Here is a 111,958-nt window from a genome sequence, read left to right as displayed (position 1 = left end):
CTGCTTGCTCTGGCCGTTGAACGTCTCGGCATTGGTTGGTGCTGGCCCGCCGTGGGTATGGCTCGCGGTGGTAGCGGCCAGCTGCTCCACCAGGTTCATGAGCTGCAGTAGCAGACCGAAGATGTTCACCCCCTCGCTACCCATCCACGAACGTGGTGCCTCGAAGTGCTGCAGCTCTCCGGTCACACTGCGGCGCAGTTGCCCGATCACCTCCACCAGATCACCGGCTGCGGTGTGGGTCATATTGCCCAGGCACCCCGCCATCAACTCATCACCGGCCAGCAGCTCGATGGCCCCGAGCGCCTCGATGCGCTTCATTGCCCCGATCTGCTCCACGCTATGCTGCTTGGTAGTGAGCCGGTGCTGGCCGAACTCGCCCTGGTAGTCGTCCGCCTCGCGGTGCATCAGCATCGCCTTGTCATGCTGGCGGCGGTCGGTATGGCGACTCTGGTTGCCCACGGTATCGGTGCGGCTGAACACCTCGGCCCGTTGCTGCAGGAGCTGCTCGCCAGGGGCAATATCCGGCAACGGCCAGCCCGAGCCCAGCACAGTGCGAATAAATGGCCGGTCAGCGCGACCGAAGGCGAACCCCAGCTCCACGATGGTTCCCTCGATGGGGAATTGCAGCAGCCCCTGCTCTGGTCCGCCGAACATCACCGGCAGCGGCACGGCGCGATAGAGTGGGGCGGCCTTGTCCGGCTGGCCATCTTCGCCCAGCAGTTGCACGTCCACCGCATAGCGCGGGCGAAACGGATCATTGAGCTGGCCAGCGGCTGCGCTGTCGCTGATGGCCTCGACCCGCCCGAACTTGGGCAGGTGCATCTGGTTGGCCAGCTCCGGGAACTCTCCCTCCATCTTGCGCCGCTCCGGCGACTTTACCGGTTTACCTGGTGTTGCCGTGGTGAGGGTCATCTCGTCGCCCTTGAGGCGTACCCGCTCCACCCGCTTGCCGTTGACGATAGCGCCCGGGCGCATGGCCGGGATCGGCGCCGTGGTTAGAGTGTTACCCGCCTGGCGGCCGGAGAAGGCCGGATCCAGCTCAACCGCCCGATCGGCCCAGCGGCTGTGGGCGTGACTGCCGACGAAGATGGCGCCATCCGGTTGCTGATGCCAGATGAAATCCGGTACCGCAAAGGCGCGCCCGGCGTTGTTGAGCAGCTGATATCCGGTGCCTGCGCTGGTGAAGTTGGGGATAGGCCGATCGGTATAGTCGGCCCCATCAGGCAGCAAAAAGGTGAGCTTGGTCTGGTCGCTCAACCAGGCCAGTAGGCCGCGCAGGGTTGCGTGCTGAAGGCTGACCGGAAATGCACTCCCCAGTATCCCGGCCAGCTCTCGGCACATCAGCTTGCAGGCGCCATTGCTGGCGGGCTGCACGTCATACACATATCCGGTAAACCAGCGGCGCAGCTCGCCGTTGTAGCCCAGATCCACAGTCAGGGTTTGCCCCCTATCGGCGTTCCCCTCGATAGTGAGGGCGGCGCGCCCACCTGCACAGAGATCAAGCACGATATCGTGGTCGATGAGGTTGGCCGGTTGCCCGCCCAGGGTGAGGTTGGTCGAGAGTTTCACGCCATCAGGTCTCCCAGTTTGTTATCCAGCCCCTTGATGGCTTGCTCCCATGAGCTCAGCTGCTCTTGTTCGGAGGCGGGCGCTCCCTCTGACGGCTTGGCCGGTTTGGTGTTGGCGTTGCCCTGGCCCACGGTGGCGGGTGTCTTTGGCATCCGCTGCTCCCGCTTCTCGGGCACCGAGTTGTGTTCGCGCAGGGTGAACTGCACTTGCCACGCCAGCAGCCCCTCCTGTTCGCTGGCGGTAATGCGTCCGGCAAACTTGGCCTGGCGCACCTTCACCGATTTGGCCAGGAGTGACCCGACCCGGTAGATGTGGCGCTTGCCGCCATCGCCTTTGGTATCGGCCAGCTCAAACAGCCGGCTCAGGGTCTGCTCATCCTTGAAGGGGACCAGCCCCGAGATATCGAGCTCCTTGGCTTTGGCCCCTTGCTCCGAGCTGCTGGTCGAACTGGTCTGGCCGCTGCTGTCTTTGTCCTGAAATTGCATCGATGCGGTGATCCGCATCGACTTCATCACAATCGGCTCACCGTCCAGGGTGAGCATGGCGGTGTTGCTCATCGGGTTAACTCCTGCCAGAAGGTGAGCGGGGAGGGGGAGAGCAGCAGGGCGCCGACCGTCATGCTGTGGCTATGATCTGGCGGGTTGCTCTGGCCCAGTTGGGCGGCAAGGCTTGCTGCATCACCTTGTGCTTGCCAGTGCCACAGCTGGCCGCTGATGGTAGCCAGCTGGTCGAGAGCCTTCTCCAGCTCTGTCAGTTTGTCCGCGCGGCGTTCTGCCAGGGTTGCCAACTGGGCAATCGGGGTTATGGTCCCCTGTGCCAGGCTCTCCAGCTGGGCGATCTCGGCCCCGAGCTGTGAGCGAGCCTGGCGCAGCGGATCCCATACCAGCGGCTCGTCAGCTTTCCAGCGTGGCACCTTGGCGGCGGTCGGTTTGCTCATGGCATCGTTGTGGGCCGTGAGGCGACGCAGGGCCGCGCACCACTCCGGCAGCGGCAGGATGGCACAAAGCGGCGCCAACGCATCGGCCAGCGCGGTTTCGCTGTTACCGGTGACCAGCCAGGCGATGGCGTGCAGATTGCCAGTCGGCAGTAATGGATCGGCCCCGTCCTGCAGCTTGGCGGCAAGGGTGGCCACTGCGTTGGGGGCGGCGAGGCTGTACTGGTTGCCCTGGTGCTGGCCCACCCCATGCTGATAGGGGGTGACCGTCAGGCAGCGGCCGGTGACCAGCAATCGATCAAGCTCAGCCCGCAGCCCAGCCAGCGCAGCAGCGGCTTGGCTGATCGGCGTGGGGCGGTATTGCGCCCTGGGCGCCAGAGCTTGCAAGCGGGCCACCGCGCCAGTCTGGCGGTCAGGTAGTTGGCCAAGCACCCCGCTGGCGCTGGCGTGTATCGCCCCGGTGCTGGCCGGCCAGTGCAGGGTGCCTTGCATCCAACTCACTGCGGTTTCTCCGGCCACGCGATCGGGGTTACAGTCAAGTCGAGGCGGGTCAGCTCTACCCGATAGCGGCGCCACGCGTTATAGGCAGCCTGTTCATCCGCTGTTGCCATTCCCAAATCAACCGCATCACTTAACACGGCGATATGCTGGTTTGCCTCTGCCAGCAGAGCGGAACGAGTTGCAGTTGCTGCGGCCAGTGCCGCGGCAGCTTCAGCATCACGATCGGTAACCCATTTCACTCCATCCCACGCATCGTATGGTGATGACGGTTGGAGCAGGGTTTCACGTTCACGCAGGGGGCCGACCTCAGTGATTTCGCGCGCTTCCTTGGTGTCAATGTTATAGGCCGTATTGCCGCGTAAGTCAGGCACGGTGGTCCACGGTGAATCGTGGTCTGTTCTACTCGGCCATACACCTGCTTGAAATGGGGGCGGCGCATCTAGATACGCTCCGGCTGGCAGCCCACTGTTAATGCTTACATATTGTTCCATTTCCCCCTGATAAATCCCTCGTCCATCACAACAGTGACAGCTTTCCCAGCCGCTTTCTGTGGCAAAACCCTGTTCGTCATACTGGAGGTTCGGCATGTTTACCCTCTCATAGTGATCATGTTGTATGCGGTGTTCATTGGATATGTGCCACTACCATGCGGATTGTTCACTGATGTGTCTGCATACGTCCCACCAGAAGAATTATTTGGTGCTAAATAGTTCGCGGTCCCGGGTGTAATAGCGCCTTGCAGAAACTTTGTTGTGTGAGTGTGGCTACCAATAGAGTCGGCCTGGTTTGACAGCAGCACACGGTCAGGATCGACTCCCTTTCCGTTATCCCATGCACGGATAAACCCGGCACGAATGTCCGGCATTCTCAAAGTTGGGTATCGTGATGCGAGGATGGGGTCTGTGGCCGGATTGATGGCTTGCCCTGTGATATTCATGCCCCATTCCGGTGGCTCAGCTTTCATCCATGGCAACGGGATACCAACAAACATCTGCTTGAGCATCTCTTTGACCGCATCAGCGACGTTCTTGGCTGACATCACCGCGTCAATGGACTCACCAAGCCGCGCCTCTTCATCTGTCGCCTTGCGCACCATCCCTTGTTCGGTAGTGGTGGCAGAGGGGTGGTTTCTCCCCTTGGCATGGTCTGCCAGCGCTTTCGCCATGTCACTGGCGCTTTGCTCCATCTGCTTGCGAAGCGCCTCCAACACCGCCCACAGGTCGGCAGACTCATTGGCTTGACGCTTGTCCGTGACGGTTGCGTTGGCTTCGACCACCCCCAACTTGGCCACATAGTGGCGATAGCCGCTGCTGTCGGTGTAATCGCTCAGCTCTGTGGTGCTGGTCTTGAACTCGATATGGTTATCCCAGCGGCTCAGGATGGTGCCGGCGCGATGCACATCCACCCAGACCCCGACCGGCTTGGCCCCAACAGTGACAGCTTGTTCGGCATCCAGCTGAATACGCAGGCCGCCGACCATGGCCACCCCCGGCTGCACCTTGTAGCTGCCCGCCTTGTTGATCAGCTTGAATCCATCGCCAAAGAAGGCCGATGACCCGAAGCAGGCGATCGCTTGCAGGCGCAGCTGTTCGTCCATGCCGAGCAGGCGGGCGGAGTAGTCAATCTGCCAGGTGCCTGCCTCGACGGTGGTCACGGTGGCGGTGGCCGCCTGGTCGTACTCCATCAACATGGATTTCACCAGGCTGTTGCCGGTGGTACCTGTCGCCTGGTCAGTCTTGGTTTTGGTCTCCCGCCCCTTGTAAACAATCATCCCGACCATGCCGCTGGCCTTGTTGATGAGGTACATGGCATTGAATGAGAAGTTGCCCACGGTGGTATCCATCACGATGGAGTAAGCCACGGCGTTGTTGTTGATGCGACCGCGCTGATCGACCGGATGGCGATGGACAATCTGCGCCTGCGGCGGCAGGCCGGTATTCGGGTCGATGGGTACGGTGATATCCAGATTGGGGATATCCGCCAGCACGACCTCATCGAGCACCACCGGCACCTGGTCAGTGAGGCAGCCTTGCCAATAGGTCTCGAATGCGTTGGTGATGACTTGGCTCATCGGGTCTCCTTGGTTTTCAGCGTTGCGCCATAGACGTGCTGGATCATCTGGATGTGTCCAGGTGCCAGCCGATATCTGGCTTTGTGCGGGGTGAGGCGGGCGGCAAAGACCTCCTGACTCATATCAAACTGGCCATAGCCGATGTGACCGGCGACCGGGTAAACCACCTGAAAGCGATAGCGGCGGCAGGTGCGGCCATAGTGCTGGATCAGCGTCTCCATCAGCGTCTGGTTGTTGGCGATGCTGCTGTCGGTCACCTCGATGGTGATGACGTCCCACGGCGCACCGGCTTGCCGTTCGTGGATGTCGCACCAGCCGATGCCAAGGCGCTCGAATATGCGCTTAAAGCCGGCGACCTCTCCCGCGTCCCTGGCATTTACAAAGGCAAACTTGACCCGCTTGCGAAACAGCGCCAGCGGCTCTGATTCAAAGCGGGCAATGTCCCGCTCCCAGGCAAGCAGCGCCAGCAGGGACTCCGAGCAGGTGAGCGGGTCTTGCTGGGCCAGCGGCAGCAACAGCCACCCCTTGAGTCGTTGCCAGAAGGCGTTGATGCCCTTGGCCAGAAATCCGGGCTCGGCGTGGGCCGGGCTGATGGTGTAGCCATCCTCCCACCAGGGAGCGCTGGCATCGGGGAGCCGAGGCGCTTGCCTGCTGTGTTCAAGCGGGGTCGGATTAGTCATAGAGGGTCACCTCCAGCGTGTTCAGGCGCGGAATGGCCAGCCCCGAGATGATGTCATCTTGCGCAAACTTGAGGCTTTGCAGCTGCGGGAACTGGCTGTGCAGCTCGCGGGCCAGCTGCGAGAGGGAAAAACGTGAGCGCGGCCAGGTGCGAGTGACGCTCGGAAAATCCGCCGACTGGCGAAACGCCGCTTTGACCAGTGATTCCGCGCCCTGCTTGAGGGCCACCTTCTGCTCGTCGGTGAGGTTGGCCACCGGCCACAGCTCCAGCGTGAGGCTGTGTTGGGTTTCTGGCATCGCCATCACAAACAGGTCATCGCCGTGGCCATGGTTGCCCTGGCGGCCCACGTAATCGTTAAGCTGGGCAATCAGGCTGGCTGGGGTGGCGCCCACCTCCAGCAGGATGTAGGCGTTGGCGGTGCCTGGACCCCGCGGCGCTTCATGCTCGAAGAAGATGTGATCGGCGCGAATGCCGGCGACGCTCGCCAGCATCGAGCGGTAGATTGCGTCGATGTGATAGCGACCCACTGCCGAGAACTGGTTCTGAATACGCAGCCCCAGTGCATCGTTGCTCTCGGCATCGGCGCCCTGGGTGGTGATCCACTCCTTGTCATCGTTGCGGGCTGACAAGATGCCGGTCACCGGTTCGCTCAGCAGGTTGTAGTAGCCCGGGGCCAGATTCCAGGCCGCGCCCGCGAACTCGGCCTCGCACACCACGCGAGCCACCGCTTCACCGGCCGGGCTTACCACCGCTTGCAGCGGTTTGACCCGGTAGATGGTGCCGTTGATGCGCTCGGTGCTGACCCAGATATCGGCCGGGATGGTGACCGCTTCGCTCGGATTGGCCTTGACGAAGTTGATCACCCCGCGGGTCTTCTGGGCTCCCTTGCGGGTCAGGTCCACATCCCATGCCTTGAGGTCGAGATAGGCATCGGTGGCGGTAGCGGCAAAGGTGTTGGGCAGCACATGGCCGGCCAGCAGGGTGCGGATAAGCCAGAGCGCCGGGGTGATCACCACGCCGCGCACCAGCCGCCAGAAGGGGCTCACATCGCTGTCGTTGGTGATAAGGGAGCCGGCGGCCTCGACCTCTTTTTTAAGCTCGGCCTCCATGGCCTGCTCGGTGGTCGGCACACCGGCCTCGGCCAGCAGGGCCATAAAATCCACGTTGGGGCGCAGGTTCACAGGGTTACCTCCAGATCGCCAAATTCATAGGTGCGAGCAGTGACCAGCACCCGTTCGGGGGCTTCTTCGCGGATCACGATGGTGCCGGGCACCAGTCGCTCGTCGTTCTCAACCAGCAGCTCGATCTCGGTCATCACATCGGCGCGCAGGGTCGGGCTACGTTCGCCAATGAGCTTGCGGGCCAGCCCCGACTCCATGATCCGGTGCTTAATGTCCTGACCGATGCTGTGGCGGTCCTGGGTGTAACGGGGTTGGCCGCCGGCATCCAGCTGCCATGCCCCGTCTACAACCCAGATATCGATGTACTTGGCATCACTCATCACGGGGTCTCCAGCCAGGCGTTTTCGGCCATCTGCTCAGGTGTCATCGGGTTCTGGAAGTGGTTATGAACCTCCCCGATGCTCAGAGCTTTTGCCGGTTTCTGGTTGGCGGTGGTCGCGGCCGCGTTGGCCTGGATCAGCTGCTGGCCCAGTCCGCCCGCCGGTACGCGGCTCGGGGTGCCCTGGCTAAAGCGGGCGAGGGGAGCGTTGATGTTCTCCTGATTGGGCAGGTTGAGATCCGGCATGCTGCCCATCTCGATATTGACGCCCGGGATCATGTTCAGCTTCTCGACCAGCCAATCCACAGCCTGCCCGAGCAGCTTGAACACGCTCCAGTCGGCCATGCTCTTTTTCAGGTCGTCCCAGTAGTAGATGGCCGCCGCGACGGCACCGATCAGCAGCACGATGCCCGCCACGATCAGACCCACAGGGTTGGCATACATGGCGATGTTGACCGCCAGCAGGATGGCGCGAAAGGTCGCCATCCCGGCATTGAGCAGAGCGAGCGGGGCGGTGATGATGGACCAGGCGATGCCGAGCCCCAGGGTAGCCAGCTTGGCCAAGCCGGCGATCAGCATCCAGGTACCGGTGACCATGCTTAATCCCACGATGGCAAGCAGGGCATAGCTGATGACCTTGGTCAGGTTCGGGAAGAGGTGTGTCCAGCGCAGCACCTCGTTGGCGCCATCGGCAAAGACGCTCATCACGGCGTTGATGGCGGGCAGTACCACTCCGAACGCGGCGGCGCGGATGGCAAACCAGGCTTGCTCGACCCGCTGCCACTGGTCGGTCATGGCGGCGGCCATCTGCTCGGCCTTGCCCATGCCGTGGGTGTTGGCCAGCGCATTGATGTTGGTGGCGAGTGCCTTGGTGTTGGTCATCAAGAGCTTGATCATGCTGACCGCCTCATCCGAGCCGAATGCCTTCTTGAGCTCGTCCCCTCGGCCACGCTCAGGGTTTCGCCATAGCGGGCCTTGAGTTTGTCCAGCATGGTGAGCACCGGCAGCATGTTGCCCGCGGCATCGGTGAACTGGATGCCGAGCGCCTTCTGGGCATTGCCGACGCCAGCCAGAAACGCCTTGAACTTGGTACCGGCCTCGCTGCCACTCATGGTGGCCTGCAGCTGGCCGAGCACGGCGAACTGCTCGTCCATCGCGATGCCAGCAGCGGTGGCGTTGGCACCGATTGCCCCGAACGCATCGGCCATGCCCTGGCCGGTGGTCTTGAACAACTGCACCGCAAGCGAGGTCTTGCCGGCCACATCCTCGACCCAGTTGGCCTTGCCCATCTGCTTGGCCTGCTGCTCGAAGATGCCGTACATGGTCCCCATGTAGTTGGTGATGGTAGCGGTGTCGGCCTTGGTCGCCTTAGCCAGGGTGGTGGATGCGCGGGTGAAGGCGGGCAGCTCGTTCCCCTCCAGTCCGGCAATGGCAGATTGGATATCGTAGGAGGAGCGGACAATCTCGGTGGCCGACTCCCCATACTGGATAGAGAGCTTCAACGCTTCACGCCCGAGCGCCCCGAGCACATCTTTTTGCACATCGAGCGAGGCCACCTCGGCCAGCGCCCGGTCCATCTCGATGGCCGGACCGAGGGCAGACTGGATCGCCATGCCGCCGGCGGCCACCGTGGTGGCCCCCATCGCCATGCTGCTCCAGCCCTGGCGGCCGGCCTTGCTGACCTTGTCCATCTGGGCATTGATGCCAGCAAGGGGCTTGGTGACCTGATCCACCAAAGCCACCTGCATCATCAATTTTTCCATCCAGGCCATAGGTCGTTATCCGTTGAATGCGTTGGCGATGCCCTCGGCCACTGCAGCGGCGTGGGACTCCCGGGCGTGCCGGTCTAACCAGATGGCGCGGGCCAGGCTGTCGATGTCGTCATCGTCATGGGGCAGGTAATGGCGCCGCAGCGCCAGCGCCTGCTCCAGGTGATGCGCTCGATAGCCTCGGCGCGCGCCGTCAGTTTTTTACGGTGATCTCCAAGTCGGGGGCGAACTGCTGGTTAATGGCACCTGCCAGCTGCAGCGCTGCGCCCGGGCGCTTGAGCAGCTCATCGAGCGCCTCTTTGCTCTCCTGGCAGACGATCTTTTTCAGGTAGTTGTGGGCCGGTGCCACCTTGTCGCTTGGCATCATGTCGTTGATAAAGCCGTTGTAGGCCACCATGGTGGGGGCGAATTTCAGCTCTTTGCCGGCGACGTCCAGGGTGATGATGGGGGTGGTCATGGGGTGGTTTCCTCTTGTTCAATCCAATGGTTCAGGGTGTTGATTTGGGTCTGGCAGCGGCGCAGCGCCATCTGCAGGGTAGGGATAAACCGCACGGCATCGCCGTAGGTGCCCCCCGTGAAATCAGGCTCCGGGCAGTGGGGCACCAGCCCCGGCGGTGGTAGCCGCTTGATGACCTGCGTTTGCACTACGGTTTTGGGCTGGCTGGAGCAGGCGCAAAGCAGCGTCAGGCAGAGGCTCGCGAGCGCAGTTCGGGCGGCCCGCCGGCGGCGTGGCCAGCGCTTGTTGCAGTTCATCGGCGGTTTTCCTCTGTTGTTGGTCGAGCTCGGCAAGGGCGGCGTTCTGGGCCCCCAGCAACTTGCGCATCCCTTCGGCATCGCGTTGCAGCGTCGCCAGCTGACTGGCCTGCAGTTGGTTGGTCTGCTGCAGGGTGTTGATGGTCTCATTGGCGGTGGCGAGCGCCTTGCACCGGCTCTCCAGCATTCGGCTGCCAAGAAACAGGGCGGCGCCCATCACCAACACCAGGACCAGCAGCACATTGGAGAGCAGTGCCTTGAAGGTGCTCATGCCAGTACCCCGCCGAACTCGGTGAATTTGGCCAGCAGGTCGGCCAGCTGGTGCTCGCGCTGGCCGTAACCGGCGCCTGGCAGGCTGGCCCAGATGTTGGCGCACTTGGCCACCGCTTGGGGGATACGCCCCTTGATCACATCGTCCAGCGCCTTGCGCTCGCGAATCAGCTGGATTGCCCAGCTGTCTTGCGACGCGGGGCTAAAATCCGGCAGCCCGAGCTGATCGCGGTAGTGGGTCCAGTGCTTTGACAGGAACTGATAGCGGCCAGCCGCGGTGCTGCTCAGGGTCTTGTTGACTTGCACCAGCACGTTCGGGTGGGTGGCGTAGCTCTCAAAGAACCCCGCCGGATTGACCAGCTTGTTATAGCCGTCATCACCCCGGCCCTTGGTGCCTTCGGCATAGGCCAGCATGTCGAGAAACGCGGCCACCTGCGGGTGGCAGTGACTACGCGGCATCGTTGTTCCCCCTTTTGCTCAGCACCGTCTTGGCCTTTTCGCGGATGATGTCCACTCCAAGCAGCCCCACCACGCCACCGATAAAGGGGGCAGCCTCATAGGGGACGCCGAGCAGGGTGGTGCCCGACGCTGCGGCCAGGGTGATGAGGCCGCACAGGGTGGACTCGATCAGACGGCGGCGCCCGCTGCCGCCGTCATAGGTGATGCGCATGAAGGAGATGCTCAGCGCCAGCAATGCCCCGGACACGGCGGGCCAGTTGTCCATCAGCCAGGCCATCAGGGCGGCCCAGAGGGTGGGGTCTTTGTTCGGCATAGGGTTCATATCCCGTTCTCGTTATTGCCCGCGTCGCTCGGCGCGGCTCTGGCAGGGGACGCAGAGCCGCACCCCCGGCACATGTTGGCGGCGTGCTGCCGGGATGGGGTCGTCGCACTCTTCGCAGTGGTGCCGGCTCTCCCCCTGGTAGCGCCCTTTGCCCACCTGGTTGGCCAGATGCACGGCCAGCATCCGGGCGGCGTGGTTGTTTGCGCGGTCGATATCGTCCACCTGGCCTCCTTACCCTTTGAGGTGGCGGGTGTCGTCATCCGAGAGGTACGGCACGCCATTGATGTGAACGAAGTCGGGGGAGGTGACGATGCCCTTGAGCTTGTGCACCCCCTTGCTGCCCCCTTTGGGGTCGATGTCGAGCAGGTCGGCGATCTGCAGCTTCACGCCGAAGGCCTCCACCTTCATGGTTTCGTCGCCGGTGTCGGCGTAGAACAGCACATCGTCCGGTTTCAGCCCGCGCCAGCTGCCGGCCCGTCTGGCGGCATCGCTCAGCAGCTTGAAGTTCTTGGCATCGAGCTCGAACTCGCACTCGGCCGATACCTCGCCATCCACAAAGCCGTCAGGGATGCCGCGGGTTTGCGCGACGGCGCTGTTGTCGGTGATGGTGAGGCTGGCCTTCTCGACGTGCACCATGGTGCCCAGCAGTTCAATGTCGAAGCTCTGCCCTGAAATGCGTCTGGTCATGGGTTAGCCCTCCCCATTGGTGAGGCTCAGATCGAGCATGATGTTGATGGTGATCCCCTTGGGGCACTCCACGGTGCGGATCACCACGTAGATGGAGACGTGGTTTTTGTCGGTCCACTGGATAGCGATATCGCCGTCCCGGGGGGAGGTGATCTCGCCCGGGAACGGCTGGCCGTTGATGGTGGTGGTCCTGGCCATCTCGCGCAGGTCTTTGCCAAAGTAGAGGATGGCGGCGGCCGTGCTGCCCGGAGTGGAGTTGAACGAGCGATCGCCGATACGGGCGATGGCACGCACCCGCATCCGGCGCGCCACCTTGTAGGCCACCCGCAGGTTTTCGATCACCTGGTAGTCACCGCCCTCGGCGTCCAGGGTGCGGCCGTCAGCCCAATAGATGCCGTCATAGTCCGGGTACCACATCGGCACCGAGTAGCGGTTCTGCTCCAGGGTCTGCAGGGTGGCGAGCGGCAGCTCGATCCCGTCCTTGTCCTTGGGCTTGTTGCCAAGGCCGACCAGGGCGCCGGTTTTCACCCGGCACGGGGTATCGGCAATGCTCACTGCCCGGTTGCAGAGGCGTCCGGCATAGGCGCCGGCGAGGTTGGGCCACAGCTGCGGCAGCAGGGTGACGGATTCGGCCTTGATGCCATCTTGCAGGGTGACCAGGGCGGCCTCGTAGTCGCTCCAGCTCTGGCCATCCTGCTCGGCGGCATTGATCCCCGCGACCGCCAGCAGCATGAACTGCCAGCGACCCCACTTGGCGATCAGCTCCTGGTTCAGCGCGTGGGCGGCGTTGATCTTTGCCTCGTCCCACTCCTGACCCAATACCACCACCCCTTCAAAGGATTGGGTCTTCTGGGCCTCACGGACGGCATCTTTCCAGTCCATGTCGGTGGGCAGCACAAAGGCGGCCGCCGTCCAGTTCTGGCCGGCGTTGGCCATGGCGGCCTGCAGGTTGGATTTGAGCGCACTGGCAGGCTCGCCCAGCAGCTTGTCAAAGTCGCTCTGGGTGTTGAGGGAGAGCAGCTTGCCGGTATTGCTTGGTGCCGTGCCGACAAACAGCAGGTGGCGCTCGACTTCGGTCACCGGCCCCTGCATCTGGTTCAAGTTGTTAATCTGTACATAAGGCCACATGGCGTTATTTCCCCTTCATCTCTTGCTTGTTGACGTCCCAGCCGTAGTCGATGCTCTGCAGGGCGCGGGCAAAGGTTTGCGCCCGTTGTTTGGCGTTGGCGCCGAGGAACGGGCGGGCAGGGAGCTCAATCTCCCAGCTCGCTTTTACCGGTTCATCCTTGAGCTTCCTGATGAGCAATCCCGCCTGGGCGTAGTTGAGATGGCCGGTGATCCAGCCAAGCGACGCCGAGCGGTATGACCCCTTGCGTGCGCCCGGGCGCTTGAACCCGAGCTCGCGCAGCTTGCGGGCCTGCGCCTTGGTCGCGGGTTTGAGCTTGCTGCCCTCGCTGCTCGCTATGCGACGCCGGCTGGCCGCGGTCACCTGATAGGTGTGTCCCTTCTGGTGGGTGTTGGCGATAACCCCGGCATGGGCGTTCATCGTCCCCCGCTTGAACCCGAGCTCGGCCACGTCCTGGCCGGGGGCGTGGATCTCCAAGAGCTTGGGCAGGCCGCGCAGCATCTTGCGTTTGCCCCGCTTGCGCGGTGCCCAGGGCTTGCCGTTGGGGTCTTGCTGCTGGCGCACATGACGGGCCGCCAGCTTTTTGAGCTCGGCCGCGGCGCGCCACACCAGGCGCTTGCGCTTCTGGGGGGGCAGGGCCAGCAGGTTGAGCTGGTCCTGGCTGCGGCGGGCGTCCAGGGTGATGGTGATCATGCCGGGCCACCTACCTGGTGATGGCCGGTGTCACCGACGTTCATGTCGATGTGGTCGGCCACCCAGATCTCATAGGGCGCCACCTGCCAGCGCTTGCCGAGCCAGTTGATGGGGCCGCTCGGGTGCTCGATGAGGCGCAGTGGCTCGGTAAAGGCGAGCTGGATCTCGAGGTCGGCACTCTTCTCATCGTTCGGGGTCACCGCATATTCCGGGTCGGCCAGCTCGAACTGCTCGCGAAACGTGTCGTGCTCCTGTACCCAGGCGGCGACTGCAGCCAGCAGGATGGCCGGATCCAGTTCACGAAAGGGCAGTTGTTCAACGATGAACACCGCCTGATAGGTGAGCCAGGCCACGTCTACGCCGGTCGGGCCCATGTTGCGTGATTCGAGCCGGATCGTTCCGTTCTCCATCCAGCTGTCGAGGGACTTACGGCACTTGGCTGGCAACACCCGGTTGAGCTCGGCGTGGAGGGCGTGCAGGAAATAGCCCTGAGCCTGCTGTTGACTCATCTCTTTACTCATATCAACGAGACCCCCGCCCGGTGTTTGCCCTTGATGCTGCGCACCAGCTGCTGACTCTCGGCCAGCAGTTGGGCCCGCTGCTCCGGCGCCCGCTCGGCCAGGTTGTTGGCGGCCGGCCGCTCGGTGACGCTGGCGAACTCCGGCAAGATGGCCGCCTTGGCGCGGGCAAACACCGCGGCCAGATACTGCTCGGTTAGTGCATTGGTGCCACCCTCAAGGCTTGGCCCCGGCACCTCGGCGGCGCAGGCATAGCCCTCGGCCATCAGCGCAGCCTGACGCATCGCAAGCTGCAGGTTGATTTCCGAGATGGCAGCGAGCAGTGCGGCGCCGGTGGTTTGCGGGTCAAGGTCGGCAGGCAGGGCGCGGCGGCGCTCAAAATCGGCCACGGCCACATTGGGCCAAAACCCGTCATTGCGGATGGTGGCGGCGCTGTAGTCGATATCCTTGCCTGCAAACATCAGTGACCTCGCTGGTTGAATAGGTGCACCCCTGTCGCCACGCAATTGCCGCTGGGTTCGCCAAAGGCGGTCCATGGCATTCGCGCCGGGGTGCGACGGCGCGGAGAGTCGGTTTGTTAGTCGGGATTGAGCACCCGCAGGCGCATGGCAATCTTCTGGCGCAACGTGTTGACCCCCACCTTGCTGTGCAGCTTCTCTGCCTGGGCCAGCCAGTGGTCGGCCTGTTCCAGCGTGGCGGAGTCACCCACGGCACTGGGGCGTGGCTGACCGTCCTGGTCACGTAGCAGCAGACAGCCCGCGGCCTTGAACCACTTGGCGGTCAGCCGCTCGTTAAGGCGCCAGTCACTTCGTACCTTGTCGAACACCCGGGAGAACCAGGGCTCGACCGCATGGCCTTCGGCGGCTTGCTTCTCGGCCCACTCCAGCACGGTGTCGGCCACAAAGTGGGCCCAGTCCCGTTTGATGTTGCTCGGGGTGCGCTGGCCCTGGGCAATGGCGAGCTCGGCCCAGGCGATGCCGGTGTCGAAATCGCCCACATCGAAGGCCCAGACGGTGAGCAGCTGAAACAGCTCGTTCTGATAGGGCTGGCCTGATTCGGCGATGCTTGCCAGATAGCGCTCCACATAGGGGCGGTATTTGGGCATCAGCTCGCTGCGCTTCATGTTCACCCGATCCCCGATGCGGGCCAGCTTGCGCAGGCGGACGATGTCCTGCTCCAGGGCAATCATCTGCAGGTGCAGGCTGTCCGCCACCGCGCCGGTAGCCATGCCCGTGCAGGCGACCTGCGCGGCCCCCTGCATGGCTTGCACCCGTTGCTTGTGGCGTTGACCCGGTGAGCTCATGGCTTACTCGCTCGGCGCAGTGGGGGCGGCGCCGATCTCGATGTCGGCCTCTTCAAAGCCGCCATAGGCCAGGTATTCGCCGATGGCATAGCCCTCCATCCGCCAGTACTGGTTATCGAAACACTTCTTGTCCTGGTTATCGTCGGCTTTGCGCTTGCGGGTGCCGCGCTGGGTGTAGATGTGCAGGTTGTCGAGGGTGGTGACCACCATCCGCTTGCCCGGGAAGAAGGGCGGGATGTAGGCCTTGCGCCCGGCAATGGATTCGGCCAGCTTCTGGGCGGCGATCTGCTCGGTCGGCTTGGTGGCTTCGCTGTAGAGCTTGGCCTGGGCCGAGGCCACGAGATCGGTGCCGACCAGTACCACCAGACGCGGGTCCTGGCGGAACAGCGGATCGATGGTGGTGTTGATAAGGTCGGAGGCCATCTCGTCCAGGGTCTTGTAATCACCCTTGCCATCCGGGTCGAAGTGGATCTTCTTGCCGGCCTCGGCCTTGATGATCTGGCTGCCGTCGTTCCACTCGCGGGCCAGCTGGTGCCAGCCTTTGTTGACGTCTTCGCCGAGCGGGTTCTTCTCCGGATCGGTGGTGTCAGCGGCTTTCACGCCGTTCCAGCCGACGCGTAGCATGTCCAGGGCAAACGCCTTGTTGATGAAGTCGCCCACCAGGCGCAGGAACTCGCCCTCGCTGCCGGCGTTGGCCCAGACGCACAGGGTGGCCCAGTCGAGCGAGGCACACGAATCGGTTTCGGTCAGCTCGTAGGTGTTGCCGGTAACGCCGATCTTGCCGTTGAAGCGGCCATCCTTCTTGCGACCGGTGAACAGCTTGCCGATGCCCACTTGCACCACCTGGCCCTTGATCTGGTCTACGTCCAGGCAAGTGATAAGGCCGAGGAACTCGACGGAGGCGAGCAGCGCGGCGCGCAGGCCGGTTTCCACGGGACCTGTGACGCTAAACTGCTTGGCCAGCGCGTTGACGGGGATGCCGTAGGCCTTGGCCAGGGCATTGCTGTATTGCTCCAGGCGCTGCATGGCCTGGACGGTAAGGGTCTGGCTCACGGTCGCTCCTTAATAGACTGCGGGGGTATCGTCACCGCCGAGGGCGTCCGGGCGCTGGCCCGGCTTCTCGACAGAGAACTGGTCGATCTGGCCTTTCAGCTCGCCAACCGTGTTGGCCAGTCCAGAGAGGGTTTCTTCCAGCTTGCTGAACTGCTCCGCAGTGATGCCGGGCTGTGCGTCCACCTTGGTGGGCTCTGCAGCCGGTGCGGCGGGCTGTTCGGTGGTGGGTTTGGTCTCCAGCCTGGTGCTGAAGCCTTCGATCTTGGTGCCAAGGCCATTGACGGCCCCCAGCAGCAGGTCGAACTGTTCTTTGGTCATTTCCTCATCCTCGGGTTGGCTGGGGGCAGTCGTGGGCGCTTGCTCGCCATGACTGGCCAGGAAGCTGAAAAACTTGGCGATCAGGCCATCGGCCTTCTCGTGCTTGGGGAGCTTGAACGCGGAGAGATCCAGTTGTTCGCTGGTGCCGATGGTGTGGCGTCTGTGCTTGGAGTTGAACTTGAGGCGCGTGGTACCGATGCTGGCCGGCTCGTCAGTGACGCCAAGGCCAAACAGATAGGTGCGGCCGGTGTCGGCGAAGTTCTCGAAGGGTTCGATGGAGCAGAACTGATACTGGCCGTTCTGGTTGTAGTAGATGAGATCGCGATTCGGGCAGAGGATGGCGTACAGCTTGAGCTTGCCATCGACCTCCACGGTTTTGAGCGCCTGCACCACGCCGAAGTTTGACCAGCGATCGTGCTCCGGCCACAGCAAGGCCGTGTAGAAATCGGGATCGTAGGTCTCGGCCATGTCGGTGAGCCAGTCGCGGGTAATATCCCGCCCGTCCACCGATTTGCCTTCGGTGGCAATACAGACCCAATCTGTTCTCAAGGTTGTTGCGCTCATGCCTGCTCCCAAATAATTCGGGCTCAGGCTATCGGGTCGGCAAGGGTGTTTCATCCGGTTGTGTTCGTGGCGATTCGGATCCAGCGGGATATCCGAATTGCGTGGAACATCAGTGAGATAAGCAAGGGGAGGGGCTGGCTATGATGGCGCCATCATTCACCTGATGGAGGCGCCGTGGCGTATCCCGAAGAGATCCGCAATGCCGCGCGGGGACTCTACCTTAAACGATGGACACCCCAGGAGATCAAGGACGAACTGGGGCTCAACTCCTGCCGAGTGGTCTACTTCTGGGCCGAGAAGTACGGCTGGCGTGACCTGCTGACCGAAGAGGCGGTGGAAGATGCCATTGCCCGCCGGGTGCAGTCGCTGCTCGGGCGTGAGAAGAAAACCAGCGCCGAGCTGGACGAACTGGACCGGCTTATCGGCCACCACGTCAGCCTCAAAGAGAGGGCCATCAAGTGGGCCGAGCGCCAGCAGGCCCTCAAGGCCCAACGTGAAACGGGAGACGAACCTGCCCCGCCGCGAACCCCACGCGGGCGCGGTGGTCAGGATGGCGGCCGCAAGGGGAAGGGCGGCAAGAAGGGCAAGAATGAAGTCAGCCGCCTGACGGAGGCAGACTTTGCCGAGTGGTTGGGGACTCTGTTTGGTTATCAGCTGTGCTGTCGGGAGGCCAAGAACGACCCGGCACTGCCGCGCACTCGCAACATCCTCAAGTCCCGCCAGATCGGCATGACCTACTACTTCGCCGGCGAGGCACTGGAAGATGCCATTCTTACCGGCGGCAACCAGATATTCCTGTCCGCCACCCGCGCCCAGGCGGAGGTGTTTCGCTCCTACATCTGCAAGATTGCCCAGACCTTCCTCGGTGTCACTCTGACCGGTAACCCCATTGTGCTGTCGAACGGCGCAGAGCTGCACTTTTGCTCCACCAACTCCAACAGCGCCCAGTCCCGCTCCGGCAACGTCTATATCGACGAGTATTTCTGGATCCCCAACTTCGAGAAGCTCTCGGACGTGGCCAGCGCCATGGCGACCCAGAGCCGATGGCGCAAGACCTACTTCTCGACGCCATCGAGCAAGGTTCACGAGGCGTACCGGTTCTGGACGGGGGATCGCTGGAAGGGGCAACGCCCGAGCCGGGTGGCCATCGACTTCCCGGGCGAAAATGACCTGCGCGATGGCGGCCGCATCTGCCCGGATAGGCAGTGGCGTTACGTCATCACCATCGAAGATGCCATTCGGCTTGGCTGCAACCTCATCGACATTGAGGAGCTGAAAGACGAGTACCCGGAGGAGGTGTTCGATCGCCTCTATATGTGCCGCTTTATCGACGATGCCCTGTCGGTGTTCAAATTCCAGGATATGGAGCGGGCGGGGGTAGACCCCAGCCGCTGGGAAGACTACAAGCCCGGGCGGCCCGACCCGTTTGGCCGGCGCGAGGTGTGGCTGGGGTACGACCCGAGCCGAACCCGTGACAACGCCACCCTGGTGGTGGTTGCCCCGCCCATGGTCGTCGGCGAGCGCTTTCGGGTACTCGAGAAGCACTACTGGCGCGGGCTCAATTTCCAGTACCAGGCGCAGGAGATCGAGCGCATCGCCAAGAAGTTTCGGGTCACCTATCTCGGGGTCGATGTCTCCGGCATCGGCGCCGGGGTGTATGACCTCTTGAAACCCACCTTCAAAGGCATATGCCACCCCATCAACTACAGCATCGAGAGCAAATCGCGGCTGGTCCTCAAGATGATCGACGTGGTGGAGGCAAACCGCATCGAGTGGGACAGCGCAGATCGGGATATACCGCTCGCGTTTCTCGCCATCAAGCGCAGCACCACCGGCGGCGGCCAGATGACGTTTCGGGCCGCTCGCGACAATGTGACCGGCCACGCTGACGTCTTTTTTGCCATCGCCCACGCTGTGGCCAACGAGCCCCTCGATACCACCCGCAAACGTAAATCCACCTGGGCAACCAGCCAGGAGAGAAAGGCAGCATGACCAAGCGACACAAACCCCAACCGGCCCGGGCGGCCACATCAGCAAAGAGCGCGGTGGCGTTCAGCATGCCGGAGGCCATCGATCCCACGGCCTGGATGACCGATTACACCGGGGTGTTCTACAACCCCTACGGCGAGTATTACCAGCCACCTATCGAGCGCAAGGGGCTTGCCAAGGTGGTGCGGGCCAATGCCCACCACGGGGCCATTTTGATGGCGCGCCGCAATATGGTGGCGGGGCGCTTTACCAACCAGCGCACCACGGTCACCGCCTTTGCCCATAACTACCTGCAGTTCGGGGATGCTGGCCTGCTCAAACTGCGCAACGGGTTTAACCAGGTGGTGGGACTGCTGCCGCTCTCCAGCGTCTATCTGCGCCGGCGCGAGGATGGCTGCTTTGTTTATCTGCAGCAGGGCAAGCCGAACCTGATCTACCGGCCGGAGGATGTCATCTGGTTGGCCCAGTACGACCCAGAGCAGCAGATCTACGGCATGCCCGACTACCTGGGCGGCCTGCAGTCGGCCCTGCTCAACCAGGATGCCACCCTGTTTCGGCGCAAATACTTTCTCAACGGCGCCCACATGGGCTTCATCTTCTACGCCACCGACCCGAACATGGACGATGACACCGAGGAGGAGATGAAGGAGATGATCGCCAGCTCCAAAGGTGTGGGTAACTTCCGTTCTATGTTCGTCAACATCCCGGACGGCAAGCCCGACGGCATCAAGCTGATCCCGGTGGGGGACATTGCGACCAAGGACGAGTTTGCGGCCATCAAGGGGATCACTGCTCAGGATGTGCTGACATCCCACCGCTTTCCGGCGGCGCTGGCCGGCATCATTCCGACCAATGGCGGGGGAGGGCTCGGGGATCCCGAGAAGTACGATGCCACCTATGCCCGCAACGAGGTGCTGCCGCTGTGTGAGCTTATCCAGGATGCCATCAACAGCGCGGGACTCCCTCGCTCCCTCTGGGTCGATTTTCGGGAGAATATCGGTTCAACTGTATAAACAAACAGTGTTTGCTATGGCAAGATAGGCTGTTGATTTGGATAGAAAAGGGGGCGTAATGCGGGTTTATTGCAAAGTGTGTGGCCAGCGGGGCCGCATTACCAAGACCAACCGACTGAGCGATGATGTCTCGGATCTCTACTGCCAGTGCACCGATGCAGAGTGTGGCCACAGCTGGGTGGCCACCTTGTCGTTCGCCCACACCCTAAGCCCCTCGGCCAAGACCACCAACCAGCTGGTGCTCAGCTTGATGGGCTCACTCACGCCAGAGGGGAGGCAGTTGGTATTGAAAGGACTGGGGGCGCAATAGCGCCCCTATTTTCATTTATTTTTTTTATATTTTTTTATGTAATTCTGTGCAAGTTCCTTGGCACTGATTAACTCGTCAGGTGTCAATTTATCAGCTGTGTTCTTTATAGCATCGATTGCATCTTCATATTCATTAGATGCTGAGGCAGAATACCAAGCATAAGCTTTTTTATTATCTGACACAACACCAGAGCCCTCCAAATACATAGTCCCTAGCTTAAATTGGGCAGTGTTATGTCCCTGTTCCGCGGCTTTGAGATACCACTCAAAAGCTTGTTTTTCATTTTTTGGAATACCCTCGCCAAAATAATAGGATGCCCCAAGATAAAACTGTCCATCAGCATTTCCTTGTTCTGCTGCCTTTCGGTACCACTCAACAGCTTTTTTATAGTCTTCATTTAGACCGAGGCCAAAATAGTAGCTTAAACCAAGATTAACTTGACCTTCTGCTAACCCTTGGTTAGCCGCCTTCTGATAAAATTCGACTGATTTTTGAATATCCTGTGGGACAATTTCACCATCCCCATAAATTTCACCAAGTTGATTTTGTGCAGAAGCATCTCCTTTTTTTGCCAATTCAATTAAGTTAGCTAAAGATACCTCTTCCGCATGAACCAGAGTGTTGAACCCTAACAGAAGCATTAAGCTAATCAGAAATATTTTCTTCATTTGTTGTTACCACTATAGTTTATTATGTAATGTCAAATATAGCACGAGACTTAATTGAGTACCAGTCATTTGGGGGGCCATTTTGGTCAGGCGGGATGAGCTGTGTAGGGAGCGATTGGTTTGCTGAAGCCAGAGGGGTGGTAATTTTTTAAAGTGCCGCTTATTGCATCTTAATAAAGTCACATGGACACTTTTATATCTAATATTTAGCAATTGGGGATTAAGCCGTTGCGCTTGAATGCACTTTTGGTATGAATGCATTGTGAAACACTGCAACAACGGATCGTGGTGTGAGTACTCTTACAATTGAAGTATTTGGTATAACAGCAGATCTATGGCATGCCCGACTACCTGGGCTGCCTGCAATCGGCGCTGCTTAACTAGGATGCCACCCTGTTTAGGCGCAAATACTTCCTCAATGGCGCCCACATGGGCTTCATCTTCTACGCCACCGACCCGAACATGGACGATGACACCGAGGATGAGATGAAGGAGATGATTGCGAGCAGTAAGGGCGTCGGGAACTTTCGCTCCATGTTTGTGAACATCCCGGACGGCAAGCCCGATGGCATCAAGTTTATTCCGGTGGGGGATATCGCCACCAAGGACGAGTTCGCGGCCATCAAGGGGATCACCGCTCAGGACGTATTGACCTCTCACCGCTTTCCGGCGGCGCTGGCCGGCATCATTCCGACCAATGGCGGGGGAGGGCTCGGGGATCCCGAGAAGTACGATGCCACCTATGCGCGCAACGAGGTGCTGCCGCTGTGTGAGCTTATCCAGGATGCCATCAACAGCGCGGGACTCCCTCGCTCCCTCTGGGTCGATTTTCGGGAGAATATCGGTTCAACTGTATAAACAAACAGTGTTTGCCGTGGCAAGATAGGCTGTTGATTTGGATAGAAAAGGGGGCGTAATGCGGGTTTATTGCAAGGTGTGTGGCCAGCGGGGCCGCATTACCAAGACCAACCGACTGAGCGATGATGTCTCGGATCTCTACTGCCAGTGCACCGATGCCGAGTGTGGCCACAGCTGGGTGGCCACCTTGTCGTTCGCCCACACCCTGAGCCCCTCGGCCAAGACCACCAACCAGCTGGTGCTGAGCTTAATGGGGTCACTCACACCGGAGGGGCGGCAGATGGTACTGAAAGGACTGGGGGCGCAATAGCGCCTCTAGTTATTCTCCCATTCTTGCGCGATGGGGCCGCCATATATATTGCTTGTATGGTCGTGTATGACTTAACGCCGTGCTTTGGGGCAAAACGGAGCGCAGCGTAGTTTTGTCCCTAGCAGCACGTTGTTAAGCCCCTTCTCTAGCAGTAGTGAAATAGCTATTTTCAAGATATTGATACCAATGCTCGAAGGTTTCGTTTTCTCCTTTGGGGGCATAGGGATTACCATTTTTGTAAAGAGTACCACCAATCAAATAGTGAGAAACACGAATTTTAAGCACACCATCAACGACAGAAAGACTGTTGAATTTTGAGGAGTTTCTTCCCTCGCGAATGAAATAAAAATATATGTGATGGTTTGTATTAGAAAGCTCAAGAAGCTTTTTAAAGGTATCTAAATCGGGGTGGTGTGTACGAACCACCTCGATGATTACATTGGGATAGGCTGAACGAGGAAAGAATTTATTTGTGTCCCTGCCTGCAATATCAGGCTGAATGTAAGTGCTTTCATGAAATGCAATCCGCGCATCTGATTCCTTAAACCACTTATAATCACTATCATTAAGTGGACTAAAAATCACTTGCTCTTCATAATGTCGAGCTTCCCCGAAAACATTAGTCGAAAACTTAACTGCTCCAATTTCTGGATTCACCAATTCATCATGCAGGTATTTAACACAATCATCATGTGTTGGATTGTTTTCTTCTCTTCCGAGCCTTCTGCCAAAAGATGGACTTCTGTAGTGGTCTAATCATCCCGGACATCATTTTAGGTGGTACAGTCGCCACCATGACCTGAGGTGTTCAATGACAAGATTACGTCGCTCATTTACTGCCGAATTCAAACTCGAAGCCGCATCCCTGGTGCTCGACCAGGGATATTCAGTCCCCGAAGCCAGCCGTTCACTGGATGTCGGTGAAACCGTACTGCGCCGCTGGGTTCAGCAGCTCCAATCCGAACGCTGCGGCACAACCCCAATCAGCAAAGCGCTAACTCCTGAGCAGCAGAAAATCCAGGAGCTGGAAGCCCGTATCAATCGACTCGAACGTGAAAAGGACATTCTAAAAAAGGCTACTGCTCTCTTGATGGCGGACGACTTCACACGTACGCGCTGATAGACCGATTAAGGGAGCAAGCCCCCATCACCCTGGTCTGCTGCGCTTTCGATGTTCCAACATCCTGTTTTTACGACTATCTGGCTCGCAGGCGGGCGATTAACCGTGAACGTATGCAACCGCGCTGTGAGCTGCGCCGTTTGTTCAAAGCGAGCCGGAACTCAGCGGGCAGCCGTGCCTTGATGTCGATGATGCGGGAGTTGGGGTATCAGATTGGCCGATTCAAAGTACGTAACCTGATGAAGGAAGCCGAGTTGGTATCCAAACAGCCGGGCGCACACCGTTATAAGGTGGCACGGTCTGAACGACCGGACATTCCCAATCTGCTGGCCCGCGAATTTGATGTCCAGCAACCCAATCAGGTGTGGTGTGGCGATATTACCTACGTCTGGGCAGGTTGTCGTTGGCATTACCTGGCAGCGGTGCTTGACCTGTACACCCGACGGGTCGTGGGCTGGGCGATGTCTGACAAACCTGATGCAGAATTGGCAATCAAAGCACTGGAGATGGCCTATCAGCAGCGGGGTTGCCCATCCGGTGTGCTATTTCACTCTGACCAGGGCAGCCAATATGGTAGCCGAGCATTTCGGCAACGACTGTGGCGCTATCGCATGACCCAGAGTATGAGTCGGCGTGGCAACTGCTGGGATAATGCCCCGATGGAACGGTTGTTCAGAAGCCTGAAGTCAGAGTGGCTCCCGGCAACGGGATATATGAGCTTGCGAGAGGCGAAGCGGGATATCAGTTACTACCTGATGGATTACTACAACTGGCGGCGTCCACATCACCACAATGACGGGATACCGCCAGCAAAAGCCGAGGTTCGGCCTAACCCAGTGTCCGGATTTAGTTGACCACTACATTCCCACCCTTCTATAGTGAGGAGTGTTTTCATTCCTAACAGGTACAACAATACAGTCGTCATCATTAAGAAGAGGTTCCTCTTTCATTCTTGGATACAGAATAGGATCAAAGATGTTTTGTTTGGTATATTCTCTACCTGAGATTAGCCCTATTGGCACGGTTTCTCCTTAGGCTTAACGCTCTGTTAAGGGGTGAGCAACGCAATACAAATGCTACCGCATACCACCTTAAACACTAAACGCAACGCATAGTAAAAATGCCAAGCGTTGCGAATCACTCTTAAACAGGTTGTTATACGAATTACATCACCTTGATTTTTATCGTATAATCACCACCCATTTTGGGTGAATTTCCAAAAACATTTAGTGACTGTTCAACTGCATTGAAGCTATAAGTTTGATAGAGAGTTGAGAAGTCAAGATGAAAGCGCTCTGCCGTAAGAACTCCGGACTCAGTGAGCTTTATGTCACCATCATTGTATCCATTTCGAATAAACTTAACGGTTGTTAACTCCGTCGCGTTTACAACCTGGCTTTTATATTCAATAAAAGCTTGAAATTCACAGTTTCCAAAAGAGTCTTTTTCTAATTCTAGTGCATCGACAAATTCTGTCATCGCTAAAGATGATGTCATCTGCATTCTCCTATCGTATAACAGTGATTAGATGGAAGGCGGTTCTAATCTGTTAATCGAGCCTTCCATATAACTCCGAACCACCCCGATAAAACTCGTTTTAAACCACGACCTTATCAGCCTGTCACTGGTGCTGAACGCACTCGAAGTGACTCCTCTTTTGGCTCCTATTTTGTCACGGCGCAACAATACACTCAAGGAACTGCAATGGAAAGCTCCACCAAGCCTCGTCTTCGTGAGCAAGTCAGGATTGTGAGCGAGGCGACCCGTATCACCTGGTGTATCTGGCCGAGATGTTGGGCGGCGGAATGAGAGAAAAGAAAGGAGAGGGCCTTCTGGTACTCATAGCAGCAGGCCCTGAGCGGTATTTACTTAAAGTGATTGAGTGACGGCGTCTACATGTTGACGGTGGTCAGCCACCACCTGGTGCAGTGCTGGATTGTACCTTGGGTTGAGCTGTTCGGCTGCGCCTGGGTTGGCGCGATCTGTGATGCTGCCCGGGGCGATAAAGAGGGTGCGGCCGGTGACGGCGCAGCGGATGGTACCGCTCTGGTCGATGGCCACGGGGGTGAGCTCTTCGACAACGTGGCGGCGGCCAATAGGGCGGCCATCTCTTGAGTACACCAGCACGATGGGGCGGTTGGCTCTGGCCTGAAACGGGTTCGGCACCTCGGTGGTGATGGCGGGCAGGGCCAGCGCTGCTGTAGGATGCAGGTCACCCGATTATCCAGGCGGCGGTAATCTTCCCGACTGACGGTTTGCTTGCTGTTCATGTTCATGCCCACTTTTCGCTGTAGTCGTCCTGTTCCTGCAACCACTCGGGCGTATCCAGCCCCTCCAATACCTTCCACATCTCGGACTGATAGGGCTCGGGCAGCATCTCGATCCAGCGGTGTGCCCCAGCGTGGCCTTGTGCCTGATAAATCTTGCCGCACAGCTCAACCAGCATCGGCCAGTCCGGCTCGTCTTCCGGAACCACGTATTCATCCGGCAGGTCCTGTTCGGCTGGCTGTAGTCTATCCAGTTGCAAATCAGGCTCGCTTGGAAGCGATCGGCTCGACTGCACCTGCCCGTTCTCAAGCCAGAGGGTGAAACCGTCTGACCTGATACTGGCGCCAGCCCGTAATCGGTCGATGGAGAAGGGTGATAACCCCCATTGTTCCCTCATGATCTGCTCTGTGAAGGCATCAGGATCTGGCCGCGTACAGTTATTGTCAGAGCTCCAAGGTGCCGGGCTGTCGCCCGTCTTAACCCCAACCCCCCTCGCTGCAGCCTCGGCGGCTTTCCTGGCTTCATGGGTGCCGGCAGGCACAATTTCCCACCCTTGCAGGCGGGTCTTGATGCCAAGGCGAGCGGAGGTAATGCCCATCAGGCGCTTGATGTCTTCGCCATAGCTGTTGGCCTGCTCCTCGATGAGGTGGGCCAGCTTGATGGGGTGTTCGGCACGGGTCGCCAGTGCACCGCCCATGGCGTGCAGATAGCAGCGAAAGATGCCGTTATCCGCGGCAAAGCGGGCTGCTTCAAAGCGCGGGTCTTGCAGCACGGGCTTGGGTGGGCCAACCAGTTCGGCATTTTTCTTGGCGTTGCTGATGCGGCGCAGCTCGCGCCATACCCCGACCGGGGCGCCCCCGATCTGCTGGAAGGTGCGAATGCCCCACCAACTGGCCCAGGCCACGGCATGCAGGGCCCCTTCATCTGCGGCGGTGTCAGCCTCTTCGTCATCGTCCAGGTAGGCGCCGTCGATATTCTTGGCAATGTATTTGGCGATATAGCCCGCGGCATTCCCCTTGGCCGGGTCTATCTCTTTCCAGTCGAAGCGGGGAGTAAAGTCGGTAAAGGGTGGGGCGCCCTTGATATCCCGCACCAGCTCTTCGTGATCATCGGTCAGGGCATAGCGTTGCAGAATGCCGATCACCCGGTTGCGATCTTCCGGGCGCATAAATAGCAGCAGATGCCAGTGCGGGGTGCCGTCGTGGTGAGCCTCGCACACGCGAAATCCATAAACGGGGGCGTTCCACCGTTTGAGGGCCGCCCTGGCACGGCTCCAGAGTTTGGCCAGATAGGCACAGGTTTCCCGCGGCGTGGCCCCTTGATATCGTTTGTTCTCTACCGCTTTGCCGTTGTGCTTTTGTGTCCAGGCATGAAAGCGACTCGGGGCTGTCCAGGTGAAGAAGACCCCCACATGACCCTGCTCCTCGGCATAGTCATTGAACCCCCGCGCACGCACCATCATTTCGTTGCGGCGGTTCACCGGGTTGGCGTTGCTGGCCTCCCAGCAATCCTTCATCGACACGACCAGGTCATACTGCTCGTTGACCACTTCCGACTCGGCCAGCCAGCGCATCATGGCCCGCTTGCGTTCGCGCACCACCTTCATGGTGGCGTTCGATACATAAGCCGACACGCCCTTGCGTACCTTGCCGAGCAGAATGTTGATCTGCTCCTGCAGGCGGTCCCAGCAGCGGTTGACGCGCTTCTCCCACCACTTGGCAGAGAGCAGGCGCACCAGCACGCTCAGGATCCAGTTATCCCGCACTTCGTCGGATTTGAACTTGGGCATCTTGCCGATAAAGCCCCACTGGTCGGCAGGCTGACGCATCAGCTCCCAGGTCTGCAGCAGATCCGGCTCGGCTCCGTCTTTAATGCCCTGTTCGATGTTCTTGTAAATGGCTGCGGTCTGGTTGGCGAACTGGTGGGCCACCTTCTTGCGGCCGTCTTCATCGCGCATCTCCCTCGGGTTGACCGGAATGGCGTGGAGCAGCTGGCGCACCCAGCGGGTTCGCTCACGCAGCCAGATATTTGCTGCCCGGCAATGGGTGAAGCTGCAATCCTTGCGGCGTCGTGCGTACTGCTTGAACAGGTCGCGGGTTAACTCGGGGGAGAGGCCATCGAGCAACTGGATGGCCCACAGCAGATCGTATTGGCCGCGTGGGCCGCCGAAAACGGCGTCAAAGTTGACGCCGGGCAGAGAGTTGCAAAGGGTATTGACGCGCTGCAGCTGTGCTTTTCTCGACAGCGGCAGCCGGGCGGTGAGCTTGGTCATGCGTTAAGCGGATAACGTCTTGATGCGAAACAGGCATCCACTGATGCGCTGCTTTGCATGGGTTTTCATTCGACGGGTGGCCGCGCACTGACGCAGCAATAGCTTGATGCTGACGTGGGGGCGGGCAGGTAGCCGGCGCGCATGGGCCAGCTCCCGTTGATAAAGACGCAGCCGAGCTGCGTCTTCCCGATAGGTCTCTTGCCAGCGATACATCTGGCTGGTCAGTTCCTGCTGCAGGTGATGAGTCACTTGATCACCTCACCTTGTCCATGCAGTGGCGCGCACTCCTGCCACCACTCGCCGATCTCTTTGGCCAGCGCGGTTGCCCCCTGGCCCAGCGCCAGCCAATAGACAGAGCGCACCGCACCGAGCGCCAGCAGCTCCCGGGGGATATCCCGATTGCCTCTGGCCTCACCGCCGGCGGCGATAAACTCGGCGCGGGCTGCCAGCCAGTGGGTGGTCAGCTGGTTGTGTGCGGGGAGTGGTGCCGCCTCTTCATCGTCTTCGTCGCCGTCATCATCGAGCAGATCAGCCGGGTTGCTGGTCGCAACCAGCTGCAGCTGGATGTACTGCTGGCCGGAATAAACCCCGCCCAAGGCGATGCGGTTATCTTCGGCATTGGCGGCAAACATATCGGCCAGCAGTCCCTCGACCACCTTGGGTGCCTGGCGGGCAATCTTGATGATGTCGCTCATTGGCAGGCCCTCCGGTTGATGCTGACAAACAGCTGGTGCCAGCGCAGGGCACGCTTTGCCTGGGCCATCAGGGATTTACCCTCTGTGCCTCGATATTGGTGAGCGTGTCGTACTTTGGCAGTGAGCCGCTGGCGCAGGCGCGGCAACTCAGCCAGCGCCTCCTGCTCGGATACGGGATGGAAGATCTTGCTCATGCCTGCACCTCCGGCGTGGCGATGCCGGTCAGCAGCCAATCGACATGGCGTTTCAGCTCAGGGTGGTTGGCGATCAGCAGGAACAGGCCGCCCCCGATCTCACGGTATCCCAGCTCATAGTTCTTGAGCGTGGTGGGTGGAATGCCGAGCTGGTCGGCAAACTTGGGGCGGCTCAGCTTCAGCTGTTCCCGCAACTGGCGCAGGCGCTTGGCGGCATGGTGGTTGAGCAGGTTGATTTGGGTCGGTTGTGCATTCATGGTCAGGCTCCTTGTTGAGTGGTGCAGGGGTTGATGCGGCTGAACAGAGAAGCCCAAGCCAGTGCGGTTGATCGCTCGATAAGCGCAACCCCGTCCGGGTGTTGGCTAAGACGGGCGCCATAGCGGCCCGTCAGCTTGCGTTGTTGGATGCGAAGGTTGCGCAGGGCGCAGGGGATCGCTAAAGTTGCCATGTCGACTTCCTCATACGTTGTTGATAGAGGCCCGCTTGGAGTTGCCGCTCCGTAATGCGGGCTTTTTTATTGCCCAATAGGACGTGGTCCTTGCCCAATCATCTGGCTTGCCGCCAGCACCGCGCGCTTCATGCGAAGTTTTGCCGCTCTCTCTTTCTTCTCCCTCTCTATATCCCCGATGGATCTGGCACTTGGTGCCGGGTGCCACACCTTGCGGTCACAGCCGCCGCGAAAATCGCTCTGATACTCCAGTGCGATCACGGCCAACCTGATCGCTTCGCGCCGTGCATGCGGCAGGGTCGACAGGGTTGCTGTCATCAGCTCGTTTCGAGATTGGCGGGCGATTGCACAGATGGCCGCTTTCTTGGCCAGGCTCAGTGCCAGCCAGTCGGTGTCCAGGCTGGAGCGATGTTTGCCGAAAATCTCGCGAAGCAGCATGCAGCCGGCGGTGTTCATGGCCACCTGTTGGTCTGGCGTCAGGCCAGCCAGGTTGCGTTGTTCATGGTCAATGCGTTGGGTTTGCATGTGTTCCCCCCCCTTTACATGGTCATGGTTTGCATCAGGATGTCTGACGCACAGGCCAGGGTTGGCACCGCCTGAAAGCGGGCCTCAATGTCGTGGATCAGGATGGCGAGTGACCCCATGGCCGAAGTGGCCACGCTCACCAGGGTGTTGCGCTCAGAGCGGGTGATCCGGCCCCGGTCTGTCAGCTCCAGCGCTCGTTGGCCAATGCTGGCGATCTTGGCGTTCAGGTCGATAGCCTGGTGGGGCAGGGAAGGGGCTCGTTCTGCCTGTGGGATGGCTACGGCCGTCAAGCCACAGCCAAACAGGGCGCCATCGAACAGGGTTTCATCCCCCTCACTTGCCTGAGTGATGGCAATCAACTCGGCCACCGTCAGCTCGTGGGGTTGGTCTGGGTTTAACTTGTTGCGCAGGATCTGCGGATTCATGCCAGTTCGCTGGGCGATCTCGGCCATGTTGTGACTGGCCGCAAAGCGTTGGCAGGCGCTGATCCAGTGCGGATGTTTGCTGGCGTATTCGGTAAACATGCGAGGTTCTCCTTGACCCGTTATGGTGTTTGCAGGTTCACGCGAGCGTCATGGTGACGTAGCGCTCAGCCTGATAACGGGCTTTCAGGAACAGGGCGTAAAGATTGACCTCGCGAGGTGCACCCGGGCCGTCTTGCAAAATGGGCAATTGGCCGCGGTCGGCACGCTTTTTAACGGCCCCAACCGTCAAGCCTTGGCGCTTGGCGTACTCCTCTAGGCTTTCGCTGACCCGATCACCAAAGGGGTAATCAAGCGGTAGTTGGCTCACATCACTGGGGATGCGGATAGGTTTGATTCGAGTAGTCATGATGAATCCTTCTTAGGGGGTTCAAACACAAGGAGTGGGTTGTTGCTGGGTACTGCCCGAGTCGGCTTTTAACTTGCCGCCGGTGAGTACCTCGATCTGGTAGGCGCGGCCTTTGGGGATGGTGTTATCCCATTTGCTAACCGCTACATGGGAGATCCCAAGAGCCTTGGCTGTTGCCGTTACGGTGCCAAAGTGCTCTAAGACAGTACTTTTCTGCATTATTTCTCGCTCCCTTTTTTGTTACCTAAGTGTCGAATTGATTGAAAGGTAACTTATGGGTCGGGTTCAAATCAAGCTGTTTCGTTGCTTTAGTTACGTCACCGAGTGGTAACTTAGGTTTATGGAAACAATCAATGACCGTATTGCAGCACGCAGGCGTGCGCAGAAAATGAGCCAAGATGAGCTTGCAAGGCGCATCGGGATTACTCGTGTCTCAATTAGCAAGTGGGAATCTGGACTTAACCAGCCGAAAGGCCGCTATCTCAATGACTTGGCGGCAGCGCTGGGGGTAACCGTTGAGTGGCTATTGACGGGGGAGGGGAGTGCTCCTGAATCATCAGGGGAGCCACGGATACCTGGTTATCACAACGTCGAACCAGCAGTGATTTTTCAGGGTAAACGGATCCCGATTCTGAGCTATGTCCAAGCGGGCAACTGGCGTGAGATGTGCGAGCAAGCCACCGCCTTCGATGGCAATGTCGAATATGTATCAGCAGGGGGCGAGATCGGCCCATACGGCTTTGGCCTGTGGTTACGTGGTGACTCCATGGTGCCGCTATTCAAGGAAGGGGATCTCATCATCGTTGATCCTGATGAGTCACCCCAACCAGGGGATTACGTCGTGGCCAAGAACGGTAGCAACGAGGCCACTTTCAAGAAGTATCGGCCCCGCGGCATTGATGAGAACGGTCAAGAGGTGTTTGAACTGGTCCCCCTCAATGACGATTATCCCACCATGCACTCCGACCGGCAGCACATCCAGATCATCGGCGTGATGGTTGAACACAGATCATATAGAAAAAGACAAACAGGGCGCTAACTTAGTCATTTAAGGGGTAAGCTATGCAAATAGAGCTAAAAATAGAATATATAGATAGCTTATTATCCATAGTTAAATCAAACATGGTTTCATTTTTAAAGCAAAAAGATGATGATAACAACAATGAGAATAAAAATTTATCTTATGCGGATGGGATTTTATTTCAGATAAATGGGTTAAATGAAAATCTATATACTATTAGCAAGGGGCGTGGAAAGTCATCTCCATTTTTAATGGAATCAGAAAAATATTGTCTTTTGGTTAATAAATATCTTGATGCTTTGTCCTCTATGTTTGAATTCATTATTTATCGAGAGGGCGGGATATCACTTGGTACAGTAGAGCAGGCATGTTTTTTTTCAAGAAAAATAAATAGTCTGAGCAAGGAGGAACAACTTAACATCAATGAAAGCGAGAAAAGCTTCCATTTAAAAGTCATTAATGAAAAGTCAACGCTGTTTATTGCTGATTTAATTGTAATTAATTCGTTGATTGAACATGAAAAACAAGAGTCAAATAAATATTTTTATTTCGAGGAAAGCAAAAACAAAATTGATTTTGAATTTAATAAAATTAAAAAAAGAGTAAGTGATGAGATAAGTGATTTAAAAAAAATGTCTAATGATGATAGGGACTCCCTAGCCAAAAAAGAGCTAGAAGTGAAAAAATCAATAGACAAACTTGATTCACTGCTTAATCAATATGAAGGGAAATACTCAGCATATCTTGATGCTATTAAGTATGATATTTCTGAATATAGAGAAAAAGTGGAAAATGTATGTAGTGCGGTAGATGATACAGCGTTATATGCTACAGAAAAACTTAAAGTTGTAGATGGATTACTTCAGAAAACCAGTCAAAGAGGAATGGCATCAGCGTTTCAACAGCGTTGTAGAGCACTTATTCTCCCCCTATTAATTTGGGTTTTCGTATTCTTCATTTGTTTGACGGGGTTAACATATGTTGGCATGGAGTTTGTAAGTCATGTTTTTTCTGCGGAAAAACTAACTGCCCAGAATATAGCGAAGATAGCTGTAACGTTACCATTAATATGGGGGGCATGGTTTTCCGCAAAACAGTATAACCATATAAGTCAGTTACGTGAGGATTATGCTTACAAAGTGGCAATTGCTATGACTTACCATGGTTACAAAGATGAGGCTGAGAGTGTTCATGGAGATATGAGTGGTAAATTACTTGATAGTATCGTAATGCAATTTTCTGAGAATCCTGTTCGTCTTTATCGGACGGAGAATGATGCCTCCATACTAGAGGCTGTTGTGAAAAACAATAAACTCGCAGACCTTATTTCTGCAATAAAAGGTGGCAAATGAGAAGTTGCCATAATGTTATGGGTGCCTATTTTTAGGTTGTAGGCATAATTGAATACCTCATGCCATTAAATAATTAATTATTAAACTGTTTGGTTTAAAATATGATTCGTCGTTTTGTTTTTGTTGTCTTATGTGCGTTGCCATTCATCTTAGTTTCTTTGCTTTGGTGGAAATATCCTAATTGGATTGTTTATGAATGGATGTTTGGGAACATGCTCACTGGAAAGGTGTTTGCTCCCAGCCTAGGTGAGTTTGGTGATGTATATGGAGCACTTAATACTCTTTTTTCTGGTCTTGCATTCTCTGGTGTTATTATATCTATTATTTTACAATCAGCAGAACTAAGGGCAACTAGGAAGGAGATGGAGGCACAAGTATCACAATTTGAACTACAAACAAAAGCAATGCAAAAGCAAGTTTTTGAAAGTACTTTTTTTAATATGATTTCATTACATAATTCCATGTCTTCTAGAATGAGAGATGGGGATGTTTTTTCAAATATGTGTAATGAACTAAATGATAATGCGCAGCATATAAATATAACACGAGCTGATGGTAGTGATCTATTATCATACTTGAAAGTTATCTATGGCCATTTTATGAGTAATAATTACGATAAGATAGGGCACTACTTTAGGTATCTATATCAAGTCTTTAATTTTATTGAATTAATTGACCTTGCATTTGATGAAAAAAAACATACGCAAATATATTGCGCGCTCAAATTTCAAACCAAGAATTCAATCTTTTGTTTATTAATTGTTTGTGTTATGGACGCAGTGATAAGTTTAAAAAGCTAGTGGAGAAATACTCTTTTTTTGAGCATGTCTATTATAATGAGATCGCTATTTTCGTCGATGCTCTCAATGAAAATTTAGGTTTTCATTATGGCGATGGAAGTACGGTGTATTCATTAGAAGATGTGCAATCATTATATCTTCCATCTGCATTTGATGTTTTAAATGATGCTTAATTTGGTATTATTTTACCGTATCTACTGATAGATGCTTAGTTATTCTGAATGCCTATCAATCATCACTCTATTCTCATCACAATCTATTTTAGCATTATATTCTGTCGCCCCATTTGAACAGCGCTAACTAACATAAACTGCTGTATATAATCACAGTCTGTTGGTTGAAGGGAGATGACAATGAGAGTACAAAATTTGTTAACCTGGGTATGGTTCTTTGCTCAAAAAATGTTGACATCTCCCCTGAATAAGGAGGCGTGGTATGAGCATCAAGTCCACGCCTGATGGTTACCTGGTCGATATCCGGCCGCAGGGGAGGGAAGGCAAGCGGATCCGCAAGCGCTTCAAAACCAAGTCCGAGGCCCTGCAGTTCGAGCGCTGGGTGATCGCCACCGAACACAACAAAGAGTGGGTGGAGCGGCCAGCAGATAACCGGACGCTCTCCGAGCTTATCGAGCTTTGGTGGCGTTACCATGGCCAGACGCTGAAGTCGGGGGTAAATGCCATTACCCGACTGCGCAAATTGGATGCTGCATTGGGCTATCCTCAGGCCCGGCAAATAAACCGTCTGTTGTTTGCTGAGTATCGGGCTCAACGTCTGCAAGCCGGTTGCCAGCCCAGTACGCTCAACTGGGAGCAGGATAGGCTTAGCGGTGTCTTTTCCGTGCTGATTGCATTGGGGCACTATCACAATGAACATCCACTCAAGGGCCTGAAAAAGGTCAAACAGGTAGACCGCGCTATGGGGTATCTCACCCATGAGGAAATTGGTCGCCTGCTGGCCGCGCTGACTGGTGACAACCTGAAAGTGGTCAAGTTGTGTTTGGCCACCGGTGCCCGCTGGAGCGAGGCGACAGGGCTGCGACGGGATGATGTAATTGCTAGCCGGGTGACCTACATCAACACCAAGAACGGCAAGAACAGGACCGTACCCATCTCAGCCGCACTGGCGAAGGAGATTACACAGGGTATTCATCGTGGCCTGTTATTCAAAGATGTTGACTATCTGCTGGTGCGTGACGTGATCAAGCAAGTGGCCCCTGATTTGCCAGCAGGGCAGGCGGTTCATGTGCTGCGCCATACGTTCGCTTCTCACTTCATGATGGCGGGTGGAAATATCCTGGCACTGCAAAAAATTCTGGGGCATCAGAACATTCATCAGACGATGACTTATGCCCACTTTGCACCGGATTATCTGAATGATGCGGTCCGCTTCAACCCGTTGGAAAACCATCTTCAACCAGCTTGATCTTCCCCGAGAATCGGCAGAAAAAAGTGTCCACATTTTGCCAATTTTGGTGTCTTTTCACGTCCCAAAGTGTCCCCTTGTGTGGCACTTAACTCCTTGATTTAAATCTAACTCATTGAAATTAAAGAAATAAAAATGGCAGCCGAGGCTGCCATTTCTATTGATGTCTTATGTCGTTCTGGTTCAGGAGAGCTTGCGATCCTGATCCGGCTCGAACTGATGGCCTGATTTCTCCAGTTCCAGGTTCTCTTCGGAGCGTTTGCCCACCCAGTAATCGGCGTTCTTGATGCCGAGCTTCTCAGGGTGGAATACGGGGTCAATACCTTGTGCCTGCTGCGCTTCATAATCCTTCAGACAGGTGAAGGCGGTCTTTTGCAGCAGCAGAATGGCGATGATGTTGAGCCATGCCATCAGGCCGACTCCGATATCACCCATGCCCCACGCCAGATCTGCAGTCTTGACGGTGCCGTAGACGGTGGCAGCCATCAGCGCAATCTTCAGCAAGAAGGTGAGCCAGGGGCGATTAATCTTGCGGTTGATGTAGGCGATGTTGGTTTCGGCGATGTAGTAGTAGGCAACGATAGTGGTGAACGCGAAGAAGAACAGCGCGATGGCCACGAAAATGCTGCCAAAGCCCGGCATCATGCTCTCCATGGCGGTCTGCACATAGCCCGGGCCTGCTGCAATACCGGCAATACCCGTGTAGATGGCGGCGCCGTCCGGCCCTTGTACGTTATAGAGACCGGTGATCAGCAGCATAAAGCCGGTGGCGGAGCAGACGAACAGGGTGTCGATATAGACGGAGAACGCCTGCACCAGACCCTGTTTGGCCGGGTGACTCACTGCCGCAGCAGAGGAGGCGTGCGGCCCGGTACCCTGACCCGCTTCGTTGGAGTAGACCCCGCGTTTTACCCCCCACATGATGGCCAGACCCAGAATGGCACCGAAACCGGCATCCAGACCGAAGGCGCTTTTCCAGATCAGCAGGATCACGCCCGGCAGCTGGCCGATATTGAGGGCGATGATGACGCAAGCCACGATGATGTAGCCCAGCGCCATAAAGGGCACTACGGTACTGGCGAAGCTGGCGATACGCTTGACGCCGCCGAAGATAATAAAGCCGAGCAGCAGCGCCAGACCGGCGGCAGTGACGTTCGGATCGATATTAAAGGCGGTCTGCAGGCTTGAACCGATGGAGTTGGCCTGCACGCCAGGCAGCAGCACGCCGCAGGCGAAGACGGTAGCGATGGCGAAGGTCCAGGCGTACCACTTCATGCCAAGCCCTTTCTCGATGTAGAAGGCCGGGCCGCCGCGGTATTCACCGTTGATCTTCTCTTTGTAAACCTGACCCAGGGTGGACTCCACGAAGGCGGAGCTGGCTCCGAGGAAGGCGACCATCCACATCCAGAACAGGGCGCCCGGGCCACCGAAGGTGATGGCGGTGGCCACACCTGCGATGTTACCGGTACCCACGCGACCGGCCAGGGTCATGGCCAGCGCCTGGAAGGAGGAGACACCGGCATCGGTGCTCTTGCCATCAAACATCAGGCGCACCATCTCTTTGATATGACGCAGTTGCAAAAAACGGGTACGCAGGGAGAAGTAAAGACCGACCCCCAGACACAGGTAGATGAGCGCAGGGCTCCAGATTACACCATTGATGGCATTGACGATTTCATTCATGTACAACAACTCCTTTGTTGTGTTTGTGGCGCTGTCTTGGCGAGATCTTGGCCTCGCTCTCTGTCACTGTTTTTGGCCCTGTTTGTTAACAATCCAGTTAACAAATGAGCGCGGGGTTGAGGGGTTAAGCAGAGCGCAAACACGCGCCATGCATGGCTTGTAACATATCGAGTTGTATCGGTGCTTCCCAGCGAAAAATGTTGCCTTGTTGCAAATTTGTGAATTGACAAGGGTGGGGGGATAATGGCAGGCAGCGTTTTCTATGAGTAAAGATGAGATCCTCCTTGTTGATCTGCGCCGGACAATGTGACGGGCGTAACACAATGGAAAGCAAACATGAGGCCAACAATGAAAAATGACCCTGAGACGTTGACGATCCGTCCCCCTGAGGCCGACGACGGGAGCGCCATCGCCCACCTGTTCAGCCAATTGGGGTATCCTGCCGAAGGCGCTGACGTCACGGCGCGCCTGTTGGCGCCGGATCCCGCGAGCGTTGTGCTGCTCGCATCCCTGGCCGACAAGGTAGTCGGCGTGCTGGTGTGGCACAAGCTGGCACCGCTGCATGTTGCACCAGCTTGGGGCCTGATCTCGGCGCTGGTTGTCGATGAAGGGGCAAGAGGGGCGGGAGTGGGCGCAGCCTTGCTCAAGGAAGCAGAAGCGATGGCGCGGGCCGCAGGTTGCGCCCAGCTGGAGCTATCCAGCAGCCTCAAGCGCGAGGCTGCCCACCGTTTCTATCTGGCGCAGGATTATCATGAGCGGCCGAAACGGTTCGTCAAACTGTTGTGACCTGTTGTTTGCATCAAAAGAAGGAGTAGGCGTGCTGGGATGGTTCAAATGGCTGGGTGGTCGCCCGCAAACGTCCATGAGTGAAGATGAGTTGGCACTGTGGCGTCAGGCGCTGGCGGCTGTGCCCATCTTGCAAGGGCTCAGCGACACCGAGCAGACGACGCTCATTGGCTTGGGGCAACAGCTGCTCAAGCGCAAGACCCTGACCCTGATCGGGGTAGATCTCCGCCCCCGTCAACAGGAGGTGCTGGCGCTGCAGGCGGCGTTGCCCATCTTGCACCTTGGCCTTGACTGGTATCGCGGCTTTCACGAAATCATCATCATTCCCGAACCAGTGACCCGGCGCCAGGAGGTGCAGGATGAGTTCGGGCTGGTGAGCGAGTTTGAAGAGGAGAACGCCGGCGAATCCTGGCCGCAAGGGCCGCTGGTGCTGGCCTGGAGCGAGCTGCAGCAAGATGGCGACTGGGACGGCTTTAATCTGGTGATCCACGAGCTGGCCCACAAGCTCGATATGCTGGGCGGTGAGGCGGACGGTGCGCCGCCGTTGCCGGGGCAGATGAGCAGCCAGCTGTGGCAACAGGTCTTTCAAACCGCCTTCGATGCGCTCTGCCAGCAGCTTGATCGGGATGAGGTAACCGCCATCGATCCCTATGCGGCCGAACATCCTGCCGAATTTTTTGCCGTCAGCTGCGAGATCTTCTTTACCGATCCGCTGCGGCTGCAGCAGGTCTATCCCGCGGTATACCGGCAACTGAGCCAGTTCTTTAGCCAGGATCCCGCGCAGCGTTTTCCCGCGACCCGCTTGCTGGCGGGGGAGGGAGGTTACGGAGTTCTGTGACATCAATGCACAACAAAAATGGTAAAACAGTGGAAATGCTTAATTGTGGTCAGTGTTAAATTAAATACGAAAATCCAAAACTGACGAGCTTTATATTTAACGTAAATGTTATTTAAACACACAGCCAATACCGGTGTTAGTCCGGTATTGGCAAAGTATCAGAGAATAAAAATAGGGGGGTTATTTCATGTTCGATATGCTATGAACGATAAAATGCTATCAGTTTATCGATTGCTCTTTCAACAAATATGCTTTTGTCATAGAGATCAATGTGGTTGGCGCCACCTATTTCGAATAGTTCTTTAGGCTCACTTGCTTCTTTATACATTTGTTCACTCTCATTTTTAGAGCCTGCTAACTCACCAATTATCATGAGTAGTGGCGTTGGCGCTAAAAATTTCGCGTTATCTAGCGCTGAAAATGTCAATAGCTTCTCATAGCTCCATGGTAAAAATTTACTCTCATACTTTCCTTTTATTCCCCGGTCTGTCATATAATATTCATAAAACTCTTGAAATAGTTTCGGCATGTCAGGCGTGCAGTTTTCTGGCGCATGCGGTAAATATGAAATCGCCTCACCATTTACAAATTGTAATCTAGCATTATTTACTGATGAGAGTAATTCATCTAAATTCTTTTGAGAGAATAAGCTGCGATAAAAACCTCGATGATCGAAGTACGCATTTACGGTTGCAACTTTTGATATTCTTCTATCGGTAACAGCTGTATGTGATAAGTATCCTCCGCCGGAGCAGATTCCTAAACCAAAAATTGATTTTTTATCAACTATATCTAATGTTGATAAGTAGGTAACTGCTGCAGAAATATCTTCTGACTTATTATATGGATTTTCATAGAATCTGGGTTCACCTTCACTGTCACCAAAAGTTGCATGATCAAATGTCAGGCAAATAAAACCATGTGCAGATAATCGCTGAGCATACTCATCAACAGTTTGCTCTTTAACACCGGCTTGAGGTGGGACAAGAAGAATCGTAGATCGTACTTCATTATCCACAATGTTGTCAGGTTGATATAGATATCCAATTAGTTTGTTTTCTTGGCTATAAAAACTGATTTTTGATTTGATTGTTATCATAGCTTTCCCTATTTTATATTGAATTTATGTGAATTATTAAAAGTTTTCTATAGAAATTAATTTTGCATCGCTTCGTATTTTTTTTAGTACTGGGTTTATCGCTTGATGGGATGGCATACATAGCCCTACGCTTCGACCTCTAATGGGGAGATTAATATCAAAAACGTTTATGTCTGATACTTTTTCAACTAGTCCCATAGGAAGGAAGCAACTACCTAAACCCGCAAGAGCTAACAAAAAAGCCTGTTCCTTTGTTTCTGCTGTAGACACAATGTTCAATGCAATCTTCTTTGATGATATTAATCCGAGCACTTCTTGGTGAACTTCACAACTGGGGCACTCTATAAAATCTAAGTGATAAAAATCTTCGATTTTACTTGGTGCTGAAATGTTCTCTTTTGTAACAAAAACAAACTTCTCTTCCCATAACGGGATAAATAGATCAGTATCATTTTTGTCTTTTTCGAATCCAATTCTGCAATCAGATTTATCTGATGAGGTCAAAATAAAATGGCAATTAGGTGCCAAACGTTCTAAATGAGAAAGTGTTGTCGCAGTTTTATATTTACTGATGGAGTTGCAGACCCCAACACTTATTTTAGGTGTTGTTGCCTTTGACATGAATAAAGTTGAGATTGTAGCGCTGTCATTCACAAGACGCTTTGCGTGAGGATATAACTCGTGGGCACTGTTAAGTGGTTGAACTCCCTTTTTATCTCGTAAAAAAAGATCGTTGCCAAGTAGTTCCTCAAGTTGTTTCAATGCGGCAGATATGGATGGCTGCGTAATGTGACATTTTTCCGCAGCAAGAGTTAAGTTTTTTTCTTCATAGATAGCTATAAACAAACGTAACAGTCTAATATCAACCATATTTCCCTCCACTTTATTAACGATAGAGTACATAGCATGGTGTCATTAATAAAATACCGTTTGCCAATGATACCCATAGCCTTAGGCTATAGAAAAAAGAACCTCCCAAACAATTCATCTGAGAGGTTCTAAAAACAACGACTTAGTTAGGGCAATGGTACTATATGTAGTTAAAAAATGGTCTTTTTATAAAATTCATCCAGTTTTATAACAGCCTGATTAACATACTTATCTTGGTCATACAGGTCAAAGTGACCAGCACCTTTGATGGTAAAAAGTGTGGCATCAATTTTTTTCTGTTTTGCACGTTCCACAGCAATTTTACTAAATGGAGCAGACAATGCCTCTGACCCAATGATCGCCATAAATGGCTTTCCTTCAAGTAATTCAATGTGTTCAGTTGGGTTAAATGCATATCTTGAATCTAATGAGATAGCTGCTCTCTTGGGGGTGTATGTTGCTACGGCACCACCGCGCTTGCTATTTCGGTAGTAATCTGCAGCTTGATCCCAGAATTCACCAAGACCAGAACCTGCAGCAGGGATCCCATCTACATAGAGTACCTCACCGGTTTCAAAGTATTTTTGACGAGCATCACTAGCCCATTTAATTTGCTGTTGATATTGCTTAACAGGGGAGCCGTTGAGCATGTTTGCATATTGAGTTGCACCACCCATGCCATAATCAGTGAAGTCAATAAAAGCGCTAACAACAGCTAGCGATTTTACGTGAATCTTGATAGGCAGTTTGAAGACCGTAACCAGCACCAGAACATAATCCTAGTTCAGCAACTCGCTCATCATCAACACCTGGAATAGAACGGATGAAGCTAATTGCATTTTTAATATCTTCCACTTTCATCGGAGCATTTTCCATGCCTCGAGGCATACCACCACTTTCACCATATGTTCTGTGGTCAAATGCTAAAGTGACATAACCCTTCTCAGCCATTTTTTTTGCGTAAATTCCGGCGGTTTGCTCTTTTACGCCACTGGCTGGAGTTATCACCACGATAGCAGGGTACTTTTTAGCCGGATTAAAATCCTTAGGCAAGAATAAATTTCCTGAAATTCTTGTGTTTTCACTTAGGAAATTTACTTTATTAATACCGGGTTGGAGTTCATGGTTGATATCCGCAAATTAATTGAATGATGCAATTGCGGAAAGGCCAAACATGAATGCTGAAATTGTTTTTAGTTTCATTTTTCTTTTCTCTTGGTTAATGAAAACATACTGTTTAACTGAATAAAACATCACCACTGACATTATCAAGGCATGGGTGTATATCAAATCTTACAACACCTACCTGCATGCGCCCCAAGCATTGTTCTTTAACTTTTGCAACACCGACATGTCCAAATCCTGCACATAGCTCTATAGCTCTGATACCTTCTGAATATAAATCATCAAGCTGTAAGCATGCTTCTTGATAGCTAGATACTGCTATTGTTTTAACATGAACGCTATCTGTTTTAACCCATTGAAAATCAAGTTCTGGATTGACATTAGGAGCTAGGAAAATGAAAGCTGCTTTGAAACAAGACATGTAAACTCCGTATAGTGATATGCTATGTTTAAATTCATCGTATCTCTGGCCTAACATTCCCTCCTTTCTTTATCATTGCCCTTTAAATGTGGCATTGATAAACACGAATCTGCAACAGTCAGTGTCTATGACCATTATTTGATTAGACTATTTGCCATGCCTTAAATTTTAGATAAGGATGATGATTGTTTTATTAAGTAATAAATCCGAATTGGAGAGTAGAATGACTGAGGAGAACAGAATGACTGATCTGAAAGTTGCCGCTCAGCGCGCCCTGAACCTGATGGACCTGACCACCCTGAACGATGACGACACCGATCAGAAGGTGATCGACCTGTGCCATAAGGCCAAGTCACCGGCTGGCCTGACCGCCGCCGTCTGCATCTACCCCCGTTTTATCCCTATCGCTCGCAAGACTCTGCGTGAGATCGGCGCTGCCGACGTACGCATTGCGACCGTGACCAACTTCCCCCACGGCAACGACGACATCGAGATCGCCGTGGCCGAAACCCGTGCCGCTGTCGCCTACGGTGCTGACGAAGTGGACGTGGTGTTCCCGTACCGCGCCTTCATGGCCGGCAATGAACAGATCGGTTTTGATCTGGTCAAAGCCTGTAAAGAGGCCTGCGGTGCCAACGTGCTGCTGAAAGTGATCATCGAAACCGGCGAGCTGAAAGAAGAGGCGCTGATCCGTCGCGCTTCCGAAATCTGTATCGATGCCGGTGCCGACTTCATCAAGACCTCCACCGGCAAGGTGCCGGTCAATGCGACCCCAGAAGCGGCCCGCATCATGATGGAAGTGATCAAGGCCAAGAATCCGAAAGTCGGCTTCAAGCCAGCGGGTGGCGTGAAAGATGCCGCCGTGGCCGGTCAGTACCTGGCCATGGCCGAAGAGATCCTCGGCAACGACTGGGTGTCCGCCTGTACCTTCCGCTTTGGTGCATCCAGCCTGCTGGCCACTCTGCTGGCCACTCTGGGGCATGGCGACAAGCCGGCCAACACCAGCGGTTACTAATAGGTTGATGAGAGGGCGGACTGCTGTCCGCCCTGTTAGCCCCCACCATGCGGTGTGCGGGCAAGGATTCAGGCTTGTGTAACGCCAGCAATGGCGGAGGGAATGAAAGATGTTTTTGCCTCAAGAAATTATTCGCAAGAAGCGCAACGGTGAAGCGCTCAGTACCCAAGAAATTCAATTCTTCGTTCAGGGCATTACCAACAACACCATCGGCGAAGGGCAGATCGCCGCGCTGGCGATGGCGGTCTACTTCAAAGACATGACCATGGATGAGCGGGTTGCCCTGACCTGCGCCATGCGCGACTCCGGCATGGTATTGACCTGGGATCACCTCAATCTGGGTGGCCCGATTGTTGACAAACACTCCACCGGCGGTGTGGGTGATGTTGTCTCCCTGATGCTTGGCCCGATGGTCGCTGCGTGCGGCGGTTTCGTGCCGATGATCTCCGGCCGTGGCCTGGGCCACACCGGCGGTACCCTCGACAAGCTGGACGCCATTCCCGGCTACCAGACCTCGGTCGACAGCGACCGTTTCCTGAAAGTGGTGAAAGAGGCGGGTGTCGCCATCATCGGCCAGACCGGCGATCTTGCCCCCGCTGACAAGCGTATCTATGCAGTACGTGACATTACTGCAACCGTCGAATCCATCGCGATGATCACCGGCTCCATCCTCTCCAAGAAGCTCGCCTCCGGGCTCGAAGCGCTGGTGATGGATGTGAAAGTGGGCTCCGGCGCCTTTATGCCGACCTTCAAAGCGTCCGAAGAGCTGGCTAAGAGCATTGTGGCCGTGGCCAACAGTGCCGGTTGCCGCACCTCTGCGCTCTTGACCGACATGAACCAGGTGCTGGCCTCCAGCGCCGGTAACGCGGTGGAAGTACGTGAAGCGGTGCGCTACCTGACCGGTGAATACCGCAACCCGCGCATCCACGAAGTGACCATGGCGCTGTGTGCCGAGATGCTGATCTCCGCCGGTCTTGCCAGCGATGAGCGCGATGCCCGCGCCAAGCTGCAGGCGGTGCTGGATAATGGCAAGGCGGCCGAGATCTTCGGTCGCATGGTGACTGGTCTCGGTGGCCCGGCCGATTTTATGGAGCGTTACGACTCTTACCTGCCCAAAGCCGCCATCGTGCGCCCGGTCTTCGCGGCCAACAGCGGTTTCGTGACCGCTATGGATACCCGCGAGCTGGGTCTGGCCGTGGTCGCCATGGGCGGTGGTCGCCGCGCTGCCGGTGACAAACTTGATTATGCGGTCGGTCTGACCGACTTTATCCGCCTGGGTCAAAGCGTTGATGCTGACAAGCCGATCGCGATGATCCACGCTCAGACTGAAGATCAATTTATTTTGATTGATCGAATGGTTAAAAACTCAATATTGATAGGTCCTCAAAAACCGGAAGATAGAAACAGTGTAATATCTGTAATTCGAAGCTAAGTTTATTTACCATCACCCTCACATTTTTAATGTAGCCACCTGTAGTTAGGGATTAACTATGTTAATCCCTGAGTCAATTTTTACAAATGGTCTTGAATCTATTCTATCTTCCATGAATAGTTGAATTTAATTCTGTTGATGCAATCTGCTGTTGTATTAAAAGATTCAACTTGCTTTTATTTAGAGGTGCTTTTGTGAAAGTTATTTTAGCATTGCTATCCATGATATTCATTGTCGTCTTGTCGATATATACATCCGTCTATATTGTTATCGGCGACACTGATGCTCCAAAAGATAACCTGAAAGTCATTAACTCAGAACATTGGAATGGAAAGGGATTTGAGAACATTGATGAGATGAAGGAGGATGATAGCTCATCGATAGAACGCTTGTATCACCTTCTATTTAATAATAAGGAGGTTAGAACTCCTGAGGAGTCTATTGATTATGGTATTCGCAATGGCAAAGATTTGGTTGCGTTACCATCGTCAGGTTTGAGAGTTACATGGTTTGGGCATTCAAATGTATTATTGGAGTTCAAAAAGAGTCGAGTCCTTATTGACCCGACATGGTCTGAACGAGCATCTCCATTTAAGGCTCTGGGGCCAAAAAGATTTTATTCTCCTTCAATGAGGCTAGATGCGCTACCTCCAGTTGATCTTATCGTTATATCGCATGATCACTATGACCATCTAGACTATGAGGTAGCGAACTACTTTAGAAGTAAAAAAACAAAATGGGTTGTTCCATTAGGAATTAAGAGCATTCTCATGAAATGGGGGGTGCCAGAAGCTCAAGTGATTGAATTTGATTGGTGGGAAGAAAAAGTCATTGATGGGGTGTTTATTGCTTCAACACCGGCACGCCATTACTCTGGCCGTTTATCAAGGTCTAATCACACCTTGTGGTCGAGTTGGGTCATAAAGGATAGTGATAATTCAATCTTTTATAGTGGTGACACGGGGATGCATCGGGAGTTTAACACTATTGGTGAAAAGTATGGCCCATTTGATCTAACATTAATGGAGGCTGGCTCATATAGTGCCATGTGGCATGATACACACCTAGGACCAGAGCAAGCCGTTATAGCTCATAAAATATTGCGAGGAAAATATTTATTACCTGTTCATTGGGCTGCTTACAATATGGCTCCACATGGGTGGTCAGAACCCATAGAACGAGTGATAAATGCTGCTAATAAATTGAATGTGAAGATTTTAACTCCACAACCGGGGACAACAATCGACAAGGCAGATTTTGATAAACATGGCTTTGTATGGCCTATCAAAAAAAATGAAAATAAAGAATATGAACCTGTTTGGTCGAGCAAGGTGAATGACCTTTTGATGGCAGATAAAAAAGTATTGAACCGGGATGCTTTAAAATAACCTGATAGTATTAGGTGGATTATTTCCTAAAAAAGGCAGTGGCTATACGCCCTCATACTAAAAAACAAACTGCATCCCTTGTGGTGGCCCGTGAGAGCCTTATTTAGTTGATGGATATATCCACAAATGGGTGTGTCAGGAGTGCCGAATAGCTAGAGACGGATATCCGGATGTAGGGCTGAAAAGGGAAAATGTGTGCGCAGGAACGTCAGCTTTGCGAAATAGCAAAAAGGCACCCGAGGGTGCCTTTTTCACAATCTGAGTGGCTTGCCTATCAGGCAGCGGCTTTCAGCTGTACGGCGGCGGCTTTCTTGTGATCGCCGATCGGCATCACGGTGCGGCCGAACTGCTCGTTGATCACGGTGGCCATGGCCAGGTAGATGGCGCTGGCGCCACAGATGATGCCTTCGAAACCGGCGATGGTGCCGATCAGGGTGCTGCCGGTGAAGTCACGGGCGGCCAGCAGGAAGAACAGCACGGTCAGGGAGGCGAACACGAACTGCTTGGCGCGCGGGTAGTTGATGGTGCCAACCAGCATGAACAGGGTGAACATGCCCCACATCAGCAGATACCAACCCATGTAGGCGTGCGGAGTGGCTTCGGCCAGACCCATGGTCGGCATGATCAGCAGGAACACCAGGCTCAGCCAGAACAGGCCGTAGGAGGTGAATGCGGTCACACCAAAGGTGTTGCCACGCTTGTACTCCATGATGCCAGCGATGATCTGGGCGATGCCGCCGTAGCACAGGCCCATGGCCAGGATCATGGCGCTGATGGGGAAGAAACCTGCGTTATGGATGTTCAGCAGGATGGTGGTCATACCGAAACCCATCAGACCCAGAGGGGCAGGGTTGGCCAATTTTTCGCTCACGTGGCGTTCTCCAAAAATAGAGGTGGGGGTTAACAAAAGACGCGCGATTTTAGGCAGGCTGCGGCGCGCCCGCAAGGGGGCAAGGGGGATAAATCGTAAAAAAACTACGTGATTATTTGCATCAGAGGCCAAATGCTCACCAAGGCAGGCTGTTTGGTGAGCAAAAGGTGTCAAAATAGTTGAGGGGTTGTATTTTTATTACGCTTTTTACGAAGTGCGGCGGCGTCACTGATCCAGTGTCAGGATCACTTTGGCTTCCTTGTCCTCTTCCTTGACCTGGCTGTCGAGCACGAACAGCCGCTCCGGGGCGATCCCCTGGCTGTCGACCAGAAACTCCTTGGTATTTTGCGCCCGGCGCATGGCGAGATTGCGCAGGGATTTGGCGGTGATGAGCTGCTGATCCCGCAGCAGGATCACCGCCTGGGCCCTCAGTGCCGCGCTCTCTTCATCCAGATGGAGCCGATCGGCCAGATCTTCCAGATCTTCGCCAAAGCGCTCTTCATAGGCCTGGGCCAGCGCCTTTTGCAGGGCGGGGTCCTGTTCCAGCAGGTCAAGATCCGCCTGATTGCCGGTGAGCTTGGCCAGTACCCGCTCCAGTTTTTGCCGTTGCAGGATGGGGCGCTCCTCGTTGAAGTTGACCTTGCCGCGAATGTTCATGCTGAGCTTGGGTCTATCCTTGAGGGCCTGCGCCAGCTTGACCAGTTTCTCCTGCTGGGTGGGGGTGAGATCGGGATCCCCCGGCAGGAAGGGAAGTTCGTCGAGATCTTCGGTGCCATCGGCCAGCGAGGCGAGCAGGGAGAAGGGGGAGGTGATCGCCTTGCTCAGGGTGTTGCCCAGCACATCCCAGAAGATATTGCCGATGCTGAAGTCCGGTTGATCGAGATCCCCCTTCACCTTGAGGTTCATCTGTATCACCCCGTTGGCATCGCTCAGCAGGGCGATGGCCAACCCCAGCGGGAGATCCTTGGCCTGCTCGCTCTTGATCTTCTCGCCCAGTTGCAGCTTCTTGATGGTGATGTCGTTATCCCCCTCCAGCCGGTTGCCCTCCAGCTTGTAGTGCAGCTTCATGGAGAGCTGCCCCTTGTCGATGGCATAACCGGCATAGGTGCCCGAATAAGGGGTAAAGGTGGTGAGCTCCAGGTTGTGGAAGGCGACCGCGATGTCGAGGATAGGGTTGGCCACCAGCAGGTTGGTACCGCCGCGAATGGTCACCGGCGCATAGCGATCCACCTTGCCGTTGAAGGCGAGATCGGAGCGTTGCCCCGGAATATTGCTGATATGGCGACTCTGGCCGCCCAGCGAGGCGATATCGGCCACAAAATCCTGACTCAGACTGCGGTCGGCAAAGCGCAGGTTGCCCTGCTCGGTGCGCAGCTGGTCGATGGTGAAACGAAAATCGGGAGCCTTGCTGCCAGCCGTCGCGTGAGGGCTGTTGGTGGCCGCCGGTTGTGGCAACAGCAGCTGTTGCAGGTTGGTGGTGCCATCTTCGTTGATCTCGATGCGGGCGAAGGGCTTGTTCAAGGCAATGTCCTTGATCCGCATCTGCTGGCTGATGCCGTCGTACGTCAGCCCGGTGAGAGCCAGGGTGTTGAACTCCAGCAGCCGCTGATTGTCTGCCCGATCGACTACTTTGAGCCCGTTGATATCCAGCCCCCCTTGCAGGGTCAGCTTGCTGAGATCTCCCTGGGTAGTGGTGGCGAGATCGAGGAGGGTTTTGCTGCTCAGCAGCCCGTTTTGCACCTTGATGCGTACCAGATCGGCCAGATAGGGCTGTGCCAGAGTGAGGGGGAGCTCCTGCTGGTTGATCTCGCCGCTTAAGGTGAAAGGAGTCAGGGTCAGTTGGCCATCAAAGGCGAGGGGGCTGCTCTGGTTGAACTGGGTGGCCAGAGTCAGTTTGCTCGGTTGCTCCCCCTTGCTGCCCAGTGGCCCCAGCGCTAGCTTGAGGCCGGAGAGCTGGCGTGCCTGCGGTTTGCCGCTGCTCGATTCGGTGAGAGTGAGATCGCCCCTGTCGATAAGGATCTGCTTGATCTGCCACTGCCAGGGTTTGTCTGCCCCGTGTTTCTTGCCGTTACCGGCTGTCTTTGCTTGTTGTGCCGACTTGGGCGCCGCATTGCTTGCCACCTCGTTTGCGGTGTTGGCTTCTTTGACGGGCTTGGCGGGAGCCTGTTCAATCAGCAAGTCAGCCAGATCCAGTTCCTGCTGTGGGTTGAGGGTGGCCTTGAGCAGGGGTTGTTGCAGGGTTACCTTGCTGATCTGGAGCGACTGTTTCTGGCCATCGACAGCCAGCTCGCTCAGGGCCAGCTGGCCGAAGCGGGCAAATTCGTCGCCCTTGTGTTTTTTAAGCTGCCAGTTGTCCAGGGTCAGCTTGCCTTTGGACAATTGCCACAGTACCCCTTGCTTGCCCTCTTTAAGCTGGTACTCCACCTCTGCATTGGCGTGGCCCTTGGCCAGATCCAGCTTGAGATAGGGTGCCCAGAGCGGGGCGAAGGGTTTCAGCTCGACCTGCTTGAGGCTCACCTTACCCTGACCCATGCCGCTCATCACATCGAGTTTGCCGTGGGCAGCGAGGCTGCTTTTGCCGTTGATGGCGGCGCTCAGCTGATAGGCTGTCGGGTGATTTGCCTCGGTGCGCAGGTTATCGAGTTTGAGGGCCACTTTCTCCAGATTGAGAGGCGGCAACCAGCCAGGTTCGCTCTCCTTGCGTTGATCCTGATAGCGCACATGCCCGTCAGTGACATTGACGCTGGCAATGTCGATCAGCAGCGGTGCACTGGCTGGTTCGGGCTCGGGGGAGGGCGCAGGGGGGAGCAGGGTCGCTAGCGCATCGGTCAGATTGAGTCGAACCTTCCCCTTCTTGTCTGCCAGCCGTTGCAACTGCACCACGGGTTTGGTCAGGGTGACGGCGGAAAGCACGACCCCTTTCTGCTGCCAGCTGGCTTGCAGGTCGGGGGTGATAAAGAGCTGCTCAAAACGGATGATGGGCTGCTGCTTGGCGTCGAGCAGGGCGGTCGCGCCGAGTGTGAGAGAAGGGTTGCGCAGCCCTACGTCAATCTCCCCCAGCGTCAGTTGCAGGCCATAGTGCTCGGCCAGCCAGCCGGGCAGATAGCGCTGGATCAAACGGGGGGTTTGCCACAGCAGCAGAGTGATCAGGATAAGAAACAGCAGGAAAGAGTAGGCAAGGTAGCGCAGCAAGCGGAGCTTGGGGGACGCGGGCTCGGTGGTGTTCATTTGGTGCACTCCCATTTGGTTCCCGCCATGGTACAGAAAAGCTGGATAGTAATCATGGGGTTGCGTGCTGTTGTACGCCGTACTTTGTCCAAAGGCGATCCAGTTCACCATTTTGTTGCAGCGCTGCCAGCCACTGTTCCAGCTGGGCAGGGGTAATGGGGGCGGCAGGGTGAAGGATGGCGCGGTGCTGATACTGTTGATCCCATTTTTGCGAGATCAGCAGCTGATCGGCGGTGTCGGGATGGGCCAGCAGATACTGGTTAAGGTATGAGACGTTGAGAATGGCTACCTCGCCACGTCCTTTGAGCAGGGCTTGCAGGGCGCTGATATTGTCTTTGACCAGGGTGATATTGAGCTTGCGCTGCAGGTAGACGGGATCGGCATTGAACTGGCCCACGCCGTAGTGGTAGCCGGTCACCCCGATAAGATGATGCCGAGAAGGGTCATCGAAAAAGCGCTGATCCCGACCCACTTTGTTCAGGGCCACATAGACCTCACCACCACCGAGGAAGGGGGCTGTCATCTTGAATTTATCTGTGTCCCAGCCCCATTTGGTGTCTTCAAACAGCATCAGCGAGAAACGGCCCAGGTCGAGCGCCTTGTAACGGTTGGCGGCCGAGGTGGGAACAAACACGAATCTTACCTCTTGCTGGATCTCGTTTAGCTTGGCGATGAGGTCCAGCGTCAGCCCTTCATAGCGGGAATCGGAGAGTTTGACCACAAAGGGGGCATAGGGGTACCCGCCAACCTTGATGAGGGGATGGCTCCAGCCAGAGAGGCTGAACAAGAGCAAGAACCAGCACCAATATCTCATGGGATCCCCAGGGCAATAGCTTGCTCCCAGATTCGGTTAATCTGCGCCAGTTTTCAAGCTGTTAAGGGAATTAACACAGCGCTGTTCGGCGGCCTCCAGCTCGGCCATCACCATCTGGATATCCTCCAGTTGCTGGCGCAGGGCGCCGCGTTTTGCCTCGATCAGCTGGATCATGGAGTGGAGCTGGGTTTTGCTCGATTTGTCGGTGTCGTACATATCGAACAGCTCGCGGATCTCGGCCAGGCTAAACCCCAGCCGTTTGCCGCGCAGGGTCAACTTGAGCCGGATCTTGTCCCGATGGCTGTAGATGCGGGTTTGCCCCTCCCGCAGCGGGGTGAGCAGCCCTTCGTCCTCGTAGTAGCGGATGGTGCGCGGCGTAACATCAAACTCGTGGGCCAGCTCCGAGATGCTGTAGGTGACCTCCTTGCCGGGCAGGGAACGGGACATGGTCATGACTCCTGTTGCTGGGCGTGTGGCTGGCAGAGGCGGGCACGCAGCCGTTCGGCATTGGCGTGCAAGGCCTGACCGACCCGCGAGCCGTTGGGGCGAGCGAGCTGCTCGCTGACCCACTGGCCGGTGGCCGCCAGTTTGTCGAGATCCACTCCGGTCGTCATGCCAAGGCCGTGCAGCAGGTAGACCACCTCTTCTGACGCCACATTGCCGGAGGCGCCCGGCGCATAGGGGCAGCCGCCAAGCCCCGCTACCGAGCAGTCGATGGTGCGAATGCCGCGCTCCAGCGCGGGTAGCAGGTTGGCCAACCCCTGGCCGTAGGTGTCGTGAAAATGGACCGCGAGTCGCCCCGCCGGGATCTCGTGCAGTACCGCATCCAGCATGGGCGCCACCGTGCCCGGAGTGCCGACGCCTATGGTGTCCCCCAGCGAAATTTCGTGGCAGCCGAGATCCAGCAACTGCTCGGCCATGGCGGCGACCCGTTTCGGGCGGGTCGGGCCATCAAACGGGCAGGCGATGACGGTGGAGAGGTAGCCACGCACCTTGATGCCGAGGCGGCGCGCCTCCTGCACCAGCGGGGCGAAGCGCACCAGCGACTCCTCCACGCTGATGCCGATATTGGCGCGGGTAAAACCGTCGGAGCAGGCGGTGAAGAGGCCAATCTCATCGGCGCGGGCGGCAATGGCTGCCTGCAAGCCTTGCAGATTAGGCACCAGTGCGCCGTAACGGGTTGAGCCCTTGCGCGGCAGTGCCTCGAACAGCGCTGCGGAGTCCGCCATCTGCGGCACCTTTTTGGCAGAGACAAAGGCACCGACCTCGATGCGCTGCAGACCGCTGTCGGTAAGGCGCTGGATCAGCTCCAGCCGCTGTACCAGGGAGAGGGGCGCAGCTTCATTTTGCAGGCCATCTCGCGGCCCCATCTCCACCAGACTGACCCTGTCGTCACGGACGTCCTGTGATCGGTTCATGGGTGTTCCTCCTGTGAAGCAGTCTCTTCGACAAAGCGCACCAGCACGGCCCCCTGGCTTACCTGCTCGCCCTGCTTGCACTGCAGGGTTTCAATTACCCCATCCCGCTCTGCACGCAACTGGTGTTCCATCTTCATCGCCTCCAGCACCAGCAGGGGTTGTCCCTTGCTGACTGTTTGGCCGGGTTCGACCAACACGGCTACCACGATGCCGTGCATGGGGGCGATGGCGCCCTGCACCTTCTCGTTTGCCTGATCATGGTAGTGACTGTGCAGCTGATCATCGGCCGCGAAGCGGATGCGCTGGCCCCCTAGGGTCATGATGAAGGCTGCCTCCGAGCCTGCGACCGTCTGAATGGGGATCTGTTGCCAGCAGTCACCCTGCTGCAGCCGGATATTATCGTCACCTCTCTGGTAGCAACGGGTCTCCCCTTGCCACTCAAACTGGCCGCCATGATCGTTAAGGGTCAATACCCGGTGCTCATCACCAATGCGTACCGCCGCTGCCCAGCAGCGAGCCGGCCCCAGCCGAAATCCGCAGGCTTGCTGCCAGGGGGCGGTGCCCGCAGGGCGGCTCGCCAGCCAGAGGGTGGCCAGCGGCCAGGCGAGTTCAGGAATGGGTTGCGCTGTAGTGGGGATGGGCCACTGGGTATGGTGGCTCATGGCCAGGACGTCAGGCTCTTCACACAGGCGCAGCAAGAGCGCGCCGTTGTGCATCAGCGGGCCGAGATCCAGCGCCGCCAGCGCATCGGCCAGTTTGGCGAACGCCTCGGCGCGACTCTGGCCGTGGGCGATCAGCTTGGCGATCATGGGATCGTAATAGGGGCTCACCTCATCGCCAGCGGTGACGCCGGTGTCGATGCGCACGCCAACGGGCCAGTGGAGCCAGTGGATAGGCCCGCTGGCAGGCAGAAAACCGGCCGCCACATCCTCGGCGTAGAGGCGCGCTTCCACCGCATGGCCGCGCAGCACAACTCCCTCCTGAGTGAGTGGCAGCGGCTTGCCTTCTGCCACGGCCAGTTGCCAGGCCACCAGATCCTGCCCGGTCACCGCTTCGGTGACCGGATGCTCCACCTGCAGCCGGGTGTTCATCTCCATAAAGAAGAACTCATCCTTGCAGAGCAGGAACTCGATGGTGCCAGCCCCCTGATAATGGATGGCTTTGGCTGCGGCCACGGCCGCATCCCCCATGGCGCGGCGCAGAGCCGGAGGGATGTCGGGGGCGGGCGCCTCTTCGATCACCTTCTGATGGCGTCGCTGCAAGGAGCAGTCCCTGTCCCCAAGATAGATGGCGTTGCCGAGGCTATCGGCAAAGACCTGTACTTCCACATGGCGAGCTTGGGGCAGATAGCGCTCCAGCAGCACCAGATCGTCACCAAAGGCGGCCTTGGCTTCCCGTTTGACTGCCGCCAGCGACTCGTCAAAGTCGGTCAGCTGATCGACCCGACGCATCCCCTTGCCACCGCCGCCACTGGCTGCCTTGATAAGTAGCGGGAAGCCAATCTGGCTCGCCTGATCGCGCAAGAAGTCCGGTCGTTGATCCGTGCCGTGATAGCCGGGCAGCACTGGTACGCCGGCAGCCTGCATCAGCGCCTTGGCCCCCGATTTGTCGCCCATGGCGAGAATGGCGTCGCCGCTTGGGCCGACAAAGCGCAGGCCGCGCTGTTCGCAGGCGGTGGCAAAATCGCTGTTTTCCGACAGAAAACCGTAACCGGGATGGATGGCATCGGCGTGCGCCTCTTTGGCAATCTTCAGCACCTTGCCGGTGTCGAGATAGCTCTCTCTGGCCGGTGCGGGCCCCAGATGCCAGGCCTCATCGGCCAGACGGGTGTGCATGGCGTGGGCGTCGGCATCGGAGTAGAGGGCGATGGTGTGAATGCCGAGGCGTTTCGCCGTGTTGATGATGCGCACGGCAATCTCGCCGCGATTGGCAATCAGCAGGCGCTTAATCTGAGTGTGATGGGTCATGTCTCATCCTTGAAACGGGGACGCCAGGCGGGAGGACGTTTGTCGAAGAAGGCTTGCATCCCCTCCTGGGCTTCGAGCCCCACCCGAACCCGGGCGATGGTCTCGACGGTTTTTTCTTCGTGCAGGCGGGAAGGATGGGCTTCTATCGCCGCCAGCAGCCGTTTGGTCTCTTTCATCGCCTCCGGCCCGTTGCGGCACAGACGAAGGGCCTGCGCCCGCCCCTCCGCCAGCAGTTGATCCGGTTTGCAGAGTTGGTGTGCCACATTGAGCCGACAGGCGGTAATGGCATCGAACGGCTCGGCACTGAGCATGTAGCGGCGCGCCTGACGCATCCCCATAGTGCGCACCACGTAGGGGCTGATCACCGCAGGCACCAGACCTAGGCTCACCTCTGAGAGGCAGAAGCGGGCATCGTCGCTGGCCAGCACCAGATCGCAAGCGCAGATGAGGCCCAGCGCCCCGCCATAGGCGGCCCCTTGCACCAGCGCCACCGTAGGGAAGGGAAGCTCATCGAGGGTCTGCATCAGCCGCGCCAGTACCCGAGCGTCTTCGCGATTGTGCTCGAAATCTGCGTGGGCCAGATTACGCATCCAGTTGAGGTCAGCGCCCGCGCAAAAGTGTTTGCCCTCTGCCCGCAGCAGCAGGGCGTGGGGGCGTTCGGCGAGATCATGACCATGAAGATGGGCCAGATCATCGAGACAGTCGAGCAGCCCCAGCATCAGGTCGGCATCAAAGGCGTTGTGGCGGGCCGGGCGCGACAGCACCAGCTCGGCCAGCGGGCCATGCCGTTCCAGCCGAAACGGGCCCTGTGTTGAAGAGCCAAGTGCTGAGGAAGTAAGTGGATCAGACATCGTTTTGCTCCTTACATCCGAAAGATGCCGTACTGCTCGGTTTCAATGCGGGCACCCTGACAGGCGGCGAGCGCCAGCGCCAGCACGGTGCGGCTCTGGGCCGGGTCAATGACGCCATCATCCCAGAGGCGGGCGCTGGCGTAGTAGGGGTGACCCTGGCGTTCATACTGCTCGATCACCGGGGCTCGGATGGCGGCCGCCTCCTGCTCGCTCAAATCTTTGCCCTCGGCAGTCAGCTTGTCGCGACGCACCTGTACCAGCACTCCGGCAGCTTGTTCGCCACCCATGACAGAGATACGGCTGTTGGGCCAGCTAAAGAGAAAATCGGGCTCATAAGCGCGGCCGCACATGCCGTAGTTGCCAGCACCAAAGCTGCCGCCGACGATCAGGGTGATCTTGGGCACCCGGCTGCAGGCCACGGCGGTGACCAGCTTGGCGCCGTGCTTGGCGATCCCCTCTTTTTCTGCGCTGCTCCCCACCATAAAGCCGGTGATGTTCTGCAAAAAGAGCAGCGGGATGGCACGCCGGTTACAGAGTTGGATAAAGTGGGCCCCCTTCTGGGCACTGTCGCTGTGCAGCACGCCGTTGTTGGCGAGGATCCCCACTTCCATGCCGCAAATACGGGCAAAGCCGGTCACCAGTGTGGTGCCGAACAGCGCCTTGAATTCGTCAAAATCAGAGCCATCCACCAGTCGGGCGATCAGTTCGCGGGCGTCGTAAGGGCGTTTGAGACTGGTGCCCACCAGACCGTAGAGCTCCTCGAGCGGGTAGCAGGGGGGCTCGTAGCCGGGGCTGCTCTCTATCGGCTCGTTACCCAGATGAGTAACCAGCGTGCGGGCGATGGCCAGCGCATGGGCATCGTCACGGGCCATATGATCAGCAACGCCGGAGTGGGCACAGTGCACTTCGGCGCCGCCCAGGGCTTCGGCGCTGATCTCCTCGCCGGTGGCGGCCTTGACCAGCGGCGGACCCGCCAGAAAGATGGTGGCTTGCTCCCTGACCATGATCGACTCGTCCGCCATGGCGGGCACGTAGGCGCCGCCTGCGGTGCAGAGCCCCATCACCACCGCCAACTGGGGGATGTTCTGGGCCGACATGCGGGCCTGGTTGTAGAAGATGCGGCCAAAGTGATCCCGGTCGGGGAACACCTCGTCCTGCATCGGCAAGAAGGCGCCGCCGGAATCCACCAGATAGAGGCAGGGGAGGCGCAGCCGCTCGGCGATGGCCTGGGCGCGCAGGTGTTTTTTCACCGTGAGCGGGTAGTAGGTGCCGCCCTTCACGGTGGCATCGTTCACCACCAGCATGCAGAGCCGGCCCGAGACCCGGCCGATGCCGGTGATGATGCCGGCGGCGGGCACCGGCTCGTCATAGACCTGCCAGCCAGCCAGCGCCGAGAGCTCGAGAAACGGGGAGCCCGGGTCCAGCAGCTGATTGATGCGCTCGCGGGGCAGCAGCTTGCCACGGGCCTGATGGCGGGCGTTGTTGGCCGCGCCGCCCCCTAGCGCGATCTCGGCAATGCGGGCGTGGAGATCGTCGACCAGCCCCTGCATGGCGGCCCGATTGGCCGCATATTCCGGGCTCGCCGTGTCAAGGTGGGAGTGGATACGACTCATGCATTTTCTCCCATCAGCTCGCGGCCGATGAGCCAGCGGCGGATCTCCGAGGTGCCGGCGCCGATCTCGTAGAGTTTGGCGTCCCGCAGTAGGCGGCCAGTGGGGTATTCGTTGATGTAACCGTTGCCGCCGAGCAGCTGGATAGCATCGAGCGCCATCTGGGTGGCGTTTTCGGCGGCAAACAGGATGGCTGCGGCGCAATCTTTACGGCTGGTGCGCCCCTGATCGCAGGCGCTCGCCACCGAGTAGACCAGCGCCCGGCTGCTGGCGAGGCGGGTATACATGTCGGCGAGCTTGCCCTGCACCAGCTGGAACTCGCCGATGGCTTGACCAAACTGCTTGCGCTCACGCACATAGGGCAGCACCACGTCCATGCAGGCCTGCATGATGCCAAGGGGGCCCGCAGCCAGCACTACCCGTTCGTAATCGAGCCCGCTCATCAGCACCTTGACCCCGCCGTGCAGGGTGCCCAGCAGGTTTTCCTGCGGCACCCGGCAGTTGTCGAACACCAGCTCGCAGGTGCTGGAGCCGCGCATCCCCAGCTTGTCGAGCTTCTGGGCGGTAGAAAAACCGGGAGTGCCGGCTTCAACGATAAAGGCAGAAATTCCTTTGGGGCCCGCACTGGTATCTGTCTTGGCATAGATGACAAAAGTGTCGGCATCCGGGCCGTTGGTGATCCACATTTTGTTGCCGTTCAGCACGAAGTGATCGCCCTCGTGCTCCGCGGTGAGGCGCATGCTGACCACATCGGACCCGGCTCCCGGTTCGCTCATGGCCAGCGCCCCCACATGCTCGCCGCTTACCAGCTGGGGCAGGTAGCGCGCTTTCTGCTCGGGTGTGCCATGGCGGTGGATCTGGTTGATGCAGAGGTTGGAGTGGGCGCCGTAGGAGAGGCCGACTGAGGCGCTGGCGCGGCTCACCTGCTCCATCACCAGCACGTGGGCCAGATAGCCGAGGTTCACCCCGTCATACTCCTCCGCCACCGTGATGCCGTGCAGCCCCAGCTCACCCATCCGGGGCCAGAGATCACGGGGGAAGGTGTTGCTCTGATCGATCTCGCTGGCGCGCGGGGCAATCACTTTCTGGCAGAAAGCCGCAACCTGCTCGGTCAGGGCATTCAGGGTCTCATCCATCTGCATTCATGCTCTCCTTGCGGATATGACAGCCGGGTAGGAAGGTTGGTTCGACCGGCTGACTCGGAGTTACGACTAGCAGTGGTCGGTCCATTTTGTACTTCACTTCTGCCACAAGTTTACGTTAGCGTAAACGTAAATCAATTGTTAATCTGTTGTGTGTCGATAAAGCCGTGGTAGTGAGAGCGTCATCAGCTACCACGACAACAGCGCCATAGTGGCAGATCCGACTGACGCAGCGTGTGGGTGCCGCGTCATAAAGCGCTAACTCAGGAAAATAAGCGCGGGACAACAAGCGCGGGGCAACAAGGGAGCGAACGACAAGATGGATTTTACCCTGACCGATGATCAACAGGCGTATGTGGAGGCGGCCGCCGCCTTTGCCGATGAGGCGCTCAAACCCCATGCCGCGCGCTGGGACAAGGAGCATGAGTTTCCGATCCCGACCATCAAGCAGGCGGCCGGGCTAGGTTTTTGCGGTCTCTATACCCCGGAACAGTTTGGCGGATTGGGGCTGCCGCGCCTCGATGCGAGCCTCATCTTCGAACGCCTCGCCATGGGCTGTACCTCGACCACTGCGTATCTGACCATCCACAACATGGTGAGCTGGATGCTGGGTAACTGGTTGCCCACCGAGGTTGCCAAGGAGTGGGTGCCCAAACTGGCCAGCGGCGAGCTGCTGGGCTCCTATTGCCTCACCGAGCCGGGGGCGGGCTCCGATGCGGCGGCACTCAAGACCCGGGCGGTGCGCGAGGGTGACAGCTACCTCATCGAGGGGACCAAGGTCTTTATCTCGGGGGCAGGCAGCAGCGATGTGCTGGTGGTGATGGCCCGTACCGGTGGTGAAGGTGCGAAGGGGATCTCTGCCTTTATGGTGCCGGCAGATAGCGCGGGTATCGTCTATGGCAAGCCGGAAGAGAAGATGGGCTGGAACAGCCAGCCGACTCGGGAGGTTGTTTTCAACGGGGTTCGCATTCCTGCCTGTTATCGGTTGGGCGAAGAGGGGGAAGGATTCAAGTTCGCCATGCAGGCCCTCGATGGGGGGCGCATCAATATTGCCACCTGTTCGGTGGGCACCGCCCAGCAGGCGCTGGACGATGCGCTGGCCTATGTGCAGCAGCGCCAGCAATTTGGTCACCCGATCAGCGAATTCCAGAGCGTGCAGTTTCGCCTGGCCGATATGGCGACCGAGCTGGCTGCCGCCCGTTTGCTGGTACGTCAGGCCGCCGACAAGCTGGATCGCGGGGCACCCGACAAGAGTGCCTGGTGTGCCATGGCCAAACGGTTTGCCACCGATGTGGGTTATCGAATCTGTGATGAGGCTCTGCAACTCTTTGGCGGCTATGGTTATATCCGCGAGTATCCGCTCGAGCGCTATCTGCGCGATACCCGGGTACACCGCATTCTGGAGGGCACCAACGAGGTGATGCGACTCATCATCGCACGCCGCCTGCTGGCCGATCCCGGCTTGTCGCTGGGCTAACCGGTGGTCGCATCAAGGGTGTGTTGCCTGCCACCCGATTTGCACCATGCCATGCCGGTTTCGGCTTTGTGAGCCAGCCACAGGTTGGCGTCATTCAAGACTGTCATCATGGCGGCAGCTTCATCGACAAGGACAATGTTATGACAAGGATCAGACTCGAATATCATGGCCACGTGGCCTATATCACCCTCGACCATCCCCCTGCCAACACCTGGACCCTTGCCAGCCTGCAGGCCTTTTTGCAGATGATGGTGGAGCTCGACAGTCGTCCCGATGTGGTGGCGCTGGTGATCCGTGGTGCGGGCGACAAATTTTTCTGCGCCGGTGCCGACCTCAATATGTTTGTCGAGGGGAATGTCGAGCTGGCCCGCGAAGTAGCCGAGGCCTTTGGCAAAGCCTTCGAGGCACTGGCCCGTTTTCACGGCGTCAGTATCGCCGCCATCAATGGTTATGCCATGGGCGGTGGCCTGGAAGTGGCGCTGGCCTGTGATATCCGCATCGCCGAGCAGCAGGCGTTGCTGGGACTACCGGAAGCCTCGGTGGGCTTGCTTCCCTGTGCCGGTGGCACCCAGCGCCTGACCGAGCTGGTGGGGCCGGGCTGGGCCAAGCGGATGATCCTCTGCGGTGAGAAGGTGAGTGCCTCGCTGGCCTACGAGATGGGGCTGGTGGAGGAGGTGGTGAAAACCGGTCAGGCGTGGGAGGCGGCGCACCAGATGGCCCATCTGGTGGAGCGCCAGAGCCCGAGCGCCCTGCGCGCCTGCAAAACCCTGATCAATCAGGGCCGCAGTGGCCCGCGGGATGCCGCCTTGCCCCTTGAGCGGTCGCTGTTTCTCGATCTCTTTAGCGATGCCAATCAGCGTGAAGGGGTGGCCGCCTTCCTGGAGAAACGCTTACCGCGCTGGCAATATGGCCCAACAGAATAAATCCATACGGAGCCGTTTATGAGTGAGTTGGTCAAGGTTAGCTGTTATCCCACCGAAGATGGCCATCAGATCGGGGTGTTGACCCTCGACAGCCCTGCGTCTCTCAACGCATTGAGCCTGCCGATGATCCAGATCCTGCAACAGACGCTGACCCGTTGGGAGCAGGATCCTGCCATCGTCTGTGTGCTGCTGCAGGGGGCGGGTGAGAAGGCATTTTGTGCCGGTGGCGATATCCGCTCCTTCTATTACCGCAAGCAGGAGGCGAGCGGCTCGGAACTGTTCGAATATGCCCGCGACTTTTTCGAGCAGGAGTACCGGCTCGACCACCACATCCACTCTTACCGCAAGCCCCTGATCTGCGTGGCGGACGGTATCTGCATGGGGGGCGGCATTGGCCTGTTTGCCGGAGCCGATTTTCGGGTTGTCACCGAAAGAAGCATGTTCGCCATGCCGGAGGTGACCATCGGCCTCTACCCCGACGTGGGGGCGAGCTGGTTTTTAAGCCGGATGCCGGGGCGACTCGGGCTCTGGCTCGGTCTGACAGGTGCCCGCTTCAACGGGAGTGATGCCATCGGTCTTGGGCTGGCGGATCACGCCATCGCCAGTAGCGAGCGCAGTGCGCTGTTGTCACGCCTCGCCGTGCTCGAGTGGACTGGCAGTGGTGATCCCCGTGAGCAGATCGATCTGCTGCTCACGGGGTTGCATGGTGAGGTGGCGGCCCGCTTGCCAGCGCCAGTATTGCTGCCCCATCAACAGAGGATCGATGCCTTGCTGGCGGGACGCACGCTGCGAGGGGTATTGGCGCGGTTGTTCGATGCCCAGTTCGATGAACAGGAGGCGGTACTCCAGCAGGCGCAGCAGCTCTGCCGCACCGGCAGCCCCATCAGCCGCGCCATTTTGTGGCGCCAATATTGGCAGGCTCGCCGCAACTCCCTGGCCGAAGTATTTGCCGAGGAGCTGACCCTCTCGGTCAACTGCGTGCTCAAGGGCGATTTTGTGGAAGGGGTGCGGGCACTGCTGATCGACAAGGATAAAGATCCCCGCTGGCAACAGTGGCCACCGGAGGGGAAGTGGCTGGACGAGTTCTATCGCTGGCCGCAGGGGCGCAATCCGTTGGCCTGCAAGGAATAACATCTTGGCAACCGGCGGACGCCGCCATCAGCAACGCAAGGAGCAAGCGGGATGACAAGGATAGGGTTTATCGGGCTCGGCAACATGGGGGGGCCCATGGCGGCAAATCTGGCCAGGGCCGGGCACAGGGTGCAGGTGTTTGATCTGGTTGCCCAAAACATTGAGCGCGCCATCGCCGCTGGCTGCATCGCCACGGGGGATGCCCGTGAGGCGGTGACTGGCTGCGAGGTGGTGATCAGCATGTTGCCTGCGGGGGAACATGTGCGCGATCTTTGGTTGTCTGAGGGGCAGGATCTGCTGGCAGCCCTGCCGGTTGGTGCACTGGTGATCGACTGCTCCACCATAGATGTCGACTCTGCCCGTCAGGTCGGGGAGGCGGCCCGCGCACGCGGTTTGCGCTTTATTGATGCCCCCGTATCGGGCGGTGTCGCCGGTGCGGCCGCCGGGACGCTCACCTTTATCGTTGGCGGCAACGCGGCGGATTTCGAGGCGGCGAAACCTCTGCTCGCCTGCATGGGGCAGAACCTGTTTCACGCCGGGGCGCTGGGTGCCGGGCAGATCGCCAAGATGTGCAACAACATGCTGCTTGCGATCCACATGGCGGGCACTGCCGAGGCGCTGGCCCTCGGGGTGAAGGAGGGGCTGGATCCCGCCGTGCTCTCCACCATCATGGGCAAGAGCTCCGGCAACAACTGGAGTCTGGAGCGCTACAACCCCTGGCCCGGGGTGATGGAGAATGTCCCTGCCGCCCGCAACTATCAGGGGGGCTTTATGACCCGTTTGATGGTGAAAGATTTGGGATTGGCCATGGCGCTGGCCGAGCATGGCCACAGCGCTGTGCCCATGGGGGCGCTAGCCCGCAACCTGTTCAACCTGCATGCCGCTCAGGGGCAGGGGAGCCGCGATTTCTCCAGCATCGTCGAACTCTATCTGGATAAACAGGATCCCGCCTGACGGGCCACCTCTCTTCAAGGCATCTCTCTTCGACCAGCTACAAGGAGCATTGATGGATATCAAAGATAAGGTCATCGTTATTACCGGCGCTGGACGTGGCTTGGGACGGGCCATTGCGCTGGCCCTGGGCGCACAGGGGGCGACGCTGGCACTGCTCGACATCAATCGCGCAGATCTGGAGGCGACCGTAGATCTGGTGCGCAGTCAGAATGGTCAGTGCGATCAAGATAGCCAGTGCGAGCTGTTTGTCTGCAATGTGGCGAGCGAAGCCGAGGTTGAGTCGGTTTTTGCTGGCATCAAGGAGCGTTTTGGCGTGCTGCACGGTCTTATCAACTGCGCCGGCATTTTGCGCGATGGCATGCTGATCAAGGTGAAAGAGGGTGAGCTGGTGGAGAAGATGACGCTGGCCCAGTGGCAGAGCGTGATTGACGTCAACCTCACAGGTACCTTCCTCTGCGGTCGCGAGGGGGCGGCGCTGATGGCGCAAGGGGGGCAGGGGGGCGTCATCATCAACATCTCTTCCATTGCCCGCGCCGGCAATATCGGCCAGAGCAACTATGCCGCCAGCAAGGCGGGAGTTGCCTCGCTGGTGGTGACCTGGGCGCGGGAGTTGGCGCGCCATGGCATTCGGGTTATGGGGATTGCCCCCGGGGTGTTTGCCACCGACATGACGGCGGCGATGAAGCCAGAGGCGATGGCGCGGATGCAGCAGGCCATTCCGGTCGGCACCCTTGGTGAGGCGCAACAGCTGGCCAAGACGGTGAGCTTTATTTTTGCCAACGACTATCTGTCGGGAAGGATGATAGAACTGGATGGCGGTTTGCGTTTATAGGGATTTACATCATGGGCCCCGGTGTTTCCACCGGGGCTTTTTTATGCAGATTATTTATACAGAGAGTGCCTGAATGGCGATGCATAGGAACCATGCGAGTCAGGTTGTGTTGGCAGAAAAATGAGAAATATCAATGGGTCTTGGTTAATTTGAGCCAGCTCACAGGCCATATGGGTCAGTGCTGTAAAATTGCGCGCGGTCAAGGCGGTGCATGATTGACGGGACGAGGGATTGCGGTCGGAATAGTCATGCAATATAGTTGCCGCCTTTTTCACGGGGTCAGGATTCCCAGCCCCTCCCATATTGCGCGCAGTATGAATACGGACGCTCTGCCGCCGCCTAAATAAACAGGATTGAAATGGACAAGAAACTAGGGCTGGGCGCCCTCATTTCGCTGGTGATCGGCTCCATGGTCGGCGCCGGGGTCTTCAGTCTGCCACAAAACATTGCTGCGCATGCCAGTGCCGGGGCGGTCGCCCTGGGTTGGGCCATCACCGGTCTTGGCATGATCTGTCTCGCGCTGGTCTATCAGAACCTCTCCATGCGCCGCCCCGATCTCGATGGCGGTATCTTCAGCTATGCCAAAGCCGGTTTCGGCGATTTCATCGGTTTCAACGCCGCTTGGGGTTACTGGCTCTGCCAACTGCTGGCCAACGTCTCTTACGCCATCGTGGTATTCAGCGCCCTGAGCTACTTCTTCGATACGCCGGACAACGTCATCTTCGGTGACGGCAATACGCCGGTCGCCATCACGCTGGCCTCCATCCTGATATGGTCAGTGCATGCGCTGGTGCTGCGCGGGGTACAGGTTGCTGCGCTGGTGAATATCGTCACCACCATCGCCAAGATGGTGCCGCTCATCGTCTTCTGTGTTGCGATCCTGTTGGCCTTCAACATGGATACCTTCACTCTGGATATTTGGGGCCAGAACAACATGGAGCTGGGCTCCGTGATGGATCAGGTCAAGTCCACCATGAAGGTGACCCTCTGGGTCTTTATCGGGATTGAAGGGGCCGTGGTGGTCTCTGCCCGTGCCCGTCATCGCAAGGATGTGGGCCGTGCGACAGTGCTGGCGTTGCTCGGCGCCCTGACACTCTATGTGATGGTGACCCTGTTCTCGCTAGGTGTCATGAGCCAGCCGCAACTGGCGGCGCTCAAGAACCCTTCTACCGCCATGATCCTTGAAGCCGTAGTCGGCCCCTGGGGGGCCTGGCTTATCAACATCGGTCTGGTGGTGTCGGTGATGGGAGCTCTGCTCAGCTGGACCGTGCTGGCCGCTGAAGTGCCCTATATCGCAGGCAAGACCGGTGTGTTCCCGGGCTGGTTTGCCAAGGAGAACAAGAATGGCTCGCCGCAGGTGTCCCTCTGGTGCTCTACCTGTCTGGTGCAGATCTTCCTGATCATCATCTACTTCCAGAGCAGCACCTATCTGGCGCTGGTCAACATCGCCACCTCGGCGGCGCTGGTGCCCTACGTTTTCTCCGGTGCCTATGGCCTGAAGCTGGCATTGAAAGGGGAGACCTATCAGGGTCAACCTCATCAGCGCAAGCGTGACCTGCTGCTGGCCCTGGTGGCGACGGTTTACGGCTGCTGGCTGGTCTACGCTGCCGGTGTGGAGTACCTGTTGCTGGTGGCGCTGCTCTACAGCCCGGGCATCTTCATCTACTGGAAGGCGCGTCAGCATCACGGTCTGCGCGGCCTTAACCGATTGGAGCAGGGGATGACGGCGGCCCTGCTCGGCTGTGCCGTGCTGGCCTTCTACAAGGTGATGGACGGTACCATTCCACTGCACTAACCGGCACAATGAAGAGATGGCCCTCCCGCCATCTCTTTTTTTTCATGCAGATATCCACTGTTGCCCGGCCGTGTTGGCCAGTTTTTGTTTAACACAGGAATTTTTATGCTGTTTATGGGTTACCTCCTGCTGGGCGCCTTTGCCGGTATGCTGGCGGGACTGTTCGGGATCGGCGGCGGTCTTATCATTGTCCCCGTGCTGGTTATGACCTTTCGCGCCCAGGGCATCGACCCTGAAATCATTACCCATCTGGCCCTCGGCACCTCGTTGCCCACCATGATCTTTACCGGATTCAGCTCGCTGCGGGCCCACCGGGAGGCGGGCGCCGTCGATTGGGTGATGATCCGCCGACTCGGCGCCGGCATGCTGATTGGGGGCTGGCTTGGCGGCATGACCGCCAATCTGCTCAGCACCAGCACCCTCAATATCATCATCGGTTGTTTCGCCTGGAGCATGGCGCTACAGATGGGGCTCAACCTTAAACCCAAAGCGGAACGCCATATGCCGGGGCCGCTCGGCACAGGCATTGCCGGTACCATCATTGGCTGGATGTCAGCCCTGTTTGGTATTGGCGGTGGCTCGCTGACCGTCCCTTATCTGAGCTGGAACTCGGTGCCAATGCGCAATGCGGTAGCGGCCTCTGCAGCCTGCAGCATGCCCATCGCGCTTGCGGGGAGCCTCAGCTACCTCTATGCGGGTTGGGATCATGCCGATCTGCCCGAGTGGAGTGTGGGCTACATCTATCTGCCCGCCCTGCTGGGCATTGTGCTGACCAGTACCCAGTTCGCCCGCATTGGCGCCAAGCTGGCACACCGCCTGTCACCCACACGCCTCAAGCAGGCCTTTGCCCTGCTGATGCTGCTGGTGGGGGCGAAATTTATGCTGTTTAGCTGATTCATTCGGCAGATTGTTGAAAAATAAGGCAAACGATCTGTTGGATGGTAGAAAGCCGTTGCATTGAACGCCCAGTTTGCCTATTCTCCTCGCCGGTGGTCCTATTGGTCCTCTCGCATTGATAACCCGTCGACCTGGTCAGGACCGGAAGGTAGCAGCCAAGGCGGGGGACTCGAGTGCCGGGATGTGGCTGGTAGGGCCACCACTTTTTTCTGCAATTCAATAAGTTAGCTTCCTAAAGCCCTTGGTCATCCACTTTGTGTGGACGACGAGGAGCTCATCGATGAATCTCTGGCTCAGTCCCCACGGCATCTGGTATTACCGGAAAGTCACCACGCTCCCCTGTGGTCGTCGTAAAGAGATCAAAAAATCCCTGCATACCCGAGACAAGCTGACGGCCCGTGCAGCTGTTGCGAAGCGGCTTGCCTGCGTGCGTTCCAGACCGAAATCTGGCGTTGAGCCAGCTGAGGCATCAGAGACCCCACCAAATCAATCGAGCACCAAGCCGGTAGCTCGGGCGGTTAAACCGCTTGCTCCGCTGTTGTCGGTCTTGAGTGACCGCTAGCAAAAAGAGAAGGCCCTCTCTTGGGCACCGAAAGAGCTCAGCAACCAGAAGAACTACATCGGCTACTTCATCAAGGCGCTGGGTGAAATTGCACTGTGCGATGGCGAATGGATTTGCTAACGGATGGGTCAACTTACTGGTCAAGCGTGACGGGCCTTAGTCGGCTGCCATTGCCGACCACCATGGAGGCGGCGGTCAGTAACAGGGCACTGCCCATAAAGGTGGCCCTGATAGAGAGGGAATCCAGTAACCACCCCCCCACGGCAGCCCCCAACGTGATCGCCAGCTGAATAGCTGCCACCATCAGGCCTCCACCGCTCTCGGGTGAATCTGAGATGCCCTGGGTGATCCAGGCTGACCAGGCGACCGGAATGGCGGAGTTAAGGGCGCCCCAGAGGATCAGCATCAAGGCCACACTCCAGAAGTGATGCTCCACCGCCAGCAGCGCCAGGGTGATAACGCCTAGCACCAGTGGCAACCAGCGCAGCATCCGGTAAAGATGACGGCGCAGCAGCATGCTTACCGCGGTGGTGCCGACAAAACCTGCCAGCCCCAAAGCCAGCAGCAGCGCCGAAAGTTGTGGCAGGTCGACCTGGGTGCGTGTCTCCAGGAAGGGGCGAAAATAGGTAAAGGCACTGAAGGCGCCGGCAAAGGTCAGCGTCACGCCCATGATGGCAATGGCGACGTTGGGTCTGCGCATAAGGCGAAATGCGCTGTGCGGGCGTGCTTGGGAGTGCATGGAAGGCAGGCAAAGTACCATCCACAGCAGGTTGATCACTACCAACGGTACCAGCAGCCAGAACACGCCTCGCCAGCCGATCAGTCCACCCAAGTAGCTGCCAATGGGGGCCGCAAAGGCGGTCGCGACCGCATTGCCGGTATACAGGATGCCCAACGCTTTGGGGACGGATTGGCTGGAGACCAACCTCATGATGGTGGCGGTTGCCAGCGCCCAAAAACCGCCGATGACGATCCCGAGCAGAGCGCGTGCCACCATCAGCACGATAAAGTTGGGGCTTAGGGCGATCACGATTAAAGAGGTCAGCATCACGACGGCCAGCCCCATGAGCACATGACGTCGGTCCAGCCTGTGAGAGAGGGGGGCGATCAGCAAACTGGTCGGGACGGCAAACAGGCCGGAGATGGCAATAGCAAGACCGGCCATGCCATTGCTGGCACCTAGATCGGTGGCGATCGGCGTCAGCAGGCTGACCGGCATAAACTCGGCGGCAATGAGCAGTGCCACACACAGGGACATGGCAGCAACCGCAGACCAGTGTTCGTTGACGACAGCGGGTGTATGTGATGATAACGATGTTACGTTCATGGCATGACCTGAAAGTGAAATATGGGCTTATTCGATTGCTTCGATCGTGATGCTGGCGGCCGAGGTTGTGGTCAGGTGGGAGAGACCCGATTCAATGCGCCCTAACTTAATCAGTCCGGTCGAATAGCCAAAGTCCCGATAGAAGATCGCCAGATTGCCCCACGGGGCGTAATAGGTGAGATCCCCCAGGTTCGGGTCAATGCCTTTTGGGGCGCCCTGTGTGGTCAATTTGCGGGGCAGATAAGCAATCTTCTCGGTGTCGGCGTAATCCTCAAGGGGCAGTGTCAGGGGGAGCATGGCAATAAAGTCCCGGGCGCTGTGACTATTTTCCAGGGTGGCCGTGATGATCTGGCTGGCTATCGTCATCTTGATGTTCATACTATCTGCCTTGTTCTGAGCCTTAGCACTTGTAGCGGTTGCTGTGCTGGTCACCCCCAGCAACAGAGCCATCTCGCCAACAAACACTCCTCTGATCATTGAGCTTCTCCCTATGTGACGTGAATGGTGGCGTCGAAACCAGTGAGAAAACGCGGCGAAGAGGCCGCCGTGTTTTCGACGCTTACTTCATGTTGGTCTTGAAGAACTGCTCGAACTTGGCGAACGGGATCTTGCCAGCCTGGTTGTCATAGAGGTCGACATGATTGGCGCCAGGCACAACGACCAGCTCTTTTTGCTTGCTGCCAACGGCCTTGAAGGCATCTTCGGCAAAGTAACGAGAGTGAGCCTGCTCACCGGTCACGATCAGGGTGGGAATGGATATTTCGCTTGCATAGCTCAGCAGCGGCATATTCATGAATGACAGCGGCATGGTAGTGGTCCAGGCCCCGTTGGAGTTGACAGAACGGGCATGGAAACCACGCGGTACACGGTAGTAATCGAAGAACTCCTTGAGTATCGGGTGCGGGTTTTCCGGCAGAACCTCTGGCAGGGTGCGGGCGGCAGCGGTGACATTTCCCTTGTCATCGACATAGAGGTCGTGATTGCTATGGGCATAGGTGCCACTTTCCGCGTCTTTCCAGCGTTGTTCATTCAGGTATGCCAGCACGGCGCGGCGATCGGCGGTGGAATATCGATCCTTGCCATCGCCCACCCCATGCCCCATGGCCCGGCTCATGTCATACATCACGCTGGTTGCCACCGCCTTGATGCGGGTGTCGCCAGCGGCGGCATTGAGGGCCATGCCACCCAAGCCGCAAATCCCCAGTAGACCGATACGGTTGCGGTCGACCTCTTTTTGCAGGCCGAGAAAATCGACGGCGGCGCTGAAATCTTCGGTGTTGATGTCTGGCGAGGCCACATCACGCGGCTGGCCGCCACTCTCACCGGTGTAAGAGGGGTCAAACGCCAGCGTGACAAAACCACGCTCAGCCAGGGTCTGGGCATAGAGGCCGCTCGACTGCTCTTTTACGGCACCAAATGGGCCGCTCAGAGCAATGGCCGCCAGCTTGGCGTCTCCCCGGTCTTTCGGCAGATAGAGGTCAGCCACCAGAGTGATGCCGTAACGGTTCTTGAAGGTGACCTTGCGATGATCGACCTTGTCGCTTTGGGTGAAGGTCTTGTCCCATTGGGTGACCATGGAGACAGGTTCAGTGGGGTTGGTTGTTTGGGCATGACTCAATGTAGAGACTCCGGTTAATGCGACGCCCAGCAGCAGGGTAGACGCGATAGCTGTCAGTTTCTTGGGGAGAACATTCATGGCAAAGTTCCTCGAAATCGGATTTCTGATGCGTGGTCCTGGTGGTGGAGGGCTGGTTTTGTGAACCACGACACACAGTCTAGTTAGAACGAATAGTGATGATTAGAGGCGGTTTTTTGATAACATTAATGCTTATTTGTTCTAAATTAAGACATCTGACGCGCACCTGACTCAGGTCGTGGCGGACAGGAACATAGGGGGTGAACAAAATGACAGGCCGCGAGAATTACAACGATCTCCACGTCTTTATGCTGGTCGCTCGGGAAGGGAGTTTTACCAAGGCCGCAGCTAGGTTGGGGCTTGCCCAGTCCGGGGTCAGCCGAACGATTCGGGATCTCGAGGCCCGGCTCGGAGTGCAGCTTCTGATGCGCACCACCCGCAGCCTCTCCTTAACCCAAGCGGGTGAGCAGTTGTACCGCACGGCGCAGGGCTGTTTTCAGTCCCTTGATGCGGGTCTGGCTACGCTCGCCCACTATCGTGATACACCTTCAGGCACGGTACGGATCAACGCCAGCCAACATGCCATCGACAAGGTGCTGCTTCCCAAGCTGACCATCTTCAGGCAGCGTTATCCCGATATTCGGCTGGAACTCATCAGTGAAAGCCGCTTCGTCAACATCATCGATGAGCGCTTTGATGCTGGCGTGCGGCTGGGTGACGAGGTGGATGAGGGGATGGTGGCCGTGCGCATTACGCCCAATCTGGAGATGGTGATGGTAGCCACACCGGATCATTTTCTTCAATACGGATTTCCCCAGGCGCCTGCCGATCTGGCGGGACATCCCTGTATCGCTTACCAATTTGCCGATGGCAGCCTCTATCAATGGGAACTGTGGCAAGAGGGGAAGGCGATTAAGCATCGACCACAGGGGCAGTGGGTCTTCTCTGACAGTTATATGGAGGCGGCTGCTGCCAAAATGGGGCTGGGACTGGCCTATGTGCCAGAGGAATTGGTGAGCGATGAACTTGAGCGCGGCATCTTAATCCAGGTATTGAAACCCTATAGTCACCGTTTGGCTGGTCTGTACCTCTATTATCCCCACCGGAATGTTTCACCCGCATTAAGAGTGGTTATTGATGCATTAAAAACATAAATATAGTCATTCACTCTGGTCTGGACGTTGTAGGGAGGGGATTACTAGATCTGTACAGATCAAAAAATCCCTGCATACCCGAGACAAGCCGACGGCCCGTGCAGCTGTTGCGAAGCGGCTTTCCTGTGTGCATTCCAGACCCAAGCCCATTCAGTTGCCTGCAGAGGTCAATGTTGCCCCACATGAGCAATCAGTAGCCCGGAATCCAAGGTTTTATTGTTTGGTGACACGCATGGCTGCGTTGTATTTGAGCCGCCCATGGGAAATATGTCTGTTTATCTCGCTCAGTAGCGTCTCTTTATTGATGGGCTTGGTGATATATCCATTCATGCCATGGGAGAGATAGTATTGCTTGGATTCCGGCATCGCATCAGCCGTCAGGGCGATGATGGGGATATCTGCCCAAGGCATCTGGGAGGTGCGGATCCGGGTGGTGGCCACCAGGCCATCCATCACTGGCATCTGGACATCCATCAACACCAGATCAAATTCGGTGTGACCCAGTTTCTCCAGCGCTTCTTCTCCCTGAACGGCCAGTGTGACCTGATGGCCCACGGAGTCGAGCATGGCGCCGATCACCTTGCGGTTGGTGGCATTGTCATCAACCAGCAAGATGCGATAGCTCTCCTGATCCAGCGGCTTGGACGGCAGGCAAACAATCGAGGGGATCGTGGCTCTGGCGGGCCAGATGTAGGTAAAAGTACTGCCATGTCCCTCGCTGCTCTCTACCGAGATATCGCCGCCCATCAGGCGTGCGAGGTTACGGGATATCTCAAGTCCCAGGCCCGATCCACCATATTGGCGGGTGATCGAGACATCCGCCTGGGCGAAACGTTGAAACAGGTTCTTTAGCTGACTTTTGCTCATGCCGATCCCGGTGTCCTGGATCGAGATGCGTATCGAGTGGCGATCCTGCTCCAACAGGGTGCTATCAACATGGATCTTTACTTCCCCCTGATGGGTGAACTTGATGGCATTGCTCACCAGGTTGAAGAGGATCTGGCGCACCCTCAGCGGGTCGATCATCAACCACTCCGGCGTATCGGGGGCAACAGCCAAGGTCAGCTTGATCCCTTTCGCATCGCAGTTGCTCTGCATCAGGGCCCGGATATCCTCCAGCAGCTGGGGCAAGTGATGGGGGGCCAGTTGCAGCTCGATCTTGCCCTCTTCCAGCTTGGATACATCCAGAATGTCGTTAAGCAGACCGAGCAGATGGTTTGCCGATTCGCGCGCCGTCTCCAGATAGTCTCGCTCCCTCGGATCCATATCCCGGTCGGCCAGCAGTGAGAGCATGCCGAGAATGCCATTCATGGGGGTGCGAATTTCATGGCTCATGTTGGCCAAAAAGCTGCTTTTGGCTCTTGTGCCTGCCTCTGCCGCCTGATTTGCCCGCAGCAGTTTGTCATTGAGCTGCTGCATCAGTTTGTGTTGCAGAAACGAGATATTCATTTGCCGCCAGATCAGCAGGGCGAGCACAAAGAGCAGCGCAAATTGCAGGGTCGCGATGAGTGTCGTCGTGATGATCTGCTCCCTCACGCTGTCGCGACGCGCCACATCAAACAGGGTCGCCTGCTGGTTAACCTCCAGGGTCAGCTGATGGAGCAGGGGGAGCAGGGAGGCGAGCTGTTGGCGCAGCTCCTGATGGGCAAGATTGTCGAGCGACTTGGTGGCTTCCGGGCCGAGCCAGATATCCGCCAGAGAGATGTAGGAGCGAATGGCTTTGCTTGCCTGCTGGTAGATCTCTGTTTGCTGAAGCAGGCTGCGATCCTTGCTCTCCAGTACCAGATCCATGCGGCTGACCAGAATATCGTATCTGAGCTGGAAGGTCGGTTGCGACTCATGGATCAGCGAGCTTTGAAAACGCAGCGCTTCGTTATAGAGCTGGAAATAGTTCCACATCACGTTGTCTTCGCCCTGGCTGGTACTGCGCTGCAGATCCTGAAATTGCCGGTACTGGATGGTACCAATACCGGCAAAGGCAAGGAGCAGCACGCAGAGCACCACAAACAAGAAACGTTGACTGGCCGCCATGGAACGCATGATGGGATCTACTCCACTTTTATCGCGCTGATCTGCCAGATAGCCCGACCGTAATAGAGCTTGTTTTGCAGTTCGGGATATTGATCGAACGGATAGACAAGGAACAGCGGCCCTTTGTCACGCACCGACAGTGGCTTGCCATTGATCGTGCGGGCGAGGATGACCCGATACTGCTCGGCATCGCTTGTCGGCACCTGTACCGAGTAGTCATTGAGCGCGGTAATTGTGAGCTGTTTGCCGGTTGCCCCGACCTTGGCCAATACATCTTGCAGCAGCGGGCCGCGAAAGGTCTTGGCTTCGTCATACCATGGGGTATGGGTTTTGATTTCGTGTACCGGCAGTTGATCCAGCATGGCGCTGTCCCACAGGGCCAGAGCCTGATGAGTGGGGCTGCTGATGGCGCCTTCAACCTTCAACACGGCGCTGTCAGGGGAGGGGGCTGCGTATGCGGTGCCGCAAAGGGCTGCCAACAGTGGTGCGATGTAAAGGCCTGCTTTCATGATCTCTCCTTCCTGGAAAATGGCGGCATGGGGGCCGAGCCAAAGGTGGCTTGTGAAGTGTGTCCAAAGGCAAGCAATAATCGGGCCCAGTCTAATGGGCTTGAATTATCAGCCATTTAGCCTGTTATCGGGCGATCTGGGCCAAAGTGAATTGCAGTTTGCAACGTGCGGGGGAGGTCAATTGCAATTTGGCAATCAAAACGAGGAGTGGGTGTCGGTGCATAAGGCGCAAAGAGTATCATTTGGAGAACAAGTGCCGTGGAACTGCCCGGCATAACATTTGCAGCGTGCTGAATGCCGTGACAGCAAATAGTCTGAGAATCGACAAGGAGCTAGCGATGGAAAGCATGACTTACACCCTTAATGATATCCAGGTAGTGGTACTGGAAAACGAGTTTGACGCGATGGCCGTCAGTGAGCTCCGCCCGTTGTTTGAAACCCTCTCGACCCACCCGGGAGATATCCTGGCCGATATCAGCGATGTTCATTTTATCGACTCGTCGGGGATCGGAGCCTTGGTATTTCTCTATAAAAGATTGATTATGAACGGGCATCAGATGGCCCTTGTCTGTGGACCCGGTCAACCTCATGACCTGCTGGAAATGTTGCATATCGACCGGGTGATCCCCTGCCATGAGAGCATCAAGGCCTATATGCGTTCCCGTGGCATGATGGCCGCTGCATCATGAAACGCTTTGGTATCCTGCTCTCGTCCATTCTGCTGTCGGGTTGCGCGCAGTGGCCGCCGGAGGGATATGGCGGCATGGCCGAGGCAAGACCCACCCGTATTCCGGTCAATGAGGATGAACGGCGGGTCTGGTCTCGTTATGATGAGCGTCAGAAGGAACTCGACTTGCAGCTGACGGAATTAAAGCAAGCGAGTCTGCAGGGGTGTATGCCTGCCGAGTTGAAACGACTACAATCTCAACGTATTGATATCGAACGGGATATGCACGGACGGCTCTGGTCGGATGTAGCCTGGCGTCAGACCGTGTTGGCACAATCACTACAACAAGTACGTTTGCGGCTGCAACAGACAACAGCGGATGGCTGTCGTGCTGATTGGTCAGGGCTCCCCTTACGCCAATGGGGGCAGACGTAACAGACGAAAAGGATGTCTATGAAACGGGGCGCTCTCGAAGGATTGATCTGTGTTTTCTTGCTGTTGTTTACCTGCCCGTTACTGGCCTCCACCTTGTTGGCTCCCGGTGATCGGTTGGCCATAGTGCAACCCGGTGAGCCTGCTTTTGATCAGCCTTTCCAGATCAACAAGCAGGGGGAGATTGTACTGCCTGAGGTCGGCAACGTCGTGGTGGGGGGGAAGACCCTGCAACAGGCGGATGAACTGATCCGCACCGCCCTCAAACCTGTTTACAACAACCTCTCTCAATTGACCGTCACCTTGCTGGAGAAGCGGCTGCTGATCAGCGTGATGGGCTATGTCAAAAAACCCGGCAGTTATGATCTGGCGCCCGATGGCAACGTGCAGATGGCCCTCGATGCCGCTGGTGGTCTGGTGCCCGGTGCCCAGCTCAACAACATGCAGGTGCGGCGCGGCAGTACGGTCTCGAGCTTCGACTACAAGCGTTATCTCGATACCGGTGATGCCAGCGTGTTGCCGCCATTGCAATCCCTCGATGTGGTGTTCGTGCCCGCATCCCCTTTGATCGGCAACGTGCAGATCGATTTTGATGCGGCGACTCTGGCGGCAGGCGGAGATGGGGATACCGGCAAGGCGATCAAGGTATTTGGCGAGGTCAACAGCCCCGGCGCCTTCAGTTTCAAGAGCGGCAACTCCATCGTGGATCTGCTGATGCGAGCCGGTGGGGTGACCCGCTTTGCCGGGGTGGAGCGGATCCGGGTGATCAATGGTGATGCCCCCGAACTGTTCGATCTCAAAGCCTATCTCGACTCCGGCAACAACAAGCTGCTGCCCAATCTGGCGCCGGGCGCCACCATCTTCGTGCCCAAGGATGAAGAGCAGATAAAACGGGGAGCACGCACCATCTACATCATGGGCGAGGTGTTCAAACCCGGCGCCTATGAGGGGCGGGAAGGGGACTCCTTCCTCGATATTCTGGCCAATGCCGGCGGCCCGACCCGCTATGCCGAGAGTCGCCAGATCCGTTTGCTGCGCACCGATGGCACGATCGAGCCCATCGACTTGCAGGCCTATACCGAAGGGATGCAAAAGGCGCTGCCCCAAGTTAAACCCGGTGATGCCATTTTTGTGCCGGAAAAAACCGATATCAACGAGAAGTCCTGGTTGAAAGTGGCACCCGGGCGGGCGGTGATGGTGATGGGGGCGGTGCGGATCCCGGGCCGCTATGAATGGTCTGACGAAATGTCGCTACTGGATCTGATCGCCCACGCCGGAGGGCCCAACGAGCGGGCCGATATCGCCAAGGTGCAGATCCTGACCGCCGAAGGGGGGCAGGCCACGCCAACCCTGTTTGATCTCGACAAGTTCCTTCATCAGGGCGGGGCGCTGGCCAGCCTGCCGAAGATCCGGGCCGGATTCACCATCATGATCCCCGAGCTGCCCACCGATCCCAGTGATAACAAGTCCCAGTGGGTGCGCCAGTCACCGGACAGTTCCATCTATATCTTCGGTCAGGTCGGGGCCCCCGGTCGCTATGCCTTCAATGAGCAGATGGGCTTTATTGACATCCTGTCGGCCGCCGATGGTCCGACTGCGGCGGCGGATCTGCGCAATGTGCGCATCGCCCATCGCAGTGGCAGCACGGCGCGGGTCAGCAAGCTCGATCTTGCCCTCTACTTTGAAACCGGCGATGAAACCTTGCTGCCCAAGGTGCTGCCCGGCGACTCCATCTACCTGCCGGAGAAGAATCGCCCCTGGCTCGATGAGCCCAAGGAGAACACCATTCGGGTGTTGGGGGCGATTGCCCGTCCCGGTCGCTACCGCTTTGACTCCTCCATGACCCTGCTGGATCTGCTGGCAGAGGCAGGGGGCCCGACCAGCAGCGCCTATATCAAGAAGATTGTGGTGATCAACATGGCTACCAGTGGTCAGGGGGATCAGGCCCGCAGCTTCGATCTGGACGGCTTTGCCAAAGAGCCCGACTTTAGCCAGTTGCCGGTGCTGCGCGCAGGGGACACCGTATTTATCCCTGACAGCAAGAGCAGCAACTGGGCCATTTTCATGGATGGCATGCGCGACATCCTGACCACGATCTCGGTGGTGGCCCTGGTCGGGACGCTTTGATATGAGCATCCCCATTCAATATCTGGAGCTCGAATCCCTCTACGCGGCGACGGTCGCCCGAGGGATCCGCTCGCTGGCGGTCACCTCGTCGGAAGGGGGAGAGGGGGTGAGCTCCATCTGCGATGCGCTGGCAAGGCGCTCGGAGGCGGATGGATTGCGCACCCTGCTGGTGGATCTCAACCTCTATCATCCCGGCCGCGCCACGGCGGTTGCCTGGGGGCCCAATGATGTGCCCGAGCCGGTGGCCACTGGTCGGTCGTTGTCGCTGCTCCCAGCGCCGGGCAAGGATCTGATGGCTTTTCGCAACAAGGATACCTTGCGTCAGCTGCTGGTTCGCTGGCTCGAACATTACGATGTGGTGATCTTCGATACCTCGCCGCTCACCGCCCTCAATCGGGGCAATATTCCGGCCGATCAGGTGTGTGGAGCCTGTGAAGGGGCGCTGCTGGTGGTGCTGGCGGGGGTGACGCCGACGACCGTGGTACAAAGTGCGGTGGATAAACTGACCCGTGCCGAGGCCAATCTTATTGGCGCTGTCTATAACGACAAGCTCAACCCGGGGCTGGCCAGCGAGATCCTGCGCGAGCTCAACCGGCTGCCCAGCAACCGGGTGACCGAATGGCTCAAGCGCTGGTGCCGGCGCAGCGCCTTGCTCAATTTCCGGATCTGATCGCCCGCTGATGGAGGCCCGATATGGATGACTGGTTGCGATCTGCTCCGGCAACCCTGCAGTCGGTGCGCGAACTGCGCAACCGGCTGGCGCAGGGACTCTCCCTGTTTCAGGTTTCCCCAAAGGATCAAGCCAACTGGCTGCTCTGTTTCAGTGAGCTGGCCACCAATAGCGTCAAACACACAGCTCCTCCCGCGACCCGGCTCTGGCTCACGCTGAAAGAGGATGAAACGGGTTTGAGTCTGATACTGGAGGATGATGGCGGCCCGCAACCCGGTCTTGCCAGTGCGCCGTTACCCGATGAGCTGCAGGAGGGGGGATACGGGCTGGCGCTGGTGCACCAGCTGTTTGCCGAGGTGCACTTCTCTCGCGACGGTGAGCGCAATCGCGTGACCCTTCGCCAGCAGGGCCCAGTCAACCAACTGCCGGTGATCGCGGTGATCGACGATGACAAGGTGATGCGTGCCCTGCTCACCGCCTATCTCCATGAGCACTACCGGGTTGAAAGTTATGCCGACTCCCATGCCGCCCTGCTGGCGCTCAGAAAGCAGCCCCCCGCGCTGGTGCTCTCCGATATCGAGATGGAGGGGATCGATGGCTTTGGGCTGCGCCAGCAGTTGATGAAGGATCCCAAGATGAAGGGGGTGCCCTTTATCTTCCTGACCGGTCATCAGGATCAGTGGACCCAGAGTCGGGCGGGGGCGCTGGGGATCGATGACTTTCTGGTCAAACCCATCACCAAGCAGGATTTGTTGCTGGCGGTTTCGCGGGTGCTGCAACGATCGGAGCAGCTCAAGTCGCAATGGGGCGAGCAGCTGGATCAGCGCATGACCTCGGCGCTGCGCCCGTTATTGCCCTCCACCTCCATTGGGGGATACCAGCTGGCTTTGCAAACCCGCGCGGCCACCGTGGGGGGCGGGGACTTTCTGCTGGTCAAGGATCGGGTGCTGTGGCTCGGGGATGTGATGGGCCACGACGCGGAAGCCAAGTTCTTTGCCCATGCCTATGCCGGTTATCTGCGCGGCTTGCTGACGGCGCACGATCTGGAGCGCGCCCCCGCCCGTTTGCTGACCATCTTGTCCAATGCGGTTCACAGTGATCCGCTCCTCGGGGCTACCCTGCTCACCACCCTCTGCATTGAACTCGGCAACGAGGGACGAGTGCAGTGGGCCAGTGCGGGCCACCCTGCGCCCTGGCTGGTCGGGCCCGGTACCATCCGTCAGGTCGGCGTGACCGGCCCCTTGCCCGGTTTGCGCCCGGATCCCCACTTCGTGACCAATGAGCGTCAGCTCAAGCCCGGCGAGATCCTGCTGTTCTGGACCGACGGCCTGCTCGATAGCCGTGATGCCGCAGAGCGCCAGCGCTGGGAGTCGCAGCTAAAAGAGATCTGCCTGACTTCGAGGCCCGGTCTTGAGCAACTGGCTCATCGCATTGCCCGCTGGTTTGATGAGCGCATCAATGATGCCGCCCTCGATGACATGACCCTCTTGCTGGTCGCCTGTCCCGGCGCCTGATCCTGCCCCTCTTTGCCTGACTGGCCCGCTCTATGCAGCGCCTCATTTCAGGTGGCATGGAGCCACGGGAGGAGGGCCTTATGTTACCCATGCAACAGATCTGGCTGGCCATCGATGCGCGTCAGGTCGGTGGAATTGAAGTTCACATTATCCACTTGGCCAACGATCTGCTGGCCAGAGGATTTCGCCCCACCATAGTGCTGGTGAGCAACCACGGCATGACCCCCTTTACGACCCTGCTCAAACAACAGGGCTTGCCCTACGAGGTGTGCCACAACAGCCGCGACTTTATGCGCCGTCTGGCCCGCCAGCCGGCTTCTGTGCTGATCCACACCCACGGCTACAAGGCCGGGGTGCTGGGGCGGCTGACAGCCTGGTTTACCGGTAAATCGGTGGTCTCGACCTTTCACAGTGGGGATGACGGGGAAGGGTTGCTGAAGTTTTACAGCTGGCTGGATCGCACCACAGCGCGTTTTGCGAAGTGTATTGCAGTGAGCGAGCCCATCGCTCGCAAATTGCCTGTGCCGAGCACGGTGATCAGCAACTTTGTCCCCATGCCGGCGACGCCGGCTGCGGTAACTGGCAACCGGATTGCCTTTGTCGGCCGCCTCTCGCCGGAAAAGGGGCCGGAGGCATTCTGCCAGCTGGCCGCCTTCTGCCCGGACGGGGCGTTTCATCTCTACGGGGATGGCCCCATGAAAAGCGCTTTGTTGCAGCAGTATGGTGATCGCGTCCAGCTTCATGGTTTCCAGAACATGGCCAATGAGTGGCACAACATCGACCTGCTCTGCATCACCTCCCGCTTTGAAGGGTTGCCGCTGGTGGCCCTTGAGGCGATGGCTCACGGCATACCGGTTTGTACCTTTGCGGTGGGGGGGCTGGTCAATCTGATCGACCATAAATCCAATGGCTGGCTGGTGGAGCCCGGCCATGTGCGGGATATGGCGGAGCTGGTCAACTACTGGCTGCGCAGCGATGGGGTGGTGCGCAGCAAAATGAGTCAGGCGGCCCGCAACACCATAGCCCGCGGGTACAGCGTCAACAACAGGGTGACCGATATTCTGGCCGTCTACGGCGCCTGAATCCCCACGGGGAAACCCGCCAAAAACGAGTAGCCGCTGGCTACTCGTTTTTTATGTGCCGGTGTTAGGGGTTGCAGGGGGCGGATTGCTTCTGTGATCACGCAACGCTTGGGTTTCTGCGGTTGGTCAAGCGGACATCCGGCCTGTGGATGGGGCCAGATAATGGCGATCAGGTCGCTGGCTTCTCTGTGATCAACGCGACGTGCCACAACGATGCGTCATAAAAAAGGCCATTGCAGTGGCAATGGCCTGATGGGCGTTGAGATGTGGTTGAGGTTGGCACAGCGGGATTAGCGCCCCTTCTTGCCGACCATGATGGCGATCGTCTTGCCGATGATATGTACATCCTGCACCAGCCAGCGCCAGGGGTGGAGCAGGGCGACCGAGTAGGCCAGGTCGAACGCCAGCTTGCTGCGTACATCATCGAGCGACTCGTCGTAGCCCTGATTGACCTGTGCCAGACCGGTAATGCCGGGGGCCACTTCATAGGTGCGTTCGATAAAGTACGGCACCGCATCTTCCAGCCGGTTGGCGATCCCGGGTCGCTCCGGCCGGGGGCCGATCAGCGACATCTCCCCCTTGAGCACATTGATAAACTGCGGCAGCTCATCGAGCCGGGTTTTGCGCAGAAAGTCGCCGCTGCGGGTGATCCGGCTGTCCCCCTTGCCACACCAGACCGGCCCGGTGGCCGCCTCGGCGTCGGCGCGCATGGTGCGAAACTTGATCATGAAAAAGAGTTCGGTATGGGTGGCGTGGCTGCGCCCGATCCGCAGCTGACGAAAGAACACCGGTCCCGGGCTATCGAGCCGGATGGCCAGCATGATCAGCGGCCACAGCGGCAGCGTCAGCAGCAGGCCAAGAGTGGCACCGAGCAGATCCATGCTGCGTTTGACCACCAGGTTCAATCTTGGAATGGGGTGTGTCATACGGCTTTCTCCTGTGACATGAAACGTATGGGGGCGCGCAGGCAGTAGCGCAGGGTGCCCATGCCGTTGTACCAGTGTCCGAGCACAAGATAGTGGATCTTGCGAAACAGATTGGGCCAGGGGTGGACAGGGGTCAGCTGGATCAGGATGACCAGCAGATACCCCAGCAGTTGCAGCCCCAGCAGTAGCTGAAACAGCAGGGATTGGGTAGCCAGCGGGATGGCGCAGAGCCACAGCAGGGTCAGGCAGAGCGGCATCAACACCCGCAGCCCCTTGCCACTGGCAAAGTTGAAGGCAACCAGCCAAACTTGGGGTGCAGCAGGGGCAGCAACCGCAGCAGCTGCTGGGTGTTGCCAGCCCCGATCCGCTTGCGCCGTGTCGCCTCCAGCGCGGCATCGGAAACTTCCAGCTCCAGTGCGGCGCAGCGATTGTCATAGACCGCCCGATACCCCTTGGCGATGGCCTGCATCGGCAGGATGAAATCGTCGTTGATGGTATCTGCAGCCAGCGGGGTGAGGCACTCCCGGCGCATCATGTAAAAGGCCCCGTGGGCACCCAGCATGCCGCCAAGGGCCGATTCGCAGAGCTTGATCTGGCTTTGATAGTGCCAGTAACTCTCCTCGCCCTGGGAGCCCGGTTGCCAGAACCGGTACGCTTCCCCGACCACCCCTACCTTGGGATCGGCAAAATGGGCGACCGCCAGCAGCAGGCTGTCGATGGGCAGCAGGGCGGAGACATCGGTGAGGGCCACCAGATCGCTGTGCACCCGGGTCATGGCCTCGTTGAGCACGGCGACCTTGCCGCGATTGCGGGGGTGATCAAACAGCCTGATCTGCAACTGCTGCAGGGCGGGATCACCGAGCTGGCTCAGCGCAATGGGGTAGCTGTTGTCGCTGCAGCCGTCGAAATGCACATGCACCCACAGCTTGTCGGCGGGGTAATCGAGGCTGGCGAGGTTTTGCAGCTTGGCCGCGATGGTCGCCGCCTCGTTGTAGACCGGCATCAGCAAAGTGATGGTCGGCAGCGCCTCATCGGCGGCCTCTGCTTTGAATCCCCGATCCAGAGGGCGGGGCGGATTGGCTACCTTGCGCGCCTGCCGACCACCGAATTTGAGCAGCAGGGGATAGCCGACATGGTGGTAGACCACCAGTACAGCGCACAGCCAGAACACGATCATGATCCATTCCATGGGATGCTCCTCTGGTCATCGGGTCGCTTGATCAGCGGCTGTAAAGCTGCTGATAGGCCTGAGCCATCCGGCTCAAGCTGCTTTGCTGGCACACAAACTCTCGGGTGACGGCACGCAGGCTATGGCAGTGCAGCAACCCTTGTGCCAGAAGCTGGGCAAGGCGGCCGGGATCCCGCTCCGACAGGATATGGCCGCTGGCCTGGCAGACGATCTCTCTGGCCGCCCCCACGTCGCTCATCACCACCGGTACCCCGCAGGCCTGTGCTTCCAGCACGCAAAGCGGCATCCCCTCCGCCAGCGAGGGGAGGCAGAAGAGATCCAGCCCCTGATAGAAGCGCGGCATGTTTTCGACCAGCCCCAGAAAATGGACCCGATGGGCGATCCCCAGTTGCTGACACTGTTGTTGCAACGCATTTTGCAAACTGCCGACCCCTGCCAACGCAAGATGCACCTCCTGCGGCAGGGCGCGGATCGCCTCCAGCAGCAAGGTGTGACCCTTGACCGACTCAAGGCGGGCGGCGCAGCCAATCAACTTGACCCCTTGCGGCAGTCCCATCTCCTGACGGGCGAGGGCGGCGGCGCCCGGGGCAAAGCGCAGCTCATCGATGCCGTTGGGGATCACGGTTGGCGACAACTGGCCCAGCTTGGCCAGCAGCTGGTTGGCTACCGGCGTGGCATCGGCCACCAGAATGGGTTTGAAGACGCGCAGTCCCCACAGGGCCAGCGTGCGCTGATGGGGATCATCGAGATACCAGGCATCGTGCTCTGTGTGTACCAGGGTGGGCACCCGGGCCAGCCGACTGGCCAGACCGCCATAGAGCATGGGCCCCAGATGGTGGGTATGTACCGCGACGGGCTTGAGTTGGCGCAGCAGTCGGGTGAGCCGCCAGAGGGTTGCCAGCGACCAGCCTGCGGGCTTTTCCAGACAGTGAATATTGCCAGCAAAGGGATGCAGGGCGGGCCATGCCCTTAACACATCCCCTTTGCGCCCTTCGAGGGAGATGATATGCACCGGTTGCTCGGCCGGGCTCGCCTGCGTGAGGTTGAGCACCATGGTCTCCAGCCCGCCGGGCTGCAGGTGCTGCACTATTTGAACGATGGCGCTCCCGCGGGGATGGGGTTTGTGCGACGGGGTTGATGACAACATGGTTCGCGCTCCGGCAAGGGAAGGGGTGGCACCCCGGATAGCGGGAGAATGCGAATCTTGTACCACTCTTGCGATCTGCTCACAGAGGCGATCAGCTCCTCTGGTGGCACTGCCTTTGCATCGTGCGGGGGGAGGGCCTTTCTCAGGGAGTGATGCCATGCCTGTCCAGTTCTATTACAACCTCTACATCATTCTCTTTGCCGCCTGGCGCCGTCGCTATCTGCTGGTGATCCCGGTACTGGTGATGCCGCTGGTGGGCGTCACGGTTGGCCTGCTCACCCCCAAGGAGTATGAGAGCCGCACCACCTTTATGGTGCCGCAAGATGCCAACCAGACCCCGACCCTCAAGGATCTGATCACTCAGGAGAGTCTCAAGGATCGCTTTGCGGTGCTCGAAGCCCTGCTGCGCAGCCGTTATGTACTGGACGGGGTGGCGCGGGATCGCGGTCTGGTCAATGACGAGACCCCGCCAGCCCAGCGCGATGCCATCATGGATTGGCTCTCGAGTGCCGTCTCTTTGCGGCTGATCGGCGATGAGGTGATCGAGATAAAGGTCAAAGCGGATTCGGCGGCCAACAGCGCCGGTTTGCTCGAAGCCATTTCACGACGCTTTTTCTTCAACCTGCTCAGCAAGGGGCGCCAGTCGGCGGAATCGTCCGAACGTTTCCTGCAAAGCCAGCTAGACAGCCGCCGCAGCGAACTGCAAGCGGCTGAGCAGCTGCTCGCCGATTTTAAACGGGAGCATGCCAGCGCCTTGCCCCAGCAGCAGAGTACCAACGTCGCCCGTCTCTATGGTTTGCAGGAGCGTTATGCCGAGAGCCTGATCACCCTGCAGCAGGCCAAGGCACGGGTCGATCAGCTCTCGCTGGGGCAGGAGAGCCAGCTGGCCCGCCAACTGGATGAGAAGCTCCAGCTGATGCGCACCGAGCTGGTGTTGCTGCGGGCCCGCTACAGCGACGAGCACAGCAAGGTGCAGAGTCTGCGCTATCAGATTGATCAGTTGCAGCAGGAGTTCGAGCAGCTCAAATCCCAACCGGATATGGCGCGCGGGCCCGAGTGGCAACTGGCTCAGACGCAGCTGACGGAGGCGGAGCAAAACGCCGCCGGCTTGAAGAGTCAGCTGGATGGGCTGGACAAGGTGGTCGACTCCCAGGGGGATACCGAGCGCCAGCTCGCCGAGCTGGAGCGGGATCTGGCGGTCAAGCGCACCCTCTATCAGGATTTGCTGCTGCGCTATGAGAAGGCCAAGGTGACCGGCGATCTGGGCAACTTCGAGCAGGGGGAGCGGATCAAGGTGATCGACAAACCCTTTGCCCCCAGTAAGCCGAGCAACTACCCGCTCTGGCTGTTTCTGCTGGCGGGCATTGTTGGCGGACTGGGGCTAGGCTGCGGTCTGGCGCTGGTGGCCGAACTGGCGGATGCCAGCCTGCGCCGCTCCGATCAGCTGGCCGCCCTGGTCAAGGCGCCGGTGCTAAGCCGGATTCCCTACTGCGAGCCGGTGCCGGACTATCCATCCCATAGTGATCATGCGCTGGATGGGCAGGTGCTGCCCATGTCACCAGAGCCGGGGTGATTGCGGAAAAAAACGGGCTGCCAGCCTGAATCTGGATATTTCTGAAAAGGCCTTGTGACAAGGCCTTTTTATATTGTGCAGAGGGTGGAGTAAAAATCGTAGCAAACCCATAAAAGAGGATATAGGCTTCATTTTTTATTTCCTTTGCTTGACTGTAGTTTTACTGGGTGGTACAAATGGAGCCCGCCTTGGGCGTTCTTGGGCGTTAATGGTTCATTTGTCAATTAGATGCTGGTTGGTAATGCAGAGATTTTAAAACTATTTACTGGTTGTGGTGAGATGTAACAGGAAAGAGTAAGATTGAAGGCTCCACTAAAAATTAACAGCTTCAGCTGCATTACTCTTAGGATGTTACAGAGATGGTAGTGAAAACGAGGTATTTTAGCTCATACATTAAAAAATATATGTTCCAGCCTCATTATCGACTGTTTGATACGAATGCTGTTAAGCTGTTGAAAGAATTACAAATAATTAGCGATGCATGTATTTATGCTATTGTTAGAGTAACTAAGGCAAGCTTCATTTTTGAATCATTTTACCCTACACACAATTATTGTTTTCGGGGGTGGATTGAAGCTAATGGACGGTTACATGAAGTTGTATTCAATCTGGCCAAGTATTGGTTCGATGGTGAAAGTGATTTATCTGCGATTCTCAGAAGTGAGTTTTTCACTTTAGAAAATTTTATTCAGTGTGGGTTGTCAGAGTATTCATCACCAACTGGAAAATCTCTCTCAAATCAAGATAAATTTATATGTTATTCTGACCTTATATTATCAGAGTCTAATGATAAATTTTTGAAAATTAAGTGCCCGATTATGAGTGGCATTAATGGCCGTGAAGTTAAAGCGGAGCTGAACTTGTATCAACTCATAAACCAATTTGATATGGACCTACTTGGTAATCTAGAAATTTGTTATATTGGAAAATCAAATGTTAGCACCTTTGAAAGGCTAAAAAATCATGAAAAATGGGGGCCTATTCTAAGTTCAAAAAACAATGAGATATATGACTATTTCGCATATTTTTTTGTAATTGATGAGGCTGAAATCATTAATCGTAATATTATGGGTAGTAATGTCTACTTTCGTGATGCGAGTGATTTACCTAGAGGAGCAATTACTGAAATATGTGAGTCGACACTTATTAATCACTTTAAGCCTGATTTTAATCGCGAGTTTGTGAATTCTGATGTAAAAAATATTGGCGTAATCAAAAAATGGCTTGTTAATGAAGGTTTTGATTATGTTTTAACAGAGCTGATTCTTGAAGGGATTATGGGGCGTTTGGAAACTAAAACAAAGCCGTATCAATTAAATCAGATGTTAAAGCAACGGTTGTTTATTTAATAAGGGGTTTAAGGTTGATTGCCGAGATTTGTCAATTTTGGTTTGAATTGACTTTAGTGCTTACAATGCAATGTTTAAGCTAGATGGTCGAGTTGCTTAACATGGAGTTGGCTTTCATTAAGCTCGTAAACTAGATATCCTGTAGGAGTAATCGGGCGAACAAAGTGACATTCTCTATAAATTTAGCAAACATATTCAGGTCTGTTGCTTTGGATGTCAGCATTAGACTGAGTTTCTGGGATGGGTGGCAAGATGGGATAGTTCGTTCGAATTAAATAAATATTTTAAAGAAAGGTCAAAGACGTTTAATTATGCAGTATCTAATATAGAGCATACGATTCCTTAGAGTTATTAATAGCTTTGAAGTGAGGTGATGTCTCAGATGCTATAATAAAAGTCAGGTTTACGCGTTAAGAAAAAATGGTTCAACATATATGATGCTTTGGGGGCGGGATAGCTCAGAAAGCACCTTCATAATAGTGAAATGATAATATGTTTGGAGTATGTTAAATGTTAAATGTTAAATGTTAAATGTTAAATGTTAAATGTTAGATGTAAAAACAGTTGGGCTTGTTTTTTTGGTGGCCGGAATTATTGTTTGGCATTATATGAAATCTAAGGTGAAGTGGGACCATTCGGTCATGTTTTGCTATTATAATCTTGTGATTATGGGGCTTGGAGTTTCTATTTTCCCGATGGTGACTCAATGGGCTTTTTTATCTGCAATCTTACTTTTAATCGTGACTCTGCTAAAGCTGCCATCAAAAGAACTTTTGGAGGTCATTGAAAATGAATCAAGTATACTAAAGGATCAAGGTAAGCCAGTAGTGTTTTTAGATGTATTGGTTAGTGATTTCAAACGAATATTAAAACGGAACAATTAATGTTCGTTTTTAGTAATATTAAATGTCATAGCTATAGCTGCAGTCTGGAATGTATATCGAGGGCTGCAGCAATTAATCAGGGAGCCATAGCTCCCTAATCGCAACACACGGGGTGATAAATCAGCCGATGGCGGGTGCCAGTTGCCCGTTGACGGGCTGCTGGCGTCCCTGATTACGGCGTTGATAGCGCCAGGCCAGCAGTAGCGGCATACCGAGCAGCAGCTGGGCGGCCAGCGGGATCTCCTCGATGGGGGCGGCCAGTGCCCCTTCAGGAATAATACCCCCCTCAATTTCGGCCGCCAGTTTGAGCTCCAGCGCATTGCCAAAGTCGGCAAAGGTGGTGGCATTGATAACAAACGCATCCTGACCGCCCGCCACGTTCTCCACATACCACTCTTGCAACACCCCATCGGCATAGTCCTGACCTATTGTGATGCCGTTGATGGTATCGATGCCGGAGGCGAGCAGTTGATCCCGCACGGTAGAGGTATCCAGCCCGTTGTTCTGGATACCGTCACCCGACACATCCATCACCTGGCGGGCGGCGGTGTAGTTGTTGGTATCAAACTGCTGGGCACCAAAGGCCATGGCCGAACCGGGGGCCGTCATCCCCGCATAGGGGCGGACCAGAGCATCCAGGGTGGCGGCGAAGTTGTTGATGGAGGTCATGTCGTAGAGGTGGAACCAGTCAGTCATCACGCTCTGCTGGGTCGAGCCGCTCCACATCACCATCTGTACCGCAATGGACCCCAGCTTGTCGCCACTGGTGTCGAGGATGGCGCTCTGTACATCCTGACTGTAAAAGGCGTCCACATAGCCCTGTAATTGCAGATTGAATTCCGATGAACTGACGCTGCCCGACACATCCATCAGCAGTTGCAGTTCGGTATCGACTTCGGTCAAGGCGTATGCGTGGGAGGTTACCAACAACATCCCCAGCAGCCCTGCCAACGGTTTGAGTTTCATTGCCCACTCCTTCTCCTTGGCGCTAGTGCCAGCAGGGGGAATGAATAAAGCGTGCCAGCTTTGTTGCATCCTCTGACTTGGCTTGATCCGGGTGAGGCCGGGCAGGCATGGAACTTGCGACAGCACTCAAAAGCGCTGATAACCGGCAGGAGTTGCGATGGAGATCCGTCCCTGGCAGTGGGCACCCAACTGGCTGCTACTTGGTTTGGCCAATCAGTGGGGCATGGTGTGGCTCAATATGGGCCACTTCAACCTGCTGGTGGTGTTGCTGATTGCTATCTGGTGGCAAATTGCATCGCGGGTTGCACCGAGCTGGCGCCCGCATCCACTGGCGCTCGCCCTCTTTATCCTGCTGATCCTGATCCCCAGTGCTAGTTGCAAGGCGCTGGCCTGTCTGCTGCTGGTGGCCTCGCTATGGCGCCGTCATCAGAGTGGCGATGAGCGGGCGGTGTTGCAGATTGTGCTCGCCTTTACCGTGGCGGTGTTGTGGGGGCAGCAGGTGTTTGCCCTGCTCTCCGGCCCTGTGCTGGCGCTCGACGCCTGGGGGGTGGGCCAGTGGTTGCAGCTGCTGGGCTGGGAGACTCGCCTTGATGGCAATCGCATCGAGCGGTTGGGGGGCCATGCGCTGATCGTGCTCAAGGGGTGCTCCTCGTTTTCTCAACTCTATCTGGTGGTGCTCTCCTGGCTGGTCTCTTGCTGCTGGCTGGCGCCGGATCGGCCCCTCTACCGGCAGTGGCCCATGTTGCTGCTGGTTTGCCTGCTCTATATCGGGGCCAATCAGCTGCGGTTGGTGCTGATGAGCCTGGATCTGCGCTGGTATGGCTGGCTGCATACCGGCTCGCTGGCCCAGCTCTACCAGTGGGCCATCATGTTGTTGGTGATGACCATCCTGTTTCTAAGGGGGCGCCGTGATGCGACTGTCTAAGGGATATCTGCGGTTGGTGGCGTTATCAGAGCCGGGTGGTCAATATGATGCTGCTGGTGATGAGCATTTTCTTTATCCGGGGGCGCCGTGATGCATCTATCTAGGGGATATCTGCTGCTGTTGCTGGTGGCGCTGCTCAGTGCTGCCGCCATGGGCTGGCGTTATCAGAACCGGGCAGTTAACGAGGGAGCCAAGCCCATGTTGCTGGAGCTGGTCCAGATGGGCTGGCGCTTGCGGGTGGCTACGCCGGTATTGGGCGGCACCTATGTCAGCTATCAGCTGGCCCATCCCCGCTGTGATGGTCTGCTGCAGGCCATGCTGGTGGCGCCGGATAGCGAGGCGATGTCAGTGACGCTGGCGGGTGAAGGGATGAGCCAAGGGGTGATGTTTTTAGGCGAGCTGCACCAGAGCCCGCCGCTGCTCTCTTACCGTCTTACCCAGGGTTGGCGCAAGTTGTGGGGGCTGGCCCCTTATCCCCTCTATCGGGTGGCTATGCCAACCTCTTGCCTCGGCCTTATTGCGCCGCCGCTGGGGTGACCGACCCCGGTTCACTGTTTGGCAGAATGCGGATCAGCAAGGTATTGGGGGCCAGCATGGGGTCATAGCGGGGCTCCAGTTCAATGGCGCGAGATCCCAGCAAGCGGGTGAGGGCGGTCAGTCGCACGCTCGCCATCCGCGCACTCTCCAGCATGTCGGTTTGCAGCCCGGGACCGCTTACCAGCGCAATCCGGGCCGGATCCTTGCGGCCTAAAAACTGATGCAGCAGCTGCTCCTGATCCGCTGGCAGTTGTGTCTCCGCTTGCTGGTACTGCAGTTGCAGCTGGGGCTGTTCGGCCAGCTGCTGTTCCCGCAACTGGTTGAGGATCGGCAGGGTCTCATTGACCGGCTCCTGACGGGCGCAACCGGTGAGGATCAGCAGCGGCAACATCAGGGGCAACAGGCGGCGCAGGGCGCAGTCTTTGGCTGTGGAGCGGGGAATCTGGTTGGCCATACGCAGTCACTTCAGGAGGATGAGTTGGCACCAGTTTGCAATGTTTTCAATCCCTTGGCCAGTTGTTCAATCTCGCGGCGCCACTGGATCCAGGCGGCAGAGGGCAGTTGCTCTGCCACCTGCCAGCGGGTCGGCAACTGATCGCGCAGGCGCTCCAGCAGCAGGGCGGCCTCCACCTGATAGCGGGCCTCCTGCTCCAGCCAGGCGAGCCAGCGCAGATCCTCGATGGCTTGCTGCAACAGCAACAGATCGTGGGAGAGGCGGTGCGCCTCGCAGGCTTGCGGGCCGAGCAGCATAAAGTCGCTCTCCCGCCCGTCGGTGGGGTCATAAGGCAGGGCGGTGGGCATGCGGCCATGCCACTGCAAATAGCCCTCGGCGCCGCTTTGCCACAGATAGAACCCGGCGGCTCTCGGGGTGCCCAGATTGTAAAACCAGGGGGTGACCTTGTGTTGGCGCACCCGCGCCACATCGGCCTTGTCGGCGCCAAAGCCTGCGTTGATCAGGGCAATCTCCACCTCTGCCAGCAGACCAACCTGACCAGGATGATTGAAGTGGCCTGCCCGGATCACCGCCGGATCCCGCCGTTTCATCTCCCGCGCCAGGCTGGTAATGGCGGGCAGGGTGGCAAGATCCGGCTCATCAAACAGGCTCCATGCCACTGGCGGCAAGCCGCTGGCGGTCAGCCCCTGTTGCCGCGCCTGCCACTGTTCGAGCTGGCTGGCAGGGTCGCCCCCCCAGCGTTTGAGCGGGGTATAGGCCAGCAGGGGGGGCACAAAACCGAGCCCCACCGCCTCTCCCATGACCTCCCGCATCCCCGCCTCATCTTGTGGCAGGGCGGGCGAGAGGCCACTGATCCCCAGCTTGGCGAGCCGCTGCAGATCGCAGCGACTGGCCGCGGCGATCTGCTCTTTTAGCGCCTCGGGGTCGGGGCTCAGCCAATTCAGATAGGGGGGCGCTTCGACATAGATGCCGACCGGCTTGTTGGTCGCGGGCAGGGTCAGCGGCAGCACCTCGATAGTCAGCGGCAACTGCACCAGTTGTTGTTGGCTCAGCAGCTGAATATTGCCCAGATAGTGACCGGCAGGTGCATCGCGGGGGACGGTGATCTGCAACACCAGACGCCGAGGTACGCCTGCCAGCAGGGTGAGCCCGGCGATCCCCTCGACCAGCTCCTGATCCGAGGGGGCTAGCAGGGTGCCACTCGCCTGCGGGCGAACCAGATGCCACTTGCCGTAATAGGGGGTCAGCGCCAGCGGCGATCCAGCCTGCTCGGGGGGCTGGATCACCAGCAAGGGTGCCGGATCGTCGGTGGCGGCGTGGATGGCAAACTCCAGCAACAGCTGGCTGCCACGGGCGGCCAGCACCGGTTGTGCAGCCTGCTGCAACGCATCGGCCACAGATAGCGGGGCGATCTGCAGGGTTGGGGCGGCATCCGTAATCGGCATGAGGCTGAGCTGCTGCGAAGCTGGGGCTGGAGAATAGGGGGCCAGGGTCCATTTTTCCAAAAACAGCTGGCGCTGCTTGGTCAGCACGATTGCGGTAGCGTCAGCCAATACGGTGCGATTTTTTCCACTATTCGGGAGAGCCTCTTTGCTGGTGGGGGCCGGATAGGGGGCAAGCAGCAGCCCCGCCAGGTATTTGGCATCCGGTGAGTGGCCCACCAATGTGATAGTGAGCGGGCCGCCGGGGTGGTTCAGAGTGACATGGACCGGGCCGCCTTGACGAGCCCCGAACAGCTGCCAGGGATCCGGGTTTGGCAGTGCCTCGCGGGATTGTCCCGCCAGATAGCGCTGCGTTAGCCACTCCTGCGGTTGCCACTGCTCGGCCCAGATGGGCTCGCCATTGACCAGTACGCTGCGCTCAAAGGGGTGGGGCAGGTACTCCCACTCGCCGGGGTCATCCAGCCAGAGGGTGAGCTGGTAGCGCCCCTTGGCCAGGTCCAGCTGCACCCCGTCGAGATTGCGCAGCCCATCGCGCACCAGAGCATCGCCGGAGGGGCGCAAGATGGGGGTGGGATGGCCAATCAGCCGGGGATCCCCCGGGCTCAGGGGCTCAAATCCGGTAAAGCGGGGCGCAGCCGCCGCCCCCAGATCCAGCGCAATGGTGCCCGCAGGCAGAGTCAGACCGGGCTCCCAGTACCAGCGGTGAATGGTCATTGAGGGGGCGTTATCGGCCATAAAGAGATAGAGCTTGGTGAGTTTGTCCAACGCCAGCGCTCTGGGCTGGCTGGTGCGCCACTCGCTCAAGGCAAAGCGCTGGGTGAAGGGGCCGGGTGCGACAATCCGCTCCAGATTGACCCGGCTGCGGTAGTTGACCGAGGCGTTATCGTCGATACGCAGGATCAGGGTTTGTGGGCGGGCGCTGGGGTTATGGCCCTCGATCACCAGTTCATCATCGCTGCCTATTGGCCAGTTGTGGGTGCTCAGATCGAGCCGCTGGGGTGTCTGGTTGCCTGTCAGGGGCAGCGGGGTCTGCCCCTCCAGCCGGGTAGCGCCCATCGCTGCATTGGCGCAGAGCAGGATAACCAGCCAGAGCCCTCTGCTCATCCGGCCAGCCCCTTCAACCAGTTGTTCAGCTCGGCAGCCTTGTGATCCCAGCTTTGCAGGGCAACCTGCTGTTGGCGTGTGTGGCGCCCTTCGCTGCGGGTGAGCCCCTCCCAGCCACTCTCCTGAAACCAGCCCGGATTGGATTGATCAAAGGCGGCCCGATTGATGGCCTGGGCCAGGCTCTCCCCATCGTGGGGGAGCTGGATCTGATCCCGATAGCCATCGAGAGCCGGAAAATCGGTGCTGACGATGGGGCGCCCTGCGGCCAGATATTCGCGCAATTTCAATGGATTGCAGGCACGGATCTGGGCGTTGTCGACAAAGGGCAGCAGGCTCACCTGCCAGTGCTGGGCATAGGCCGCCAGCGTGTGATGGGGACGGGGCCCCAGCAGATGGATATTGGGGAGCCCCTTGAGGGGGGAGATATCGGTCTGGACCGGGCCAATCAGCACCAGATCCCAGTGGGGCAGGGCGGCAGCCGTCTCTGCCAGCAGGGGGATATCAATCCAGTCGCTCAGGCTGCCGTAAAATCCGGCAATGGGACGGCCGGAGGGGAGATCCGCCGGACGCTCTCTGGGGGGCATAAACAGCTCGAGATCCACGCCGTGGCTGAGGAGCCGGGTTTTATGGGGGGGAAAGCGGCTGGCCAGCGCGGGGCTGGCGGCCAGAATGAGATCCGCTTTTTCCACCAGTCGGGCCTCGCAGTGAGCGATGGCCTGATGATCCACCCCTGCCAGCGCCGAGAAGTCATCGCCGCAGTAGTAGATGACCGCCCGCTCTTCGAGCTTGCCAATCAGATCGACGGCGCTGGGCAGGGAGATCCAGAGCAAGGGGCGATCCAGCTCGGGCAACTGGCGCCGGATCTGCGCCGCCAGCCAGTGGCCATTGATTTTGCCCGCCAGCCGACTGCCGGGCAGTGGCAAGGCGAGCGGCGGCAGAACCCGGGGGCTGCTGGTTTCGGATGGCGCAACCGACTGGCCGCCAGCATGGCGCGCGCCGCGCAGCACGGCCCCCAGTTTGCGGACGATGCGGGTGAGATCATGAAGGGTAAAGCGGGGACAGCGCATGCCGATGGAGTTGACCCAGAGCACTTGATAATCAGGCAACAGACGCTTGATCAAGTGCTGGGTGCTGGAGGGGTGCTGGCCCCAATCCTCTCCCAATACCACCAGTTGCGGCAGTGAGTGTGGTTTCATGCAAAGGTCTCCGAGGCGTGTGCGAGATCGCTGTGATCCTGTGGTTGCAAGGGGCGCAGTACTATGGCCGGTACACCTGCTGCCAGCACACCTGCGGGCAGATCCCGGGTGACGATGCTGCCAGCGGCGACAATGGTGCCGGCGCCTATGGTGACACCGGCCATCACCATCACCCCGGTGCCGAGCCAGACATCCTGCTCCAGCACAATGGCCCCCACCTGTTCATCGCGATCCGGCAGGCCCCGGGCGCGATCGCGGGCGTTGACCGGGTGCCCCGGGTAGCCCGCCAGAAAGGCACGCCCTGCAATCCGGACGTTATCCCCCAGCACTATCTTGCTACCCACCGCCAGGGTGGTCTGCCAGCCAATGCCGACATTGCGGCCAATCACCAGCTTTGGCGTCTGGCTCGATGCCCGGCCGCTGATGGTCATGGCGGCGCTGAGGCGGCAGTCGGCACCAATTTCGATGGTGACCGGACCGCTGATATAGGGGATGCCGCCATAGAGGTAGAGGCGCGGGGCGGGGGCCGTGAGGCGAGATTGAAACAAGGGGGTCCACCAAAGGGTGCGGGTCAGGGTCGCCAGCGCGTTGCTGATCAGCAGATAGAGCCGATAAAGCAGCCGATGCAGGGGAGGGATCACGGGGCATGACCAGTGGCGGGCACTTTTGGCCAGGCGCCATACCCGGCGGGCCAGTGGCGTTTCCCCCTGTTTGGCCCAGCTTTTCATCCGGTGCAGGTTGATGGTGTTCATGGCGACCTCTCCCTCTGGTGCAGTCCGTTGCTCGCTATGCAGAAAGCAGGGATCGGGCCAACAGGAGAGCCCCAGCTAGATCGGGCCAAATGGGGCTAAGAGGAGGGGCAGATTGCGCCGGTCGGTGCAATTTGCAGCCAGCGTTGTGCAAAACGCAAATGCCAGTCTCATTCTGGGCTTGTTCAGGCCGGTTAAGCCGCACAGAGGGGTTATCGCTTCAGGGCGGGTGTGAGTGGCGTGGGCTTTGCATTAGCGGTAGCTGACCCGGAGCGGGATGCTTCGGGTGGCTGGGAGGCCCTATGAAACTTGGTGTGAACCAGATTGCCATGCTCTATTACGCCGGTGGCTTGCTCCTGATGAAAGGGATCTCCCTGCTGATGCTGCCGGTGCTGACCCATCAGCTGCTGCCTCGTGAATACGGCCAGCTGGAGGTGCTGTTGACCCTCATCAATCTGGGTTCCCTTATTTTGGGCTTCGGGCTGGTGGATGCCCTCTACCGCTTTGCTGGATTGGCGAAAGATGAGCAGGAGCGCCAGCAGGTGGTGGCCCGCATGTTTGGGCTGGTCTGGCTGATAGCCCTGGCCAGTCTGGTGCTGCTCTGGCTGCTGGCACCTGTGGTGCAAGCCTGGCTGCCGGTGGAAACCCGCCTTGCGGATGTGCGCTGGGTGCTCTGCGCCCTGCCGTTTGAAGGGGTGATCGGCGTGCCGCTGGCATGGCTGCGGATGCGCAATCAGGCCCGGCTCTTTTTCGTGGCGACCGCAGGCAAGGCGGTGATCCAGTCCCTGCTGACCGGCTGGTGGCTCTGGCTCGGTTGGGGCGTGAGCGGGGTGCTGGCCTCCGGCACCCTGACCTGCGTTGCACTGGCGTTGCTGCTGAGCCTCTGGCAGTGGCGAGATAGCGGGATCCGCTTTGACTGGCAGCACTATCGGCCGCTGCTGCGCTATGGATTGCCCCTGGTGGTGAGCGGGCTGGCAGGCTTTGCCCTGAGCGGACTGGATCGCTGGTTGCTGGCCGATGTGGTGGGGGAGGCGCTGCTCGCCTACTACGCGGTGGCGGGCAAGCTGGCGCTGGCGGTGGGGTTGTTGCTGCAACCCTTTGCTCTCTGGTGGTATCCCCGCCGTTTCATGCTGCTGCGCGAGCCGGATGGACTGCGACTCAATGCTCACTACAGCGTGATGGGGTCGGTACTGGGGTTTGTCACCGCGGGGATTGTCGGGCTTACCGCCCCCTTGCTTATTCGCTGGCTGACCCCGGAGAGCTATCACGGGGCGATCGCCTATATTCCGCTGCTGGTGCTGGGTATGGCGGTGCGCAATGTTTCGGACTTGCTCAATGTCGGCTGCTTTAGCGGCGAGAAGAGCAATGCCCAGATGGTGATCAATCTGGGCTGCAGCGCCCTTGGGGTAGCAGGCTTTCTGCTCGCCATCCCCCCCTTCGGGGTCGCCGGGGTGATCTGGACCCTGCTGCTGGTCTATCTGGTGCGGGCGCTGGCCTTTTATCTGGTGAGCCAGCGGTTGCTGCCGCTGCCGTATCGCCTCTCGACCCTCTGGGCCAGTTCGCTTGGGGCGCTGGCCATGGTCTGGCTCGGCCAATGGTGGGCAGGATCATGGCTCGTCTAACGCCAGCCATCTGGGCAAGCACCATCTGTCTGGTGCTGGCTCTGCTCTGGTGGCGGCTGCCCCATCCTTTGCTGCTGCCGGTGCTTGGCCTTGCCATTCCCGCCATCTGGTTTGCCCTGCGCTGGCCCTTCTTGATGGTGCTGGGGTTTGTCACCTTCTCCTTTTTTCGGCTGCATGAGGTGTTCCCCCAGCTCTATCCCCTCAAGATCCCGCTGCTCTTCTCGCTGGCTGCCATCGGCGCGCTGGTCTGGCACATTTTGCTAACCGGTCGGATCAAGCCCTACTGGAGTCCAGCCCTGAGCTGGCTGACGGCCTTCTTTGTGATGGTCTCCATCGGTGTGCTGTTTGCCAGCAACCGGGGCGAGGCGATCGCCACCTGGACCGGCAGCTATAGCAAGATCTATCTGATGACCCTGGCCACCGCCTGGCTGGTGCGCACTCCGGGGGATTTTGCGCTGGCGGTGCGCACCTTTGTTGTGGCGGGCTGTCTGGTGGCGCTGGTGGCCCTCTACAACAAGGCGAGCGGAATTGGGCTGGTGGAGGGGACCCGGGTGACCATAGGGCGCGAGCTGGGCTCTGTGCTGGGGGATCCCAACGATCTGGCGCTGGTGCTGCTCTTTCCTGCCGGTTTTTCGCTGAGCTTGCTGCTCAATCAAGGCAATGGGGTAGGGGGGCGTTTGTTGGGGGGGCTTGGTTTTGCGCTGACTGCGGCCGCCATTATCGCCACCCAGAGCCGCGGCGGCTTGCTTGGCGTGTGTGCGGTCAGCGGCCTGTTTGCCTGGCAGCGGGTGAAGTCGAAAACCCTGTTGATCTCGCTGGGGATGGTCGCGCTGGTGGTGCTGTTTGCCGCCGCCGGGATCAGTGACCGGGCATCTGGCGGCGCCGCCGAGAGTGGGGTCGATGCCTCGGCCATGGGGCGGATCTACGCCTGGCAAGCAGCCTGGGGCATGGCGCTGGGCCATCCGCTGGTGGGGGTGGGCTTGTCCAATTTCTATTACAACTACTTCTTCTACAGCCCCCATTGGGATGGGCTTAATCATGCGGTGCACTCCACCTGGTTCGGGGTGCTGGCTGAAACCGGCTTTGTCGGGCTGGCGCTGTTTATCGGCATGGTGACGGTGACCCTGCGCAGTTGCTGGCGTTGCCAGCTTGCTGGCATGCCTCCTGCAGTGATCACGGCGATGCAGGGGGTGATGGCCAGCATGGTGGGGTTTGTGATTTCGGGATCCTTCCTGACCCAGGGCTTTACCTGGCCCATCTATCTGGAATTGGCGCTGGCCGTCGCCGCCATCAAGTACGTGCAACAGGCGGCCACAGAGGTGAAGGCCACTGCTGAGGAGCATCAGGAGGCAACCCGGTTGCCGGCATTGCCACCAAAGGGAGCAAGAGGATGAACGCAACCCCTGTTTTGCTGGTTCACTACGGAGAGGACTGGATCCGCGGCAGCGAACGCTGCCTGCTGGATCTGCTGGCCCACCTCGATCGCAGCCGCTTTACGCCGTTGCTCTGGTGCAATAGCCCGATGCTGGCGGCAGAGGCGGCCACCCTCGGGGTAGAAACCATGGTCGAGCCGTTCAGCCTGCTGCTGGGATGGCAGGCGCCCCGCTTTGATCTTGCTGCCCATCGGCGCCTCTCCCGGCGAGCCAGAGAGCTCATCACCGAGCGGCAGATTGGGCTGGTGCATGCAAACAGCGCGGCCCCTTGTCAGTGGCTGGTGGGTGTCTGTCGAGTGTTGCAGGTACCGTTGGTGTGCCACCTCCATGCACGTTATCAGCCCAGAGACAGATTCAGCCTGCGGGTTCATCAGGCAAGCGTGCTGATCGGGGTGAGCGAACCGGTGTTGACCGGTTGGCGCCAAGATGGCTGCGCGGCCGAGCGGTTGATCCGGGTACCCAACGGGGTCGATGCCGCTCGCCTGAATGGCGGTGCTCACTGGCCGGTCGTCGGCATGCTGGGCTTGCCCCCGGGGGATATGATCATCGCAACCGTCGGCTCATTGATCAAACGCAAGGGGATTGATCTGCTGATCCGCTCGCTGGCTGCCCTGATGGCATCGGGGGAGGAGGCCCAGTTGCTGATCATTGGCAGCGGTCCGGAGCGGGAAGCATTGATGGCGTTGGCTGTCGAGCTCGGGGTGGCCGAGCGGGTCCACTTTCTCGGCGAGCGACCAGACAGCGCAGCTATCTTGCGGGGTGGGGTGGATCTGCTGGTCTCCGGAGCCCGTGAGGAGGTGTTTGGTCTGACGTTGGCGGAGGCGGGCATGTTGGGGCTCCCGGTCAGTGCCTATCGGGTGGGCGGCATCCCCGAAGTGGTGGAAGAGGGGGTGACCGGCTTGCTGGCGACCCCGGGGGATTGGGCCGAGATGGCTGATCACTGGCGGCAATTGAGTAATCCGCAGCGCCGATGTGAAATGGGGCGGGCCGCTCAGTTGCGTGCCGCACAGTTGTTCACGGTGGCGCGCTACGTTGACGGGGTCACGGCGGTGTGGGACGCCGCGCTGGCTGGTCAGTGGCACGTCACGGCCTCCACACCCTTCCGACCACTCATTCACTGGGCGGGGCAACGACTCCTTGCCAGAGGGCGCAATATGCTGGCGAGTGGGATGGCAAGAGTGGCGCAAAAAGTGCAGTTGGGGTTTGGCCGCCGCAAGGTACCAGAGTAAGGGAGCAGCAAGATGAGCATGCAAACTGAGCCGGTGTTTGGAAAGGTCATCGTCGTGGATCCCATCCCGTTTCGCGGTGGCTCCAAGGTTGCGACCGAAGTGCTGCTCGATGAGTTGGCCAAACGGATGCCCGGGCTCACATGCCATGTGCTGACCCAGGATCCCGACTCCTGGCCCCGTTGTCAGCATCATCCCCTTTGGTTGCCCCACATATTGAAGGGGCGGGAGTCCGGCATCGGTTATCTGCTCAAACAGGGGTGGCAAACCCTGCTGATCCTCTGGCTGGTGTTGCGTCTGGGGCAGGTGAATTGCCTGGTGGCGGCGTCCGGGCCGGGAGTGGATCTCTGCTGTTACTGGGCGGCCCGCTGGTTGAGGTGCCGGGTGGTTCAGCTGATCCATGGCCCTGTGGGGTGCTCGGGGCTCTCTGCCAGGGCCTTGCAACGGGCGAATTTTGTCTTTTATCTCGAATCAACTCGCAGCTCCCTGGCGGCGCTGCTGGCCCGGCTTGGCGAGACCGAGTTCCCGTCACACTGGCAGCCATTTACCAACGGTTTGAGCGAGATTGATTGGCCCAAAGCGACCCTGGGGGGGCCTCGTATTTTGTGGGCGGCCTCGTTGCTGCGCTGGAAGGGACTGGAGACCATGCTGGCCGCCCATCAGATGATCCCTGATGCTCGCCCCGAGCTGATGGTGTGCTATCTGCAACCCAAGGGCACGCTGCAGCCCTGCAGCCAGCCTCAGCCACAGCTGCCAGACACGCACTGGTATGCCAACCCCGCCAATCTTGACGAGATCCGATCTCAATGCGGCATTTTTGTCTCCACCAGTCATCAGGAGCCCTTTGGCCTCTCCATTCTGGAGGCCATGGCGGCAGGATTATGCGTAGTGATCCCGGCCGATGGCGCCTGGTGGGATCGACACCTCACCGATGACGTGAATTGCCGCAAATATCAGCCAAACGATCCCGGCGATCTGGCGCGGGTGCTGGCCAGCCTCAATGCCATGCCCGACGTGGTCAAGCGACTTGGCCATCATGCCCGCCTGCATGCCATGGTCCATTACAACGCGGCAGATACCTATCAAAGCACACTGGATCAGTGGGAAGGTATGTTGCGATGGGATGCGTTGAGCCTTGCCGTGCATGGTTAGCGCGCAGTGGTTCCCCACGGGGAGGATGGTCACGCATGAGGGACTTATGGGCAGACTGGTTGCGGGAGGCTGGGTGACTCCGCCACTCTGATGCAGTTACGGCCGGATGATTTGGCGGTGTAGAGCGCAGCATCAGCCAGTTTTACCAGTTCAGATGGCTGCCAGTAACTCGATGGTCTGAGGCAGGCAACACCCATGCTAACGGTCACCAGACCGGTGGCATTTTGTGCGTGTGGCTGCGCGAGTGCAAAAATCAGTCGCTGGATATGTTGGGCAATTTCATAGGCGGATTGACGCTCGACATGTGGCAGCAGGATGACAAATTCCTCTCCGCCGTAGCGGGCCACCAACTCCCCCGAGCGGCGCCCGGATTGAGCCAGGGTATGGGCCAGCAATCGAAGGCACTCGTCACCGGCAACGTGGCCATAGAGGTCGTTGAACTGCTTGAAATGATCGATGTCGAGCATGATGAGCGCAATCGGCATCTCTGTCTGAATACAGCGCTCCCAGGCCTGGTTCAATGAGTTGTCGAACAGACGACGGTTGCCGATATTGGTGAGCCCGTCGGTATTGCTGAGCGCTTCCAGTTTCCGGTTCGCTTCGGCCAGCTCTTTGGTTCTGAGCTCGATAATGAGCTCCAGCTCATGTTGGCGCTCCTCCAGACTGGTCATCGGGTAAATTTCGCTTTCCCGAGCCGCACTGTAAGGGATGGAGATACTGCTGTGAGCAATTTTCCACGCCATGGCTTCGTGTCGAAAAATCAGCACCAGTCTGGCGGTTCTGCGGGAGAGGATAGGTTCTGATTTCGGTAGATGGATATGGAAGAAGGCGGTGACCGCCACCACATCGGCGGCCAGATCTTGCAGGGTCACGTCGAGTATTTCCAGGCGGATCCTGCCCGGGATCTGGGCAAAATCGCGGCGGGTTATCCGGATCCACTCATCTCTATCGGTAACCAGAACATCACTGCTGCCGGCAAAACCGCTGAAATTGTCGCTAAACCTCGTGGTGAGCCGATCATCCCGTGATGAATACATCTCGATGTACTCATCAAACAGTGAGCGGATCAACTGTTCCCGTTCAGTGGTCATTGCGCTGGGTCCATGTGAAGTGGTCACGTTTTTCAAACGTTCGATTGAATTATAGTCAATTATGTCATTTAAATTGGCTATCTATCTTGATTTTTCTCGTTTTTTTGTTCAATTCCCGCACTTGGCAAGTGTCCGTAGGGCCAGCCAGAAACAAGGCTTCATGGCGTGGTTATCAGAGGCAGTCAGGGGGAGGTTTCTCTCTGCAACTGCGGCCGCTGCGGGCTGAATTTCACGAGGTGAGCAGGGCTGTCAACGAGTTCGAGTTCGATCAGGCAAGGTAGTGGCTGGAGCCACTGCTTGGCTGATGATTAACACCCTTATCGTTTGTCATGTTCATCGTCATCCCCGCTCATTTCTTTTTGCTGCAGTTGAACAATAATAATTATCATCTGTATCGATGGGGATGGATATTTACGCTCTGGTTAATTACGCAGGGTGACGTGAAGGTAAATAGTGTGAATGCGTGCGGTAACATCTGTAACCGGATGAGCGAATGCATCGCGAGTTAAATATGATATCTATGTTGCAGACAGCCTTCCACCTTGCCTTTTCTCTTACCATTAATTTGAATGCAGATTCACGATGATGCGTAAACATATCCGTGATCGCGATATTTTACTCACCCGCATCCAAGACAACAAAGAGTGGGGTAGGTCATACTGATATGCATACCTCGGCGGCATCTTTTCACTAAGCTGTGTTAAACGGCAGGGAGGCCAAGCGGGGTTGTACTGTGTGGGTTAGCAGAAGCAATCATCGCCGTCCAGTGCAAACTGAAACCAAACGACATGCAGGTAAATCGTGCCATGCAGGCCGTGCTTGCTACCGGTGGTAGCGGGCCGTGAGACCGTTCTGGTATGGGGAGGCAAGTCAGGAGGTTGTTCCGTGGATGACTGTATGGAATATGCAATGAGATGAGTAAAGATATATTCAATGGATCATTTATTGGTGGGCATCAGTATTGTGAAATGAGCGGTATAGCCAAGATTTCAATCATGTTAATTTGGCTCACAGTGAAAGAGAGGATATGCGGCGATTAATTATTTAATATCCAATTAAGTTCATAAAATTTACGGGGATGCTAAATATCTCTTTGGGGGTAATTAATTTCATTTGTGATGTGGCTCGCTATGAAAATAGGGGTAAGCCGGTCGAAATTGATAGAGATCAATACTGCAGGGTGGGTGAGTCCTTAGCATTTCCGCTATTAAGCATTTATCAAACAAGTGCTCACTACGGGAATAAGTAGAATGGTCGAGGATAATTTTTTATCGGCTCATGGGATTAATCGCCGTGATTTTATGAAATTGTGTGCCGGGATGGCCGCAACCCTGGGATTAAGTCAGCATGCCGTCGCCAAGATGGCCACTGCGCTCACCAGCCCCGAACGGCCGCCGGTGATCTGGATTGGGGCACAGGAGTGCACCGGCTGTACCGAGTCGCTGCTGCGGGCCACGCACCCCACCATCGAGAACCTGATCCTCAATACTATCTCCCTCGAATACCATGAGGTGCTCTCGGCAGCATTTGGCCATCAGGCTGAAGAGAACAAGCACAACGCCATGACCCGCTACAAGGGCAAGTATGTGCTGGTGGTGGATGGCTCCATTCCGCTCAAAGATGGCGGCATCTACTGCATGGTGGCCGGTGAGCCCATCATCGACCATATTCGCCGCGCGGCTGCCGATGCGGCTGCCGTCATTGCCATCGGCTCCTGTGCCGCCTGGGGCGGCGTCCCCGCCAGTGGCGGTAACCCGACCGGCGCTGTCAGCTTGGAAGAGGCGCTCGGCAATATCGGCACCCCCATCATCAATATCCCGGGCTGCCCGCCAAATCCCCACAACTTCCTCACCACGGTTGCCTACTACATCACCTACGGCAAGCTGCCGGCACTGGATAGCAAGAAGCGTCCGCTGTTTGCCTATGAGCGGCTGATCCACGAGAACTGCGAGCGTCGTCCGCACTTCGATGCAGGGCGTTTTGCCAAGGAGTTTGGTGATGAGGGTCACCGTCAGGGCTGGTGTCTCTACCATCTTGGCTGCAAAGGGCCGGAGACCTATGGCAACTGTTCAACTCTGGAGTTCTGCGATGTGGGCGGCGGCATCTGGCCGGTCGGCATCGGTCACCCCTGTTATGGCTGTAACGAGCAGGGGGTCGGTTTTAGCAAGGGGATCTTCCAGCTTGCCAAGGTCGAGAACCCGACTCCGAGGGTGGATAAACCCGATGTGAAGATCCAGGAGGGGGGCTATACCTCGCCCACCGCGACCGGCCTGATCGGTGGCGCCCTCGGGGTGCTGGTGGGGGTGAGTCTGATGACGGTGCGTGAACTCGGTCGCCAGCAGAAGCGCCACGAAGCCGGGCAGCACCCATCACGGGAGGAGTAACCGTGAACAGACGCAACTTCCTCAAATTCGCCTCCGTCGGTGCGCTGGCGGCGGGCACCGCCGTACCCGGCACCGCACTGGCAGCGGCCAAGAACAAGCCGCCCATTCCCGGCGCGCTCGGCATGTTGTATGACTCCACCCTCTGCGTCGGCTGTCAGGCCTGTGTGGCGGAGTGTCAGCGCCTCAACGGCAACCCGGCCAATCCAGCCGGGGCGCAAACCTGGTCCAACAACGACAAGCTGACCCCCTACACCAACAACATCATTCAGGTGTGGAAGAGCGGCACTGGCGAGCACAAGGATCAGCTGGTGGATGGCTACGCCTACATCAAGAAGCAGTGCATGCACTGTGTCGATCCCAACTGCGTCTCTGTCTGTCCGGTGCAGGCTCTTAAAAAAGATCCCAAGACCGGCATCGTTCACTACGACCCGAGCGTCTGCACCGGCTGTCGCTACTGCATGGTGGGCTGCCCGTTCGATGTACCCAAATATGACTACGACAACCCGTTGGGGGCGATCCACAAGTGCGAGCTCTGCAACCAGAAGGGGCTTGAGCGGATCGATCAGGGCAAGTTGCCCGGCTGTGTCGAGGTGTGCCCCACCGGCGCCGTCATCTTCGGTACTCGCGAGGAGCTGATGGCTGAAGCCAAGCGTCGTCTGCTGGCGACCCCGGGCAGCGAATATGCCTATCCGCGCCAGACCCTCTCTGCCAACGACCCCTACCTGCACGAGGTGCCCAACTACCAGCCTTATGTCTATGGCGAGAAGGAGGGGGGCGGCACCCAGGTGCTGGTGCTGGCCGGGGTGCCCTACACCAAGCTCGACATGCCCGACTTGCCGGAGCTCTCCTCCGGTGCCCGCTCCGAGCATATCCAGCACACCCTCTACAAGGGGATGGTGCTGCCCATGGTGGTGCTGACTGGCCTTTCGGTGCTCATTCGCCGCAACACCAAGAATGGTCACGATCACCATCACGATGATGGCCATGATCAGGGGAGTGCGCAGATCAAGGATCAGGGCACCACAAAGGGAGGCAAGGATCATGAGTAATCACAAGGCACATCCCCTCGGCGGCAAGCTGGTCAGCTGGCCTGTGCTGGTGCTGGCCCCCTTTGCCGTGTTGTGCGGCATGTTGATTTTAAAACGCCTCGTCTTCGGGCTGGGCTCGGTCACCGATCTGAATGGCGGCTACCCCTGGGGGCTCTGGATCTCGTTCGATCTCTTGATCGGTACCGGTTTCGCCTGTGGCGGCTGGGCGCTGGCCTGGGCGGTTTATGTGTTCAACCGGGGCGAGTACCACCCGCTGGTGCGACCGGCGCTGTTGGCGAGCCTGTTTGGCTATTCGCTGGGCGGCCTCTCCATCACCATTGACGTGGGCCGTTACTGGAACCTGCCGTACTTCTACCTGCCCGGTCACTTCAACACCTCCTCGGTGCTGTTCGAGACGGCGGTCTGCATGACCATCTATATCGGGGTGATGGCGCTGGAGTTTGCGCCCGTGCTGCTGGAGAAGTTCGGCTGGAAGGCGTCCCTCATTCGCCTCAACAAGATCATGTTCTTCGTGCTGGCGCTGGGGGCTCTGCTGCCCACCATGCACCAATCCTCCATGGGATCCTTGATGATAGTGGCGGGGGAGAAGATCCATCCGCTCTGGCAAAGCTACGAGCTGCTGCCTGTCTTTTCGCTGCTGACCGCATTTATCATGGGTTTTTCCATCGTGGTATTTGAGGGCTCTTTGGTGCAGGCGGGACTGGCGGGGCGGGGCCCCAACGAGAAGTCGCTCTTCTACAAGCTGACCCAGGTGATCGACATCTTCCTGATCCTGTTTGTGGCGCTGCGCTTTGCCGAGATCGTCATTCACGACAAGTCGGAGTATCTCTCCGAGTTCAATCGCTTCTCCATCATGTTCTGGAGCGAGATTGCGCTGATGATCTTCCCGCTGCTGGTGTTCCACTGGGACAAGAGCCGCCGGGATTCGCGCATGTTGTTCCTGGGGGCCCTCAGCATGCTGCTGGGCGCCGCCCTCTGGCGGCTGGATTACTCCCTGCTCGCCTTCAACCCCGGCAATGGCTACCACTACTTCCCCTCTGCGGAGGAGGTGCTGATCTCCCTGGGCTTTGTTGCCATCGAGGTGTGTGCCTATTTGCTGTTGATCCGGCTGCTGCCGGTACTGCCATCACTTGAACGTGTTCACCAAGATTATCAGGCCCGAGGGAAAGCCAACGTATGAGCCAACGTATCACCATAGACCCCATCACCCGCATTGAGGGGCACCTGCGTATCGACTGCGAAATCGAAGGCGGAAAAGTGACCAAAGCCTGGTCGTCCGGCACCATGTGGCGCGGGATGGAGGAGATCGTCAAGGGCAACGACCCGCGCGATGCCTGGATGATAGTGCAGCGCATCTGCGGGGTATGTACCTCCATTCACGCCATCGCCTCGGTGCGGGCGGTGGAGAACGCCATCGGTGCCAAGGTGCCGGTCAACGCCCAGTACATCCGCAACCTCATCATCGCGGCCCACAACATCCACGATCACATCGTCCACTTCTACCAGCTCTCCGCGCTGGACTGGGTGGATATCACCGCGGCCCTTGAGGCCAATCCGCAAAAAGCGGCGGACATGCTCAAGGGGGTATCGACCTGGTCCCTCAACAGTGCCGATGAACTGACCAAGGTGCAGGACAAGATCCGCGCGCTGGTGGCGAGCGGCCAGCTCGGCATCTTTGCCAACGGTTACTGGGGTCACAAGGAGATGAAGCTGAGCCCGGAGGTAAACCTCATCGCCGTGGCCCACTACCTGCAGGCGCTGGAGTGCCAGCGCGATGCCAACCGCATTGTCGCCATCCTCGGTGGCAAGAGCCCGCACATCCAGAATCTGGCGGTGGGCGGCGTGGCCAACCCCATCAATCTGGATGCACCAAGCGTGCTCAACCTCGAGCGGCTGCTCTATGTGAAGAGCTTTATCGACCGGCTCGGCGAGTTTATCGAGCAGGTCTACAAGGTAGATGCCGCCATCATCGCTGCCCACTATCCCGAGTGGCTGAGTCTGGGGCAGGGGGCCAAACACTACCTGAGCGTGCCGGAACTGCCCACCGATGCCAACGGCGGCAGCTTCCTGATGCCGGGCGGCTATATCGAGAATGGCAATCTGACGGGTTATCGCCCCATCGAGAGCCATCAGGATGGCTGGCTGATGGACGGCATCGCCGAGAGCAACAAGCACGCCTGGTACAAGGATGACGCCCCCCTCAAGCCGTGGGAGGGCAAGACCGAGCCCAACTACACCGGCTGGCAGGATGATGGCAAATACTCCTGGGTCAAATCCCCCACCTTCTACGGCAAGGTGGTGGAGGTGGGGCCGCTCGCAGACCTCTTGGTCAAGCTCGCCGCCAAACACCCGGAGACGGTAGCGCACTTCGATCAGCTGAACGGCATCTACAAGGCGCTCACCGGCTCTGCCATCAAGACCGAACAGCTGCACTCCACCATGGGTCGCATCATCGGTCGCGCGGTGCGCTGCTGCGTGCTCAAAGATACCCTGTCCCATCAATGGAAGGCGCTGGTCGACAACATCGGCAAGGGGGACACCACCGCCTATATCAAGGCCGAGATCCCGGCGGATAAAGAGTTTCGCGGGGTGGGCTTTGAAGAGGCACCGCGTGGCATGCTCTCCCACTGGATCGTCATCAAGGGCGGCAAGATCGAAAACTATCAGGCGGTGGTACCATCGACCTGGAACTCGGGCCCGCGCAACTTCAACGATGAACCCGGCCCCTACGAGCAATCTCTGGTAGGCACCCCGGTAGCCGATCCGGCCAAGCCGCTGGAAGTAGTGCGTACCGTCCACTCGTTCGACCCCTGCATGTCCTGCGCGGTGCATGTGGTGGATACCCAAAATGGCGAAACGACCCAAGTGAAGGTGCTGTGATGAACACCCTGATCCTGGGCGTGGGCAACCTGCTCTTGAGTGATGAGGCCGTCGGCGTGCGCATCGTTGAGGGGTTGGGGCACAACTACTGTTTCGCCCCCGGCATCGAGCTGCTCGATGGCGGTACCGCCGGCATGGAGCTGCTCGAAGCGATGGCCAGTCGCGATCACATCATTCTGGTGGATGCGGTGCGCAGCGGTAATCCGCCGGGCACAGTGGTGACCCTGAAGGATGAGGAGATCCCGACCCTGTTTGGTCGCAAGATCTCCCCCATCAGCTGGGGCTGGCGGATGTGCTCTCGGCGCTGTACATGACGGGGGAGTCGCCCAAGCGGCTCACCCTGATCGGGGTCGAGCCCGAATCCCTCGAGCCCCGCATCGGCCTCACCCCTGCGGTGGCGGCCGCCATGGGGGAGGCGACGGATCGGATTTTGACCCTGCTGGCCAGTGTCGGTGCGCCCGCCATTGCGCTCTCTGAGCAGGAGAAAGCTGAACAAGCACGGGAGGGCCTATGGCGCAGTCCCATTTAAGCGAGGCTGAGAGAGTGCTGGAGATAGTACCGGAGACAGCGCAGGAGTTTGCTGGTTTTGCAAGCGATCCCGCGCCCTTGCTGGTAGCCCAGTACGAGCGGATCGCTCGTGAAGAGATGCAGGCGCTACCCTTTTATCACGCCACCATGCCCATTGTGGCGGAGTGCACGTTGTTTGAAGGTCAGTGGCTCGGCTGTGTGCTCACCCCCTGGATGCTGAGCGTGGTGGTGCTGCCGGGGCCGGATCAGCTTTGGCCGATTCGCAGCAGCAGCGATCGACTCGCCCTGCAGCTCCCCTGCGGCAACATGACCTTTATGGTGGGTGAATTGCCCGAGACGGGACAGCTGCTGGCCTGCTCCCTGATGTCGCCGCTCGATCCCCATCTCGGTGCCGGGGAGGGGCGCTCACTGGTGAGCAGCACCCTCAAGATGCTGCTCTCCTTGCCGGTGCAGCAAGGGGCTGGCGGTGTGGATCTGGGTCGCAGACGGCTATTCGGTGCCCGGCGCGGTCAACCGGCATAGTCGCTAGGTTTCACGCGAAATCAAGTTTAGAATAGGGGGCCATTTTGGCCCCTCACTCCCATGTTAAATCACGCATTCCGCCTCTTTTTTGAGTGATGATCCGTGAGTGGTACAAAACAAGAAGGATCCCCATGACTGTTCCACGCAATTCCCTTCGCCATTACTGTGGCACCAGTGCTGTCGCCCTGTTGACTCTGCTGCTGGGCACTGCCTCTCACGCGGCGCTGGCCGCAGCCCAACCTGTGCCTGCCGAGCTCAAGCTCGCCATCGGAGCTGAACCCACCGAAGGGTTTGACCCTCTGCTTGGCTGGAGCCACGGCAGCTACCTGCTGCTGCATAGCCCGCTGCTCAAGCAGAACGCCGATCTCAGCTGGCAGAATGTGCTCACCCAAGCGGTGACCCCGAACAAGGATGGCAAGGGGTGGCTTATTACCCTCAAGCCGGATTTGAAATTCTCCAACGGCGCACCGCTTACCGCCGAGGATGTGGCCTTTACCTACAACAGCGCAGCCAAGGGTGGCGGCAAGATCGACATGGGCAACTTTGTCTCGGCCAAGGTGCTCTCACCCACCGAGGTTGCCATCACCCTGAGTGCCCCCCAGAGCACCTTTGTCAACGTGCTGGGATCTTTGGGGATAGTGTCGAAGCAGGATTACGACGCAAAAGCATATGCCCAAAAGCCGGTCGGCGCCGGCCCCTACCGGCTGGTCAGCTTCCTGCCCGGCCAGCAACTGGTGGTGGAGGCGAACCCCTATTACGCCGGCGGCAACAATGACTTCAAACGGCTGGTCTTTGTCTTTATCGATGAAGAGAGCGCCTATGCCGCCGCCCAGAGCAGCCAGCTCGATGTGGTGCGTATCGCCCCGTCGCTGGCGCCTACCGTGCCTGCTTCCCTCAAGCTGTGGGTGCGGCCGAGTGTCGAGAACCGCGGCATCGTCTTCCCCATTCCGTCTGCTGGCGGCAAGGATGCCAAGGGTTATCCCATCGGCAACGACGTGACTGCGGACGTGGCGGTGCGCCGCGCCATCAACTACGCCATTGACCGCAAGTTGCTGGCCGACCAGCTGCTGGAGGGGCACGCCATCCCCGCCTACAGCGCGGTGGAAGGGTTGCCATGGCTAAACAAAGCAACTGCCTTCAAGGATGGGGATGCGGCCCATGCCAACGCCCTGCTCGACGAAGCGGGCTGGAAGATGGGCAGTGACGGCATTCGCCACAAGGGCAATCTGCGCGCAGCCTTTACCCTCTGGTACACCAGTGGCGACAGCACCCGCCGTGATCTGGCGGAAGCGGTGCGGGCCATGCTCAAACCCATCGGCCTCGAGGTGAGCCTCAAGTCCGGCAGCTGGGAGCAGGTGGAGCGGGAGATGCACGCCAATCCGGTGCTGATGGGGTGGGGAGTCTGGATCCCATGGAGCTTTATCACCACTACCAGAGCGGCTCCGGTGGCGTGGAGTTCTACAACCCGGGCTACTACAGCAATCCCGTGGTGGATGGCCACCTCAAGCAGGCGCTGGATGCTCCGAACTGGCAGGCGGCCGTGCCGTTCTGGCAACAGGTGGAGTGGGATGGCAAAACGGGCGCCGGAGTGCAGGGAGATGCCGCCTGGGCCTGGCTGCTCAACGTGCAGCACACCTATCTGGCCAACCGCTGCATCGATCTTGGCAAGGGGGCGCCGGAAATTCACGGTAGCTGGTCCCTGCTCAACAACCTGCAGGATTGGCGGTGGACGTGCCGTTAAGTTCGCCTTTGAGTCATTCAGGTTATCTGTTGCTAAAAGCCCTGCTGCGTCTGGCAGGGCTGCTCTGTCTGGTCTCGGTCGCCACCTTTGTGCTGCTGAGTTACTCCCCCATTGACCCCATCAAGGCCTATATCGGCAACGATCTGCTCCATGTGCCGCCGGAGCAGTACGCCCGCATTGCCGCTCGCTGGGGGCTGGATCAACCGCTCTGGCTGCGCTACTGGCACTGGTTCAGCCAGGTGCTGCAGGGGGATCTCGGTTACTCCATGCTCTACAACGCGCCTGTGGGTGAAGTCATAGGCCAGCGCTTTGCTGCCTCCTTCCTGCTGCTGGCGGGCGCCTGGCTGCTCTCCGGCTTTTTCGGGATTTTGCTGGGCCTCTGCGCCGGTCGCTATCTCAACCGCTTGCCCGATCGCCTGATTTGCCGTTTTGCCTATCTGCTCGCCTCCTTGCCCACCTTCTGGGTCGGCCTGTTGCTGCTCGCCCTGTTTGCGGTGCACTGGCCGCTACTGCCGGTCTGCTGCGCCTGGACGCCGGGGCTCGCTGCCGATGAGGCGGATTGGGTCATGCGGTTGCGTCATCTGCTGCTGCCGGTGACCACGCTCGCCTTGCTCGGGCTGGGCAATATTGCCCTGCATACCCGGGCGCGGGTGGCCGAGGTGCTGGAGAGCGACTTTATTCGCTACGCCCGCGCTCAGGGGGATGGCGGCTGGCCCATGCTGCGTTTTCATGTGCTGCGCCACGCCCTGACCCCGGCGCTCTGCCTGCAGTTTGCCTCCCTTGGCGAGCTGATTGGCGGATCGCTCTTGGCCGAAAAGGTCTTCTCCTATCCGGGGCTCGGCCAGGCCACCGTGGATGCGGGGCTGCGGGGCGATATCCCCCTGCTGATGGGCATAGTGCTCTTCTGCACCCTGCTGGTCTTTATTGGCAACACTGTGGCTAGTGTGCTGTTGGCCCGCATCAATCGGGGTTGGGAGAGCGAGCATGCTGTTTAATCCGTTTCCCTCTATGGTGCGCTTGGCCGTGGCAATGATCGGACTGGCGCTGCTGGCCACTTACGGCTGGAGCCTCTCTCATCAGGATGTGCCGATGGATCTGCTGGCGCGCCAGCAACCTCCCTCGCTGACCCACTGGTTCGGTACCGATCAGATGGGGCGGGATCTCTGGTTGCGCGCCTTTCAAGGCACCCTCACCAGTCTGGAGCTTGGCATCAGCACGGCTCTCTGCAGTGGCCTGCTGGCCATGGTGGCGGCAAGCGTGTCGCTCATTCACCCCAGATGTGATGCGGCGGTACGAATGGTGATCGACGCCATGCTGGCGTTGCCCCATATGCTGCTCTTGATCCTTATCTGCTTTACCGTGGGGGGCGGTATGCGCGGGGTGATCCTGGCGGTGGCGCTCACCCACTGGCCCAAGCTGGCGCTCATTCTCTGCGCCGAGGCGCGGCGGATCGCCTGCAGCGACTATGTGGTGCTGGCCCGCTGTCAGGGGATGGGGGCGCTGCGCCGCTGGCGTACCCACCTGTTGCCGGGGCTGTTGCCCCAGTGGTTTATCGGCACCCTGCTGATGTTTCCCCATGCGGTGCTGCACAGCGCGGCCTTGAGCTTTCTCGGCTTTGGTCTGGCGGCCCACGAGGCCTCGCTGGGCCTGCTGCTGGCCGATGCCCTGCGTTATCTGGCCGGTGGCGGTTGGTGGCTGGCCCTCTTCCCGGGACTGATGTTGCTGCTGCTGGTGTTGCTCTTTGATCAGGCTACCCGCGCGTTGCAACAGCTGTTGTGGCACAGGAGTGAACCATGCTGAGTTTTGATCAGGTGACCATAGAGGCGGCCCACTACTCCTGGCTGGGGCGGCGCAGCTGGCAGCCTTTGCTGACCGATATCAGCCTGCAACTGGCGCCGGGAGAGATAGTGGCGCTGGTGGGGGGAGCGGCGAGGGCAAGAGCCTGCTGTTGCAAAGCGCCCTGACATTGCTGCCGGACAACCTGAGGATGCGCGGCGCCATCTCTCTTGATGGCACGCCTCTGTGCGATGCCAGTAGGGCCCGTCTGCGCGGTCACACCCTCTGCTATGTGCCACAGGGGGTAAGCGCCCTCAATCCATTGCTGACGGTGGAGCGTCAGCTGGGACGTGCGGCACGCCTCTGCGGCCAGAGCGGTTCTCGCGAGCGGCTCGGCGAGCAGCTGCTGCGCTACCAGCTGCCCGCGACCACCCTGGACAGGTACCCGCGCCAGCTCTCCGGAGGCATGGCCAAGCGCATTCTGGCCTGCACTGCGGCGCTTGGCGGCGCCCGCTATATTCTGGCGGACGAGATCACCGCCTGGCTCGACGAGGGGCTGGCTTGTCTGCTGCTCGGCCAGTTGCGTGAATTGGCCAATCAGGGCAGCGGTATCCTTTGGGTGACCCACGATCTGGCGCTGGCGGCCCGCT

At 58.0% G+C, this 111,958-nt stretch carries 111 protein-coding genes, 1 other RNA gene and 7 pseudogenes (2 of these 119 running past the window's edge); 51 read left to right on the top strand and 68 right to left on the bottom strand.

Annotated features, from left to right (window positions below; translation table 11 throughout):
- The 24 genes and pseudogenes from ACTG2B_RS11700 to ACTG2B_RS11585 form a co-directional block, all read right to left on the bottom strand.
- On the bottom strand, positions 1-1,569 hold the 5' portion of the coding sequence (locus ACTG2B_RS11700) for a hypothetical protein (protein WP_439995881.1). The gene continues 42 nt to the left of window position 1, outside the view; 1,569 of the gene's 1,611 nt are visible here — the first part of the coding sequence; its start codon is at positions 1,567-1,569; the stop codon falls past the left edge of the window.
- Positions 1,566-2,126 carry a hypothetical protein gene (locus ACTG2B_RS11695; protein ID WP_408841379.1) on the bottom strand — a complete coding sequence of 187 codons (561 nt, stop codon included), beginning with the start codon at positions 2,124-2,126 and terminating at the stop codon, positions 1,566-1,568. The genes ACTG2B_RS11700 and ACTG2B_RS11695 overlap by 4 nt, the downstream gene beginning before the upstream one ends.
- The gene (locus ACTG2B_RS11690) at positions 2,123-2,995 is read right to left on the bottom strand and encodes a hypothetical protein (protein WP_439996934.1); all 873 of its coding nucleotides are present in this window, start codon (positions 2,993-2,995) and stop codon (positions 2,123-2,125) included. Before ACTG2B_RS11690 ends, ACTG2B_RS11695 begins: the two co-directional genes overlap by 4 nt.
- Before the next feature lie 5 nt (positions 2,996-3,000).
- A complete protein-coding gene (locus ACTG2B_RS11685) occupies positions 3,001-3,591 on the bottom strand; it encodes a tail fiber assembly protein (RefSeq protein ID WP_323925817.1) in 591 nt (196 codons plus the stop codon).
- A 2-nt stretch (positions 3,592-3,593) separates the two neighbouring features.
- A complete protein-coding gene (locus ACTG2B_RS11680; protein ID WP_439995879.1) occupies positions 3,594-5,075 on the bottom strand; it encodes a phage tail-collar fiber domain-containing protein in 1,482 nt (493 codons plus the stop codon).
- On the bottom strand, positions 5,072-5,755 hold the full coding sequence (locus ACTG2B_RS11675) for a phage tail protein (protein ID WP_439995877.1): 684 nt from the start codon (positions 5,753-5,755) through the stop codon (positions 5,072-5,074). The genes ACTG2B_RS11680 and ACTG2B_RS11675 overlap by 4 nt, the downstream gene beginning before the upstream one ends.
- A complete protein-coding gene (locus tag ACTG2B_RS11670) occupies positions 5,748-6,935 on the bottom strand; it encodes a baseplate J/gp47 family protein (protein WP_439995875.1) in 1,188 nt (395 codons plus the stop codon). The genes ACTG2B_RS11675 and ACTG2B_RS11670 overlap by 8 nt, the downstream gene beginning before the upstream one ends.
- Positions 6,932-7,255 (bottom strand): DUF2590 family protein, encoded by a 324-nt coding sequence (locus ACTG2B_RS11665; protein ID WP_236341257.1) that lies wholly within the window; start codon positions 7,253-7,255, stop codon positions 6,932-6,934. The genes ACTG2B_RS11670 and ACTG2B_RS11665 overlap by 4 nt, the downstream gene beginning before the upstream one ends.
- Positions 7,255-9,026, bottom strand: a pseudogene (locus tag ACTG2B_RS11660) (phage tail tape measure protein). Before ACTG2B_RS11660 ends, ACTG2B_RS11665 begins: the two are co-directional and overlap by 1 nt.
- Positions 9,027-9,032: 6 nt before the next feature.
- Complete coding sequence (locus ACTG2B_RS11655) at positions 9,033-9,167, bottom strand: DUF6890 family protein (RefSeq protein WP_439996933.1); 135 nt, start codon at positions 9,165-9,167, stop codon at positions 9,033-9,035.
- A gap of 49 nt (positions 9,168-9,216) precedes the next feature.
- Positions 9,217-9,480, bottom strand: a complete 264-nt coding sequence (locus ACTG2B_RS11650; protein WP_029299933.1) for a putative phage tail assembly chaperone — start codon at positions 9,478-9,480, stop codon at positions 9,217-9,219.
- The gene (lysC, locus tag ACTG2B_RS11645) at positions 9,477-9,704 is read right to left on the bottom strand and encodes an Rz1-like lysis system protein LysC (RefSeq protein ID WP_439996932.1); all 228 of its coding nucleotides are present in this window, start codon (positions 9,702-9,704) and stop codon (positions 9,477-9,479) included. The genes ACTG2B_RS11650 and lysC overlap by 4 nt, the downstream gene beginning before the upstream one ends.
- Positions 9,604-10,047: a hypothetical protein gene (locus tag ACTG2B_RS11640; protein WP_439995873.1), complete on the bottom strand. Its 444-nt coding sequence runs from the start codon at positions 10,045-10,047 to the stop codon at positions 9,604-9,606. Before ACTG2B_RS11640 ends, lysC begins: the two co-directional genes overlap by 101 nt.
- On the bottom strand, positions 10,044-10,505 hold the full coding sequence (locus ACTG2B_RS11635) for a glycoside hydrolase family 24 protein (RefSeq protein WP_439995871.1): 462 nt from the start codon (positions 10,503-10,505) through the stop codon (positions 10,044-10,046). The genes ACTG2B_RS11640 and ACTG2B_RS11635 overlap by 4 nt, the downstream gene beginning before the upstream one ends.
- Positions 10,495-10,818 carry a phage holin, lambda family gene (locus tag ACTG2B_RS11630; RefSeq protein WP_029299936.1) on the bottom strand — a complete coding sequence of 108 codons (324 nt, stop codon included), beginning with the start codon at positions 10,816-10,818 and terminating at the stop codon, positions 10,495-10,497. The genes ACTG2B_RS11635 and ACTG2B_RS11630 overlap by 11 nt, the downstream gene beginning before the upstream one ends.
- Before the next feature lie 21 nt (positions 10,819-10,839).
- A complete protein-coding gene (locus ACTG2B_RS11625) occupies positions 10,840-11,049 on the bottom strand; it encodes a TraR/DksA family transcriptional regulator (RefSeq protein WP_203975780.1) in 210 nt (69 codons plus the stop codon).
- 9 nt (positions 11,050-11,058) lie between these two features.
- Positions 11,059-11,514, bottom strand: coding sequence for a phage protein (locus tag ACTG2B_RS11620; RefSeq protein ID WP_439995869.1), 456 nt, complete (start codon positions 11,512-11,514; stop codon positions 11,059-11,061).
- A gap of 3 nt (positions 11,515-11,517) precedes the next feature.
- Positions 11,518-12,642, bottom strand: a complete 1,125-nt coding sequence (locus tag ACTG2B_RS11615; RefSeq protein ID WP_439995867.1) for a DUF2586 domain-containing protein — start codon at positions 12,640-12,642, stop codon at positions 11,518-11,520.
- 4 nt (positions 12,643-12,646) lie between these two features.
- A complete protein-coding gene (locus tag ACTG2B_RS11610) occupies positions 12,647-13,333 on the bottom strand; it encodes a phage virion morphogenesis protein (RefSeq protein WP_439995865.1) in 687 nt (228 codons plus the stop codon).
- Positions 13,330-13,842, bottom strand: coding sequence for a phage tail protein (locus ACTG2B_RS11605; protein ID WP_439995863.1), 513 nt, complete (start codon positions 13,840-13,842; stop codon positions 13,330-13,332). Before ACTG2B_RS11605 ends, ACTG2B_RS11610 begins: the two co-directional genes overlap by 4 nt.
- 8 nt (positions 13,843-13,850) lie before the next feature.
- On the bottom strand, positions 13,851-14,312 hold the full coding sequence (locus ACTG2B_RS11600) for a head completion/stabilization protein (protein ID WP_439995862.1): 462 nt from the start codon (positions 14,310-14,312) through the stop codon (positions 13,851-13,853).
- Between the two features lie 116 nt (positions 14,313-14,428).
- Positions 14,429-15,154, bottom strand: a complete 726-nt coding sequence (locus ACTG2B_RS11595) for a terminase endonuclease subunit (protein ID WP_439995860.1) — start codon at positions 15,152-15,154, stop codon at positions 14,429-14,431.
- 3 nt (positions 15,155-15,157) lie between these two features.
- The gene (locus ACTG2B_RS11590) at positions 15,158-16,207 is read right to left on the bottom strand and encodes a phage major capsid protein, P2 family (protein ID WP_439995858.1); all 1,050 of its coding nucleotides are present in this window, start codon (positions 16,205-16,207) and stop codon (positions 15,158-15,160) included.
- Positions 16,208-16,216: 9 nt separating this feature from the next.
- Positions 16,217-17,089: a GPO family capsid scaffolding protein gene (locus ACTG2B_RS11585; RefSeq protein ID WP_439995856.1), complete on the bottom strand. Its 873-nt coding sequence runs from the start codon at positions 17,087-17,089 to the stop codon at positions 16,217-16,219.
- 174 nt (positions 17,090-17,263) lie between these two features.
- On the opposite strand from ACTG2B_RS11585, the gene ACTG2B_RS11580 reads away from it, so the two are divergent.
- The 3 genes from ACTG2B_RS11580 to ACTG2B_RS11570 are packed head-to-tail and all read left to right on the top strand — an operon-like array spanning position 17,264 to position 20,401.
- Positions 17,264-19,081, top strand: a complete 1,818-nt coding sequence (locus tag ACTG2B_RS11580) for a terminase large subunit domain-containing protein (RefSeq protein WP_439995855.1) — start codon at positions 17,264-17,266, stop codon at positions 19,079-19,081.
- Positions 19,078-20,091, top strand: a complete 1,014-nt coding sequence (locus ACTG2B_RS11575) for a phage portal protein (RefSeq protein ID WP_439995853.1) — start codon at positions 19,078-19,080, stop codon at positions 20,089-20,091. The genes ACTG2B_RS11580 and ACTG2B_RS11575 overlap by 4 nt, the downstream gene beginning before the upstream one ends.
- Positions 20,092-20,149: 58 nt before the next feature.
- Complete coding sequence (locus ACTG2B_RS11570) at positions 20,150-20,401, top strand: ogr/Delta-like zinc finger family protein (protein ID WP_042067783.1); 252 nt, start codon at positions 20,150-20,152, stop codon at positions 20,399-20,401.
- A gap of 11 nt (positions 20,402-20,412) precedes the next feature.
- Here the strand turns inward: ACTG2B_RS11570 and ACTG2B_RS11565 are convergent, their stop codons facing one another.
- Positions 20,413-21,069: a tetratricopeptide repeat protein gene (locus ACTG2B_RS11565; RefSeq protein ID WP_337074148.1), complete on the bottom strand. Its 657-nt coding sequence runs from the start codon at positions 21,067-21,069 to the stop codon at positions 20,413-20,415.
- A 324-nt stretch (positions 21,070-21,393) separates the two neighbouring features.
- Here ACTG2B_RS11565 and ACTG2B_RS11560 point away from each other — a divergent pair.
- Positions 21,394-21,927, top strand: a pseudogene (locus ACTG2B_RS11560) (phage portal protein); the annotation flags it as partial.
- Between the two features lie 58 nt (positions 21,928-21,985).
- Positions 21,986-22,237, top strand: a complete 252-nt coding sequence (locus ACTG2B_RS11555; protein WP_017786922.1) for an ogr/Delta-like zinc finger family protein — start codon at positions 21,986-21,988, stop codon at positions 22,235-22,237.
- 132 nt (positions 22,238-22,369) lie between these two features.
- Here the strand turns inward: ACTG2B_RS11555 and ACTG2B_RS11550 are convergent, their stop codons facing one another.
- Positions 22,370-22,894 (bottom strand): hypothetical protein, encoded by a 525-nt coding sequence (locus ACTG2B_RS11550; protein ID WP_439995851.1) that lies wholly within the window; start codon positions 22,892-22,894, stop codon positions 22,370-22,372.
- Between the two features lie 154 nt (positions 22,895-23,048).
- Between ACTG2B_RS11550 and ACTG2B_RS11545 the strand changes: the two genes are divergently transcribed.
- Positions 23,049-24,211, top strand: a protein-coding gene (locus tag ACTG2B_RS11545) for an IS3 family transposase (RefSeq protein ID WP_439995850.1) whose coding sequence is annotated in 2 segments (ribosomal slippage) — positions 23,049-23,304 and positions 23,304-24,211 — 1,164 coding nt in all. Because the reading frame shifts where the segments join, the coding sequence is not laid out codon by codon here.
- 310 nt (positions 24,212-24,521) lie between these two features.
- Here ACTG2B_RS11545 and ACTG2B_RS11540 read toward each other — a convergent pair.
- The 12 genes and pseudogenes from ACTG2B_RS11540 to ACTG2B_RS11485 form a co-directional block, all read right to left on the bottom strand.
- The gene (locus tag ACTG2B_RS11540; RefSeq protein ID WP_439995848.1) at positions 24,522-24,854 is read right to left on the bottom strand and encodes a hypothetical protein; all 333 of its coding nucleotides are present in this window, start codon (positions 24,852-24,854) and stop codon (positions 24,522-24,524) included.
- 372 nt (positions 24,855-25,226) lie between these two features.
- Positions 25,227-25,627 (bottom strand): annotated as a pseudogene (locus tag ACTG2B_RS11535) (hypothetical protein).
- A 2-nt stretch (positions 25,628-25,629) separates the two neighbouring features.
- The gene (locus tag ACTG2B_RS11530) at positions 25,630-27,897 is read right to left on the bottom strand and encodes a replication endonuclease (RefSeq protein WP_439995846.1); all 2,268 of its coding nucleotides are present in this window, start codon (positions 27,895-27,897) and stop codon (positions 25,630-25,632) included.
- Between the two features lie 3 nt (positions 27,898-27,900).
- Complete coding sequence (locus ACTG2B_RS11525) at positions 27,901-28,146, bottom strand: hypothetical protein (protein WP_439995845.1); 246 nt, start codon at positions 28,144-28,146, stop codon at positions 27,901-27,903.
- Complete coding sequence (locus ACTG2B_RS11520) at positions 28,143-28,592, bottom strand: hypothetical protein (protein WP_371139367.1); 450 nt, start codon at positions 28,590-28,592, stop codon at positions 28,143-28,145. Before ACTG2B_RS11520 ends, ACTG2B_RS11525 begins: the two co-directional genes overlap by 4 nt.
- Positions 28,589-28,786: a hypothetical protein gene (locus ACTG2B_RS11515; RefSeq protein WP_439995844.1), complete on the bottom strand. Its 198-nt coding sequence runs from the start codon at positions 28,784-28,786 to the stop codon at positions 28,589-28,591. Before ACTG2B_RS11515 ends, ACTG2B_RS11520 begins: the two co-directional genes overlap by 4 nt.
- On the bottom strand, positions 28,783-29,043 hold the full coding sequence (locus tag ACTG2B_RS11510; protein WP_024943315.1) for a helix-turn-helix domain-containing protein: 261 nt from the start codon (positions 29,041-29,043) through the stop codon (positions 28,783-28,785). The genes ACTG2B_RS11515 and ACTG2B_RS11510 overlap by 4 nt, the downstream gene beginning before the upstream one ends.
- Positions 29,044-29,045: 2 nt before the next feature.
- On the bottom strand, positions 29,046-29,234 hold the full coding sequence (locus ACTG2B_RS11505) for a hypothetical protein (RefSeq protein ID WP_041213699.1): 189 nt from the start codon (positions 29,232-29,234) through the stop codon (positions 29,046-29,048).
- Between the two features lie 66 nt (positions 29,235-29,300).
- Positions 29,301-29,759 (bottom strand): hypothetical protein, encoded by a 459-nt coding sequence (locus ACTG2B_RS11500; protein ID WP_439995842.1) that lies wholly within the window; start codon positions 29,757-29,759, stop codon positions 29,301-29,303.
- A gap of 14 nt (positions 29,760-29,773) precedes the next feature.
- Positions 29,774-30,283, bottom strand: a complete 510-nt coding sequence (locus ACTG2B_RS11495) for a phage regulatory CII family protein (protein ID WP_439995840.1) — start codon at positions 30,281-30,283, stop codon at positions 29,774-29,776.
- 37 nt (positions 30,284-30,320) lie between these two features.
- On the bottom strand, positions 30,321-30,590 hold the full coding sequence (locus ACTG2B_RS11490; protein WP_215782944.1) for a DNA-binding protein: 270 nt from the start codon (positions 30,588-30,590) through the stop codon (positions 30,321-30,323).
- 21 nt (positions 30,591-30,611) lie between these two features.
- Positions 30,612-30,809 (bottom strand): Cro/CI family transcriptional regulator, encoded by a 198-nt coding sequence (locus ACTG2B_RS11485; RefSeq protein WP_158109942.1) that lies wholly within the window; start codon positions 30,807-30,809, stop codon positions 30,612-30,614.
- A 121-nt stretch (positions 30,810-30,930) separates the two neighbouring features.
- On the opposite strand from ACTG2B_RS11485, the gene ACTG2B_RS11480 reads away from it, so the two are divergent.
- The 5 genes from ACTG2B_RS11480 (at position 30,931) to ACTG2B_RS11460 (ending at position 35,185) form a co-directional block, all read left to right on the top strand.
- Positions 30,931-31,629, top strand: a complete 699-nt coding sequence (locus ACTG2B_RS11480; protein WP_439995837.1) for a LexA family protein — start codon at positions 30,931-30,933, stop codon at positions 31,627-31,629.
- Positions 31,630-31,652: 23 nt separating this feature from the next.
- Positions 31,653-32,963: a hypothetical protein gene (locus ACTG2B_RS11475; protein ID WP_439995836.1), complete on the top strand. Its 1,311-nt coding sequence runs from the start codon at positions 31,653-31,655 to the stop codon at positions 32,961-32,963.
- 101 nt (positions 32,964-33,064) lie between these two features.
- Entirely contained in the window at positions 33,065-33,763 is a 699-nt protein-coding gene (locus ACTG2B_RS11470) for a hypothetical protein (RefSeq protein ID WP_439996978.1), read from the top strand.
- Positions 33,676-33,936: a putative phage abortive infection protein gene (locus ACTG2B_RS11465; protein ID WP_439995834.1), complete on the top strand. Its 261-nt coding sequence runs from the start codon at positions 33,676-33,678 to the stop codon at positions 33,934-33,936. Before ACTG2B_RS11470 ends, ACTG2B_RS11465 begins: the two co-directional genes overlap by 88 nt.
- Before the next feature lie 262 nt (positions 33,937-34,198).
- On the top strand, positions 34,199-35,185 hold the full coding sequence (locus ACTG2B_RS11460; RefSeq protein ID WP_439995832.1) for a phage integrase: 987 nt from the start codon (positions 34,199-34,201) through the stop codon (positions 35,183-35,185).
- A 183-nt stretch (positions 35,186-35,368) separates the two neighbouring features.
- On the opposite strand, the gene ACTG2B_RS11455 is transcribed toward ACTG2B_RS11460, so the two are convergent.
- Complete coding sequence (locus tag ACTG2B_RS11455) at positions 35,369-36,868, bottom strand: alanine/glycine:cation symporter family protein (RefSeq protein ID WP_159143856.1); 1,500 nt, start codon at positions 36,866-36,868, stop codon at positions 35,369-35,371.
- 348 nt (positions 36,869-37,216) lie between these two features.
- Here ACTG2B_RS11455 and ACTG2B_RS11450 point away from each other — a divergent pair, with 348 nt between their 5' ends.
- Both ACTG2B_RS11450 and ACTG2B_RS11445 read left to right on the top strand, forming a co-directional pair.
- On the top strand, positions 37,217-37,654 hold the full coding sequence (locus ACTG2B_RS11450) for a GNAT family N-acetyltransferase (protein ID WP_323892468.1): 438 nt from the start codon (positions 37,217-37,219) through the stop codon (positions 37,652-37,654).
- A gap of 76 nt (positions 37,655-37,730) precedes the next feature.
- A complete protein-coding gene (locus ACTG2B_RS11445) occupies positions 37,731-38,492 on the top strand; it encodes a zinc-dependent peptidase (protein WP_439996931.1) in 762 nt (253 codons plus the stop codon).
- Between the two features lie 199 nt (positions 38,493-38,691).
- Here the strand turns inward: ACTG2B_RS11445 and ACTG2B_RS11440 are convergent, their stop codons facing one another.
- The 5 genes from ACTG2B_RS11440 to ACTG2B_RS11420 form a co-directional block, all read right to left on the bottom strand.
- Entirely contained in the window at positions 38,692-39,591 is a 900-nt protein-coding gene (locus ACTG2B_RS11440; RefSeq protein ID WP_069527295.1) for an alpha/beta hydrolase, read from the bottom strand.
- A gap of 36 nt (positions 39,592-39,627) precedes the next feature.
- Positions 39,628-40,461 (bottom strand): LysR family transcriptional regulator, encoded by an 834-nt coding sequence (locus ACTG2B_RS11435; RefSeq protein ID WP_439995830.1) that lies wholly within the window; start codon positions 40,459-40,461, stop codon positions 39,628-39,630.
- Between the two features lie 170 nt (positions 40,462-40,631).
- Entirely contained in the window at positions 40,632-41,228 is a 597-nt protein-coding gene (locus tag ACTG2B_RS11430; protein WP_439995828.1) for a hypothetical protein, read from the bottom strand.
- Positions 41,167-41,532, bottom strand: a complete 366-nt coding sequence (locus ACTG2B_RS11425; protein WP_439996930.1) for an alpha/beta hydrolase — start codon at positions 41,530-41,532, stop codon at positions 41,167-41,169. Before ACTG2B_RS11425 ends, ACTG2B_RS11430 begins: the two co-directional genes overlap by 62 nt.
- A gap of 166 nt (positions 41,533-41,698) precedes the next feature.
- Positions 41,699-42,007 carry a DUF6506 family protein gene (locus ACTG2B_RS11420; RefSeq protein WP_083249938.1) on the bottom strand — a complete coding sequence of 103 codons (309 nt, stop codon included), beginning with the start codon at positions 42,005-42,007 and terminating at the stop codon, positions 41,699-41,701.
- A gap of 241 nt (positions 42,008-42,248) precedes the next feature.
- Here ACTG2B_RS11420 and deoC point away from each other — a divergent pair, with 241 nt between their 5' ends.
- The 3 genes from deoC (at position 42,249) to ACTG2B_RS11405 (ending at position 45,842) form a co-directional block, all read left to right on the top strand.
- Positions 42,249-43,022, top strand: a complete 774-nt coding sequence (gene deoC, locus ACTG2B_RS11415) for a deoxyribose-phosphate aldolase (RefSeq protein ID WP_439995826.1) — start codon at positions 42,249-42,251, stop codon at positions 43,020-43,022.
- Positions 43,023-43,131: 109 nt separating this feature from the next.
- Positions 43,132-44,454: a thymidine phosphorylase gene (deoA, locus tag ACTG2B_RS11410; RefSeq protein ID WP_439995825.1), complete on the top strand. Its 1,323-nt coding sequence runs from the start codon at positions 43,132-43,134 to the stop codon at positions 44,452-44,454.
- A gap of 194 nt (positions 44,455-44,648) precedes the next feature.
- Positions 44,649-45,842 (top strand): MBL fold metallo-hydrolase, encoded by a 1,194-nt coding sequence (locus ACTG2B_RS11405; RefSeq protein WP_429131016.1) that lies wholly within the window; start codon positions 44,649-44,651, stop codon positions 45,840-45,842.
- A gap of 274 nt (positions 45,843-46,116) precedes the next feature.
- On the opposite strand, the gene ACTG2B_RS11400 is transcribed toward ACTG2B_RS11405, so the two are convergent.
- From ACTG2B_RS11400 to ACTG2B_RS11360, 9 genes are all read right to left on the bottom strand, one after another.
- On the bottom strand, positions 46,117-46,713 hold the full coding sequence (locus ACTG2B_RS11400) for an acetate uptake transporter (protein WP_005336948.1): 597 nt from the start codon (positions 46,711-46,713) through the stop codon (positions 46,117-46,119).
- A 225-nt stretch (positions 46,714-46,938) separates the two neighbouring features.
- Complete coding sequence (locus tag ACTG2B_RS11395; RefSeq protein WP_439995823.1) at positions 46,939-49,941, bottom strand: DUF748 domain-containing protein; 3,003 nt, start codon at positions 49,939-49,941, stop codon at positions 46,939-46,941.
- 52 nt (positions 49,942-49,993) lie between these two features.
- Complete coding sequence (locus ACTG2B_RS11390) at positions 49,994-50,755, bottom strand: substrate-binding periplasmic protein (protein ID WP_439995822.1); 762 nt, start codon at positions 50,753-50,755, stop codon at positions 49,994-49,996.
- Between the two features lie 36 nt (positions 50,756-50,791).
- Positions 50,792-51,202, bottom strand: coding sequence for a MerR family transcriptional regulator (locus ACTG2B_RS11385; protein ID WP_439995821.1), 411 nt, complete (start codon positions 51,200-51,202; stop codon positions 50,792-50,794).
- A gap of 2 nt (positions 51,203-51,204) precedes the next feature.
- Complete coding sequence (locus tag ACTG2B_RS11380) at positions 51,205-52,173, bottom strand: hydroxymethylglutaryl-CoA lyase (RefSeq protein WP_064337796.1); 969 nt, start codon at positions 52,171-52,173, stop codon at positions 51,205-51,207.
- Positions 52,170-54,140, bottom strand: a complete 1,971-nt coding sequence (locus tag ACTG2B_RS11375) for an acetyl/propionyl/methylcrotonyl-CoA carboxylase subunit alpha (RefSeq protein WP_439995819.1) — start codon at positions 54,138-54,140, stop codon at positions 52,170-52,172. The genes ACTG2B_RS11380 and ACTG2B_RS11375 overlap by 4 nt, the downstream gene beginning before the upstream one ends.
- Positions 54,137-54,991: an enoyl-CoA hydratase-related protein gene (locus tag ACTG2B_RS11370; protein ID WP_128835562.1), complete on the bottom strand. Its 855-nt coding sequence runs from the start codon at positions 54,989-54,991 to the stop codon at positions 54,137-54,139. Before ACTG2B_RS11370 ends, ACTG2B_RS11375 begins: the two co-directional genes overlap by 4 nt.
- Positions 54,992-55,002: 11 nt before the next feature.
- Positions 55,003-56,604: a carboxyl transferase domain-containing protein gene (locus ACTG2B_RS11365; RefSeq protein ID WP_439995817.1), complete on the bottom strand. Its 1,602-nt coding sequence runs from the start codon at positions 56,602-56,604 to the stop codon at positions 55,003-55,005.
- Positions 56,601-57,743, bottom strand: coding sequence for an isovaleryl-CoA dehydrogenase (locus ACTG2B_RS11360; protein WP_429014109.1), 1,143 nt, complete (start codon positions 57,741-57,743; stop codon positions 56,601-56,603). Before ACTG2B_RS11360 ends, ACTG2B_RS11365 begins: the two co-directional genes overlap by 4 nt.
- A gap of 319 nt (positions 57,744-58,062) precedes the next feature.
- Between ACTG2B_RS11360 and ACTG2B_RS11355 the strand changes: the two genes are divergently transcribed.
- The 9 genes and pseudogenes from ACTG2B_RS11355 to ACTG2B_RS11315 all read left to right on the top strand — a co-directional run.
- A complete protein-coding gene (locus tag ACTG2B_RS11355; RefSeq protein WP_374808588.1) occupies positions 58,063-59,220 on the top strand; it encodes an acyl-CoA dehydrogenase family protein in 1,158 nt (385 codons plus the stop codon).
- A 140-nt stretch (positions 59,221-59,360) separates the two neighbouring features.
- On the top strand, positions 59,361-60,143 hold the full coding sequence (locus ACTG2B_RS11350; protein WP_005336930.1) for an enoyl-CoA hydratase: 783 nt from the start codon (positions 59,361-59,363) through the stop codon (positions 60,141-60,143).
- 18 nt (positions 60,144-60,161) lie between these two features.
- Positions 60,162-61,274: an enoyl-CoA hydratase/isomerase family protein gene (locus ACTG2B_RS11345; RefSeq protein ID WP_439995815.1), complete on the top strand. Its 1,113-nt coding sequence runs from the start codon at positions 60,162-60,164 to the stop codon at positions 61,272-61,274.
- A 51-nt stretch (positions 61,275-61,325) separates the two neighbouring features.
- Positions 61,326-62,228 carry a 3-hydroxyisobutyrate dehydrogenase gene (gene mmsB, locus ACTG2B_RS11340; RefSeq protein WP_043826366.1) on the top strand — a complete coding sequence of 301 codons (903 nt, stop codon included), beginning with the start codon at positions 61,326-61,328 and terminating at the stop codon, positions 62,226-62,228.
- A gap of 52 nt (positions 62,229-62,280) precedes the next feature.
- On the top strand, positions 62,281-63,060 hold the full coding sequence (locus tag ACTG2B_RS11335) for an SDR family oxidoreductase (protein ID WP_439995813.1): 780 nt from the start codon (positions 62,281-62,283) through the stop codon (positions 63,058-63,060).
- A gap of 358 nt (positions 63,061-63,418) precedes the next feature.
- The gene (gene arcD / locus ACTG2B_RS11330; protein ID WP_005336921.1) at positions 63,419-64,855 is read left to right on the top strand and encodes an arginine-ornithine antiporter; all 1,437 of its coding nucleotides are present in this window, start codon (positions 63,419-63,421) and stop codon (positions 64,853-64,855) included.
- A 105-nt stretch (positions 64,856-64,960) separates the two neighbouring features.
- The gene (locus ACTG2B_RS11325; RefSeq protein ID WP_005360120.1) at positions 64,961-65,749 is read left to right on the top strand and encodes a sulfite exporter TauE/SafE family protein; all 789 of its coding nucleotides are present in this window, start codon (positions 64,961-64,963) and stop codon (positions 65,747-65,749) included.
- A 102-nt stretch (positions 65,750-65,851) separates the two neighbouring features.
- Positions 65,852-65,948, top strand: an RNA gene (ffs, locus tag ACTG2B_RS11320) — signal recognition particle sRNA small type.
- Positions 65,949-66,032: 84 nt separating this feature from the next.
- Positions 66,033-66,416: pseudogene (locus ACTG2B_RS11315) on the top strand (integrase); the annotation flags it as partial.
- A 31-nt stretch (positions 66,417-66,447) separates the two neighbouring features.
- Here ACTG2B_RS11315 and ACTG2B_RS11310 read toward each other — a convergent pair.
- The 3 genes from ACTG2B_RS11310 to ACTG2B_RS11300 all read right to left on the bottom strand — a co-directional run bounded on the left by ACTG2B_RS11310 (position 66,448) and on the right by ACTG2B_RS11300 (position 69,337).
- Complete coding sequence (locus tag ACTG2B_RS11310; protein WP_429200346.1) at positions 66,448-67,572, bottom strand: MFS transporter; 1,125 nt, start codon at positions 67,570-67,572, stop codon at positions 66,448-66,450.
- Between the two features lie 96 nt (positions 67,573-67,668).
- Positions 67,669-68,091, bottom strand: coding sequence for a cyclophilin-like fold protein (locus tag ACTG2B_RS11305; RefSeq protein WP_439995811.1), 423 nt, complete (start codon positions 68,089-68,091; stop codon positions 67,669-67,671).
- 109 nt (positions 68,092-68,200) lie between these two features.
- Entirely contained in the window at positions 68,201-69,337 is a 1,137-nt protein-coding gene (locus tag ACTG2B_RS11300; protein ID WP_439995810.1) for an alpha/beta hydrolase, read from the bottom strand.
- 209 nt (positions 69,338-69,546) lie between these two features.
- Between ACTG2B_RS11300 and ACTG2B_RS11295 the strand changes: the two genes are divergently transcribed.
- The gene (locus tag ACTG2B_RS11295; protein WP_429200519.1) at positions 69,547-70,431 is read left to right on the top strand and encodes a LysR substrate-binding domain-containing protein; all 885 of its coding nucleotides are present in this window, start codon (positions 69,547-69,549) and stop codon (positions 70,429-70,431) included.
- A 213-nt stretch (positions 70,432-70,644) separates the two neighbouring features.
- Here the strand turns inward: ACTG2B_RS11295 and ACTG2B_RS11290 are convergent, their stop codons facing one another.
- Entirely contained in the window at positions 70,645-72,471 is a 1,827-nt protein-coding gene (locus ACTG2B_RS11290) for an ATP-binding protein (RefSeq protein ID WP_439995808.1), read from the bottom strand.
- Between the two features lie 8 nt (positions 72,472-72,479).
- A complete protein-coding gene (locus ACTG2B_RS11285) occupies positions 72,480-72,971 on the bottom strand; it encodes a molybdopterin-dependent oxidoreductase (RefSeq protein WP_005351410.1) in 492 nt (163 codons plus the stop codon).
- Positions 72,972-73,309: 338 nt separating this feature from the next.
- Between ACTG2B_RS11285 and ACTG2B_RS11280 the strand changes: the two genes are divergently transcribed.
- The 6 genes from ACTG2B_RS11280 to ACTG2B_RS11255 all read left to right on the top strand — a co-directional run bounded on the left by ACTG2B_RS11280 (position 73,310) and on the right by ACTG2B_RS11255 (position 79,463).
- Positions 73,310-73,660, top strand: a complete 351-nt coding sequence (locus ACTG2B_RS11280) for an STAS domain-containing protein (RefSeq protein ID WP_005333409.1) — start codon at positions 73,310-73,312, stop codon at positions 73,658-73,660.
- A complete protein-coding gene (locus tag ACTG2B_RS11275) occupies positions 73,657-74,073 on the top strand; it encodes a hypothetical protein (RefSeq protein WP_005351415.1) in 417 nt (138 codons plus the stop codon). Before ACTG2B_RS11280 ends, ACTG2B_RS11275 begins: the two co-directional genes overlap by 4 nt.
- A 57-nt stretch (positions 74,074-74,130) precedes the next feature.
- Positions 74,131-76,197, top strand: a complete 2,067-nt coding sequence (locus ACTG2B_RS11270) for an SLBB domain-containing protein (protein ID WP_439995807.1) — start codon at positions 74,131-74,133, stop codon at positions 76,195-76,197.
- Position 76,198: 1 nt separating this feature from the next.
- A complete protein-coding gene (locus tag ACTG2B_RS11265; protein ID WP_005360129.1) occupies positions 76,199-76,867 on the top strand; it encodes a tyrosine-protein kinase family protein in 669 nt (222 codons plus the stop codon).
- 23 nt (positions 76,868-76,890) lie between these two features.
- Positions 76,891-78,381, top strand: coding sequence for a SpoIIE family protein phosphatase (locus tag ACTG2B_RS11260; RefSeq protein WP_439995806.1), 1,491 nt, complete (start codon positions 76,891-76,893; stop codon positions 78,379-78,381).
- An 80-nt stretch (positions 78,382-78,461) separates the two neighbouring features.
- A complete protein-coding gene (locus ACTG2B_RS11255) occupies positions 78,462-79,463 on the top strand; it encodes a glycosyltransferase family 4 protein (RefSeq protein ID WP_429115435.1) in 1,002 nt (333 codons plus the stop codon).
- 290 nt (positions 79,464-79,753) lie between these two features.
- On the opposite strand, the gene ACTG2B_RS11250 is transcribed toward ACTG2B_RS11255, so the two are convergent.
- From ACTG2B_RS11250 to ACTG2B_RS11235, 4 genes are read right to left on the bottom strand one after another with little or no spacing between them, the layout of a single operon-like run.
- Positions 79,754-80,389 carry a sugar transferase gene (locus tag ACTG2B_RS11250; protein WP_439995805.1) on the bottom strand — a complete coding sequence of 212 codons (636 nt, stop codon included), beginning with the start codon at positions 80,387-80,389 and terminating at the stop codon, positions 79,754-79,756.
- The gene (locus tag ACTG2B_RS11245) at positions 80,386-80,652 is read right to left on the bottom strand and encodes a hypothetical protein (RefSeq protein WP_439995803.1); all 267 of its coding nucleotides are present in this window, start codon (positions 80,650-80,652) and stop codon (positions 80,386-80,388) included. The genes ACTG2B_RS11250 and ACTG2B_RS11245 overlap by 4 nt, the downstream gene beginning before the upstream one ends.
- Positions 80,646-81,578 (bottom strand): glycosyltransferase family 2 protein, encoded by a 933-nt coding sequence (locus ACTG2B_RS11240; protein WP_439995802.1) that lies wholly within the window; start codon positions 81,576-81,578, stop codon positions 80,646-80,648. Before ACTG2B_RS11240 ends, ACTG2B_RS11245 begins: the two co-directional genes overlap by 7 nt.
- A 31-nt stretch (positions 81,579-81,609) precedes the next feature.
- Positions 81,610-82,725 carry a glycosyltransferase gene (locus tag ACTG2B_RS11235; protein ID WP_439995800.1) on the bottom strand — a complete coding sequence of 372 codons (1,116 nt, stop codon included), beginning with the start codon at positions 82,723-82,725 and terminating at the stop codon, positions 81,610-81,612.
- 157 nt (positions 82,726-82,882) lie between these two features.
- On the opposite strand from ACTG2B_RS11235, the gene ACTG2B_RS11230 reads away from it, so the two are divergent.
- From ACTG2B_RS11230 to ACTG2B_RS11220, 3 genes are all read left to right on the top strand, one after another.
- Positions 82,883-84,298, top strand: coding sequence for a GumC family protein (locus ACTG2B_RS11230; RefSeq protein ID WP_139740438.1), 1,416 nt, complete (start codon positions 82,883-82,885; stop codon positions 84,296-84,298).
- A gap of 359 nt (positions 84,299-84,657) precedes the next feature.
- A complete protein-coding gene (locus tag ACTG2B_RS11225; protein WP_439995799.1) occupies positions 84,658-85,647 on the top strand; it encodes a hypothetical protein in 990 nt (329 codons plus the stop codon).
- Positions 85,648-86,192: 545 nt separating this feature from the next.
- Positions 86,193-86,531, top strand: coding sequence for a hypothetical protein (locus ACTG2B_RS11220; RefSeq protein WP_439995797.1), 339 nt, complete (start codon positions 86,193-86,195; stop codon positions 86,529-86,531).
- A 120-nt stretch (positions 86,532-86,651) separates the two neighbouring features.
- Here the strand turns inward: ACTG2B_RS11220 and ACTG2B_RS11215 are convergent, their stop codons facing one another.
- The gene (locus ACTG2B_RS11215; protein WP_421342179.1) at positions 86,652-87,497 is read right to left on the bottom strand and encodes a DUF1194 domain-containing protein; all 846 of its coding nucleotides are present in this window, start codon (positions 87,495-87,497) and stop codon (positions 86,652-86,654) included.
- A gap of 157 nt (positions 87,498-87,654) precedes the next feature.
- Between ACTG2B_RS11215 and ACTG2B_RS11210 the strand changes: the two genes are divergently transcribed.
- The gene (locus ACTG2B_RS11210) at positions 87,655-88,422 is read left to right on the top strand and encodes a hypothetical protein (protein WP_421268514.1); all 768 of its coding nucleotides are present in this window, start codon (positions 87,655-87,657) and stop codon (positions 88,420-88,422) included.
- A 90-nt stretch (positions 88,423-88,512) separates the two neighbouring features.
- Positions 88,513-88,959: a hypothetical protein gene (locus ACTG2B_RS11205; protein WP_439995796.1), complete on the top strand. Its 447-nt coding sequence runs from the start codon at positions 88,513-88,515 to the stop codon at positions 88,957-88,959.
- Here the strand turns inward: ACTG2B_RS11205 and ACTG2B_RS11200 are convergent.
- Genes ACTG2B_RS11200 through ACTG2B_RS11185 form a run of 4 tightly spaced genes read right to left on the bottom strand, consistent with a single transcriptional unit; the run spans position 88,937 to position 93,907 of the window.
- A complete protein-coding gene (locus ACTG2B_RS11200) occupies positions 88,937-89,413 on the bottom strand; it encodes a hypothetical protein (protein WP_439995794.1) in 477 nt (158 codons plus the stop codon). The genes ACTG2B_RS11205 and ACTG2B_RS11200 overlap by 23 nt on opposite strands.
- A gap of 11 nt (positions 89,414-89,424) precedes the next feature.
- Positions 89,425-91,959 (bottom strand): hypothetical protein, encoded by a 2,535-nt coding sequence (locus ACTG2B_RS11195; RefSeq protein WP_439995792.1) that lies wholly within the window; start codon positions 91,957-91,959, stop codon positions 89,425-89,427.
- Positions 91,956-93,155 (bottom strand): glycosyltransferase, encoded by a 1,200-nt coding sequence (locus tag ACTG2B_RS11190; protein WP_429012027.1) that lies wholly within the window; start codon positions 93,153-93,155, stop codon positions 91,956-91,958. The genes ACTG2B_RS11195 and ACTG2B_RS11190 overlap by 4 nt, the downstream gene beginning before the upstream one ends.
- Positions 93,152-93,907 (bottom strand): acyltransferase, encoded by a 756-nt coding sequence (locus tag ACTG2B_RS11185; RefSeq protein ID WP_439995791.1) that lies wholly within the window; start codon positions 93,905-93,907, stop codon positions 93,152-93,154. The genes ACTG2B_RS11190 and ACTG2B_RS11185 overlap by 4 nt, the downstream gene beginning before the upstream one ends.
- A gap of 299 nt (positions 93,908-94,206) precedes the next feature.
- Here ACTG2B_RS11185 and ACTG2B_RS11180 point away from each other — a divergent pair, with 299 nt between their 5' ends.
- Genes ACTG2B_RS11180 through ACTG2B_RS11165 form a run of 4 tightly spaced genes read left to right on the top strand, consistent with a single transcriptional unit; the run spans position 94,207 to position 99,337 of the window.
- Positions 94,207-95,526, top strand: a complete 1,320-nt coding sequence (locus ACTG2B_RS11180) for a lipopolysaccharide biosynthesis protein (RefSeq protein ID WP_005351441.1) — start codon at positions 94,207-94,209, stop codon at positions 95,524-95,526.
- The gene (locus tag ACTG2B_RS11175) at positions 95,514-96,920 is read left to right on the top strand and encodes an O-antigen ligase family protein (protein WP_439995789.1); all 1,407 of its coding nucleotides are present in this window, start codon (positions 95,514-95,516) and stop codon (positions 96,918-96,920) included. The genes ACTG2B_RS11180 and ACTG2B_RS11175 overlap by 13 nt, the downstream gene beginning before the upstream one ends.
- Positions 96,917-98,188 (top strand): glycosyltransferase family 4 protein, encoded by a 1,272-nt coding sequence (locus ACTG2B_RS11170; protein ID WP_439995787.1) that lies wholly within the window; start codon positions 96,917-96,919, stop codon positions 98,186-98,188. The genes ACTG2B_RS11175 and ACTG2B_RS11170 overlap by 4 nt, the downstream gene beginning before the upstream one ends.
- Before the next feature lie 12 nt (positions 98,189-98,200).
- A complete protein-coding gene (locus ACTG2B_RS11165) occupies positions 98,201-99,337 on the top strand; it encodes a glycosyltransferase family 4 protein (RefSeq protein WP_421299826.1) in 1,137 nt (378 codons plus the stop codon).
- 44 nt (positions 99,338-99,381) lie between these two features.
- On the opposite strand, the gene ACTG2B_RS11160 is transcribed toward ACTG2B_RS11165, so the two are convergent.
- Positions 99,382-100,428 (bottom strand): diguanylate cyclase domain-containing protein, encoded by a 1,047-nt coding sequence (locus ACTG2B_RS11160; protein ID WP_439995785.1) that lies wholly within the window; start codon positions 100,426-100,428, stop codon positions 99,382-99,384.
- 1,250 nt (positions 100,429-101,678) lie between these two features.
- Here ACTG2B_RS11160 and hybO point away from each other — a divergent pair.
- The 10 genes and pseudogenes from hybO to ACTG2B_RS11110 form a co-directional block, all read left to right on the top strand.
- Positions 101,679-102,812, top strand: coding sequence for a hydrogenase 2 small subunit (gene hybO / locus ACTG2B_RS11155; protein WP_439995783.1), 1,134 nt, complete (start codon positions 101,679-101,681; stop codon positions 102,810-102,812).
- A gap of 2 nt (positions 102,813-102,814) precedes the next feature.
- Entirely contained in the window at positions 102,815-103,861 is a 1,047-nt protein-coding gene (gene hybA, locus ACTG2B_RS11150) for a hydrogenase 2 operon protein HybA (RefSeq protein ID WP_115522337.1), read from the top strand.
- Positions 103,854-105,041, top strand: coding sequence for a Ni/Fe-hydrogenase cytochrome b subunit (hybB, locus tag ACTG2B_RS11145; protein WP_005351459.1), 1,188 nt, complete (start codon positions 103,854-103,856; stop codon positions 105,039-105,041). Before hybA ends, hybB begins: the two co-directional genes overlap by 8 nt.
- On the top strand, positions 105,038-106,741 hold the full coding sequence (hybC, locus tag ACTG2B_RS11140) for a hydrogenase 2 large subunit (protein ID WP_439995781.1): 1,704 nt from the start codon (positions 105,038-105,040) through the stop codon (positions 106,739-106,741). Before hybB ends, hybC begins: the two co-directional genes overlap by 4 nt.
- Positions 106,741-107,270 (top strand): annotated as a pseudogene (locus ACTG2B_RS11135) (HyaD/HybD family hydrogenase maturation endopeptidase). Before hybC ends, ACTG2B_RS11135 begins: the two are co-directional and overlap by 1 nt.
- Positions 107,252-107,791: a hydrogenase-2 assembly chaperone gene (gene hybE / locus ACTG2B_RS11130; RefSeq protein ID WP_439995780.1), complete on the top strand. Its 540-nt coding sequence runs from the start codon at positions 107,252-107,254 to the stop codon at positions 107,789-107,791. The pseudogene ACTG2B_RS11135 and the gene hybE overlap by 19 nt, the downstream one beginning before the upstream one ends.
- Positions 107,792-107,922: 131 nt before the next feature.
- Positions 107,923-109,532, top strand: a pseudogene (locus ACTG2B_RS11125) (ABC transporter substrate-binding protein).
- Positions 109,517-110,527, top strand: coding sequence for an ABC transporter permease (locus ACTG2B_RS11120; protein ID WP_439995778.1), 1,011 nt, complete (start codon positions 109,517-109,519; stop codon positions 110,525-110,527). Before ACTG2B_RS11125 ends, ACTG2B_RS11120 begins: the two are co-directional and overlap by 16 nt.
- Positions 110,517-111,332 (top strand): ABC transporter permease, encoded by an 816-nt coding sequence (locus tag ACTG2B_RS11115; protein WP_139407721.1) that lies wholly within the window; start codon positions 110,517-110,519, stop codon positions 111,330-111,332. Before ACTG2B_RS11120 ends, ACTG2B_RS11115 begins: the two co-directional genes overlap by 11 nt.
- Positions 111,326-111,958 (top strand): annotated as a pseudogene (locus tag ACTG2B_RS11110) (ATP-binding cassette domain-containing protein) (it continues 155 nt past the right edge of the window). The gene ACTG2B_RS11115 and the pseudogene ACTG2B_RS11110 overlap by 7 nt, the downstream one beginning before the upstream one ends.

Source organism: Aeromonas sp. 30P (assembly GCF_051919805.1).
In the GTDB taxonomy this organism is placed as follows: Bacteria; Pseudomonadota; Gammaproteobacteria; order Enterobacterales; family Aeromonadaceae; genus Aeromonas; species Aeromonas veronii.
The sequence above is the reverse complement of the archived record's forward strand: the minus strand, read 5'-3'. Positions and strand labels throughout refer to the sequence as shown.

What these genes read in the sequence shown, in the direction of transcription:
- ACTG2B_RS11695 (WP_408841379.1), bottom strand. Translation starts at nt 2,126, where the DNA reads ATGAGCAACACCGCCATGCTCACCCTGGACGGTGAGCCGATTGTGATG.
- ACTG2B_RS11690 (WP_439996934.1), bottom strand. Translation starts at nt 2,995, where the DNA reads ATGCAAGGCACCCTGCACTGGCCGGCCAGCACCGGGGCGATACACGCC.
- ACTG2B_RS11685 (WP_323925817.1), bottom strand. Translation starts at nt 3,591, where the DNA reads ATGCCGAACCTCCAGTATGACGAACAGGGTTTTGCCACAGAAAGCGGC.
- ACTG2B_RS11680 (WP_439995879.1), bottom strand. Translation starts at nt 5,075, where the DNA reads ATGAGCCAAGTCATCACCAACGCATTCGAGACCTATTGGCAAGGCTGC.
- ACTG2B_RS11675 (WP_439995877.1), bottom strand. Translation starts at nt 5,755, where the DNA reads ATGACTAATCCGACCCCGCTTGAACACAGCAGGCAAGCGCCTCGGCTC.
- ACTG2B_RS11665 (WP_236341257.1), bottom strand. Translation starts at nt 7,255, where the DNA reads ATGAGTGATGCCAAGTACATCGATATCTGGGTTGTAGACGGGGCATGG.
- ACTG2B_RS11650 (WP_029299933.1), bottom strand. Translation starts at nt 9,480, where the DNA reads ATGACCACCCCCATCATCACCCTGGACGTCGCCGGCAAAGAGCTGAAA.
- ACTG2B_RS11640 (WP_439995873.1), bottom strand. Translation starts at nt 10,047, where the DNA reads ATGAGCACCTTCAAGGCACTGCTCTCCAATGTGCTGCTGGTCCTGGTG.
- ACTG2B_RS11635 (WP_439995871.1), bottom strand. Translation starts at nt 10,505, where the DNA reads ATGCCGCGTAGTCACTGCCACCCGCAGGTGGCCGCGTTTCTCGACATG.
- ACTG2B_RS11630 (WP_029299936.1), bottom strand. Translation starts at nt 10,818, where the DNA reads ATGCCGAACAAAGACCCCACCCTCTGGGCCGCCCTGATGGCCTGGCTG.
- ACTG2B_RS11620 (WP_439995869.1), bottom strand. Translation starts at nt 11,514, where the DNA reads ATGACCAGACGCATTTCAGGGCAGAGCTTCGACATTGAACTGCTGGGC.
- ACTG2B_RS11615 (WP_439995867.1), bottom strand. Translation starts at nt 12,642, where the DNA reads ATGTGGCCTTATGTACAGATTAACAACTTGAACCAGATGCAGGGGCCG.
- ACTG2B_RS11610 (WP_439995865.1), bottom strand. Translation starts at nt 13,333, where the DNA reads ATGATCACCATCACCCTGGACGCCCGCCGCAGCCAGGACCAGCTCAAC.
- ACTG2B_RS11605 (WP_439995863.1), bottom strand. Translation starts at nt 13,842, where the DNA reads ATGAGTCAACAGCAGGCTCAGGGCTATTTCCTGCACGCCCTCCACGCC.
- ACTG2B_RS11600 (WP_439995862.1), bottom strand. Translation starts at nt 14,312, where the DNA reads ATGTTTGCAGGCAAGGATATCGACTACAGCGCCGCCACCATCCGCAAT.
- ACTG2B_RS11595 (WP_439995860.1), bottom strand. Translation starts at nt 15,154, where the DNA reads ATGAGCTCACCGGGTCAACGCCACAAGCAACGGGTGCAAGCCATGCAG.
- ACTG2B_RS11585 (WP_439995856.1), bottom strand. Translation starts at nt 17,089, where the DNA reads ATGAGCGCAACAACCTTGAGAACAGATTGGGTCTGTATTGCCACCGAA.
- ACTG2B_RS11575 (WP_439995853.1), top strand. Translation starts at nt 19,078, where the DNA reads ATGACCAAGCGACACAAACCCCAACCGGCCCGGGCGGCCACATCAGCA.
- ACTG2B_RS11570 (WP_042067783.1), top strand. Translation starts at nt 20,150, where the DNA reads ATGCGGGTTTATTGCAAAGTGTGTGGCCAGCGGGGCCGCATTACCAAG.
- ACTG2B_RS11565 (WP_337074148.1), bottom strand. Translation starts at nt 21,069, where the DNA reads ATGAAGAAAATATTTCTGATTAGCTTAATGCTTCTGTTAGGGTTCAAC.
- ACTG2B_RS11555 (WP_017786922.1), top strand. Translation starts at nt 21,986, where the DNA reads ATGCGGGTTTATTGCAAGGTGTGTGGCCAGCGGGGCCGCATTACCAAG.
- ACTG2B_RS11540 (WP_439995848.1), bottom strand. Translation starts at nt 24,854, where the DNA reads ATGACATCATCTTTAGCGATGACAGAATTTGTCGATGCACTAGAATTA.
- ACTG2B_RS11530 (WP_439995846.1), bottom strand. Translation starts at nt 27,897, where the DNA reads ATGACCAAGCTCACCGCCCGGCTGCCGCTGTCGAGAAAAGCACAGCTG.
- ACTG2B_RS11520 (WP_371139367.1), bottom strand. Translation starts at nt 28,592, where the DNA reads ATGAGCGACATCATCAAGATTGCCCGCCAGGCACCCAAGGTGGTCGAG.
- ACTG2B_RS11515 (WP_439995844.1), bottom strand. Translation starts at nt 28,786, where the DNA reads ATGAGCAAGATCTTCCATCCCGTATCCGAGCAGGAGGCGCTGGCTGAG.
- ACTG2B_RS11510 (WP_024943315.1), bottom strand. Translation starts at nt 29,043, where the DNA reads ATGAATGCACAACCGACCCAAATCAACCTGCTCAACCACCATGCCGCC.
- ACTG2B_RS11505 (WP_041213699.1), bottom strand. Translation starts at nt 29,234, where the DNA reads ATGGCAACTTTAGCGATCCCCTGCGCCCTGCGCAACCTTCGCATCCAA.
- ACTG2B_RS11500 (WP_439995842.1), bottom strand. Translation starts at nt 29,759, where the DNA reads ATGCAAACCCAACGCATTGACCATGAACAACGCAACCTGGCTGGCCTG.
- ACTG2B_RS11495 (WP_439995840.1), bottom strand. Translation starts at nt 30,283, where the DNA reads ATGTTTACCGAATACGCCAGCAAACATCCGCACTGGATCAGCGCCTGC.
- ACTG2B_RS11490 (WP_215782944.1), bottom strand. Translation starts at nt 30,590, where the DNA reads ATGACTACTCGAATCAAACCTATCCGCATCCCCAGTGATGTGAGCCAA.
- ACTG2B_RS11485 (WP_158109942.1), bottom strand. Translation starts at nt 30,809, where the DNA reads ATGCAGAAAAGTACTGTCTTAGAGCACTTTGGCACCGTAACGGCAACA.
- ACTG2B_RS11480 (WP_439995837.1), top strand. Translation starts at nt 30,931, where the DNA reads ATGGAAACAATCAATGACCGTATTGCAGCACGCAGGCGTGCGCAGAAA.
- ACTG2B_RS11475 (WP_439995836.1), top strand. Translation starts at nt 31,653, where the DNA reads ATGCAAATAGAGCTAAAAATAGAATATATAGATAGCTTATTATCCATA.
- ACTG2B_RS11470 (WP_439996978.1), top strand. Translation starts at nt 33,065, where the DNA reads ATGATTCGTCGTTTTGTTTTTGTTGTCTTATGTGCGTTGCCATTCATC.
- ACTG2B_RS11460 (WP_439995832.1), top strand. Translation starts at nt 34,199, where the DNA reads ATGAGCATCAAGTCCACGCCTGATGGTTACCTGGTCGATATCCGGCCG.
- ACTG2B_RS11455 (WP_159143856.1), bottom strand. Translation starts at nt 36,868, where the DNA reads ATGAATGAAATCGTCAATGCCATCAATGGTGTAATCTGGAGCCCTGCG.
- ACTG2B_RS11450 (WP_323892468.1), top strand. Translation starts at nt 37,217, where the DNA reads ATGAAAAATGACCCTGAGACGTTGACGATCCGTCCCCCTGAGGCCGAC.
- ACTG2B_RS11445 (WP_439996931.1), top strand. Translation starts at nt 37,731, where the DNA reads ATGAGTGAAGATGAGTTGGCACTGTGGCGTCAGGCGCTGGCGGCTGTG.
- ACTG2B_RS11440 (WP_069527295.1), bottom strand. Translation starts at nt 39,591, where the DNA reads ATGATAACAATCAAATCAAAAATCAGTTTTTATAGCCAAGAAAACAAA.
- ACTG2B_RS11435 (WP_439995830.1), bottom strand. Translation starts at nt 40,461, where the DNA reads ATGGTTGATATTAGACTGTTACGTTTGTTTATAGCTATCTATGAAGAA.
- ACTG2B_RS11420 (WP_083249938.1), bottom strand. Translation starts at nt 42,007, where the DNA reads ATGTCTTGTTTCAAAGCAGCTTTCATTTTCCTAGCTCCTAATGTCAAT.
- deoC (WP_439995826.1), top strand. Translation starts at nt 42,249, where the DNA reads ATGACTGATCTGAAAGTTGCCGCTCAGCGCGCCCTGAACCTGATGGAC.
- deoA (WP_439995825.1), top strand. Translation starts at nt 43,132, where the DNA reads ATGTTTTTGCCTCAAGAAATTATTCGCAAGAAGCGCAACGGTGAAGCG.
- ACTG2B_RS11395 (WP_439995823.1), bottom strand. Translation starts at nt 49,941, where the DNA reads ATGAACACCACCGAGCCCGCGTCCCCCAAGCTCCGCTTGCTGCGCTAC.
- ACTG2B_RS11390 (WP_439995822.1), bottom strand. Translation starts at nt 50,755, where the DNA reads ATGAGATATTGGTGCTGGTTCTTGCTCTTGTTCAGCCTCTCTGGCTGG.
- ACTG2B_RS11385 (WP_439995821.1), bottom strand. Translation starts at nt 51,202, where the DNA reads ATGTCCCGTTCCCTGCCCGGCAAGGAGGTCACCTACAGCATCTCGGAG.
- ACTG2B_RS11380 (WP_064337796.1), bottom strand. Translation starts at nt 52,173, where the DNA reads ATGAACCGATCACAGGACGTCCGTGACGACAGGGTCAGTCTGGTGGAG.
- ACTG2B_RS11375 (WP_439995819.1), bottom strand. Translation starts at nt 54,140, where the DNA reads ATGACCCATCACACTCAGATTAAGCGCCTGCTGATTGCCAATCGCGGC.
- ACTG2B_RS11370 (WP_128835562.1), bottom strand. Translation starts at nt 54,991, where the DNA reads ATGTCTGATCCACTTACTTCCTCAGCACTTGGCTCTTCAACACAGGGC.
- ACTG2B_RS11365 (WP_439995817.1), bottom strand. Translation starts at nt 56,604, where the DNA reads ATGAGTCGTATCCACTCCCACCTTGACACGGCGAGCCCGGAATATGCG.
- ACTG2B_RS11360 (WP_429014109.1), bottom strand. Translation starts at nt 57,743, where the DNA reads ATGCAGATGGATGAGACCCTGAATGCCCTGACCGAGCAGGTTGCGGCT.
- ACTG2B_RS11355 (WP_374808588.1), top strand. Translation starts at nt 58,063, where the DNA reads ATGGATTTTACCCTGACCGATGATCAACAGGCGTATGTGGAGGCGGCC.
- ACTG2B_RS11350 (WP_005336930.1), top strand. Translation starts at nt 59,361, where the DNA reads ATGACAAGGATCAGACTCGAATATCATGGCCACGTGGCCTATATCACC.
- ACTG2B_RS11345 (WP_439995815.1), top strand. Translation starts at nt 60,162, where the DNA reads ATGAGTGAGTTGGTCAAGGTTAGCTGTTATCCCACCGAAGATGGCCAT.
- mmsB (WP_043826366.1), top strand. Translation starts at nt 61,326, where the DNA reads ATGACAAGGATAGGGTTTATCGGGCTCGGCAACATGGGGGGGCCCATG.
- ACTG2B_RS11335 (WP_439995813.1), top strand. Translation starts at nt 62,281, where the DNA reads ATGGATATCAAAGATAAGGTCATCGTTATTACCGGCGCTGGACGTGGC.
- arcD (WP_005336921.1), top strand. Translation starts at nt 63,419, where the DNA reads ATGGACAAGAAACTAGGGCTGGGCGCCCTCATTTCGCTGGTGATCGGC.
- ACTG2B_RS11325 (WP_005360120.1), top strand. Translation starts at nt 64,961, where the DNA reads ATGCTGTTTATGGGTTACCTCCTGCTGGGCGCCTTTGCCGGTATGCTG.
- ACTG2B_RS11310 (WP_429200346.1), bottom strand. Translation starts at nt 67,572, where the DNA reads ATGTCCCTGTGTGTGGCACTGCTCATTGCCGCCGAGTTTATGCCGGTC.
- ACTG2B_RS11305 (WP_439995811.1), bottom strand. Translation starts at nt 68,091, where the DNA reads ATGGCTCTGTTGCTGGGGGTGACCAGCACAGCAACCGCTACAAGTGCT.
- ACTG2B_RS11300 (WP_439995810.1), bottom strand. Translation starts at nt 69,337, where the DNA reads ATGAATGTTCTCCCCAAGAAACTGACAGCTATCGCGTCTACCCTGCTG.
- ACTG2B_RS11295 (WP_429200519.1), top strand. Translation starts at nt 69,547, where the DNA reads ATGACAGGCCGCGAGAATTACAACGATCTCCACGTCTTTATGCTGGTC.
- ACTG2B_RS11290 (WP_439995808.1), bottom strand. Translation starts at nt 72,471, where the DNA reads ATGCGTTCCATGGCGGCCAGTCAACGTTTCTTGTTTGTGGTGCTCTGC.
- ACTG2B_RS11285 (WP_005351410.1), bottom strand. Translation starts at nt 72,971, where the DNA reads ATGAAAGCAGGCCTTTACATCGCACCACTGTTGGCAGCCCTTTGCGGC.
- ACTG2B_RS11280 (WP_005333409.1), top strand. Translation starts at nt 73,310, where the DNA reads ATGGAAAGCATGACTTACACCCTTAATGATATCCAGGTAGTGGTACTG.
- ACTG2B_RS11275 (WP_005351415.1), top strand. Translation starts at nt 73,657, where the DNA reads ATGAAACGCTTTGGTATCCTGCTCTCGTCCATTCTGCTGTCGGGTTGC.
- ACTG2B_RS11265 (WP_005360129.1), top strand. Translation starts at nt 76,199, where the DNA reads ATGAGCATCCCCATTCAATATCTGGAGCTCGAATCCCTCTACGCGGCG.
- ACTG2B_RS11260 (WP_439995806.1), top strand. Translation starts at nt 76,891, where the DNA reads ATGGATGACTGGTTGCGATCTGCTCCGGCAACCCTGCAGTCGGTGCGC.
- ACTG2B_RS11255 (WP_429115435.1), top strand. Translation starts at nt 78,462, where the DNA reads ATGTTACCCATGCAACAGATCTGGCTGGCCATCGATGCGCGTCAGGTC.
- ACTG2B_RS11250 (WP_439995805.1), bottom strand. Translation starts at nt 80,389, where the DNA reads ATGACACACCCCATTCCAAGATTGAACCTGGTGGTCAAACGCAGCATG.
- ACTG2B_RS11240 (WP_439995802.1), bottom strand. Translation starts at nt 81,578, where the DNA reads ATGGAATGGATCATGATCGTGTTCTGGCTGTGCGCTGTACTGGTGGTC.
- ACTG2B_RS11235 (WP_439995800.1), bottom strand. Translation starts at nt 82,725, where the DNA reads ATGTTGTCATCAACCCCGTCGCACAAACCCCATCCCCGCGGGAGCGCC.
- ACTG2B_RS11230 (WP_139740438.1), top strand. Translation starts at nt 82,883, where the DNA reads ATGCCTGTCCAGTTCTATTACAACCTCTACATCATTCTCTTTGCCGCC.
- ACTG2B_RS11225 (WP_439995799.1), top strand. Translation starts at nt 84,658, where the DNA reads ATGGTAGTGAAAACGAGGTATTTTAGCTCATACATTAAAAAATATATG.
- ACTG2B_RS11220 (WP_439995797.1), top strand. Translation starts at nt 86,193, where the DNA reads ATGTTAGATGTAAAAACAGTTGGGCTTGTTTTTTTGGTGGCCGGAATT.
- ACTG2B_RS11215 (WP_421342179.1), bottom strand. Translation starts at nt 87,497, where the DNA reads ATGAAACTCAAACCGTTGGCAGGGCTGCTGGGGATGTTGTTGGTAACC.
- ACTG2B_RS11210 (WP_421268514.1), top strand. Translation starts at nt 87,655, where the DNA reads ATGGAGATCCGTCCCTGGCAGTGGGCACCCAACTGGCTGCTACTTGGT.
- ACTG2B_RS11205 (WP_439995796.1), top strand. Translation starts at nt 88,513, where the DNA reads ATGCATCTATCTAGGGGATATCTGCTGCTGTTGCTGGTGGCGCTGCTC.
- ACTG2B_RS11200 (WP_439995794.1), bottom strand. Translation starts at nt 89,413, where the DNA reads ATGGCCAACCAGATTCCCCGCTCCACAGCCAAAGACTGCGCCCTGCGC.
- ACTG2B_RS11195 (WP_439995792.1), bottom strand. Translation starts at nt 91,959, where the DNA reads ATGAGCAGAGGGCTCTGGCTGGTTATCCTGCTCTGCGCCAATGCAGCG.
- ACTG2B_RS11190 (WP_429012027.1), bottom strand. Translation starts at nt 93,155, where the DNA reads ATGAAACCACACTCACTGCCGCAACTGGTGGTATTGGGAGAGGATTGG.
- ACTG2B_RS11185 (WP_439995791.1), bottom strand. Translation starts at nt 93,907, where the DNA reads ATGAACACCATCAACCTGCACCGGATGAAAAGCTGGGCCAAACAGGGG.
- ACTG2B_RS11180 (WP_005351441.1), top strand. Translation starts at nt 94,207, where the DNA reads ATGAAACTTGGTGTGAACCAGATTGCCATGCTCTATTACGCCGGTGGC.
- ACTG2B_RS11175 (WP_439995789.1), top strand. Translation starts at nt 95,514, where the DNA reads ATGGCTCGTCTAACGCCAGCCATCTGGGCAAGCACCATCTGTCTGGTG.
- ACTG2B_RS11170 (WP_439995787.1), top strand. Translation starts at nt 96,917, where the DNA reads ATGAACGCAACCCCTGTTTTGCTGGTTCACTACGGAGAGGACTGGATC.
- ACTG2B_RS11165 (WP_421299826.1), top strand. Translation starts at nt 98,201, where the DNA reads ATGAGCATGCAAACTGAGCCGGTGTTTGGAAAGGTCATCGTCGTGGAT.
- ACTG2B_RS11160 (WP_439995785.1), bottom strand. Translation starts at nt 100,428, where the DNA reads ATGACCACTGAACGGGAACAGTTGATCCGCTCACTGTTTGATGAGTAC.
- hybO (WP_439995783.1), top strand. Translation starts at nt 101,679, where the DNA reads ATGGTCGAGGATAATTTTTTATCGGCTCATGGGATTAATCGCCGTGAT.
- hybB (WP_005351459.1), top strand. Translation starts at nt 103,854, where the DNA reads ATGAGTAATCACAAGGCACATCCCCTCGGCGGCAAGCTGGTCAGCTGG.
- hybC (WP_439995781.1), top strand. Translation starts at nt 105,038, where the DNA reads ATGAGCCAACGTATCACCATAGACCCCATCACCCGCATTGAGGGGCAC.
- hybE (WP_439995780.1), top strand. Translation starts at nt 107,252, where the DNA reads ATGGCGCAGTCCCATTTAAGCGAGGCTGAGAGAGTGCTGGAGATAGTA.
- ACTG2B_RS11115 (WP_139407721.1), top strand. Translation starts at nt 110,517, where the DNA reads ATGCTGTTTAATCCGTTTCCCTCTATGGTGCGCTTGGCCGTGGCAATG.